Origin of the sequence: Deinococcus misasensis DSM 22328 (assembly GCF_000745915.1) — a bacterium.
In the GTDB taxonomy this organism is placed as follows: Bacteria; Deinococcota; Deinococci; order Deinococcales; family Deinococcaceae; genus Deinococcus_C; species Deinococcus_C misasensis.
Map to the genome: position 1 here is coordinate 1 of NZ_JQKG01000010.1, position 115343 is coordinate 115343.

87 protein-coding genes, 2 tRNA genes, 1 pseudogene and 1 riboswitch are annotated in these 115343 nt (G+C 55.9%); of the genes and pseudogenes, 67 read left to right on the forward strand and 23 right to left on the reverse strand.

Going from position 1 to position 115343, the window contains the following annotated elements; all coding sequences use genetic code 11:
* Nucleotides 1-200: pseudogene (locus Q371_RS27705) on the forward strand (IS110 family transposase); the annotation flags it as partial.
* A gap of 123 nt (nt 201-323) precedes the next feature.
* Here the strand turns inward: Q371_RS27705 and Q371_RS07920 are convergent.
* Nucleotides 324-1730: an aminotransferase-like domain-containing protein gene (locus tag Q371_RS07920; protein ID WP_034338647.1), complete on the reverse strand. Its 1407-nt coding sequence runs from the start codon at nt 1728-1730 to the stop codon at nt 324-326.
* 28 nt (nt 1731-1758) lie between these two features.
* Here Q371_RS07920 and Q371_RS07925 point away from each other — a divergent pair, with 28 nt between their 5' ends.
* Nucleotides 1759-2676: a DMT family transporter gene (locus tag Q371_RS07925; protein ID WP_084571318.1), complete on the forward strand. Its 918-nt coding sequence runs from the start codon at nt 1759-1761 to the stop codon at nt 2674-2676.
* Between the two features lie 97 nt (nt 2677-2773).
* On the opposite strand, the gene carB is transcribed toward Q371_RS07925, so the two are convergent.
* Nucleotides 2774-5842, reverse strand: coding sequence for a carbamoyl-phosphate synthase large subunit (gene carB / locus Q371_RS07930; protein ID WP_034338653.1), 3069 nt, complete (start codon nt 5840-5842; stop codon nt 2774-2776).
* Between the two features lie 725 nt (nt 5843-6567).
* On the opposite strand from carB, the gene Q371_RS07935 reads away from it, so the two are divergent.
* The 17 genes from Q371_RS07935 (at nt 6568) to Q371_RS08010 (ending at nt 40163) form a co-directional block, all read left to right on the forward strand.
* The gene (locus Q371_RS07935; RefSeq protein WP_034338655.1) at nt 6568-7767 is read left to right on the forward strand and encodes an argininosuccinate synthase; all 1200 of its coding nucleotides are present in this window, start codon (nt 6568-6570) and stop codon (nt 7765-7767) included.
* A 195-nt stretch (nt 7768-7962) separates the two neighbouring features.
* On the forward strand, nt 7963-8913 hold the full coding sequence (locus tag Q371_RS26900; protein ID WP_157442594.1) for a GNAT family N-acetyltransferase: 951 nt from the start codon (nt 7963-7965) through the stop codon (nt 8911-8913).
* Complete coding sequence (locus Q371_RS07945; RefSeq protein WP_034338657.1) at nt 8910-9377, forward strand: GNAT family N-acetyltransferase; 468 nt, start codon at nt 8910-8912, stop codon at nt 9375-9377. Before Q371_RS26900 ends, Q371_RS07945 begins: the two co-directional genes overlap by 4 nt.
* A complete protein-coding gene (gene argH, locus Q371_RS07950) occupies nt 9374-10765 on the forward strand; it encodes an argininosuccinate lyase (protein ID WP_034338660.1) in 1392 nt (463 codons plus the stop codon). The genes Q371_RS07945 and argH overlap by 4 nt, the downstream gene beginning before the upstream one ends.
* A 45-nt stretch (nt 10766-10810) precedes the next feature.
* On the forward strand, nt 10811-11323 hold the full coding sequence (locus Q371_RS07955; RefSeq protein WP_157442595.1) for a hypothetical protein: 513 nt from the start codon (nt 10811-10813) through the stop codon (nt 11321-11323).
* Nucleotides 11324-11378: 55 nt separating this feature from the next.
* Nucleotides 11379-11927, forward strand: a complete 549-nt coding sequence (locus Q371_RS07960; protein ID WP_034338667.1) for an N-acetyltransferase — start codon at nt 11379-11381, stop codon at nt 11925-11927.
* On the forward strand, nt 11924-12310 hold the full coding sequence (locus Q371_RS07965; RefSeq protein WP_051963682.1) for a four helix bundle protein: 387 nt from the start codon (nt 11924-11926) through the stop codon (nt 12308-12310). The genes Q371_RS07960 and Q371_RS07965 overlap by 4 nt, the downstream gene beginning before the upstream one ends.
* A gap of 60 nt (nt 12311-12370) precedes the next feature.
* A complete protein-coding gene (gene carA / locus Q371_RS07970) occupies nt 12371-13555 on the forward strand; it encodes a glutamine-hydrolyzing carbamoyl-phosphate synthase small subunit (protein ID WP_034338669.1) in 1185 nt (394 codons plus the stop codon).
* A 335-nt stretch (nt 13556-13890) separates the two neighbouring features.
* Nucleotides 13891-14391, forward strand: coding sequence for a hypothetical protein (locus Q371_RS07975; protein ID WP_051963685.1), 501 nt, complete (start codon nt 13891-13893; stop codon nt 14389-14391).
* A gap of 21 nt (nt 14392-14412) precedes the next feature.
* On the forward strand, nt 14413-17484 hold the full coding sequence (locus Q371_RS07980; protein ID WP_034338671.1) for a hypothetical protein: 3072 nt from the start codon (nt 14413-14415) through the stop codon (nt 17482-17484).
* 108 nt (nt 17485-17592) lie between these two features.
* Nucleotides 17593-20907, forward strand: coding sequence for an isopeptide-forming domain-containing fimbrial protein (locus Q371_RS07985; protein WP_034338673.1), 3315 nt, complete (start codon nt 17593-17595; stop codon nt 20905-20907).
* Complete coding sequence (locus Q371_RS07990; RefSeq protein ID WP_034338675.1) at nt 20904-26363, forward strand: DUF11 domain-containing protein; 5460 nt, start codon at nt 20904-20906, stop codon at nt 26361-26363. Before Q371_RS07985 ends, Q371_RS07990 begins: the two co-directional genes overlap by 4 nt.
* A gap of 1 nt (nt 26364) precedes the next feature.
* Nucleotides 26365-36606 carry a beta strand repeat-containing protein gene (locus Q371_RS07995; RefSeq protein ID WP_034338677.1) on the forward strand — a complete coding sequence of 3414 codons (10242 nt, stop codon included), beginning with the start codon at nt 26365-26367 and terminating at the stop codon, nt 36604-36606.
* 123 nt (nt 36607-36729) lie between these two features.
* A complete protein-coding gene (locus Q371_RS08000) occupies nt 36730-37506 on the forward strand; it encodes an FAD-binding domain-containing protein (protein ID WP_034338910.1) in 777 nt (258 codons plus the stop codon).
* Entirely contained in the window at nt 37503-37985 is a 483-nt protein-coding gene (locus Q371_RS08005; RefSeq protein ID WP_051963688.1) for a deoxyribodipyrimidine photo-lyase, read from the forward strand. Before Q371_RS08000 ends, Q371_RS08005 begins: the two co-directional genes overlap by 4 nt.
* Entirely contained in the window at nt 37963-38139 is a 177-nt protein-coding gene (locus Q371_RS26435) for a DUF2256 domain-containing protein (RefSeq protein WP_084571321.1), read from the forward strand. The genes Q371_RS08005 and Q371_RS26435 overlap by 23 nt, the downstream gene beginning before the upstream one ends.
* A 169-nt stretch (nt 38140-38308) precedes the next feature.
* A riboswitch (cyclic di-GMP riboswitch) is annotated at nt 38309-38394 on the forward strand.
* A gap of 377 nt (nt 38395-38771) precedes the next feature.
* Nucleotides 38772-40163 (forward strand): RCC1 domain-containing protein, encoded by a 1392-nt coding sequence (locus Q371_RS08010; RefSeq protein WP_051963691.1) that lies wholly within the window; start codon nt 38772-38774, stop codon nt 40161-40163.
* Nucleotides 40164-40245: 82 nt separating this feature from the next.
* On the opposite strand, the gene Q371_RS08015 is transcribed toward Q371_RS08010, so the two are convergent.
* Nucleotides 40246-40635 carry a DUF3197 domain-containing protein gene (locus Q371_RS08015; RefSeq protein ID WP_034338678.1) on the reverse strand — a complete coding sequence of 130 codons (390 nt, stop codon included), beginning with the start codon at nt 40633-40635 and terminating at the stop codon, nt 40246-40248.
* A 302-nt stretch (nt 40636-40937) separates the two neighbouring features.
* Here Q371_RS08015 and Q371_RS08020 point away from each other — a divergent pair, with 302 nt between their 5' ends.
* The 3 genes from Q371_RS08020 to Q371_RS08030 all read left to right on the forward strand — a co-directional run bounded on the left by Q371_RS08020 (nt 40938) and on the right by Q371_RS08030 (nt 43734).
* Nucleotides 40938-41630, forward strand: a complete 693-nt coding sequence (locus Q371_RS08020) for a S4 domain-containing protein (protein WP_034338680.1) — start codon at nt 40938-40940, stop codon at nt 41628-41630.
* A gap of 142 nt (nt 41631-41772) precedes the next feature.
* Nucleotides 41773-43443: a PhoX family protein gene (locus Q371_RS08025; RefSeq protein WP_051963694.1), complete on the forward strand. Its 1671-nt coding sequence runs from the start codon at nt 41773-41775 to the stop codon at nt 43441-43443.
* On the forward strand, nt 43444-43734 hold the full coding sequence (locus Q371_RS08030; protein ID WP_034338682.1) for a hypothetical protein: 291 nt from the start codon (nt 43444-43446) through the stop codon (nt 43732-43734).
* 187 nt (nt 43735-43921) lie between these two features.
* Here the strand turns inward: Q371_RS08030 and Q371_RS08035 are convergent, their stop codons facing one another.
* On the reverse strand, nt 43922-45064 hold the full coding sequence (locus Q371_RS08035; RefSeq protein ID WP_051963695.1) for a hypothetical protein: 1143 nt from the start codon (nt 45062-45064) through the stop codon (nt 43922-43924).
* A 154-nt stretch (nt 45065-45218) separates the two neighbouring features.
* On the opposite strand from Q371_RS08035, the gene Q371_RS08040 reads away from it, so the two are divergent.
* Entirely contained in the window at nt 45219-45722 is a 504-nt protein-coding gene (locus tag Q371_RS08040; protein ID WP_034338685.1) for a hypothetical protein, read from the forward strand.
* A gap of 50 nt (nt 45723-45772) precedes the next feature.
* Here the strand turns inward: Q371_RS08040 and rpmB are convergent, their stop codons facing one another.
* Complete coding sequence (gene rpmB / locus Q371_RS08045) at nt 45773-46006, reverse strand: 50S ribosomal protein L28 (protein WP_034338924.1); 234 nt, start codon at nt 46004-46006, stop codon at nt 45773-45775.
* 140 nt (nt 46007-46146) lie between these two features.
* Entirely contained in the window at nt 46147-47550 is a 1404-nt protein-coding gene (locus Q371_RS08050) for a xylulokinase (protein ID WP_034338687.1), read from the reverse strand.
* A gap of 385 nt (nt 47551-47935) precedes the next feature.
* Here Q371_RS08050 and zapE point away from each other — a divergent pair, with 385 nt between their 5' ends.
* The 3 genes from zapE (at nt 47936) to Q371_RS08065 (ending at nt 50672) form a co-directional block, all read left to right on the forward strand.
* A complete protein-coding gene (gene zapE, locus Q371_RS08055) occupies nt 47936-48958 on the forward strand; it encodes a cell division protein ZapE (protein WP_034338690.1) in 1023 nt (340 codons plus the stop codon).
* 57 nt (nt 48959-49015) lie between these two features.
* Nucleotides 49016-50185 carry a M20 family metallopeptidase gene (locus tag Q371_RS08060; protein WP_051963698.1) on the forward strand — a complete coding sequence of 390 codons (1170 nt, stop codon included), beginning with the start codon at nt 49016-49018 and terminating at the stop codon, nt 50183-50185.
* Between the two features lie 178 nt (nt 50186-50363).
* Nucleotides 50364-50672: a hypothetical protein gene (locus Q371_RS08065; protein ID WP_034338693.1), complete on the forward strand. Its 309-nt coding sequence runs from the start codon at nt 50364-50366 to the stop codon at nt 50670-50672.
* Between the two features lie 152 nt (nt 50673-50824).
* On the opposite strand, the gene Q371_RS08070 is transcribed toward Q371_RS08065, so the two are convergent.
* Complete coding sequence (locus Q371_RS08070; protein ID WP_051963701.1) at nt 50825-52216, reverse strand: phosphohexomutase domain-containing protein; 1392 nt, start codon at nt 52214-52216, stop codon at nt 50825-50827.
* 71 nt (nt 52217-52287) lie between these two features.
* On the opposite strand from Q371_RS08070, the gene Q371_RS08075 reads away from it, so the two are divergent.
* From Q371_RS08075 to Q371_RS08135, 13 genes are read left to right on the forward strand one after another with little or no spacing between them, the layout of a single operon-like run.
* Nucleotides 52288-54105: a hypothetical protein gene (locus Q371_RS08075; protein ID WP_157442597.1), complete on the forward strand. Its 1818-nt coding sequence runs from the start codon at nt 52288-52290 to the stop codon at nt 54103-54105.
* 17 nt (nt 54106-54122) lie between these two features.
* The gene (locus Q371_RS08080) at nt 54123-55205 is read left to right on the forward strand and encodes a mannose-1-phosphate guanylyltransferase (protein ID WP_034338697.1); all 1083 of its coding nucleotides are present in this window, start codon (nt 54123-54125) and stop codon (nt 55203-55205) included.
* A 30-nt stretch (nt 55206-55235) separates the two neighbouring features.
* The gene (gene wbaP / locus Q371_RS08085) at nt 55236-56642 is read left to right on the forward strand and encodes an undecaprenyl-phosphate galactose phosphotransferase WbaP (RefSeq protein WP_169743806.1); all 1407 of its coding nucleotides are present in this window, start codon (nt 55236-55238) and stop codon (nt 56640-56642) included.
* A 23-nt stretch (nt 56643-56665) separates the two neighbouring features.
* Nucleotides 56666-57439 (forward strand): glucose-1-phosphate cytidylyltransferase, encoded by a 774-nt coding sequence (rfbF, locus tag Q371_RS08090; protein WP_034338700.1) that lies wholly within the window; start codon nt 56666-56668, stop codon nt 57437-57439.
* Entirely contained in the window at nt 57436-58425 is a 990-nt protein-coding gene (locus tag Q371_RS08095) for a GDP-mannose 4,6-dehydratase (RefSeq protein WP_034338702.1), read from the forward strand. Before rfbF ends, Q371_RS08095 begins: the two co-directional genes overlap by 4 nt.
* A gap of 1 nt (nt 58426) precedes the next feature.
* Nucleotides 58427-59347: an NAD-dependent epimerase/dehydratase family protein gene (locus Q371_RS08100; protein WP_034338705.1), complete on the forward strand. Its 921-nt coding sequence runs from the start codon at nt 58427-58429 to the stop codon at nt 59345-59347.
* Nucleotides 59344-60162: a transketolase gene (locus tag Q371_RS08105; protein WP_034338707.1), complete on the forward strand. Its 819-nt coding sequence runs from the start codon at nt 59344-59346 to the stop codon at nt 60160-60162. The genes Q371_RS08100 and Q371_RS08105 overlap by 4 nt, the downstream gene beginning before the upstream one ends.
* 11 nt (nt 60163-60173) lie before the next feature.
* Nucleotides 60174-61076, forward strand: coding sequence for a transketolase family protein (locus Q371_RS08110; RefSeq protein WP_211253818.1), 903 nt, complete (start codon nt 60174-60176; stop codon nt 61074-61076).
* Entirely contained in the window at nt 61064-62389 is a 1326-nt protein-coding gene (locus Q371_RS08115; RefSeq protein WP_034338713.1) for a lipopolysaccharide biosynthesis protein, read from the forward strand. The genes Q371_RS08110 and Q371_RS08115 overlap by 13 nt, the downstream gene beginning before the upstream one ends.
* A complete protein-coding gene (locus Q371_RS08120) occupies nt 62389-63387 on the forward strand; it encodes a glycosyltransferase family 2 protein (protein WP_034338716.1) in 999 nt (332 codons plus the stop codon). Before Q371_RS08115 ends, Q371_RS08120 begins: the two co-directional genes overlap by 1 nt.
* Complete coding sequence (locus Q371_RS08125; protein ID WP_034338719.1) at nt 63384-64463, forward strand: glycosyltransferase family 4 protein; 1080 nt, start codon at nt 63384-63386, stop codon at nt 64461-64463. The genes Q371_RS08120 and Q371_RS08125 overlap by 4 nt, the downstream gene beginning before the upstream one ends.
* 8 nt (nt 64464-64471) lie before the next feature.
* On the forward strand, nt 64472-65509 hold the full coding sequence (locus Q371_RS08130; RefSeq protein ID WP_169743807.1) for a glycosyltransferase family 4 protein: 1038 nt from the start codon (nt 64472-64474) through the stop codon (nt 65507-65509).
* A complete protein-coding gene (locus Q371_RS08135; RefSeq protein ID WP_034338721.1) occupies nt 65506-66648 on the forward strand; it encodes a glycosyltransferase in 1143 nt (380 codons plus the stop codon). Before Q371_RS08130 ends, Q371_RS08135 begins: the two co-directional genes overlap by 4 nt.
* A 112-nt stretch (nt 66649-66760) precedes the next feature.
* Here Q371_RS08135 and Q371_RS08140 read toward each other — a convergent pair.
* The 4 genes from Q371_RS08140 to Q371_RS08155 all read right to left on the reverse strand — a co-directional run bounded on the left by Q371_RS08140 (nt 66761) and on the right by Q371_RS08155 (nt 70909).
* Nucleotides 66761-66835: transfer RNA gene (locus Q371_RS08140), tRNA-Glu, on the reverse strand.
* A 76-nt stretch (nt 66836-66911) separates the two neighbouring features.
* Nucleotides 66912-68237 carry a hemolysin family protein gene (locus Q371_RS08145; protein ID WP_051963707.1) on the reverse strand — a complete coding sequence of 442 codons (1326 nt, stop codon included), beginning with the start codon at nt 68235-68237 and terminating at the stop codon, nt 66912-66914.
* 301 nt (nt 68238-68538) lie between these two features.
* Complete coding sequence (locus tag Q371_RS08150) at nt 68539-70188, reverse strand: putative ABC transporter permease subunit (protein WP_051963711.1); 1650 nt, start codon at nt 70186-70188, stop codon at nt 68539-68541.
* A complete protein-coding gene (locus tag Q371_RS08155; RefSeq protein ID WP_034338724.1) occupies nt 70172-70909 on the reverse strand; it encodes an ABC transporter ATP-binding protein in 738 nt (245 codons plus the stop codon). The genes Q371_RS08150 and Q371_RS08155 overlap by 17 nt, the downstream gene beginning before the upstream one ends.
* A 326-nt stretch (nt 70910-71235) precedes the next feature.
* Here Q371_RS08155 and Q371_RS08160 point away from each other — a divergent pair, with 326 nt between their 5' ends.
* The 7 genes from Q371_RS08160 (at nt 71236) to Q371_RS08190 (ending at nt 77336) form a co-directional block, all read left to right on the forward strand.
* A complete protein-coding gene (locus Q371_RS08160) occupies nt 71236-73197 on the forward strand; it encodes an amylo-alpha-1,6-glucosidase (protein WP_034338727.1) in 1962 nt (653 codons plus the stop codon).
* A 222-nt stretch (nt 73198-73419) separates the two neighbouring features.
* Nucleotides 73420-73920, forward strand: coding sequence for a TlpA family protein disulfide reductase (locus tag Q371_RS08165; RefSeq protein ID WP_084571325.1), 501 nt, complete (start codon nt 73420-73422; stop codon nt 73918-73920).
* Nucleotides 73917-74462: a DUF402 domain-containing protein gene (locus Q371_RS08170; RefSeq protein WP_034338730.1), complete on the forward strand. Its 546-nt coding sequence runs from the start codon at nt 73917-73919 to the stop codon at nt 74460-74462. The genes Q371_RS08165 and Q371_RS08170 overlap by 4 nt, the downstream gene beginning before the upstream one ends.
* A 265-nt stretch (nt 74463-74727) precedes the next feature.
* Nucleotides 74728-75228, forward strand: coding sequence for a CarD family transcriptional regulator (locus tag Q371_RS08175; protein ID WP_084571326.1), 501 nt, complete (start codon nt 74728-74730; stop codon nt 75226-75228).
* Complete coding sequence (gene rsmA, locus Q371_RS08180) at nt 75229-76041, forward strand: 16S rRNA (adenine(1518)-N(6)/adenine(1519)-N(6))-dimethyltransferase RsmA (protein WP_034338733.1); 813 nt, start codon at nt 75229-75231, stop codon at nt 76039-76041.
* 50 nt (nt 76042-76091) lie between these two features.
* A complete protein-coding gene (locus tag Q371_RS08185) occupies nt 76092-77015 on the forward strand; it encodes a carbohydrate kinase family protein (RefSeq protein WP_034338736.1) in 924 nt (307 codons plus the stop codon).
* Between the two features lie 66 nt (nt 77016-77081).
* A complete protein-coding gene (locus Q371_RS08190; RefSeq protein WP_051963720.1) occupies nt 77082-77336 on the forward strand; it encodes a hypothetical protein in 255 nt (84 codons plus the stop codon).
* Between the two features lie 49 nt (nt 77337-77385).
* Here Q371_RS08190 and Q371_RS08195 read toward each other — a convergent pair whose 3' ends face one another.
* Together Q371_RS08195 and Q371_RS08200 are read right to left on the reverse strand one after the other, a co-directional pair.
* The gene (locus tag Q371_RS08195) at nt 77386-77874 is read right to left on the reverse strand and encodes a macro domain-containing protein (RefSeq protein ID WP_034338739.1); all 489 of its coding nucleotides are present in this window, start codon (nt 77872-77874) and stop codon (nt 77386-77388) included.
* Nucleotides 77871-78662, reverse strand: a complete 792-nt coding sequence (locus tag Q371_RS08200; RefSeq protein WP_034338952.1) for a GNAT family N-acetyltransferase — start codon at nt 78660-78662, stop codon at nt 77871-77873. Before Q371_RS08200 ends, Q371_RS08195 begins: the two co-directional genes overlap by 4 nt.
* Nucleotides 78663-78746: 84 nt before the next feature.
* On the opposite strand from Q371_RS08200, the gene Q371_RS08205 reads away from it, so the two are divergent.
* From Q371_RS08205 to Q371_RS08225, 5 genes are all read left to right on the forward strand, one after another.
* Nucleotides 78747-79478, forward strand: coding sequence for a DsbA family oxidoreductase (locus tag Q371_RS08205; protein ID WP_051963726.1), 732 nt, complete (start codon nt 78747-78749; stop codon nt 79476-79478).
* A 163-nt stretch (nt 79479-79641) separates the two neighbouring features.
* Nucleotides 79642-80661 carry a LacI family DNA-binding transcriptional regulator gene (locus Q371_RS08210; protein ID WP_169743808.1) on the forward strand — a complete coding sequence of 340 codons (1020 nt, stop codon included), beginning with the start codon at nt 79642-79644 and terminating at the stop codon, nt 80659-80661.
* A gap of 91 nt (nt 80662-80752) precedes the next feature.
* The gene (gene melA / locus Q371_RS08215) at nt 80753-82081 is read left to right on the forward strand and encodes an alpha-glucosidase/alpha-galactosidase (RefSeq protein ID WP_034338745.1); all 1329 of its coding nucleotides are present in this window, start codon (nt 80753-80755) and stop codon (nt 82079-82081) included.
* A 127-nt stretch (nt 82082-82208) separates the two neighbouring features.
* Nucleotides 82209-83093, forward strand: coding sequence for an SDR family oxidoreductase (locus tag Q371_RS08220; protein WP_034338748.1), 885 nt, complete (start codon nt 82209-82211; stop codon nt 83091-83093).
* A gap of 18 nt (nt 83094-83111) precedes the next feature.
* On the forward strand, nt 83112-83870 hold the full coding sequence (locus Q371_RS08225) for a DsbA family oxidoreductase (protein WP_051963729.1): 759 nt from the start codon (nt 83112-83114) through the stop codon (nt 83868-83870).
* A 130-nt stretch (nt 83871-84000) separates the two neighbouring features.
* Here Q371_RS08225 and proS read toward each other — a convergent pair whose 3' ends face one another.
* Complete coding sequence (gene proS, locus Q371_RS08230) at nt 84001-85470, reverse strand: proline--tRNA ligase (RefSeq protein ID WP_034338751.1); 1470 nt, start codon at nt 85468-85470, stop codon at nt 84001-84003.
* A 657-nt stretch (nt 85471-86127) separates the two neighbouring features.
* On the opposite strand from proS, the gene Q371_RS08235 reads away from it, so the two are divergent.
* From Q371_RS08235 to hisG, 5 genes are all read left to right on the forward strand, one after another.
* Nucleotides 86128-87930, forward strand: coding sequence for a proline--tRNA ligase (locus Q371_RS08235; protein WP_034338961.1), 1803 nt, complete (start codon nt 86128-86130; stop codon nt 87928-87930).
* A 312-nt stretch (nt 87931-88242) separates the two neighbouring features.
* Complete coding sequence (locus tag Q371_RS08240) at nt 88243-88425, forward strand: hypothetical protein (RefSeq protein ID WP_034338754.1); 183 nt, start codon at nt 88243-88245, stop codon at nt 88423-88425.
* Nucleotides 88426-88507: 82 nt separating this feature from the next.
* Complete coding sequence (locus tag Q371_RS08245; RefSeq protein ID WP_211253819.1) at nt 88508-89605, forward strand: ATP phosphoribosyltransferase regulatory subunit; 1098 nt, start codon at nt 88508-88510, stop codon at nt 89603-89605.
* Between the two features lie 84 nt (nt 89606-89689).
* Nucleotides 89690-90382 (forward strand): class I SAM-dependent methyltransferase, encoded by a 693-nt coding sequence (locus Q371_RS08250; RefSeq protein ID WP_034338757.1) that lies wholly within the window; start codon nt 89690-89692, stop codon nt 90380-90382.
* Entirely contained in the window at nt 90375-91007 is a 633-nt protein-coding gene (hisG, locus tag Q371_RS08255; protein WP_051963737.1) for an ATP phosphoribosyltransferase, read from the forward strand. Before Q371_RS08250 ends, hisG begins: the two co-directional genes overlap by 8 nt.
* A 139-nt stretch (nt 91008-91146) precedes the next feature.
* Here hisG and Q371_RS08260 read toward each other — a convergent pair whose 3' ends face one another.
* The 4 genes from Q371_RS08260 to Q371_RS08275 form a co-directional block, all read right to left on the reverse strand.
* Entirely contained in the window at nt 91147-91746 is a 600-nt protein-coding gene (locus Q371_RS08260) for a GNAT family N-acetyltransferase (protein WP_034338758.1), read from the reverse strand.
* Between the two features lie 47 nt (nt 91747-91793).
* Nucleotides 91794-92363, reverse strand: coding sequence for a GNAT family N-acetyltransferase (locus Q371_RS08265; protein ID WP_034338762.1), 570 nt, complete (start codon nt 92361-92363; stop codon nt 91794-91796).
* Nucleotides 92364-92560: 197 nt separating this feature from the next.
* A complete protein-coding gene (locus Q371_RS08270; protein WP_051963740.1) occupies nt 92561-93481 on the reverse strand; it encodes an SIS domain-containing protein in 921 nt (306 codons plus the stop codon).
* 365 nt (nt 93482-93846) lie between these two features.
* Nucleotides 93847-93923: transfer RNA gene (locus Q371_RS08275), tRNA-Arg, on the reverse strand.
* Nucleotides 93924-93965: 42 nt separating this feature from the next.
* Between Q371_RS08275 and Q371_RS08280 the strand changes: the two genes are divergently transcribed.
* Nucleotides 93966-95888: a peptidylprolyl isomerase gene (locus Q371_RS08280; RefSeq protein ID WP_051963743.1), complete on the forward strand. Its 1923-nt coding sequence runs from the start codon at nt 93966-93968 to the stop codon at nt 95886-95888.
* Between the two features lie 95 nt (nt 95889-95983).
* On the opposite strand, the gene rnr is transcribed toward Q371_RS08280, so the two are convergent.
* Nucleotides 95984-100747 (reverse strand): ribonuclease R, encoded by a 4764-nt coding sequence (rnr, locus tag Q371_RS25515; protein WP_051963750.1) that lies wholly within the window; start codon nt 100745-100747, stop codon nt 95984-95986.
* Nucleotides 100748-100891: 144 nt separating this feature from the next.
* Nucleotides 100892-101662: an exodeoxyribonuclease III gene (locus Q371_RS08290; protein WP_245618286.1), complete on the reverse strand. Its 771-nt coding sequence runs from the start codon at nt 101660-101662 to the stop codon at nt 100892-100894.
* A 63-nt stretch (nt 101663-101725) separates the two neighbouring features.
* Between Q371_RS08290 and Q371_RS08295 the strand changes: the two genes are divergently transcribed.
* From Q371_RS08295 to Q371_RS08305, 3 genes are all read left to right on the forward strand, one after another.
* A complete protein-coding gene (locus tag Q371_RS08295) occupies nt 101726-102037 on the forward strand; it encodes a hypothetical protein (RefSeq protein ID WP_034338980.1) in 312 nt (103 codons plus the stop codon).
* A 71-nt stretch (nt 102038-102108) separates the two neighbouring features.
* The gene (locus tag Q371_RS08300) at nt 102109-102318 is read left to right on the forward strand and encodes a hypothetical protein (protein WP_034338764.1); all 210 of its coding nucleotides are present in this window, start codon (nt 102109-102111) and stop codon (nt 102316-102318) included.
* Nucleotides 102319-102320: 2 nt separating this feature from the next.
* Nucleotides 102321-102878 (forward strand): non-canonical purine NTP pyrophosphatase, encoded by a 558-nt coding sequence (locus Q371_RS08305; protein WP_281174292.1) that lies wholly within the window; start codon nt 102321-102323, stop codon nt 102876-102878.
* A 110-nt stretch (nt 102879-102988) separates the two neighbouring features.
* On the opposite strand, the gene Q371_RS08310 is transcribed toward Q371_RS08305, so the two are convergent.
* Nucleotides 102989-104356 (reverse strand): FAD-dependent oxidoreductase, encoded by a 1368-nt coding sequence (locus Q371_RS08310; protein ID WP_034338770.1) that lies wholly within the window; start codon nt 104354-104356, stop codon nt 102989-102991.
* A 284-nt stretch (nt 104357-104640) separates the two neighbouring features.
* Between Q371_RS08310 and Q371_RS08315 the strand changes: the two genes are divergently transcribed.
* Nucleotides 104641-105810 (forward strand): hypothetical protein, encoded by a 1170-nt coding sequence (locus tag Q371_RS08315; protein ID WP_034338772.1) that lies wholly within the window; start codon nt 104641-104643, stop codon nt 105808-105810.
* A 202-nt stretch (nt 105811-106012) separates the two neighbouring features.
* A complete protein-coding gene (locus tag Q371_RS08320; protein ID WP_084571328.1) occupies nt 106013-107401 on the forward strand; it encodes an alpha/beta hydrolase in 1389 nt (462 codons plus the stop codon).
* Between the two features lie 87 nt (nt 107402-107488).
* Here Q371_RS08320 and Q371_RS08325 read toward each other — a convergent pair whose 3' ends face one another.
* Nucleotides 107489-109063 (reverse strand): solute symporter family protein, encoded by a 1575-nt coding sequence (locus Q371_RS08325; protein ID WP_034338775.1) that lies wholly within the window; start codon nt 109061-109063, stop codon nt 107489-107491.
* Complete coding sequence (locus tag Q371_RS08330) at nt 109060-109365, reverse strand: DUF485 domain-containing protein (protein ID WP_051963755.1); 306 nt, start codon at nt 109363-109365, stop codon at nt 109060-109062. The genes Q371_RS08325 and Q371_RS08330 overlap by 4 nt, the downstream gene beginning before the upstream one ends.
* Before the next feature lie 402 nt (nt 109366-109767).
* On the opposite strand from Q371_RS08330, the gene acs reads away from it, so the two are divergent.
* From acs to hisD, 5 genes are all read left to right on the forward strand, one after another.
* Nucleotides 109768-111708 (forward strand): acetate--CoA ligase, encoded by a 1941-nt coding sequence (gene acs / locus Q371_RS08335; RefSeq protein WP_034338777.1) that lies wholly within the window; start codon nt 109768-109770, stop codon nt 111706-111708.
* A gap of 60 nt (nt 111709-111768) precedes the next feature.
* Nucleotides 111769-112725 carry a nuclease-related domain-containing protein gene (locus Q371_RS08340; RefSeq protein ID WP_034338780.1) on the forward strand — a complete coding sequence of 319 codons (957 nt, stop codon included), beginning with the start codon at nt 111769-111771 and terminating at the stop codon, nt 112723-112725.
* A gap of 69 nt (nt 112726-112794) precedes the next feature.
* On the forward strand, nt 112795-113193 hold the full coding sequence (locus tag Q371_RS08345) for a nuclear transport factor 2 family protein (RefSeq protein ID WP_034338989.1): 399 nt from the start codon (nt 112795-112797) through the stop codon (nt 113191-113193).
* The gene (locus tag Q371_RS08350) at nt 113180-113986 is read left to right on the forward strand and encodes a DUF3108 domain-containing protein (protein WP_084571329.1); all 807 of its coding nucleotides are present in this window, start codon (nt 113180-113182) and stop codon (nt 113984-113986) included. Before Q371_RS08345 ends, Q371_RS08350 begins: the two co-directional genes overlap by 14 nt.
* Nucleotides 113983-115299: a histidinol dehydrogenase gene (gene hisD / locus Q371_RS08355; RefSeq protein ID WP_034338783.1), complete on the forward strand. Its 1317-nt coding sequence runs from the start codon at nt 113983-113985 to the stop codon at nt 115297-115299. The genes Q371_RS08350 and hisD overlap by 4 nt, the downstream gene beginning before the upstream one ends.
* Nucleotides 115300-115343 lie beyond the last annotated feature (44 nt).

Sequence of the window (115343 nt, forward strand, 5' to 3'; positions counted from 1 at the left end):
CGTTGAGGAAAGCGGCGTATCAGGCGGCTTTGGGGGCGATTCGTTCGAAGAGCCGTCTGGGGGAGTATTACCGTGGGTTGCGTTTGCGGGGAAAACCTGGGAAGGTGGCGTTGTGTGCGTTGGCGAGGAAGATCTTGCGGATCGCGTTTGCGGTGGTGAAACAGGGCAAGCCTTTTGATCCGGCTTACCCTGGCCCTTGACGTTTTGGGGAAAAGACAGTATCTCGGCTCTCGGCTCTCGGCTCTCGGCTCTCGGCTCTCGGCTCTCGGCTCTCGGCTTCAAGGCGACGCACGCGTAGCCCCTACAAGGCTCTCGGCAACCCCTCACCTCCGCAATGCCAACGGAGCCAACTCTTCCACCACTTCTCCCAGCCTGTGAATCCCGTCTTTAAGGGTCTGTGGGTCCACTGAGCCGAAACTCATGCGCACAAAGTCTCCCATGGGTTCGGACGGGAAATACACGTTTCCACACACCACAATCACCCCGTTGCGTTCTGCGGCGCGGGTGAATTCTTCGGCTTTGATGCCCTCGGGCAGACGCAGCCACATGTGTACCCCTCCTGTGGGGATGGTATAGGGCGTCAGGCCCGGGATGCTTTTCAGCTCCTGAATGGCAATGTTCCGGCGGTATTTGAGTTCCTGATGGAGTTTTCTCAGGTGCTTGGGCCATGCTGGGCTGGTGACCAGATGAAGGGCCGCCTCCTGGAGCAGTCTGCTGACAAAAAGACCATCCACCACACTCATGGAATTGACCCTTGCCCGAGCTGCACCTTTTGCAATGATGGCCCCCACACGCAAACTCGGGGCGATGCTTTTGGTCAGGGAGCGCAGGTAAACCACGTGGTTTTCGTTCTCGCTGATCAGGGGTGGGGGAGGGTTGCCTTCGAAGGTCAGGCCATTCAGGTAGTCGTCTTCCACAATGAAAGCCTGATGTTTTTCGGCAATTTCCAGCACCCGCTTGCGGCGGTAAGGACTCAGGGTGGCTCCACTCGGGTTGGAGTGGCGAGGCTGGGTGTAAAACACCTTCGCTCCGGTTTTCTGGAAAGCCGAATCCAGAAACTCCGGGATCACCCCCTGGGCATCGGTGGGCACTGGAACGGGATTCAGTTTGTTCGAGCGCATCACGGCCAGAGCCCCCAGATAGGTGGGGGATTCCACAAGCACACTCTGCTCGGGTTCGCACAGGGCACTGAAGATGGTGGAGAGGGCAGCCTGACCTCCAGAGACAATCTGCACATCTGCGGCACGCACGTATCCGCCTGCTTCGTGGGCAAACCATGCCCGCAGTTCTTCGAGGCCTTCGGTCGGTGCCCATCCCCACACCGAGGGTTTGCGCATCACGGCTTTCAGGCTGCTCTGTAACGCTTCTACTGCTTGAAGCTCTGAATCCAGATAACCGGATTGCAGGGGAATGCAACCGCTCGGCACGTTGGCCATGAATTCGCGCAAATTGTCGCCGGGATGGTAACGCGATCCCAGCGTGATTTCCTGCCATGCGGTGGGCTTGGTTTCACGCCTCGGGATGGGGTCTGCGACGTACGTTCCACTGCCAGTTTTGGTGATGATTTTGCCTTCCAGAGCCAGCGCTTTCAATGCTTTGTTGATGGTGATGGGACTGGCCTGAAACTGCTCCATCAGGTCGCGCACGGTGGGCAGTTTGTCGCCGGGTTGGCGGGTCTGGATGTCCTCTTTGAGTGCAGTCAGGATACGGTCTAGACTGGATTTTGACATGGCCTCCCCCTGATTGTTACTATAGAACATGAAAGACAGCGATAACAATACCCTGTATTTACAACCGAAGTCCACAGTGTTATCCACTGAAATGCAGGGCATCCTGCTGGCTTTTCTGGGCGTCTTGATATTTTCATGGACCCTTCCTGCCTCCAGACTTGCCGCTCCAGAGATGGGTGGTCTGGCCGTGGGTGTTTTTCGCAACCTGATTGGGGCTGCTGTCGCTGTTGCGGTTTTGCTCATCAACAAAGAAAAGTTTCCAGAAAGAAAACACTGGAAAAGCATTGCTCTGGCCACCATGGGCACGGTGGGTTTTGGCACCAGTGTGGCCATCGCCATGAAAGATGTGCCCTCGGCCCACGGTGCAGTGGTGATCGCTGTGATTCCCCTGACCACGGCACTTCTGGCCGTTTTGCGGGCCAAGGAACGTCCTCCACTGAATTTCTGGATTGGCATTGTGGTGGGCTGTGCCACTGTGGTCACTTTCCTGATCAGCCAGAACGGGGGCAGCCTGAAATTTCACCCTGCAGATTTGTGGCTGCTGGCTGCTCTGGTGTTCTCCGCTTTCACTTACGTGGAAGGGGCCAAGGTGACCCGCCACATGCCCGGCTGGAAAGCCGTTTCATGGATTCTGGTGTTCACGCTGCCCGTCATTGTGCCTGCCAGCATTTATTTGCTGGTTCAAAACCCCCACATCCTGAGCCTGACCCCCACCGCATGGGGCGGACTGCTTTATGTGTCCCTCTTCAGTGCATATCTGGGCTTCTTTCCTTGGTACCACAGCTTTACTCTGGTTGGCATTTCCAGAGCAGGGGTGATCCAGCTCTTGCAACCCCTGATGACTTTTGTGTGGGGTGCCCTGTTTCTCGGAGAACACCTGACCCCGGCCATTTTGATTGCTGGAGCGGTGGTGCTCGGGAGCACGGTGCTGTGCTGGAAGAAATAGTGCCAACAATACCTCAGAAAATTAAAAAACAAGAGGACGCAAATTTTTGCGTCCTCTTGTTTTCAGCTCTCGGCCCTCGGCTCTGGGCCCTCGGCCTTTAAGCCAGCCACTCCTGCAAGCTCTTGGCCGTTGGAGCCTCATCCTGCACAGCAGCCAGAGCTTTGGCGGTCCAGATGGCGGCCTCTTTGGTGGTCACGATGGGCACGCCACGCTCAAGGCAGGTGCGCAGGTACTGGCTGCCGGTGGTGTCGATGAGCAGTTTGGGCAGTTCGCCGCCGGGTTTGGTGCCCACAGCGTAACCGGCCTCTTGCAGCATCTTGCACACGTCATCGAGGCCCTGACCAATCACGGTCACGGTGCCACCTTTGGGCAGCATGCTCTTGACCCCGAGTTGGGCACGGTAGAAGGCTTTGAAGGGATCGGCGTCGATGCCCATGCTTTCTCCGGTGGATTTCATCTCTGGGCCCAGAATTGGAAGGACGTTTTTGAATTTCAGGAAGGGGAGGTGCACTTCCTTCACGCTGTACATTTTGGGCTGGGGGGTCTCAAGGAAATTCAGGTCCTCAAGGGTCTTGCCCACGCCAATCAGGGCAGCGTACTTCGCCAGAGGGTGACCGATGGCCTTGCTCACGAAGGGCACGGTGCGGGAAGCGCGGGGGTTGGCTTCCAGAATGTAGGCCACACCGTCTTTGATGGCGTACTGCACGTTCATCAGGCCCTTCACGCCCAGTTCCAGTGCAAGGCGTTCGGTGGTGGCTTTGACGGTTTGCAGCAGGTCTTCGGACAGGTGTACGGGGGGCAGGATGCAGGCAGAATCGCCCGAGTGAATCCCGGCAGCTTCGATGTGCTCCATCACTCCGGCCACCACTGCGCGTGTACCGTCAGAGAGGGTGTCCACATCGAGTTCCAGAGCCCCTTCAAGGAACTGGTCCAGCAGGATGGAGGGTTTGCCTTCCACTTCGGCGTACACCTCTTCCAGATAGGTTTTCAGTTCATCCATGCTGCGGACGGTGCGCATGGCGCGACCACCGAGCACGTAAGAAGGACGCACCATCAGGGGGAAGCCCAGTTTTTCGGCGTGCTGGTAGGCTTCTTCGGCGTCTTTGGCGACCAGGCCTTTGGGCTGGGGAATGCCCAGTTTTTCGCAGAGGTCGTTGAAGCTCTTGCGGTCTTCGGCCTGGTGGATGGTCTCTGGGCTGGTTCCGATGATGGGAGCACCTGCGGCAGCCAGTTTTCCAGCCAGTTTCAGGGGGGTCTGACCACCCAGTTGCACGATTACGCCCACGGGTTTTTCGTGGTCGATGATGTTCATGACGTCTTCGAAGGTCAGGGGCTCGAAGTACAGACGGTCTGCGGTGTCATAGTCCGTGGAGACGGTCTCGGGGTTGGAGTTGACCATGATGGTCTCGTATCCGGCTTCTTGCAAGGCCCACACGGCGTGCACGGTGGCGTAGTCAAATTCCACGCCCTGTCCGATGCGGTTGGGACCCGAGCCCAGAATCACGATTTTGGGTTTGTCGGTGGGGGTGACTTCGTCTTCCCACTCGTAGGTGCTGTAGTGGTAAGGGGTGAAAGCTTCGAACTCTGCACCGCAGGTGTCCACGGTTTTGTACACCGGGGTGGCCTTGGCTTTTTTGCGGAGGTCGCGCACTTCCAGTTCAGAGAGGCCCACGATTTCACCGATGCGGGCATCACTGAAGCCCAGACGCTTGATTTCGCGCCAGTATTCATACTTCCACTCTTTGATGTCCCCGAGGTCCAGAATTTCCTTCTCGGCGTCCAGAATTTCTTTGACCTGACACAGGAACCAGTGGTCAATGAAGGTGATCTGGTGCAACTCTTCAAGGCTGACCCCACGGCGAATCAGTTCCAGCAGGGCTCCGATGCGTCTGGGGTTGGGGTAGAGGAGGGCACGCAGGTCGGCTTCACTGCGTTCGGCAAAGTCGGCACGCAGGTCGCCTTCCAGAGAGCGGATGGCTTTCTGCAGGGACTCTTTGAAGGTGCGTCCAATCGCCATCACCTCGCCCACCGAGCGCATCTGGGTGCCCAGACCGTCCGGGGTTCCGGGGAATTTCTCGAAGGCGAATCTGGGGATCTTGGTCACCACGTAATCGATGGTGGGCTCGAAGGCAGCGGGGGTCACGCGGGTGATGTCGTTGGGCAGCTCATCGAGGTGGTATCCCACTGCAAGCAGCGCAGCAATTTTGGCGATGGGGAACCCGGTGGCTTTGGAGGCCAGCGCAGAGGAACGGCTCACGCGGGGGTTCATCTCGATGACGATCACCCGTCCGTTTTTGGGGTTCACGGCAAACTGGATGTTGCTTCCGCCGGTTTCCACGCCGATTTCACGGATGATGGCCAGAGACTGGTCGCGGAGCCTCTGGTACTCCACATCGGACAGGGTCTGGGCAGGGGCCACGGTGATGGAGTCTCCGGTGTGCACGCCCATGGGATCGAAGTTTTCGATGCTGGTGATGATCACCACGGTGTCGTTGGTGTCGCGCATCACTTCAAGCTCGTATTCCTTCCAGCCCAGAATGGACTCTTCAAGGAGCACACTGGTCACCGGAGAATCGCGCAGACCCTGCTCGGTGATTTGCAGGAATTCCTCGTAGGTGTGGGCAATCCCGCCCCCGGTTCCCCCGAGGGTGAAGCTGGGACGGATCACCACAGGGAGCCCGAGTTCTTTCTGGAACTCCTTGGCTTCCTCTAGAGTGTGGACCATCTTGCCTTTGGCGGTTTCCACACCAATTTTTTTCATGGCGGCCTGGAACAGCTCGCGGTCCTCGCCTTTTTTGATGGCCTCGGGACCTGCACCGATCAGCTTGACCCCGAATTCCTCAAGGGCACCGTCTTCGTGCAGTTCCATGGCAAGGTTGAGTGCGGTCTGGCCCCCGAGGGTGGGCAGGATGGCGTCTGGACGCTCCTTGGCAATCACGGCCTTCACGTAATCCTTGGTGAGGGGTTCGATGTAGGTGCGGTCTGCCAGCTCGGGGTCGGTCATGATGGTGGCCGGGTTGGAGTTGATCAGGATCACTTCATAACCGGCTTTTTTGAGGGCCTTGAGGGCCTGGGTGCCGGAATAATCAAACTCGGCAGCTTGCCCGATCTGAATGGGTCCACTGCCGAGAATCAGGATTTTCTTGAGGTCGGTCCGTGCAGGCATAACACTCCTTTAAAGAACGCTGCATCTCGCAGCAGGGAATCGGGTCAGTCGTCGGGGATGGTCGCGCAGGATTTGCAAAGTTGACCCCTCTGGGGCCTGCAAATCTTCCAATCGTAAAGGATAGCATGAGGATGCACCTTCTTTGCAACACATCTATGCAATGGGTTAATAAATTTATGCAGCTTTTGGAACGGTTCATGCACCGTGGTTTCTTCTGCACAGGGCACTTTGAGGTTTAATTTTTTATGGCGTGGTTATAAAAATGCCTGCGCCTCAGGCGGAAAGTTGTTGAATTTTGGTGTCTGTGGGGCAGAAAAGGGGCCATGCAGTATGCAGCAAGAAAATGCGTATTCGGTGAATATGCATGTGGCTTTGGGTCTTCTTTGGGGAGATGCTGGACCAGAGCAGAAGGTCAAAGGCAGAAGGCAGAAGGCCAGAAAAGCTTCAGCCAAAGCAGTATTTGCCTTCTGCCTTCTGCTTTCTGCCTTCTGCGATTTCACGCTGCCTGCTTTTCTGCTCTGCTTTCAAATGCTGAATAATCCATTGACACCCCCGCATAAAAATGTTAATGTCTGTATGAATATACGCCTCAGGCGTGTTCCCCCAACCATGACGAACAGACTGCCACGACGTTAAGACCACCCGACACACCCTGTATTTAAAGGTGTTATGGTCTAGGATGTCGGGGTTTTTTGTCGCCCCAAGCCTTCTGGAGGAGTTGCACCATGACCAAAGAAAAAATCGTACTGGCATACAGCGGAGGACTGGACACCTCCATCATTCTCAAATGGCTGCAAGTGGAGCGCAATTACGATGTGATCGCTTTCACCGCCGACCTCGGACAGGGAGATGAAGTCGAGCAGGCCCGAGTCAAGGCCCTCAACACCGGAGCCGTGAACGCCTACGCTCTGGACCTCAAAGAGGAATTCGTCAAAGACTTCGTGTTCCCCATGATGCGTTCCAGTGCCCTCTACGAAGGCTACTACCTGCTCGGGACCAGCATTGCCCGTCCCCTGATTGCCAAGTACATGGTCGAGATTGCCGAAAAAGAAGGTGCAGTGGCGGTTTCCCACGGTGCCACCGGAAAAGGCAACGATCAGGTGCGTTTCGAACTGACCGCTTTTGCCCTCAAGCCCGACATCAAAACTGTGGCTCCATGGCGCGAGTGGTCCTTCAAAGGCCGTGCAGACCTCGAGGCCTTCGCCCACGAGCACAACATTCCGGTGCCCACCACCAAAAAAGACCCTTGGAGCATGGATGCCAACATGCTGCACATCTCCTATGAGGGTGGCATCTTGGAAGACCCCTGGAACGAACCCCCAAGCCACATGTTCAAACTGACCGTCAACCCCGAGGAAGCCCCCGACACCCCCGAGTACGTGGAAATTGAATTCGTGGCGGGCGATCCTGTGGCCATCAACGGTGAAAAACTGTCTCCTGCACAACTGCTGGAAAAAGCCAACCAGATTGCAGGAGCACACGGTGTGGGCCGTGTGGATCTCGTGGAGAACCGCTTCGTGGGCATGAAGTCCCGTGGTGTCTACGAAACCCCCGGCGGAACCCTGCTGTACCATGCCCGCCGCGCCGTGGAATCTCTGGCTCTGGACCGCGAAGTGCTGCACCAGCGCGACCAGCTTGCCCCCAAATACGCCGAACTGATTTACAACGGCTTCTGGTTTGCTCCAGAGCGTGAAGCCCTGCAAGTCTACTTTGACCATGTGGCCCAGCGCGTGACCGGAACCGCACGCATCAAACTGTACAAGGGCAGTGCCACCGTGGCTGGCCGCAAGTCCCCCTACAGCCTTTATGACAAGGAACTGGTCACCTTCGAGGCCGACAGCGTGTACAACCAGGCCGACGCTGCTGCATTCATCAAACTGAATGCCCTGCGTTTGCGGGTGCTGAACCGGGTGAATGGGAAGTAACCCCCCTCGCTCGTTTCACTCGCTTTCCCCCCTCACGAGGGGGGAGTTTTTCCCCTCGTTTTGCGCTCGCTTTCCCCTTCAAGGGGGATCTTTTCCCTCACAGGTAAAATGGTGACATCAGCACCTGCGGTTTGAACCGACCACCGTTTTCAGGGCGAGCTTGGCCCAACCCACACGAGGGAAAGAGGACCGACCATGAAACTGTTACATCCTGCCAAACGTGAAGATGCAGCGCGCATCGTTTCTCTGGTGCACCGGGCGTGGAAAGACACCATCGACCCCAGATCCAGCGGTCACCGCATGACGGTTCCAGAAGTCGAAGAGATCTTTGACGACTCGGGCGGCGGATTTCTGGTCTCCAGAGACAACGAAGTGGTCGGTTGCGTGTGTTACCGTCCCAACGGCAAAACCCTTGAGCTGTCCAAACTGGCGGTTTTGCCAGAGGCACGCAAGCAGGGCTTTTCGATCATGCTGGTCCGGGCCGTAGAGGATTATGCCAACCAGCATGGTTTCAAGCGCATTTTGCTGGCGGTCAGTCAGTACAACCTCTCGGTGCTCCCCCTCTACGAAAAACTCGGGTACACCATTGCTCCCAACGAGGTCTACGAGCATTCCCATCCGGGCAGTCCCACGCCGGTGGTGATGGTTCGCAAACTGCAAACCCGACGGGATTACCGTTTGCGTCAGGCCACCCATGAAGACGCACCCACCATTGCCGCTCTGGTGCGTGCAGCATGGAAAGATTCCATCGATCCCCGTTCCAGTGGTCACCGGACCACTCCAGAGGCCGTCACCGAGCACCTCTCTCAGGGAGGCGGCTTTGTGATGGAGGAGCACTTCAATTATGGGGAAACCCGTCCGGTGGGTTGCGTGTGCTTTGTGCCGGATGGTGAAACGCTCGACCTCATGAAACTGGCGGTCCTGAATGACACCCGAGGATACGGTCTGGCCAAACGCCTCGTGCTCGCCGTGGAAGAACATGCCGTGCGTGAAGGTTACAAAAAAGTGCTGCTGGCCGTGAGCACCTACAACCTTGCGGTCATTCCGTTTTACGAGAAACTCGGGTACTGCATTGACGAGCAGGCGGTTTACCGCCATCCCAGTGCATCGGTGCCCGGTCCCAAAGTGATGGTGAAGACCCTGTGACCTACACCTTCCGACGGGCCACACCTTCAGACCTGCACACGCTGGCCGAGCACCGGTACCGGATGTTTGCAGACATGGGTTTGCCTGAGGCCCAGTTGGAAGACGTGCGTGAGGCTTTTCTCCCATGGGTGGAAAAGCAGATGCAGGCAGGCACCTACCTCACGTTTCTTGCCGAAAAAGACGGACAGGTGGTGGCAGGGGCAGCCCTGATGTGGATGGACTGGCCACCGGGACCCCTTGATGCCCGTCCGGGCAGGGGATACCTCCTCAACGTCTACACCCACCCCGAGCACCGCAAGCAGGGACTCGCACGCCTGCTGGTCGAACAAGCCATTCAGGAATGCCGGGAACGCAAAGTCAAAGTGCTGTCCTTGCATGCCAGTGAATTTGGCCGTCCCATCTACGAAAAGCTGGGTTTTCAAAGCACCAACGAAATGCGAATTCATTTAGGAGAACATTCATGACCAAAAAACTCTGGGGAGGACGTTTTCAGGAAGCCACCGACAAACTGGTGGAAACCTTCAACGCGTCTGTCACCTTTGACCAGAAACTCGCAGAGCAGGACATCCGGGGCAGCCTTGCCCACGTTGCCATGCTGGGCAAACAGGGCATCTTGCAACCAGAGGAGGTCCAGAAGATCACTGAAGGCCTTCAGAGCATCCTCGAAGACATCCGTGCCGGAAATTTTGAGTGGAGCGTGTCTCTGGAAGATGTGCACATGAACATCGAATCGAGGCTGCGTGAGCGCATCGGTCCGGTGGCTGGAAAGCTGCACACCGCCCGCTCCAGAAACGATCAGGTGGCCACAGATTTCCGCCTCTTCACCAAAGAGGCTGCCCTTGAACTTGCAGACCTGCTGCACGAATTCAGAAGTGTGCTGGTTCTGGAAGCCGAAAAACACCTGACCAGCGATCAGGGTGAGCCCATCATCATGCCCGGATACACCCACCTGCAGGTGGCCCAGCCGATCTTGCTTTCCCACTGGTTCCTGGCTTATGTGGAAATGCTGGAACGTGACGAATCCCGTTTCCGCGACGCTGCAAAGCGCATGGACGAAAGCCCTCTGGGTGCAGGTGCCCTCGCAGGCACCCCATGGCCCATTGACCGCTTCGCAACCGCGGAAGCCCTCGGGTTTGCCCGTCCCACCCGCAACAGTCTGGACAGTGTGGGCAGCCGGGATTTCGCGCTGGAATTCCTCGCGGCTTGCAGCATTGCCACCGCCCACCTGAGCAGGCTCTCTGAAGAACTGATCCTCTACAGCACCTTCGAGTTTGGTTTCCTGACCCTGCCAGACAGCCACACCACCGGCTCCAGCATCATGCCCCAGAAGAAAAACCCCGATGTCTCCGAACTTGCCCGAGGCAAAGCAGGCCGGGTTTTCGGAGACCTGATGGCCCTGCTGACCGTGGTCAAAGGCACCCCTCTGGCCTACAACAAGGACTTTCAGGAGGACAAAGAGCCGGTCTTTGATGCCTTCGAAACCCTCGCGATCATTTTGCAACTGCACATCGACATGATGCCCAAGGCAAAATGGCACGCCAAAGTCACCCGCCGTGCTGCAGAACGGGGTTACTCCACTGCAACCGACCTTGCAGATTACCTTGCCAGAAAGGGCGTACCCTTCAGGGAAGCCCACGAGGTGGTCGGGCAACTGGTGCACCTGTGCGTGGAGCAGGACAAGCAACTCTGGGACCTCACCGAAGCAGAGCTGCAAAACGCCCACGAACTGCTCACCTCTGACGTGGCCGAGCACCTGACCGTGCAGGCCAGTGCCAACTCCAGAGTCTCTTACGGAGGCACCGGACTCCAGCGCGTTACAGAAGCTGTTCAAGACGCCAAAGCCCGTTTGTAAGCCCTTTCATTCGCATTGCTCAAGAACCGTCAGGAGGTGCTTTCCTTGGAAATCCAGAAACAACTTGACCCCACCCTGGGTGCCCTGATGGCCGAAGTTCCCATGGGCGAAATTGTGTCTGAATGGGAAGGGTTTATCGACCTCGGGCTGTACGGGGAAGAGGTGCCCCTGACGGTGGTGGTCTCTGAAGAAGGCATCACCGACGGGCACCGCGACACCTTTGATGAACTCAGCAGCGATCCAGAAGGTTTTTTCAGGCTGGCCTACAGCGAGATTCAGTACGAGCTGCAAAACCACCCAGAGAAATACGGTCTGAATCCAGAAGCGGCCAGCATTGCTGTCACCCTGCTTGCTTCAGGGCAGGGGAGTGAAGTGCTGTTTGATCCCGTGGTGGTGCTCCATCCCGCTCTGGATGGTCAAAGTTGTTTTGGTCTGGGTTTCAAGGAGTCCCAGTTGGATGTGCAAGACGGGACTGGAGTGCTGTTTCTGGATGGACGTCCGGTGGCGGTCTTGAGCCTGTCCCAACTGCTGGATCTTCCAGAGGAAGTCTTGCCATGACCGGTCCATTGTTTTCCGATCTCTCGTTTCTGCCCAGTCGTTTTATGGAGGTCCCATGCTGACTCTGGAATCCATCGTCGTCCCTGACATTCACCCCAATGCCCCCCTGATGCTCAGAAAAGCCAGACTGACCGACATCGACGCCATCAGCGAACTGATCGGGTACTGGGCGGTGCGGGGCCTGATGCTGGTGCGCAGCAAGCAACTGCTCTCCGAAACCATACGTGATTTTTTTGTGCTGGAGGCTGAACCTCTGGAGGGAAAACCCGGAGGGATCGCCGGAGTGGTGGGTCTGCACATGCTGGCCATCGACCTTGCCGAGGTGCGTGGACTGGCGGTTCACCCCTCATTTCAGGGCAAAGGTCTGGGACGCTGGCTGGTTCTGGCCTGCGAACGGGAGGCCAGAGACCTCGGGCTTCCGGCTTTGTTTGCATGGACCTACCAGCAAAAATTCTTCGAGAACTGTGGGTTCACCCGCATCGACAAAACCAACCTGCACCCCAAAGTGTGGAGTGAATGCCAGCGTTGCCCTTTCTACGAGAACTGCAACGAAATCGCCATGCTCAAAGAGCTGTCAGCCGTCAGCGATCAGCCGTCAGCATGAGAAACTTTCGGGAATTGCTGGTCTGGCAGAAAGCCCATCAACTGGTGCTTGAGGTCTATCAGCTCACAAAGTCTTTTCCAGTGGAGGAGAGGTTTGGCATCACATCACAACTGAGAAGATCGGTGGTTTCCATTCCCACCAACATTGCTGAAGGTGCAGGGATGGGAACAGAACTGCAAATGGGCAGGTACTTGCAGATTGCTCTCGGATCAGCAAGTGAAACCGAATATTTGCTTTTGCGTTCTCAAGATCTGGGGTACTTGCCTAATCAAGAGGGTGTCACTCTGGTGGGTAAAGTACAGGAGATGAAGAGAATGCTCTCGGGATTTATCGTAAAGTTGAAAGGATGTGCCGACGCTGGCACGCTGACGGCTGATCGCTGATGGCTGACAGCTCTTTCTCATCCATGAAACCTTGCCTGTGAGCAAGGTATGGGAGGTAACATGATCCGTAAAGAACGTGCAATTCTGGCTCTGGAAGACGGTACCGTATACCGTGGGTACGCTTTCGGGCACCGTGGCGAAACCGTCGGTGAAGTGGTGTTCAACACCTCCATGACCGGATATCAGGAAATCATGACTGACCCTTCTTACAACGGTCAGATCGTCTGCATGACCTATCCCCACATCGGCAACTACGGTGTGGCGATTTATGACATGGAGTCCAACAAGCCCTATGTTCGGGGCTTCATCAGCCGCGAATTCAGCGAGTCCTACAGCAACCACCGCGCCCAGGAGTCTCTGGAGCGCTTCATGCAGGACCACGGCATCGTGTCCATCTCGGGCATTGACACCCGTGCTCTGGTGCGCCGCCTGCGCAGTGGCGGAGTGGTCAAGGGCGTGATTGCCCACCGCAGTTTCACCCACCCCACCGACCCTTACGGCGAGTTCACCCCCGAGGAAGAACACCTTCTGGTGCAACGTGCCCGCAACCACGAGGACATCGATGGCCGCGACATGACCCCCGAGGTCACCACCCCCTTGCCTTACGCTTATCCCACCCTGCAAGAGGGCAAGCGTGTGGTCCTGATGGATTTCGGCATCAAGCACTCCATCGTGAAAAACCTTGCCCGTGTGGGCATTGAGCCCATCGTGGTTCCTGCCACCACCACCCCCAGCCAGATCATGGCCCTGCAACCCCACGGTCTGTTCCTGTCCAACGGCCCCGGGGATCCTGCTGCGCCCACCTACGCCCATGAAACCGCCTGGAACCTGCTGGGCCTGCTTCCCACTTTCGGGATTTGCCTCGGGCACCAGATTCTGGGTCTTGCTGTGGGCGGCAAAACCTACAAGATGAAGTTCGGTCACCGTGGGGGCAACCAGCCGGTCAAGAACCTGCTGACCGGTGAAATTGAAATCACCTCCCAGAACCACGGTTATGCTGTGGACATTGACTCCATCCCCAATGGACAGTTCATTGCCACCCACATCAACCTGAACGACAACACCCTTGAAGGCATGGCCCACAGCCGTTACCCGGTGTTCAGTGTGCAGTACCACCCCGAGGCCTCCCCCGGCCCCCACGATTCCCACTACCTGTTTCAGCGTTTCATCGAAGAGATCAACGCCTTTGATGGTGCCACCGGTTCTCCGATTCAGAAAGCGCTGGCTGGAAAACTGGGAGTGTAAGCGTTTTTTTACAATTCAAAAAAGAGGCTTATCAGACAGGCCTCTTCTTTGTTGTTGAAATAACAGTTTTACCGTTTCGTTAAAAGGCTTTTACACTTTTAAAAACCTGCCATGCTACGCTGAGCAAGTCGTTTGACCCAGTGCCGTAAACGTTTTTGATCAGGACGCCACCTGTAAGAAAGCTGTGATCGCTCTGAGTTTAACCTGAGGACAAACTGAAACGTTGATCCACTTCGGAGTGATGCGGGCGCCTATTGCTGAAGTGGGGAGTTGGTGGCGCGACCGGCAGTCATTGAAATCCAATGGCTGCCTTTTTTTGTCTCTGGAGGTGAAGGTTGAAACACAGAAAGACACAACTGATCCTGCTCCTGATGGGAGGTCTGGTTTTTGCGCAACAAACCCAAGCGCCCAAACTTGACCTCAAAACGCAGATTCTGGCCGTGGTGAAAGTTCAAAAGGATGGCAAAACCCTCGAAGAATTGAAGCCCAGCAACGGTTTGCAAACCCCAGGGCAGGTGGGTGTGCTGAGGCTGACATTGAAAAACGTTTCCAAAGAAACCCTGACCAACATCCGCCCCAGACAGCCCCTCAATTCTGCCCAGGAGTATCTGGCAGGCACAGCAAGCAGCACCCACCCTGTAGAGTTCAGCTTTGATGGCGGACAGACCTTCGCCCCAGAGCCCCTGTTCAAAAACGTACAGGTGCAGGAAAACGGGAAAACCGTTGTCAAGAAAGTCCAAGTCAAACCCAGCGAATACACCGATGTGCGCTGGACCATCAAAGAGTTGAAGGCCGGCCAGAGCGAAGTTCTGGACCTCAAGTTCAAAGTCAGGTAGCACCCTCAGGAGGAGGATTTCATGAGCAAAAAGTTTCTCGCACTTTCACTCGCTCTGGCAGCAGCAGGTACGGCGATGGCCGCAGGTACCGAAGCCGGAACCAAGATTCGCAACCAGGCAATTGCCGACTTCACGGATTCCAATGGCACCCGCCAGACCACCAAGTCCAACGAAGTGTTCACTGTGGTTCAACCTGTTTACTTTTACAACATCACCCCAGATGAAGCCACCACAGGTCAAACCCCTGCACGCAGCACCGATGTGCCCAACACCGCTGCGCCCCGTTATTTCTCCTACTACGTCACCAACACAGGCAACGCAACCGACACCATCAACCTGTATCTGCAACAACTGAGCACTTCCACCATCACCGGAACTGCGACCGTTAAACTCTACATTGATTCCACCCCCAACGGTCAGGTGGACAGCGGTGAAATTGAAGTGCCCAAAGTGGGTGGCATCTACCAGATCAGTGTGGGTGCAGACCAGACCGTCAATCTGGTGGCAGAAATCCGTTTGCCTGTTCAGAGCACCCTCAGCCCTGTTCCTGTGGCCAACTTCAACCTGATGGGCGACAGTGTGAATTTGTCTGAACCATCCCCCGATCCAGACACAACTGTAGGGGTGTTCAACGACGAATCTGGAAATGAACAAAACACCGTGCAGGTGCGCGTCAGCAACGATGCTGCTTTCCAAGTCACCAAAGATTCCAACCTTGCTGACTATGTGGAGCGCAATGGTGAACTGAAATACACCATTCAAGGTTCCAACAACGGTGCAATTGCCGCTGAAGCTGTTGCAGTCAGTGTAGACGGCTCTACCCGCTACGGCATTCTGGTGGAAGATGTTCTGCCCAACGATGGGACCAACCAGCTGGCTTTCTTGACCTCTGCTCTGGGAACCAGTGCAGTGTCCAGCCCCAACAACTACGTTTACAGCGGTCGTGGTGTTGCTGTGCCCATTTACAGGGTTTCTGGAGCATGGACTGCCACTTTCAGCACTTCTGCAACTGCTGTTGCCCTGTTGATTCAGGCAGATGCTGCTGGCATTATCGATCCCAACGCTTTCTTCCAGCCCGGTGACCAGTTCACCATGGTGTTTACGGTCCGCGTGGACAACGATGCCAACTCGAGCAACACCCCCAGTGCCACCATTCTGTCGGTCAACAAACCGATCAACAACACTGCCAATGTCCAGTTCCAGAAGAACCCCGCAGACACCGGCACCACCACTCCATCCAACACCCGCACCAACCGCGTGGCTGCAGATTATGCAGTGGCAGTGGGTCAGGATGACGCAGCTTTGGGTGGCACCCAAGCCACAGACAACAGTGGCACGGAAGAAACCTACGCCACCACCTCTCCTGCGGCTTACCTGGGTCAACCCTACTCCTGGACGGTGTACCTGACCAACAACGGCAACACCGATGACAACATCCGCCTGACGGTTGACAGTGCTGATGACCTTCAGAACGTCACCCTGTCTTACACCAACGGCACTTCCATCACCGTGGGTGATCCCATTCTGGTTCCACAGGGCCAAACCATTGCTGTTCGCGTGACAGGAACCATTCCTCTGACCGCCACAGTGGGTTCTCCTGCGGGTGTGCGCCTGTTGGCCGATTCCGCCAACGTGGCCACCGCCATTGGTGGAGCAGACAAGAGCCTGACCACCGCTCTGGATGCTGCCGACTCCGTGATTCTGGCAAGCCCCAACATCTCCAACCCTTACAGCGTGGACGGTGCAGTGGATGATGCCGCCGCCAGCAAAACTGGCGATGGCGATACGGGCAACGACAACACAGATGTTGCCACCGCTCCTGCCACTTATGTCAATGTGAACCCCGGAACCAATGGCACTTACCCCATTGAAATCCGCAACACTGGCGTGGTGCCAGACAGCTACACCATTGACGTGCCTGTGGGTGCCACCGTGCACACCTTCACCGACACCAACGGAGACGGCAACTGGGATCCCGGCGAACCCATTGGATCTGCCATCACCACCACTCCCATTCTGGCTCCCGGTCAGGCTGTCAATCTGGTGGTTGTGTACCCCATTGCCAGCAGTCAAGCCCCCGGTCAGGTGGATGTGCCCGTCACCCTCACCAGCACCACCCGTCCCACCACCACCGACACCTTCACGGTCAGCTTCGTGGTGCAGGCCAACAACCAAGTGACCTTCACCCCTGACCGCACCGACACCGTGGTGCCCGGTGGTGTGGTGACCTACACCCACACCGTGGCCAACAACGGCAACACCCACGTCAGCTTTGACCTTGCCAATGTGCTGACCGGTACCCCCGGTGATGCCAACGACGGCACCAGCGACAAAGGCCTGATCTACACCTACACCCTCGACAACGGTGCCACCTACATCATCAATCCCGGTGCCATTTGCCTTGCTCCCGGCAGCAATGCAACCATCAAGGTTCGTGTGGAGGCCCCCTCCAGCATCGCCATCGGAACAGAAGACCCCGAGATCCTCTCTGGTGTGGCTTCCTTCTTCACTGATGCTGCCTGCTCTGTGCCTGCTGTGGGCTCTGCCAACCAGACCCTCAGCGTGACCGACACCACCACCGTGGTGGGCACCCTGATCAAGATTGACAAAAAAGTCAAAAACCTGGGCACCAACTTGACCAGTGCTGCGGATGATCGCGATGCCCTCTACAAAGAAGACAACATTGCCTACCCCGGCGATTACCTGGAGTACAAACTGGAAGCCTTCAACAACGGCAACCTGGACCTGTTCGCTCTGGTGGTTTCCGATAAACTGCCCACCAACACCGAGTTTGTGAACTTTGAAGTGGATGATGCTGCCCTGCCCGCTGGCACCAAGATCATGGTTTCTGCAAACTATGATCCCACCAACGTGGGAGCCTCCACCTGGGTGGACATCACCACTGTGGATACCGATGCCGATGGTGTGGTGACAGCCACCGAATGGAATGCTGCCTTCGCGGGTTTCACTTTCGACACCCTGTATGTGGGCTTCAGCACCGATGGTGACACCACCATGGATTTCGCAAACACCGATGACCGCATCCAACCTGCACAGGGCTCCACTGTCCTGTTCCGTGTGAAAGTCAAATAAGCCTCTCTGGGGGCACCAGATGGTGCCCCCTTTTTCCCCTTCTTTTTCTGCTCAACCATAAACCGAGAAATCCTTTTTCTGAATCCCACTGTTTTCTGAGGAGAATCCATGATGCCTGTGTCCCTGAAATCCCTGATCGCACTGCTGCTGGTTTTGCCAGCCTTCAGTCAGGTTCAGGCCCAGACATCTGCCGGAACAAGCATCGACAACCAACACCGCGCAGATTATGGAGACAGCCTCCAGAACAACCTGCGTGCACCTGCATTTTCCAACATGGTCAAAACACAGGTGCTCGGGGTGTGTGCCCCATTGGTGCTGCCTGATGGCACTGTGCTGGATCCCGGTCAGATCAATTCCAGCGTTGCTGGATCCCGGTCTGTGCTGGGCTACACGGTGGAAAACCGGGGCAATGGTGAATTCACCCTGCCCTTGAACGTGCTGCATCTGGACGGCTGGAACGCCCAGAGCATCAAGATTTTTGAAGACCTTGACAAGAACGGGGCAGTGGATGTTCTGGACCCCGAGATCACCGCTTTGACCCTCAAAGCCGGGCAGTCAGCCAGAGTGCTGGTGCAAATCCAGACCCCGTTCAATGGTCTGGGTGCAGCGCACTTTGATCTGGTCGCCAGTTGCACCGACACCCTGAGCACCAAAACCGATGCAGCCAACGTGGCCCGCGTGGTCCTGACGGCTGCATCTTCTGTCAAGCTGGACAAACAAATGGACCTGTCGCAAGTCAAAAAAGGCGATGAGGTCACCGTGACCCTGAAAGTCACCAACACCGGTCTGGACGACCTGCAAAACGTGCAGGTGCTGGATGCTCTGGACCAAACGGCCCTGCAGGGACTGGCTTATGTGCCGGGCACCCTGAAAGTGGTCAGCAATGTGCAACCTTTCCCCGGAGCGATCTTTTTTGAGTCCGGTGTGCAGGCCCTTTCGGTGATTTTTGACCGGATTCCCAGAGCCAGTTTCCGCACCGTGGAATTCAAACTCAAAGTGCTTTCCGATGCTGCTCTGGGAGACCGGGTCAATGTGGCCCGTGTGCAGGGTGCTTCTGCAACAGACGCCACTGTGCTGGTGTCTGCCGAAGCCAGTTACCCCTTTAAAGTCACCTACAGCCCGGAGATCTGGCTGGGTCCGTGGCAAAACCCTCAGGCCGCTGAAATGACTGCAGCCGATGCCCAGAGTGCCACCCTGAACAAGCAAAACACCGACCTGTGTCTGAAACACACTTTGCTGAATGCCGCTCCGGTGTCAGACACCCTGACGGTCAGCATGGAGACCATCAGCCCTGAGTTGTCTTTCCGGTTGCTCAACCTTCAGGGCAATCCTCTGCCCAGTCAGATCGATCTGAATGCGGGCCAGAGCATCGATTTTCAGGTGTGCTACAGCACCAGTGCCAACAAAGAAGGCAGTTTCACCGCCGTTCTGAAAGCCGAGTCCAAACTCGGGGCCACCCCCAACCGCACCGTGGACCAGATCACGGTCAGCTTGCCTCCAGAAATCTGGCTCGGACCACTCAACTTCCCCAGAGCCGCAGAGTTGACCGCCGAAGACACCGTGTCCGGTCAGATTGTGGCCCGCAATGTGCCCGAGTGCCTTGAACACACGGTTCTCAATGCTGCCGAACTGCCCGATGTGGTGACCCTCACCGTAGAAGACCTCACCGTTCCTGCGGTGCTGGGTGGCAACGATGTGCAGGTGCAGTTCTATCAGGGCACCACTTTGCTCAAGCAACCCATCAAATTCAGCTTGCCTGCCCGGGGCAGTGAGAACTTCCGCGTGTGCTACACCCGCATCTCTAACAAGCAAACCCCTTTCACCATCCGCCTGACCGCCACCTCGGACCGCGGACCTGTGAACCGCACTCTGGATGTGGTGACCCACCGTCCTTTGCAGCCTGAAGAACAACTGGTCTTACAGAAATCTCAATCGGTGGCTGAAGGCACCAAACTCTTGCACGGTGATGAGTACACCTACACCCTCAAACTCACCAACAACCTGCCTTTCGTGTTGAATCAACTTCAGGTGACTGACCTGCTGGACCCCAATCTGGATTTCCAGAGTGCAGAAGTGACGGTGGCTGGAGTGGCCCGTCCAGATGTGACCGCCACCGTGACCGAGGTCAAAGACAATGCTGGAAAACGCATTGCCACCCGTCTGGATTGGACGATTCCCGTCCTGAACCCCACTGAAGTGGCAGACATCCGCTTCAAAGTGATGGTTCGCAAAGACGCCAGAGATGGATACCTGATCGACAACTTCTTCACTGCAGATGCACAGGAGCTGTATGCCCCCGTGGAATCCAACCATGTGAAAGTGCTGATCTGGTCCACGGCTCTGGTGCTCAAGAAAGAAGCCGACAAAAAAGTCGTGGAGTACGGCGATGTGATCACCTGGACCCTGACCCTGACCAACCCGGCCAGCACCGTCACCGTGCAAGATGTGACCATCGAAGACAAATTGCCCCGAGGGCTGGTTTACATTGCAGGGTCCACCCGTTGGAAGCTGGAAAATGCTGGAACCGCCAACCAAGAACAAAAAACCGCTGGTGATCCTGTCCAGCAAGGCCAATTGCTGGTGTGGGGTGAGAGCGCCCAATCTCAACTGCCTGACCTGCCTGCCCAGTCCAGACTGGTTCTCACCTTCCAGACCCGGGTCACCCCGGAAGTGGAAGAGGAGATCATCAACACCGCCACTGCTCTGGGATGTGGTCTCAAAGATCCCAACCTGAACCAGTGCATTGTGACGGTGGCTTCCAACAGTGGAGGGGTTTCCACCGCAACCGTGAAAGTCCAGAGCACCCTGTTCAAAACCCCAGCCTTGTTGATGGGCCGCGTGTACATCGATCAGGACCAGAACCGCAAGTTTGACCCTGCCATCGACCGTCCTCTCAAAAATGCCCGTCTGGTGCTGTCCAGTGGCCGCTCGATCATGACCGATGCAGAAGGCCGCTACAGCGTTGATGGCATCCAGACCGGAGTCTGGGCCATCAGGCTTGATCCTTTCAGTGCCCCTTACACCCCACTGTCCATGCCAGAAGACCGGGGCAAATTGGGAAGCCGCAACATGATGGTGGCTGGACTGACCACAGTGGACTTCCCCTTGCTTGCTCCAGAGGCCAACTTGAACACTTTTCGCTCCACCCGCTTGCAATACGGTCCTTTGCTGGTTCAGAAAACTGTGCGCCCAATTGGGAATAATGAATACATCGTGACGGTGAAACTCACAGCGCAACAAGACCTGCCTGAATTCCAGTTGACCGATGTACTTCCAGAGGGAGCAAGCCTGATTGAAGGCGAGTTGAACCCCGCTCTGGACGTGCTCCAGAAAGGTGAACACCTGCTGGATTACCGCATCCGCTTCAACGGAACCTGGGCTGGCGCACTCACCGATCCCCAGGTGCGCTGGAGGTACCCATGAAACGCCTGCTCACCACGTTCCTGCTGCTGGGAACCCATGCAGCTCTGGCCCAGAACACCGCCACCACTTTGCCCATCACCAGTGTGGGGAGTGGCCTGAAATGGGATGCCAGAGAGGAACAGTTGATCATCCGGGTGCTGCAAAAGGGTCCGGTGAAAGTGCAGCTTTATGGGGCCAACTTCGATTCCGAAGACTACCGCAGCAAGCAGTACTACGGCGATGAACGCTACGACCTGAACCCGGTCACTTCTTTGTTCACACTGACCGACAGCACTGGCAAAGTGATCAAGCAGCAGGTGTTTGCGGCTGGAAAACAGGTCTGGACCCCGTTTTTCCAGCAGGACATGCAACCCGGTGACTACCTGTTGACCGTCACCACACAGGGCTTCGGCAAGAACACCTTTCAGGTGAAAACCGACAGTGCCAATGCACAGGTGATCGTCAAAGGGGCCAGTTTGAACGTGCGGGGTCAGGAATGGATTCCGGTCATGGCCCTTGAACTGCTGCCCCCTCTGCAAGACAACCTGAGCTTGAGAATGTACGACGGTGATGGCATCGAAGAGATGGACGCCCAGATCCTCACCCCTTCGGGTCGGGTGTTGCCCCTCAAGGTCTCGGGCAACCTCGTCTGGTCGGACACCCCTTTGCCCAGAGAAGCTGGAAAATACCAGATTTATGCCCGCCAGTCTCCCGGAGCGCAGCAGTTCTCCAACACCGTGCGTTTTGAACTGGTGCAAAAGAACAACCCTGTGCCTCCCAAAACCCCTGACGTGCCTGCAGGTCCAGCCCAACCCCAACCTGAACCCCAGCAACCTGCACCCGACAAAACAGGTCCAGTCAAACCCGAGCCCACTCCGCAGCAACCTCAACCCACCCCTGTGCCTGTGGTGATTCCTGCCCCACAGCCTTTTGTGATTGCCCGAACCGAACAGGATGTCAAACAGATGGGACGATTGCAAATCCAATCTGTGCTGGTGCTTCCCGATGAAACCCTGCCTCTGGAGACACAGGTGCAGGTGGGAAGCAGCACCGTGCAGGTGGACCGGGGCATCTTTGATCAGGAGTTCCCCGCCCAGACCTACAGCATTCAACCGGTCAGAATTGCAGGAACCACTTTTACGTCTCCACAATCTGTCACGGTTCCCACACAGGGACTGGGCAAGGTTCGCATCGAGTACCGCCCCGAGGCCAGTTTGCGTCTGGTGGCAGACCGCGAAGTGGTCACCGAAGGGGAGACCGTCGAATTCACCGTGACCGGCAGCACCCAGTACGCCAGTTACATTCCTGCCGATCTGGATTTGCTGCTCCCCGAGGGCTTCGAAGCTCTGGATCCTCTGGAATTCACCTCACCCATCAAAGCAGGAGAGCCAGCCACTCTGGTGGTGCGTGCCCGTGCGCTGAAAATGGGCGTTTATGCTGTTCCCGCCACCTTGGAGCCTTGGAAAAAGAAAGCCTCTGTGAATGTGACGGTCATCCGTCCCGCGCAGCTTTCCCTCAGCAAGAGTGCCAGCGTCAAAGAAGCTGCTCCCGGTTCCACCGTGACCTACACTGTCACGGTGAAAAACTCGGGCGATGCTGCAGCCAAAAACATCTTCCTGAAAGACGTGCTGCCCACCGGACTCAAAGGGCAGGGCTTGGAACAGCGCTTCGATCTGGCTGGAGGCCAGAGCAAAACCTTCAGCTATGAAGCACAGGTCAATGTGGGTGCCCCCGAATGGATCACCAACACCGCAGAACTCAGCGGAGGTCCACTGGAACAGGCCTTGGTCTCCAAAACCGATGTGCGGGTGGCCCGCCTGATCCTGCAACGCGAAGCCCTGATGACCCCCAGCATTCCCGGAGAAGAGCAGGAAGTGGTGCTGAAAATCACCAACCCTTCTTCTCTGGTGTTGCCTTTCGTGCTCACCGATGACAGCACCAGCATGCTGCAACCCGAGAACAGCAACCGCTTCAGTGGTTTCATGCAGCCCGGCGAAACCCGCACCTTCAAATACAACGCCACCACCACCTTCGGCATCCAGCAGCAGGACAAACTGAAAGCCACACTGGAAAGCAACGGCGAAAAACAGGTTGCACAGACCCCTTTCGAGCGGGTCTTGTTCACCCTGAAGAAAACCGTGTCCCCCGAGCGCACGGTGGTGGGCCGCAAAGTCAATTACACCATCCAGATCAAAAACCCGCTTTCCCGTGAAGTGGATGTCAAACTGTCCGGCAAAACCGATCCGGGCATTTCTCTGGGCAGTGCAGAAAACGCCCTCTTGAACTTCCAGCCTCTGGAAGAGAAAGCGCTGGAGATCCCTGCCGACACACGCATTGCTGGCACCTTCGAGAATGTGGTGCAGCTCAGCAAAAACGGGGTGGCCATTTCCAACCCATCCGTGGCCAGAGTGGAAGTTCTGCCCGAGTTGCTGCCTTTGCGCGAATCCATCGTGACTGTGCCTTTCCAGCAAAACAGCCAGGCAAAAACACTGGTTTTTGGTCAGCAATCTCTGGAAGGGGCCACCTACGTCACAGGCAGCAGCACCCTGAACGGTGAACCCATTGCAGACCCTGTGGTCAGTGAAAAAGGCATCATGTACTGGACGGTTCCTGCTTCGGTTTCAGGCAGCATCACCTACCGTCTGGAACACACCGGAAGCCTGGGCGAAGTGCCTGCTCCGGGCCTGCTGGTGGTCTATCCCAATGGCCGTCAGGAAGTGCTCTCTGGACAACTGGACCTCAAAGACTACCAGAGTGCAGAAAAAGTCAAAGGGACCGAAGTCAACGCTGGAGCCATCAAATTGCCCCTGAACGGCACCGTGGTTCGCCAGAGGGACCGCATCAGCATCGTGGTGGAAGGCACCACCGAAGAAGAACTGGTCCTGACCGTGAACGGTGAACCCGTGCCCGGAGAACTGCTCGGGAAACGGGTGCTGGACAAAGGCAACAACATCCAGCGTCTGGAGTACTTCGCGGTGCCCCTGAAGGTTGGCGTCAACGTTTTGCAGGTGGGGAAAGAAACCATTCAGGTGATCCGCCCCGGCATTGCCCGCAACCTGCGGGTCACCCCCCTGCAAATTTATGCCGATGGCACCAACCCCATCCGCTTCAAAGTCGAGGTCATTGACGAAGCAGGCATCCCAACGGGTGAAGGCAACGTCACACTGGACGCCACTGCCAGTGAAGTGATCGGCAAAGACAGCGACCCTTACACCCCCGGTTTCCAGATGTACCTGCAAGATGGGGCAACCACCTTGGAATTCCGCCCCCAGAGCACCCCACAGGACATTGACCTGAAACTCAGTTACGGCAGCATCCGTTACACCGGAGGTTTCAGACCCCAGTTCACCCAGCGCAAACTGGCCATCGGACAGGCCAGTGTCGGCTTGGCATTCTCCACAGGCACCCTGCAACTGCTGGGCCGTGCATACTATGAAGGTCCCCTCTGGGACGGCAAGCTTTTCATTGCTGCTTCCAGCGATGGCATCGCCACCAACCCGGACACCGCACAGAATCAAGCCTTCCCAAGCAGGGGAGACACCAGCACCACCGAACAACAACTGTTCGGCATGGACCCTGTGGCCTTCGTGTACGACCATCCCGACTTTGAGTTGGCTTACCGTCAGGGCAAACCCCCGGTGGATTTTGTGGCTGTGCCAGCCAACAACACCAACCTGACCTTCAGCACCAAAGGAGAGAGCAAATTCTCGGCGTATGCCAGTCTGGTGCCTGTGGCCCAGTTCACCACCGAAACCTACCCTCTGGAGGACCGGGGTTCCCGTTTCTTCCGCTTTGCCCAGACCGATCTGGTTCCCGAGAGCGAACAGGTGGTGCTCATCCGCACCGACCTGGGCACCGGACAGCAAGAACGCAAACTGCTCTCCAAAGCCAGCTACCTCATCGAGTACAACTACGGGTACCTGATCCTCTCTGACACGGTTCTGCCCACCGACCTCACCGACCTGAACACCACTTACACTCTGGAAGTGCGTTACCGTGTGGCTTCCGCTGCCACCGAACGTCAATTCCAATGGGGGGCCCAGTACAGCCTGACCACCTCTGACCTGAAACTCAGCACAGGCGTGGTAAACATGGGTGACCTGTACACCCTTGGTGGCAATGCCCAGTACACCACAGACAACCTGAATGCAAACGGTGGCGTGTACACCGACCTTCAGGGCTACAAGTGGGAAGCCAGCATTGCTTTCAAGAACACCAACTTCACAGCTGCTGCAAAAGCTGGCTACCAGAGCGAAACCTACAAAGGGGTCAATGCCGGACAGAACGGCCTGTACGCACAGGTGACCGCCAACCAGCAGATCACAGAGAACCTGTCCGTCAATGCTGGTGCAGATTACACCCGCAAAGATGACAAAGAAACCCTGACCTTGCAAGCTGCAGGTACCTACAAAGCAGATGCATTCAGTGCCAGTGCTGGGGTGCGCCAGATTCTGGGCAGCCAGACCAGCACCTTCCTCGAAGCAGGGGTGGGCTACGATGCCAAACCCCTCAGTGTGAACCTGAGGCATGCCCAGAACGTGCAAAATGCTGAGCAGTCTGTCACCAGCTTGAAAGCCCGTTATCAGGTGCTGCCAGATGTGGCCTTTGTGTTCACCGACGATTACACCTGGAACGGCAGCAACAAAGCCGCTCTGGGCCTTGAGACCCGCATCCAGAGCACCAACCTGAGCGTGTTCTATGATTTGCCCACGGCTTCAGGTGATGGTAACCGGGCCAGAATTTCCGCAGACACCAAACTGCCCCTGTCTGCCCAGTGGTCTGTGGACCTCAAGGGTGGCATGGACCGCAACTTCAACACCGCAGCCAACAACTACGCTTTTGGCGTGAACTTCAGGTACCAGAACGAGGGCCTGACCGGCACCATCGGTACGGACTTGGGCATCAACAACAAAGGGGAACTCTCCACCACCTTCAAGACTGGTCTGACCGCCAGTGTCAGCCAGAGCCTCACCCTCAGTGCAGATTACCAGCAGAAATTTGGGGTCAATGCAGGCAAACAAGGCGCATTGGGCTTCGCTGCCCGATTGAACGACTTCAACGCCCTCGGGTTTGTGAAGTACGCCGATGGCTCCATGGGAGGCAACACCCCTGCACTGTCTGCCCGGTTTGCCACCAGTTACTTCCTGCCTTACTGGCAACTCAAAGCAGGCATTGACCTGCGTTACCCCCTGCTGGATCCTGCAGGCTTCACCTATCAGGTGTATGGCGGAGCCATGTACTACGTGACCAATGAATTCGGAATTGGAGGCACCGCACGGATGCTGTCCACCCCAGCCACTGGTATCTACACTCTGGGTTACGGCCTTGAAGCCTCCTTGCGCTTGCTGGAAGGGCTCTGGCTCACCGGAGGATACAACTTCGCTGGTTTCACCGGATCCGAATACATCGAAGCCCGACCTGGTTTTTACGTCAGACTGGACTTCCTGCTGGACGAATTGACCTTTGGAGGAGAGTGACATGTCATCCACCCGTGGATTGCAATGGAGGACCCTGCTTGTGCCCCGAGCAGTTTATCGATTGTGCGTGCTTTTGCTGAGTCTGCTGTTTTCTCTGGCCCATGCCCAGAGCGCGAACCTTTTCATGAGTGTCAAACGCACCACTGGAACAGATGTCTCCGCTGTGGCCTCTGGAACTTCTGTGACCTACAACCTGTGGGTGCAAAACACCTCTGGCAGCAACATGACATCTGCCTACCTTCGCATCAACATTCCTGAAGGGGCACAATACAACTCAGGTTCTTACTCTTCTGCCGTGGTGACCAATCCCGGTTCTCAAACGGCTCCCGCTGGTGATGGATCATTTACAGGAAAGGGAAACACTCCATTTTTGACGGGGCTTTTCAACTTGCGCAATGGTGCCCTGCTTCGATTTTCTTTTTCAGTGACCCTGACCGATGCAAGCTTGCGTGGTGATTACGCATTGCAAGCCATTGTTGTGAACAACGACAATGGCAATGCCTTTTATTCAGACAACATTGACAGCAGTCCCAGCACGACCATTCCTGCTGCAATCACCAGCAGTGGTCTTTTGACTGGCAGCTTCACACAAGATGAGGTTGCTGCAACCCGAGATCCCACCACCTTTCCCCTTTCGCAGACCATGCCCTTGGCATGCACCAACATTTATGGCAGTGTTTTTCCATTGCCCACGACTTCCACCTTCAGTGATTACTACCGGATCAGGACTTTCAATCCTCTGGCGTCTCCGATCACTTCAGGTTGGGGTTCCAATTACTTTAATGCAGCCATGCCCACTGCTGCTGTTGCGATCAACCCCACATCCACTCGCATTTACTATGTGCCCAATGTTGGCAGTCAGACCAGTGGGAACTCAGCTTTGTACTACTTTGATGGCAGCAAAAATGTGAGTACAGGCAAAACAGTACCTGTGGTCAACCGGATGGGAGCAGCTCCAAACGGAAGAATTTACATGATGTCTCTGACCAGCCTGTATGTTTATGATCCTGCAACAGATGCATTGACTGGTCCCTTCACTGTTCAGGATCAACTGGGAAACAGCGTTTTGTTTTCTGCGCAAGTGGGTGGAGACCTTGCATTTGACCAGAGCGGTCGCATGTATGTGTTGGCCTACGATGGGACAACCCCCACCAATTACGCCATGTATCTGGTTTCCAATCCAGATTCAACCAGCCCATCCGCCATTTTTTTGGGAAATGCTCCTGCTGGTGGGATCCAGATTGCCTCTCTGGCGTTTTACACAGACAACAAAATGTATTTGCAGGGATCATCCAGCACAGGCCCAACCGTTGAATACGATGTGGCGACCAACCTGAAAACAGACAAAGGAAATGCTGGGATCACTGCCAACTCAGGTGCAGCAGATTTTGCGTCTTGTGTTTATCCTGCGCTCAATCCAGTGTTTACGGCCACCAAAACGGTCACCAACACCACCCGTGTTTCGGGCATTCCGCAAGCAGGGGATGTGCTGGAATACACCGTCACGGTGACCAACGGCGGAAATGTGGCAGCAGGAAATGTCACCATGTCGGATTTGCTCCCTGCCAACGTGACTTATGTTACCAACAGCACCACCATGAATGGAACCGCCTATGGCATTCCAAGCACCTCGGGTGGAAATCCCTTCAACCAGACGGATGGTGGTACATTTCCGTTTGCCCCCTCTCAACCTCAGGTTGATCGACGCCTCAGTTCTGCCACTGAGCAACTGGGTGTTTTGATCACCGATACCCCACTGATCACAGGTTCTGAAAGTGCTGTGGTGAAGTTTCGGGTCACTGTCAATTCCAACACCACTGGAGACATCTGCAATCAGGCTTCAGTGACCTACAACGACACATCCATCCTGACCATGAACCAGTTTGGATCCACTGCGCCAACATGCACAGGTTTTACGGATCAAGGGGATGCTCCGGCATCTTATGGCATGGCGCAACATACTGTTCCAAACACTGTCAACTTGCGTTTGGGCACTGTCAATCCAGATGTGGATTTCAACTCACTGGCATCCACGGGTACCCTTGACGACACCACAGGCACCGATGATGAAGATGCTTTCACTGGAACGGTGCCTCTGGTTTTGGCCAGCACAACCGCCACCCTCAGCAACATTCCGGTGTCCAACACCACTGGAAGTGCAGCCTCGCTGTCTGCATGGGTGGACTTTGATCGAAATGGTACTTTTGACACCGATGAACATGCAACGGTGTCTGTACCCAACAATGCAACCAGTGTCAACTTGACTTGGAACAGCTTGCCAGCAGACTTCAGTCAGGGTGCCAGCTACATCCGTTTGCGTCTTTCCAGCACAGCGTTGACTTCGGGGCAGCCATCCACTGCAGTCAGCAATGGTGAAGCAGAAGATTACGCCATCACCCTGGCTTTGAACAGCATCACAGGAACGGTCTTGGAAGATGTGAACTTTGGTGGAACCGCCAGAAACTACAGCACTGCCAACACCAGTGCAGTGAACTCGGGGTGGACCACCGGTCAAATTCGCCGTCCCAATGCCAGAGTGGAACTGTACAGCAGCACAGGGGCTTATCAGGCTTTCACCACCACCGATGCCACAGGCCAGTACACATTCAATGTGTCTGCAGGTTCTTATCAGGTGCGTGTGGTGAACAGCAGTGTCAGCAGTGTGCGTGCAGGTTATGTGAACACCCTGATTCCCGTGCAAACCTTCCGCACCAATGCCAGCACAGGAACAGCGGTGGCTGTCACCAACGAAATTGGGGGCCGCAACCCTGCGGAAGTGGATGCAGGCAACAATGCTGGCGGCCAGAGCATTGCCACCTTGGATGCCTTGAGCGGGCAGCACGTTCAATCGTTGGCTCCTGTCACGGTGAGCAGCAGCAATGTGACAGGTGTGGATTTTGGTTTCAACTTCGACACCATCGTCAACACCAACAACACAGGACAAGGCTCAGTGCGGCAATTTGTGCTCAATGCCAATGCGCTCGGTGAAGAAAGCAAACTGGCCCAGAGTGGCAACCGCAAGGACATCAGCAACACCAACCAGAGTTTGCCCTCTGGCAAAGAAACCAGCATTTTTGTGATTCCCAGTGGTCAACTGACTGCGGGTACAGGTTCTCTTGCCAGCAACCGGACCGCTGTGGTCAACGCCGCCAGTTTGATTCAATTCACAGGAAGCAATGCCCAGAACACCATTCTGGATGGCAGCACCCAGACGGTCAACGTTGCAGACAGCAATCCTGGTGTATTGGGTGCAGGGGGCACTGTGGGAACGGGTGCAGATGCGATTGCTGGCAATGCAGATGACACTGTTTTGAATCAAATTCAACGTCCAGAAGTGGAAATTCGTGCATTGGTGGGTTCGGTGCCTGCCATGGGGCTTCAGGTTTCGGTGGGCAACATCACCATCCGGGGCATTTCCATTTTTGGCTTTGGTGGAGCTGCCAACTCAGACAACAATGCCAACATTCATTTTGATGGCACAGGCAACAATGCTTTGATTGAACAGAACTTCATCGGCATTTCCAGCCTCAGAACAGCTTTTGATTGCTCGGCTGCGGTTGCCACTGCCGCGTCCACAAGCACAGGAGACAACTTGCGCAGCGTGGGAATGGATGATGGAGTGGTGCAATTCAACTTGATTGGTTGCAGTGCAGGTAAAGGTTTTGGGGTGGAATCGGGTTCGGAACGCTGGCAGATCATTGGCAATGAGATCCGTGGCAATGCCATTCTGAATTCCAACCTTGACGGGATTGACATTGAAAACGGCACCAGTGGTCAGGCCGTGGTGCGTGGCAACTTGATCACTGCCAACTGGGGTGTGGGGGTAGACGCTTATTCTGGTGCAGGAAGCAACACCATCGAATACAACACCATCTCTGGGAACGGAATCGGCAACCAGAGCAACATTGAAGATCCGGGCGTCAGGATTTATGGTACGGGCAGCACCGTTCGATTCAACCGCATTCAGAGCAACGTGGGCTCTGGTGTGATGGTGCAAGCAAGCAGCAGTGGGAATGTCATCAGCCAGAACGCCATCTCAGACAACGGCAAGATTGGGATTGATCTGTTGAATTCCACAGACGATGTCACCCGAGGCACTGCTCCCTTTGTGACGGTCAATGACAGTGGTGATGGGGATACAGGTGCAAACGGATTGCTCAACTTCCCTGTGTTTGGTACAGCAGTTCTGACAGGAAGCACCTTGGAAATCAGTGGTTTTGCCCGTCCCAATTCATTGATTGAGCTTTTCATCTCGGACAATGATGCCAGTGGGTTTGGTGAAGGCCAGATCTATCTGGGTTCGGTCACTGAAGGGTGCTCGACAGTCAATGTCACCACATGCTTGGCTGCCGATACAGATGCCAGCACCGGAAGCTATGCCCCCAATGTGAACGGCTTGAATCAAGGCAGCGACAACACCAACCGATTCTTGTTCTCCATTCCACTTGCCAGCCTCAAAGCCACAGTGGTGATGGGCAGCAAGCTGACCGCAACGGCCACCCTCAGCAACAACACTTCAGAGTTCAGTGGTCAGGTGACCGTGGTGGGGAGGGTTTCAGGAACGGTCTTCGAAGATGTGAACTTTGGTGGAACCGCCAGAAACTACAGCACTGCCAACACCAGTGCAGTGAACTCGGGGTGGACCACCGGTCAAATTCGCCGTCCCAATGCCAGAGTGGAACTGTACAGCAGCACAGGGGCTTATCAGGCTTTCACCACCACCGATGCCAGCGGAGGATACTTCTTTGATGTGTCTCCTGGCACCTATCAAGTGCGTGTGGTGAACAGCAGTGTCAGCAGTGTGCGTGCAGGTCATGTGAACACCCTGATTCCCGTGCAAACCTTCCGCACCAATGCCAGCACAGGAACAGCGGTGGCCGTCACCAATGAAATCGGGGGCCGCAACCCTGCGGAAGTGGATTCAGGCAACAATGCTGGCAGCCAGAGCATTGCCACCTTGGATGCCTTGAGCGGGCAGCACGTTCAGTCGCTGGCTTCAGTCACCCTGAGCACGGCTTCGATCACCGGTGTGGATTTCGGTTTCAACTTTGACACCATCGTGAACACCAATGACAACGGACAGGGTTCGGTGGCCCAGTTCATCACCAATGCCAATGCGCTGGGAGATGAAAGCAAACTGACCCAGAGTGGCAACCGCAAAGACCTCAGCAACACCAACCAGAGTTTGCCCTCTGGCAAAGAAACCAGCATTTTTGTGATTCCAGACGCCCAATTGACGGGTGCTGTGAACAGCAGGGTTGCAGTCATCAACCTCTCTGGGGCCAGCGATCCGGCTTTGCCTGCATTCAACGGCACCAACGCCCAGCACACCATTCTGGATGGCAGCACCCAGACGGTGAATGTTGCCAACAGCAATCAAGGGGTTCTGGGTGCAGGTGGCACTGTGGGTACAGGTCTGGATGGAGTGCAAGGCACAGCAGACGATCCTGCCCTCAGCCAGATCCAGCGTCCAGAGGTGCAAATCATTGGCCGATTTGGCATCAATGGCCTGAGTGTCACGGTCAACAACATCACCATTCGTGGCATTGCCATCCGTGGCTTTGGTCAAAACAGCATTGGCAGCGACCATGGGGACATTTACGTGGCCGGGGCTTCCAATTTGACCATCGAACAGAACGTCATTGGCAGCAACCCTACTGCGTTCAGCGATCCGGGCAGCGGAAACCGCAGCAGCAACGGGATTGTGTTCTGGAGTGGCACCATCAACACGGTGGTCATTCAGAACAACCTGATTGGGTTCACCACCAACAGGGGCATTGCTGCGACAGGTGCAGTGGTGACTCTGGATGGTCTGACCGTTCAACAAAACGAAATCCGTTCCACCAACCAGAGCGGAAGCTTCCAAGGGGGCGGTTTGGAACTGAACCCCAGTTACAGCCCTGCCGGAACCATCCAGCGCAACATCACCATCCAGCAGAACCTGATCACAGGGGTGGGCACTGGAGACTCGGCCATCGAGATTGGGTATGCCCCTTCTGACACCAACAAAGTGATTCAGGACAACACCCTCAGCGGCAACGCATTTGCAGGTGTGGCGATGTCTCTGGATCCCCAGTCCGGGACAGCCACCCACAACACCAACACAGGCCGCGATTACATCCGCAGAAACGTGATCACTGGAAACGGTGTGGGCATTCAGATCTATGCCAACGGCACCATCACCGCCCTTGAGAACAAAACCATCAGCCAGAACGCCATTTACGACAACACAGGTCTGGGCATCAACTTGGGGGTTGATGCTGTCACCGGAAACAACGGCCAAAAAACCGCAGCACAGCCCAACCAGATGATCGATTACCCGATCATCACCTCCAGCACCCTGACCTCAAACAGCCTGCAAATCCGGGGTGTGGTGGGTTCCAACCTGCCCAGCAATGCCGTCCCGAGCCCCAACAACTCCACTTTTGCAGGTGCAATCGTAGAGTTCTTCATTGCAGACAACAGTCCGGCCAACCAGGACGGCGAAGTGTTGTTGGGCGATGGACGCACAAAACCCCACGGTGAAGGATCCATCTACATCGGGCAGGGAACCGCAGATGCCAACGGCAACTTCAATGTCACTCTGACCCTCACCCCTGCACAGGTAACGGCTCTGGGAACGGCCACCAACGTGACCGCCACCGCCACCGATGCCTCTGGGAACACTTCAGAGTTTGGTGCTGTGTTGCTGGTGAACACGGTCTCTGGCCGCATCTTTGACGATGTGAACTACGGTGGAGGGGCTGGACGGAATTACACCACCGCCAACACCAGTGCACAAAACGGCGGAACGGGATTTGCCAACAATGCCATTGGACGCAGCGGAGCCACCATCGAGGTGTATGACGCCACGGTTGCTGGCAACCCTGTGGACCTTGATCCCGTCACGGCTGGGGTGCAAAACAGCATCACCTCTGGTACCGATGGGGTGTATTCCATCCAACTCGTGGAAGGCAACTACCAGATCCGTGTGGTGAACAGCACGGTTTCCAGCGTCAGGACCGCCACAGGAGGGACACCTCTGGCCGTGCAAACGTTCCGCACCAATGCCAGCACGGGAACGGCAGTTGCCGTGACCAGTGAAGTGGGAGGTCGCAATCTGGCAGAAGTGGATGCAGGCACAAACGCCACCAGCACCCTCGCCACCCTGAATGGTGTTGCCGGGCAGGAGGTTCAATCCTTCAGCAGCGTCAACCTGACGGCAGGGAATGTCACAGGTGTGGACTTCGGTTTCAACTTTGACACCATCGTGAACACCAACAATGCCGGACAGGGCTCTCTCAGGCAGTTTGTGCTCAACAGCAACATCCTGAACAACACCAACCTGAATCAGGTCGGGCAGGTTTCAGGAAAAGAAGCCTCCATCTTCATGATTCCTGAAACGGCCCTCACAAACGATGTGGCCGTCATCAATCTGACCAGCAGCGTGACCGTCACCGACAGCAACACCACCCTCACCGGCCTGACCCAGACCACCAACATTGCAGACAAGAACACAGGGGCCCTCGGAACAGGTGACAACGTGGGTGTGGATGGACTTGCCCTCAGCAAAGTCAATGCCCCAGAGGTGGAAATCATCCTGGCCAGTGGCACCACCCTGCAAGTCAACGGAACCCAGTTCACCCTGCAAGGTGTGGCATTGCGAGGGGGCAACCAGTTGATTCTGGGCACCTCCACCTTGCCTGCCACGGGTTTCTTGATTGACCAGAGCATCTTTGGCACCACTGCAAAAGCTTTTGTGGTTCCCACATCCGGGTCCCTGTCCCAGCAGTTCGGGATGCAGATTTTCAACGGCTCTGGCATGGTACAGAACAACCTGATCGGCTTCTCTGCCACCTCCGGGATCGACTACATTGGTGGCCCTGCTGGGGTGACCATCCAGAACAACGAGTTCCAGCAAAACGGCAGAACCATCTCGGGTGGAGATGCCATCACCCTGTCGGGCAGTCTGAATGCCAAAGCGGTCACCATCACCGGCAACCTGATCGCCAACTCCAACTCCAGTGGGATCCAGTTTGAAATTGGCAGCGTGGCCAACAATGTGGTCACCAACAACTCCATCACCCGCAACGGTTATGGCGGAGCGGCCAGCCGACTGGAAGGTGCTGGAATCCATTACCTCGCCAGAACCAACGCAGTCAACAGCACCAACACCGACCTGATCTCCAAAAACCTGATTTTTGACAACCAGAAATCTGGCATTGTCATCAACTATGGCCAGAGGAATGTCAGGATTTCCCAGAACAGCTTTTACGCCAACGGCCTGACCTCCATTGACTTCACCACTTCCGATGGACATGTGGGTGGAAACGGAAACTATGGTCAAGGCGATGGGGTGACGCCCAACGATGGCATCACCATCGCCCGTCAGGGAAACACAGGCATTGATTATCCGGTGTTCAACGTGGCCACGCTGACAGGCAACACCGTCAACTTCTCGGGTTTTGTTGGAAACGGGGTCTCCACCACCTTTGATGGTCAGACAGCCATTCTGGAGTTTTACAAAGCCGATGATGACGGCAACCAGAACGGTCCTGTCATTGTTGGAGACGGCAAGAATGTGCCTCACGGCGAAGGCCGAACCTACCTCGGGTCTGTCACAGTGACTTTGGGCACCAACGGGGCTTTCAGTGGCAGCCTGACTGTGCCTGCAGGCACCCTGACCTCCAGTGATTTTCTGGTGGCCACCACCACCATTGGCAACAACACTTCCGAGTTCAGCCCACTGGTGGCCCTCTCAGGCTTCAGCATCTCGGGTTCGGTCTATGCGGACCTGCAACCCAACAGCGTCAAAGATGGAACAGAAGACTGGACCTCTGGAACCACCGTGTACGTCCACCTGATCCAGAGCGGCAATGTGGTGGCCACCACCCCGGTTGCGGCGGGCACAGGGGCGTTCTCCTTCAGCAGTGTCACCAATGGAACCTACACTCTGGCGGTCAGTCGCAATGCAGGAACGGTGGGCAGCCCTGCCCCTGTGATTGCTGCACCTCTGGAATGGCTGTACATCACCCCGCAGAACGGCACTTTGCAGGTGGATGTGCTCAACAGCAATGTCTCTGGACAGAACTTCGGTCTGTTCCGTGGCTCGCTGGTGCGTGGTCGGGTCTTCTACGACGATGCTTTTGGGGCCAGCAGTACTGCTGACGAAACCAGAGCCAACAATGCCCTGCAAGACCTCTCTGAACAGGGCGCATTTGGGGTCACGGTCACAGCTGCAGCAGGATCCAACACGGTGACAGCCGTGACGGACGCCTCTGGAGACTTCAGGATGTACCTGCCGCATGCCCAGTTCGGAGGTCAGAGTGTGGTGCTCAGCCATCAGGTGCAGCCGGCCACAGGCACCAACCTCAACAACACCTCCAGCATCCAGTTGGCCACCACCCTGAACGACGGTCTGGCTGCCAGCCGCACTTTCACCAGCACCAGCGGTCAAATCCTCGGGACCTATCATTTTGGGATTTTGCGTCCTGCAGTATGGCGTCCTGACCAGAGCGGTACCACCAGCAGCCCCGGCATCATTGAATACCTGCACAGCTACCAGCCCCAGACGCTGGGTGAGGTGGCGTTCAGCACCAACGGCAACCTGTACTACGGGGTTTATGGTGACCTGAATTGCGATGGGATCATCAGCGCGTCTGAAAGAAACATCAACTTGCTTGCCACCCCCATGCAGGTCGGTTACGACTGGCCTCGACTGACCGATGGCAGCTTCAAACCCTGTGAAGTGGTGGTGCAGGTTAATGTGCCTTCCAATGTGGCCCCCAACTCGGTGGACCGGGTGCGCGTCAAAGCAGAATTGAGCTGGGAAAACAACACCAGCGTCAAAAACCCCCTGTTCCTGATTGACACCACCACCACCCGCAGTCTGGCCAGTGGAGGCAAATTGAGCCTGACCAAGGGCCTGCGCAACGTGACCCAGGGTGAAACCAACTTCACCACCAACAACGGTGGCAAAGTGAACGAGGTCATCGAGTACAAAATCACCTTCATCAACTCTGGAAACACCGTCATCACCGATGTGGTGCTCGGAGACAACGTGCCTTTCTTCACCGATGTGGTTCAGAATGCCTACGGCACAGGAGAATTGCAGCTCTACTGCCCCAATGGTTCGGTGGTCAACGTGGAACTGGGGAACATCTCAGTGATTGACCTGCCCCTCAACCTGCCCACCACCTGCAACATCAGTCAGATGGCTCCGGGTGAACAGGGATACTTCCTGTACCGGGTACGGATCCGCTGACCTGCTGACTTTCCATCCCCTTCCAGATCTGGAAGGGGATTTTTTGTACACCTGAACACACTCTTTTGACCAATGGCCTCAGGGGCTACAGAGCCAGAGTTCCCCTTTGGATACCCTCTTTTCATGCCCAGATTGGATCCTCTGGTTCCCGATGCAGAACTTGTTGTTTATCTCCGTGAAGCCCTTGCTGGCCTTTATTCTGGCGAAGTGCACCTTCCAGAGCCCTCTGGAGGCCGGGAAGAAGGCCTCAAGCGCCTGAGGGCCTACTCTGGCAAGGATTACGCTGCCCGCAATGAGCTTGCAGGCAATGTCTCCAGGCTTTCCCCTTACCTGAGGCACGGCATGCTCGGTCTGAAGGAAACCGCAGAACATGCCAGACGCACCCTCAAAGGCAAAGACCGTTCTGAATTCCTCAGGCAACTGGCATGGAAGGAGTTTTTCTCTCTGGTGTTCTGGCAGCAGGGAGACCGCATTTTGGAGAACATGGAGCCTCCCAAATACAGTGCCCACTGGACACCAGATTTGCCCGAGGACCTGCGTGAAGGCCAGACCGGGCTTCCCTGTGTGGACGCGTGGGTGAAACGTTTAAAAGACACAGGGTATTTGCACAACCACGAAAGGCTCTGGTTTGCAGCCTACACAGTGCATTTTCGCAAAGTGCACTGGAAGGCCGGATATGCCTTTTTCAGAGGGCACCTCTTGGATGGAGATGTGGCCAGCAATGCCCTGTCGTGGCAGTGGGTGGCCAGCACGTTTTCCAGCAAACCTTACATCATGAACAAGGACAACATTTACAGGTATTCGGCTGCGAAATGGTGCTCGGGATGCACCGCAGATTGCCCTTTCCATGCCAGTTATGAAGCTTTGCAGGACAGGCTTTTCGGCCAGAGGTTTTCATGACCTCCCCGAACCCCTCAAAGGCCATGGTGTGGATCCATGGGGATTCCCTGAGCATCACCGATCCAGCTTTGCAGGCATGCCCTGAGGCCCCAGCCGTTTTTGTGTTTGACGAGGTGTTTCTGTCCAGCCATGCCATTGCTTTCCACCGTCTGGCCTTCATGTATCAGGGGGTCCGGGACATTGCCAGAGCCAGACAAGCAGAGGTGGCCCTGTGCAGGGGCAGCATGGTGCAGGAAATTCTGCAGTTTGCCCAGGAAAAGGGAGCAGACATGGTGCATGTGACCCGTGCACCCACGGCTGAATTTCGCAGGACGTTGGAGGGTCTGAAGTCTGCCCATCTGGATGTGGTGGTGCATGAGCCAGAACGCTTGACGGTTTACTCCAGACCTGTCAGGCGGTTTTTCCCTTTCTGGAAGGAGGTGCAGGCGCAGGTGTATCAAGATGCGCCGTTGTGGGATGAAACACAAGCCCCCTTCTGAACGCGATTCAAAAACCTGTCCGGTGTGTGGCCGTCCATTCCTCTGGCGCAAAAAATGGGAGAAAGTCTGGCCTGAAGTGGTGTACTGCTCAGACCGTTGCCGCAATGCCCGACGAACCAGAAGCGAGGCTGAAGAAAACCTGAAGACAAACTGAAGAACTCTGGCTGCTCTGGCTTTTTTTTGAAGTGCTGGCTGCGCTCTGGCACAGTTTTGAAGCCCATTTTGTACACAAGATGTCACGTAAACATGAAAGAAAAAGTCCTCTCAGAGGACAAAAATCCCCTTCTAAAAAGGCATTTACAATGCCATAATGTACACCAGAGATAGGCTCATGAGGCGATGAAGCGTTTTCCCGTATTCGGGCACCTAGGGAAACGCCGAGCCAGTGGTGCGACCGGCATGAAGCAATTGGTCCTTTGTTCTTCTGTGATCCCCCATGGGGCTTGCAGCTGAACGCACAACCCATTGCATTTCGTTGTCGGTCACTCTTCCAACCCCGGAAGGAGTGACTTTCAGCATGTTACACATCCCAGAAACCCCCAGGAACCGCGGACCCAACCCCACAGAATCGGCCAGAACACCAGGCTGATTGTGAGCACCTGACCCGTATTTTCAGCACCCCAACTTCACCGGCAGAGGAGACCTCCTCTGAAGGACAGGAAGCCTGTGCCTGAAAAACCCGACAGGAGCCAGATGTGGGACAGGAAGGCAGTGCCATCGCACTGGTGAGGACCTCCCACCAACAGTCCACCCCAAGGATTGTTCTGATTTTCCTCACACCGCACCATGAAAAACATCCTGACACTGACAGGCCTGACCTTCCTGATGGTCGCCTGCGGATCTCAAACTGTACCCTCACAACCCCAGACCGCTCCTCTGGCCGCCCCAGAGCAACTGGTGCTCAGCACCCTCACCGGACAACCCACCCTGCTCTGGAAGGACCGCATCACGGATGAAACCTCTTTCGAAGTGCTTTACAGCAAAGATGGCGTGAACTTCCAGCAAGAACAACTGCTTCCTGCCAACACCACCTCTTATGTGCCCAGTGAAGAAGGTTTTTACGCTGTGCGCAGCCGCCGCAACACTGAAATTTCAGAACGCACCAACAGTGTGAAGTACCAACAGGCCCATGAACAGGTCCATCCCACGCCCACGGTGACCGCCCAGAGCAAAGCCCATGTGCTTTCCAGTGGCAATCAGCACAACCTGTTCGTGCAGAACGGAAAAATGAATGCTTTTGGTTGGAACGGTTACGGCCAAACCGCCAAACTCAACCTCAACACGGTCACCGAAGTGGCAGCAGGCTGGAACAGTTCTTTTGCCGTCACCGCCAATGGCACCGTGTGGGCCTGGGGACGCAATGAATTCGGACAACTGGGCAACGGCAACACCACCGACCAGAGCACCCCTGTGCAGGCCTCCATCGACCACGTGAAAAGCATCAGCGCAGGTGTGGAACACACCCTTGCCCTCAAAACAGACGGCACCGTGTGGGCCTGGGGCCACAACAATGTGGGCCAACTGGGCAACGGCAACACCACCGACCGGAGTGCCCCTGTGCAGGTCACAGGACTGAGCAACATCGTGCAAATCGGTGCAGGACTCGGGCACAATCTGGCCCTCAAAGCAGACGGCACCGTGTGGGTCTGGGGCTGGAACAACAACGGACAACTCGGGCTGGGCACCACCCAGAGCCAGAGCACCCCTGTGCAACTCACCGGACTGAGCAACATCGTGCAGATTGCAGCAGGCCATTACCACAGCTTGATCCTCACCAGCACTGGAACGGTGTACAGTTTCGGGGACAACCACAATGGACGTCTGGGCAACGGCAGCACCCTCAGCAGCTTCAAACCCGTTCAAGTGCAAGGTCTGACCGATGTGCAAAGCATCGTGGCTGGTGCAGGACACAACCTCGCCATCACAGGCACGGGCAACGTGTACAGCTGGGGCAAAAACGACAACGGACAGCTTGGGCTGGGCAACACCACCGACCAGAACACCCCAGTTCAGATTCAGGGCATCCAGAGTGCCACGGCCATCTCTGCCGGACGCGCCCACAGCGTGATCCTGACTGCGGGTGGACAACTCTGGAGCATGGGCAGCAACTTTGGTGGACAACTCGGTGATGGCACCACCGAAGACCACCTCAGCCCGGTGCAGGTCACAACCTTGTAATTCGACACAGGACCATCTCTGCAAAACAACCCCGCATGTGCGGGGTTGTTTTGCTGTGTGCGAATCTTTATGGGAATGGATTTCAGATGTAAATGTTGTGATCGGTGGGATTGGCTTTGGACAGCAGCACCTTCAAATCTTCTTCGTCAGGATCGCTGGTCATGCGCTGAAAATCGTAAGGGTTGACCACGGTTTCCTTGAAATTGGTGACCCCAGAGGCAATCGCACTCTGGACCACATCGCGCAAAGCCTCGATTCCGGCCTCGCCATAGTGGGGACCAAAAGCAGGAACACTGAGCACGCTGGCTTCTTTGTTGTGCACCAGCACGCTGTAACGGGCAATGTTGCGGTGCCCCTGAAAATCGGTGAGAACCACAAACATGGTCTCGGGGCCGAGGGTGCTTTTCTCCAGCAGCAGGGCCAGGGTCTCTTTGGGAGCGCCGATTGTGCCTGTGATTTCGGGTGTATGCATGGAATCACCTTAACACCTGTGGTGGGGAAAAGGGAGGAACAAAACACCCGATTTTAAGTCGAGAGCCAAGGGCCGAGGGCTCAAAAAGGCTTTGGCAACAGCTTTCAGGAAAACAAATCCCCTTGACCCTTGCGAATACGCGCTGCATCATGCTCTCGGCTCTCGGCTCTCGGCTCTCGGCTCTCGGCCTCTGGACGAAGCACGTCAGGCCTTTTGAGCCCTCAAAACGCCCTCCTCCCACACCCCCAGTAAGCACAAAACACGATGTCCTGAAGCGGTCTTTTGTGCTACCCTGACTGCATATGAACCTGTCCAAATTGATTGCTCAGGCTGCCGGAGGACGGGTGATCCGCACCGGATTCATCCCCCAGGACAGCGTGAGCCGACGTGAACTCAACAGCCCGGAGGTGAAACATCACATTTCGGGTGGTTTTCTGAATGCAGAACGCATTGTTCTGACCCTTTACCCCGAGCACATCCCCAGCGTCAGCGACCCCGTGGACATCTGGGAGGTCTCTGGCGAGTTTTCTCCCCACATGGACGCCGTGCAACTCAAGCACCGATTGCTGGACCTCGTTCCCGAGGAGCAACTCGGGGACATCCGCGAACATCAGGGTGCTTACTGGGTGGCCGCCACAGGCAAAGCCTCTGCGGTGCTGGAGGGCCTGACCACTCTGGGAGGCACCGAAATCACCGTTGAAAAAGTGGACCTCTCGGAGCACCAGCGTCCCAGCAAAACCCGTGAAGTGGTGGTGCCCAGCATGCGTGTGGATGTGGTGGGGGCCAAAGGCTTCGGGGTGTCCAGAGCGTACTTTCAGGTCGGTCTGGAGAACAAGAAGGTGCGCCTGAACGGTCAGATTGCCAAATCCAGCAGCGAGATCCGCGAGGGAGACATGCTTTCTGCGGAAGGCATCGGCAAGATCGAGTTCAAACGCATCATCAACGAAACCCGTCGGGGCAATTTCAAAGTGGAACTCCTGATCCACCGGGAATAGTTGCCCAAGTTCCTGACATTCCTGTGAACCACTGTTGATACAGTGGTTCTTTCTTTGCTTCGTGTGGGAAAATGCTGTTCCAGAGCTGAAATTCTGCTGACACCTTCCTGTAAAACTTGAGCAAGTTTTTTGGGGAGGATTCATGAACGAGCACAAAAGCATCTGGCAACAACTTCTGGAGAAAAAAGTGTCCCGCCGCTCTGCCATTCAGGGGGCTGTGGCCACCGGGATTGCAGCGACCCTGCCGGTTCAGGTGGCAAAAGCTGCCGCCAACAACGGTGCCCCTGCTGAGAAAGTCACCGCAAAGCCTGCACAACGTGCCCCTTTCGTGAGCAGCAAAGTGACCACGGCAGACACCATCACCTTGCCCAGAGGGTACAGTTACCAGATTCTCGCCCCATGGGGAGAGGACCTCGGGAATGGTCTGACGGTGGGTTTCAACCACGATTACGTGGGTTATTTTCCCATCGACATGCTTGAGGGAGGAAAGAGCAGTGAGGACGCCCTGCTGACCATCAACCATGAATATGTGAACCCGTTGTTTCTGGGCACCACCGAGCGCACTGCTGCCAACATGGAAAAAGAAAAGCGTTCCATGGGCGTTTCTGTCGTGCGCGTGAAACTGCAAAACGGCAAGTGGGAAGTGGTCAAAAACGATCCCCACAACCGCCGCATTGATGGTCTGACCGACATCGAATTGACCGGACCTGCTGCTGGAAGTGCTGCTGTCAAAGGGGCCACCAGAGTCAAGGGCACCATCGGCAACTGCTCGGGTGGACAGACCCCCTGGGGCACCCTCCTGACCTGCGAAGAAAACGTGGATGGTTACACCAAACAGTGGGAGGGCACCGGTTACGAGGCTTCCCATCAGGGTTGGATCACCGAAATTGATCCTTTTGATCCCCAGAGCACCCCCAGAAAGCACACTGCGATGGGCCGTTTCCGCCACGAAAATGCTGCGGTGACGGTCGCCAGAGATGGTCGTGTGGTGGTCTACATGGGCGATGACATGCGCGATGCCTGCGTTTACAAATACGTCTCCAAAGGCAAATACAACCCGCAAGACCGCAAAGCCAACCTGAACCTGCTGTCTGAAGGGGACCTGTACGTGGCAGATTTCTCTGCAGGCAAGTGGCTGCTGCTGGATTACGACCGCAACAAGGGCCTCAAAGACGCCAAAAAAGCCGATGGCAAGCCGATGTTCACCAGTCAGGCCGACATTCTGGTGGATGCCCGTGCTGCTGCTCTGGCCATCAAAGCCACCCCCACCGACCGTCCCGAGGACATCGAAATCCATCCCCTCACAGGTGAGGTGTACATTGCCCTGACCAACAACAGCGTGCACGGCAATTACTTCGGCCAGATCGTGAAGCTCTCCGAGCAAAACGACGACTGGACCTCCGAGAAATTCAAGTGGGAAGTCTTCGCAGTGGGAGGACCCCAGAGCGGTTTCTCCAGCCCAGACAATCTGGTTTTCGATCCCTACGGCAACCTGTGGATGGTCACCGACTCGGGCACCGGCGAAGACACCATTTACGACTTTCTGGGCAACAACTCCATGTTCTTTTTCCCCACCGAAGGCCCCAACAAAGGGAAGGCTTACCGTTTCTGCACCGGTCCTGTAGAGGCCGAAATGACCGGTCCTGTCTGGAGCCCCGATGGCAAAACCCTGTTTGTGTCCATCCAGCACCCCGGTGAAGACACCCAGAGCCTGGACAAGCCCACCAGCACCTTTGCTGCACTGCCCGGAAGCAACATTCCCCGTCCCACTCTGGTCGCCATCCGTGGCTTCCCCGGTTGGAAAGAGGCGTAAATGCTGAACAGTTCCATTGCGCCATGGGTGGTGGGCCGCGAAGCCCTCTTGGAATACGCCATTGACGATTACCTGCGTGAACTGGGCCGGGCCAGACCCTGGCTGGGCAAAACACACGAGGAAGTCCTGACCCGTTTGAATGCCCATTTTGATGCCAAGCATGGCCTCACCCCTCTGCGGGTTTTGCACTCAGAAGAGGTGAACCTCTGGGTGAAAGCTCAGGAGCCCGAGGCCCAGCAGGTGCTGCAAGACTTTCAAGATTACGTGACCGAGTGGAATTGGCTGTCCTGAACAGTCATGCACCAGAAAAGGGCGCACGAAGCGCCCTTTTTCAGTTCATTCTTTTCCATTTCATTGATGTGTGTTTACAGCGTTTATCAGTGAAACAGAAGGATTCATTTGAATCCTTCTGTTTCAAAAAACCCTTTCCAGAAAGACAACCTTTTGTTCTTCTGTCAAATGCTCTAAAGTGCATGGGTCAGTGTTCGGTGCCCTCGGCGGACAGCGCCACAATTCCGGTGGGTGTGCCACCCACTTTGAAGCGCTCTGTCACCTGCCCGGTTTGCACATCAAACTGCACAATTTCGCCCACAGAGGGATCGGTGATGAAGGCCCAGTGGCCATGCACTGCAAAAGAAGGTCGGGGTGCTCCAGCAACCGTGAGGTCCACAGGGGTGACCACACGGGTTTGGCGTTGAACCGTGCCCTCTGGAAGGATTTCATGCAGGACGCCATCTGCGGTGAGGACCAGCACAAGGTTCCCATCGGCTGAGAAGTTGCCTTTGATGTAATTGCTGCCCAGAGCAATGGGTTTCAAACCGTTGACCGGATCAATGCGCACCACCCCTTTGCCCCAGTTGCCAAAGAAAGTGCTGGCTTTGGGATGGGAGAGCACCGTCCCAACCCTTGTGCCTTCCGGGGTGCCTGCTGGATTGCTGATTTTCTGGCTGGACAGTTGACCTTTGCTTTCAGAGATGAGCAGTACCCCATCAGAGCAACCAAAAGCCACGGTGTTGTTCAGGCGGGTTTCGCCGTGCAGGGCTGGGCAGTTGGGGAACTGTTGGACCACCTTCTGGCTTTCCAAGTCAAAAGCATCCACCCGGTTGAGTTTCAGGTACCCGATCAGCAGGTGTTTGCCCAGCAGGGCAGGTGCACCGTGGTCTGGAATTTCGGCAGGTACGGTCTGGTAATCCAGAGAAAGCCCGAGCTGGCTTTCATTGAGCAGCACATTGGTTCCATCCTGATCGTTGAAAATCACCATCTGGTCTTCATGGCTGAAAAAGTGGGTCGGTTGGCGTCCCACATTCAGGGTTTGCAGCACATGGGGAAGGGTTTTGATCAGGTCCTGATGGTTGCCGTGGTCCAGCAAGCGCAAACCGCTGTGGATGAAGGTCACCCGGTTCTCATTGCGGTGGATCAAAACGGCATGGTGCTTTCCAGAGGTGGTATAAATGCCTGCGGCTGGACCGGGCACCGTGAAGCTGGCAATGGTTTTTTTCTCTTGCACTTCCAGCACCTGTGCAGAGGGGGTTTTGGCGTCCACAAAGACCAGTCGAATTGCACTCTGGGCAAAAGTGGTGGACATCAGGGCAGCAGTCAGCAGGGGAATCCATCGTTTCATGGCTACACCCTAATCTATTGATATTAACTTATCAATATCAATAATAGAACTTTTGAGGTGACAGGCAAGAATTGCATCATTGATATTGATATCGTATTATCAAAAACATGCGTTTGAGTTTGTCTTTTTCCCAGCCACACATGTGGAGCCTGCCATGCCCCTGAGACCCGGAAGAAACCCTCTGGTGGTGCAATTCTGGCTGTGGGGTCTGGATGCGGCCTCTGGTGACCTTCGCAACTTTGCACAGGCCAAACATCCATGCCAGAGGGGTTCCAGCATTTACCAGATGGGGGCGTGGTCTGTGCATTCCATGGGACTGGCTCTGGAAAAAAAACCTCAACTTTACTATGACCGTCCAGCAGGATTGTTTTACCGCTGCGACCAGATGCCTGCTTTTGATGGTCAGGTCTCCGGTCAGCCCATTCACCGCACAGAAGGCTTGCTGGCCGTGCACGGCATCATTCTGGAATATGAAAACTGGATTTCCAGCATCCACGGACCGTTTTACCGTGAAAAACTGCTTGCTGGAAAACTGCCTGCCAAAGTGCGCCGTGAAGTGCAAGCATGGAAGCACTGGATGAAAAACGACTTGCTGGATGCCACTCCTTCTGCGTTGCGCATGGAGCTTTCCGGAGCGGTTCTGCGGGTGCACCATTGACCCATTGAAAAAGGACATCCTTTTGGGATGTCCTTTTTCTTGCCCAAGGTTCAGATCAACTGGATGTGCTCGGGCAGTTTCCTGAGGGCCTGTGCAGAAAGCCAGACGTGCTTTCTCTCGCCGTTGACCAGCACCCAGCGTTTGTGTAGGTTGGCATGTTGCCGTCTTTTGCTGATGCCAGTGGTTTTGCGGCCCACCCCACCATCTTTTTTGGCTTTGCCCCTGCGGGTCACTGAATTCACCACGCAACTGGACTTGCCGGTCACAAAGCATTGTTTTGCCACGGTCCACCTCCAAAAAAAGACCCCCACCCAAGGGAGAGCGTGGGGGTACATTCACGGAAAAATCTGCTTCTGCGAAAGCATTGATGATATTAATAACTTATTATCAATAATATGTCAAGGTGGATGTCCAGCGTGCCCGTTCAAACGTGCCAGCCTTTGAGCCTCTGGTAAGCATCTTTAAAGCGCAAAAACTTTTCCTGTGTGACATCCCCTGAAGCAGGGAAAACCAGAGCTTCCTGTTCATCACCCTGTAAAAAGTCCTCAAAAGCATGTCCAACACATGCAGCCCCAAGCATGGCTGCCCCTTTTCCACTGCTGTGCAAAGCAGTGACAGGTTTCAGGGGGACCCTGAGCACATCGGCAAGCAATTGCTGCCATCTGGGATCTGCGCTGCCTCCCCCTGCCAGACGCAATTCATGCAAAGGGTACCGTGTCTGAAGGACCTCCAGACCTTCCCGAATGCTGAAAGCCACCCCCTCCAGAGCTGCCCTCATCAGTTCCCCTCGGGTGGTGGAAGGATCGAGATTGAGCCATGCTCCTCGGGTTTTGGGGTCCATCAGGGGGGTGCGTTCACCACTCAGGTGGGGCAAGAAAATGACTTCCGTTTCCTTCTCGAAGGCCAGATCGTACACCTCCTGCCAGCTCAGGTTCAGGCTTTTGCGTGCCCACTCCAGAGCCACGCCCGCATTCTGCATGGCTGCCATCACATACCAGTGATCGGTGACGGCGCGGTAAGCATTCAGGGCCGGATGGTGCTCTGGCCTTTCACGGGTCAGGGTGATCAGTTGTGCGCCTGTTCCCGTGGTGAGCTGGGTTTGACCTGCCTGCAGAAGGCCACTTCCCAGAGCCGCACAGGGGGTGTCTCCGCCACCCACAGCCATGGGGATTCCTGCTGGAAGGCCCAACTCTCCTGCCGCTTTTTCGCTGAGGTGCCCGCCCAGAGCCTGCGAAGCACGCACCTCAGGAAACAGGTGCAAAGGCAAGTCCAGAGTTTCAATGATTTCCCGGTTCCAAGACCCATCCGGATTGGCCAGCAAAGTCCCGGTGCTGTCTGAAGGATCGGTGCATGCATCACCACCCATCCTGAACCTGAGGAAATCCTTGGGCAAGAAAACATGGCCTGCTTCAAGGGCCTCTGGACGGTGCTTGAGCAGCCAGCGCAAACCCGGACCCATCATGCCCACCGACAGGGGGTTCAGCAAGGTTTTTTCTGCACCTTCAGGGTAATCCCGCAATTCAGCACTGCTTCTGCGGTCCAACCAGAGGAGGGCTGGATGCGTAGGGGTGCCATCTTGCCGTGTCAGGACCACCCCATGCATCTGTCCACTGAAACCGATGGCCTGAATTTGCCCTTTCAGACCCTCTGGAATTTTGCCCAGAGCGGTTTTCAGGGCCTGCCACCAGATCTCGGGGTCCATCTCTGCATGATCTTTCTGAGGGGTGGAGATGCTGTAAGTCTCGCTCTGGACGGCTTCAATGCTTCCGTAAGCATTCATGACCAGAACTTTGATGCTGCCAGTGCCAAGATCGATGCCTAAAAACATGGGAACTCCTGTGAAGCCTCTGGGATTGCGACCATTCTAAAGGGGGAGGCTGTCTCGTTTCTTTCAAGGGCTTGATTGGACAGAGCTGAAGGGTAGGGCCGAGAGCCGAGGGCAAGAAGAGGCTTTGGCTAGAGCGTTCAGGGCTTTGGCGATGGCAACGCAGGGCGAGGCACGCCTCGCCCCTATACAAATTCCCTTGACGATTCTTGGACGCACAGCACGATGCTCTCGGCCCTCGGCCCTTGGCTTTCGGCATCTGGGCGACGCATGCGTAGTCCCTACAAGGTCTTCTGCCTTCTGCCCCTGATACACACACAGTACCCACTGTTTTCCTCTGGTTAAGGATTACACTGGAACCAGAGGGGCACAGCCTCCACAAGGACTTATGCGCATAGACCTGTTATCCCGAAATCCTCAAGTGACCCCAGAGCAGATGCTGGAGGGTTTTCAGCCCACCGCCCGCTTTGGAAAGGTCAGCTTCGAGAATTACCTTCCCAATGCTGATTTTCCATCGCAGGCTCTGGCCCGTGACACCCTGAGGGAATTCACCCAGAACCCACCTCAGCCTGTGAAACGCCTGTTTCGCAAGCCCAGGCCCGTTGAAGGGGTGGGGTACTATCTGGACGGAGGCTTCGGGGTAGGGAAGACCCACCTCCTGGCTGCGGCATGGCACGCGTTTCAGGGCAAGAAGGTGTTCTTGAGTTATCAGGAATTGCTGTACACCATTGGGATGCTCGGGATGCACAAGGCCATTGCTGCTTTTCACGGCTACGAACTTCTGTGCATCGATGAATTTGAACTGGATGACCCCGGCAACACCCACATGACCTCCACTTTTCTGGGCCAACTGATGCCGATGGGGACGCACGTCATCACCACCAGCAACACCCAACCCGAGCACCTCGGGCAGGGCCGCTTCAACGCAGAAGACTTCAAACGCCAGATTCAGGCCATCGCTGAAAGGTTCACGGTGCTGTCCATCGATGGGCCGGATTACCGTCAGCGTGGCGCAGGGCTCGGGAAGCCCTTCAAAAAATCCGAACTGGCTTTGCTGGAAAAACAAGCTGGAAGCTTTGTGCGGGTCACGGCCAGCGAACTGAATTTGCACCTGACCAGGGTCCACCCGGCCCGGTTTTCCAGAATGCTGGATGGCATTGATGCCGTGATTCTGGACGATCTGGTGTGCATGACCGACCAGAACATTGCCCTGAGGTTTGTGCACTTCATCGACAAGGTGTACGACCTGAACCTGAAATTTGCAGCCTCTGGAGAGGCTCTGGACCAGCTTTTTCCTTCCACTTACCGGTATGGAGCGTATGCCAAAAAGTACAGCCGTTGCCTCAGTCGCCTGACCGAGATGCTTGCCTTGAGTGCCAGAAGGCTGGAGCAGCCAGAGACTGTACGCTGAGCACAGCGTATTTTTGTCCCCAATTTGAAGATGTTGGACAGGCTTATACTTGTGGACATGCAAGATGTTCTCCAGCTTTTACAGGCCCAGCAAGACAGCATGGTGCAGGACCTGCGCACCCTTGTGGAAATCGAATCTCCCAGCCGCAACGCCGAGCAGATCCGCAAGGTGGGCGATGTGGTGGAAGGCTGGTTGAACCTGCTTGGTGCCCGCAGTGAGCGCATCGCGTCCAGCAATGGAGACCATCGCCTGTTTCGCCTGCCGTCTCCCAACCCCCAGAGAATCCTGATCCTCTCCCATGCCGACACCGTGTGGGAGATGGGCACCCTCAGCCGCTTGTCGTTTCGCATTGACGGAGACCGGGCGTATGGCCCCGGCAGCTATGACATGAAGGGGGGCATCGTGCAGGCGGTCTGGGCCTTAAAAGCCCTGCAAACCCGGGGCATGTTTCCCTGCCAGATTGATTTCCTGCTCACCAGCGATGAGGAGATCGGCTCCAGAACCTCTTCCGGCCTGATCGAAGAACTGGCGCAAGGGGCTCAAGCTGTGCTGGTCATTGAACCCTCCAACCCCGGCACCTACACCCTGAAAACCAGCCGCAAGGGGGTGGGGGATTTTTACGTGACCGTGCAAGGCAAGGCCGCCCACGCCGGAGGGCAACCCGAGAAAGGGGTCAATGCCATTCTGGAATTGTCCCGTCAGGTGCTGCATGTGACCGCTCTGGGCACGCCATCCAAAGGGACCACCATCAATGTGGGGGTCATCCATGGCGGAACCGCGAGCAACGTGGTCCCTGCCGAGGCGTGGATGCACGTTGATCTGCGGGTCACCACCCTGTCGGAAGCCCAGAGGGTCGAGGAGGCCATGAAATCCCTGCATGCCTTCGATGAGCGTGCCCGGGTGACCGTGACTGGTGGGCTGAACCGCCCTCCGTTTGAACGCACCGAAGGGACCGCCCACCTGTACGAACTGGCCCGTGAGGTGGCCAACAGCCTCGGGTTTGTGCTGGGAGAAGATGCCAGTGGCGGAGGCAGTGACGGGAATTTCACGGCCAGCATTGCGCCCACTCTGGATGGGCTCGGGGCTTGTGGGGATGGTGCCCACGCAGAGCACGAACATGTGATCGTGTCCGAGATGCCCAGACGTGCCGCTTTGCTGGCAGGCCTGATCCTTGCACTCAATCCAGCCCCCGAGGAAACGGCAGATCCTGCTGCAAGCCCAGAATGAATCGGTAGAATAAAGCAGATGACTGTGCAGTGACTTTCGCAAGGGTGTTTTGCTGCGTGAATTCAGTGAAACAGGAGGATTCAAACACACCCTCCTGTTTCAAAAAACCCTCACCAGAGCGACAGCTTCTTGTTCTTCTGTCAAATGCTTTAAAGTGTGGTGACCCTGGAGGTTTTGAATGTTCTCGTTGTTTCGCAAGTCTGCCCCCACCCCCAAAGATCCTTACGTCAAGCAGATGGACCAGAACGCGTTTAAAATCCGTGTGCGCACCAACCGGCACAAGGAGGTTGTGGAATTGCGGTTCACCCGCAGCGCCGACATCGGCCGCAACGACGATGGAGATGGTTTCATTTACCGCAAGATGGTGGTGGGCCCCAACCATTTTGACCGGGGCGAAGTGACCATCATCTTTGACAACCGTTACAACGTCAAAGACGTGCAAACCGAAGGTTGCACGCCCATTGAAGTCAAAGACTGGGAAGATTGAGGTTTTTAAAAGCCATCAGCGCTCAGCCATCAGAGCAAAGGCCGAAGAGTGGGTTTGCGAGGAATGATGGGAATCCACGATCAGAAGATCAACTTCTGTTGAATGCTCTTTCCCGAGGTCTTCCAGAAAAAAGACTCTGGACTGATCCTGTTTCACACCCCAAGATGATTCAATCCTGCTTGCAGCAGGGTTTGGACCTCTTCAGGACTGGCGGCCTCTGCATAAACCCTGAGGACGGGTTCGGTGCCTGAGGCCCGGAACATGATCCACGTTCCATCCGACAAGAACCATTTGATGCCATCACGCAAGTCGATGTTGTGCACCTCACGTCCGGCAATGGGTTGTGGGGTGTTGAGTTTTTGCATCAACTGGTCCTTGACCTGCAAGCTGGGCAACTTCAAGTCAATGCGGTCATAAGCGTGCCGCACCCCTGTGAAGGCTTCCAGATCAGCAAACAGTTCAGACAGGCTCTTGCCCGAGTGGGCCACCGCTTCCAGCATCAAGAGGGCGTTCAGAATGCCGTCCCGCTCGGGAAGGTGCCCTTTGATGCCGATGCCGCCAGATTCCTCGCCACCGATCAGGACATCTCCCTGAAGCATTTCTTCGGTGATGTACTTGAAGCCAATCGGGGTGGTGGTGACCTCCAGACCCAGTTTTTCGGCAAGCACAGCAATCAAACGGGACACCGAAACGGTTTGCACCACTTTGCCTCGCAGTCCACGGTCATAAAGGTGCTTGAGCAGCACCGCAAAAATCTGGTGGGAATTGAAAAAATCCCCTCCTGCGGTCACTGCGCCAATGCGGTCTGCATCGCCATCCGTCACGGCTGCAAAAGCGAGGCCGGTTTGCCCTTTCAGGATGCCCATGGTGTGGGCCAGATTTTGAGGCAAGGGCTCTGGATTGACCCCATAAAACATCGGATCGGGTGCAGCGTGGATTTCTTGTAAAGCGATGTGTTCCAGCCCTGCAAATTTCAGGAATCCAGAGACCCAACCTCCTCCAGATCCACCCATGCTGTCGTGGTAAAAGGTGCCAGCAAAACCCCGCAGGATGTCCAGATCCAGCAGTGTGCTCAGGTGTTTGTAATAAGCTTCCTGCACATCAAAAGTCTGGATGGGGTGCAGGTTGGAATCAAAGGCAGGGGGAAGATCGCCCAGATGGCTTTCCACGTTCTGGACCATCTCTGGAGTGGCACTGCCTCCATAAAAGCCTTTCAGTTTGAAGCCACAGTACTCTGGAGGGTTGTGGGAAGCACTGATCATCACCCCACCCTGAGCGTGCAGGTGTTTCACAGCAAAAGACAGGACCGGGGTGGGCAGGTGGGTGCCAGAGAGGTGCACCTCCAGACCACTGGCCGACAGGGTTTCTGCTGCGACCCTTGCAAAGCGGTCTGCCATGAAACGGGTGTCGTGGCCCACCACCACCCGTTTTCCCCCGGCTTGCAGGATGTGCAGGGCGTAGGCTCTGGCGGCTTTGCGTACATTTTCAAAAGTGAACTGGTCTGCGATGAGGTCGCGCCAGCCATCGGTACCGAACTTGATCATCTGTCCCAGTATATGTTGAGGGCTGGCTTTTCCCACAGACCGCGCTCACCCACAGGGGCTATACTGTGCCCGTGATTGTGCCGAAAGAACTTTCCCTGAAAAAACCCGTGCAGGTCGGTCTGACTTTGTTCACCTGCCTTTTGATTTCAGGGACCGCCCTGGCCTGCCCCGAGAAAGACCTTTCCTTGGAAGACGAAAGCCTCGGGGTGATTTACGCCGACGATCTGGATGCCGGAGAAGATCAGACCGTGTTCTCTGGTGCCTGCTTCACTCTGGGAGGACTGGACCTCTCTGCGCCCACCATCACGGTGCGGGGGCAGGAATTTGAATCCGGGATCCTGACGGTCTCTGGAGATGGAATTTCGGGAACCGTGCAGCAACTCTCGGGAAACGCTGAGCAGCGCACCCTGACCGGAGTCCGGCTCACACTGGTTTTGCCCAGCCAGACCCTCTCTGACCTTCCTTTGCCAGAGGGCACCTACCTCTTGGAAGGGGAGGCCACCCAGCAGGACAACCGCTGGACTTTTGCGCGTGCCATCCTCACCCGTCAGGGAGGGCTCCCAGAGCGCTACGAACTTCAGGGGGCTGTGCTGGCAAACGGCAAACTGACTGCCCGTTCAGCCCGTCTGATGCAGGACCTGAACCAACTTCAGGCCGAGGGGGTCTCGGGAACCCCAGAGCAGGTGCAGGCCGAAACGGTGGAATTCTGTGTGTGCCGGGACTTGGATGCCAGAGAACTGCTGGTCCGTGCAGAGGATCTGGACCTCCAGAAGAATGTTTTTTCTGTTCAGAATGTGCAGTTTTACGCATACGGACTGCTGACCCCCAGCCTCGGAAGTCTGGTTTTGCCTCTGGACCCGGATCAGCCTTTGCTGGTCGGGGTGCAAAATGCATTCACCGAATACCGTGCCCGTCTGGACAGCAAACCCATCATGGTGGCCTCGGATGAAAGCGGGGTGGCCTTGCGCAACGTGCCCATCAGCCTTGATCTGTACACCCGTTTGAACCTCGGGGTGCATGCCCTCCAGCAAACCGCTTATGAATTCTGGTTGGACCATGAAACCCCAGAGTTGCGGGTGCAGGCAGGGCTGCCGGCCCCTCAAGGTCAGCAACCGGCTTTTCCAGCAGTGCTGCTGGATGTGGCCCCCACAGCAGGTCTGGCCTTCAGAACCCATTTCCGCACTGGAGCACAGGAAACCCGTGAATTCGGGGTGGGGTACAGCTTCAAGACCCCGGACCTGTCTTTGCTGGCGCTGGTTTCGGTGGCCCATGAAAACAACCAGAGTGCTCCGGTTTACGCTCTGGAGGGCCATCATCAGAAGACCTTGCAGCAAAAGGGTTTTACGGCGCAGACCGACACCACCCTGAGGCTTCAACACACCCTTGGAGATGTGGCCTTTGTGCACGATGGTTTTTACAGGCTGGCTTACCAGCAAGGGCCTCTGGAGCTCTCGGTCAAGCACACGCTGGCAGGGGTGCTGGGACAGGCCCATTTCAGTGCCTTTGCCCCTGAGCAGCGCAACCAAACCGAAATCCAGGCCGTTTACCGTCCAGAGCAGTGGTCCCTGTCCTATGGCCTGACCCAGAACTGGCTGAAGTCCCAGACCCGCCAGCAGTTGACCCTCGGGACCACCTTCATGGAACTTGAAGGCCGAACCCGTTATGATGCATTGGCTGAAGACTGGCTGAACCTCAGCCTGAGCACCACCCTGTTTGTGCCAGTCACCGAAGGCTTCAGGGCAGAGCCCATGCTGGGTTACGATTTTGTCCAGCAGAAGGTGCTGTACGGTTTTGGTGGCACTTTTTACACCCCCAATTATGCCTACACCCTCGGGGCATACCAGCAGGCAGAGGGATGGGGCATCAAAGCCCGCATCGGCCTGCGTTGACAGAGGGCAGGAACCCCATGACAGAAACCCCCACATTCATTCCGGTGATTCTGGCCGGAGGCAGCGGAGAACGCTTCTGGCCCCTTTCCAGAAAAGCCAAACCCAAACAGTTTTTGACCCTCGACGGTGGCGAACACAGTTTGCTGCAAGCCACCATGAAACGCCTTGAAGGGCTCACCACCGACCCGGATTCCATTTTCGTGGTGACCAGCAACGACTACCGCTCTCTGGTGCTGGACCAGCTTCCAGAGCTTCCGGTGGAAAACCTGCTGGTGGAACCTCTGGCCAGAGACACCGCACCTGCCATTTTGTATGCAGCGCTGACCATTGCCCAGCATTATCCCGATGCCGTGATGGGCATCTTCACTTCAGACCACCGCATCGGCAATGAAGATGCCTTTCAAAAGGTGATCCGTGATGCTGCGAAACTGGCTTTTGAAACCCGTTCCATCGTGACCCTTGGGATCACGCCCACCTACCCATCCACAGGTTACGGTTACATCGAACGGGCCGAACCCACCATGACCTTTGCAGAGAACATGGGATACCGGGTGGCCCGTTTCACCGAGAAACCCGATGCCACCACCGCAGAACGGTTCTTGAGCACCGGAAAATTCTCGTGGAACAGCGGCATTTTTGTCTGCACCGTACAGACTTTGCTGGAAGAGTACCAGGCCCATCAACCCGAGCTTTACGCCACCCTGAAGCAGGCTGTGCAAACCCGGGGCAAAATCCGCGAAGTGTTTCCCACCCTGACCAAAATCAGCATCGATTACGCGATTCTGGAAAAATCCAGTCGGGTGATGGTGATCCCCGCAGAATTCGACTGGGACGATCTGGGAGATTGGAATGCTCTGGAGCGTTTGTTACGTTCTGAGTCACAGAACGTGTCTGTGGGACGGCACGTGGGTCTGGACACCGAAGGTGCTATCCTGTATACGACAGGTGGCGACGACCTGATTGTCACAATAGGACTGGAAGACGTGGTGGTGGTCCGCACCAGTGAAGTCACACTGGTGGTCAAAAAAGACCGGACCCAGGACATCAAAAAAGTGGTGCAGCAGATCAAAGCCCACCCCGAGCTCCAGCGGTTTGCGTGAATGGCTCAACAGACTTATGCAGGGAACAATGTGAAACCATGGGTGCGCAAGCTTTACAAAATTGAAGCTTTGCCTCAGGCTTTGCTCCTGATGGGAGCAGATGCTCTGGCAGCTTTGCTCTCGCTGCTGCTGGCTTACTTTGTGCTTTCAGAGAGACAATTTGCTTCTCTGGACGCCAACTTCATGGTCACGTGGGGCCTGGTCTGGCTTTTTGTGCGTGCATTGCAAGGCTACTATCCTGCATATGGACGCTCACCCCAGAGCGAAATTCAACTGCATGTCACCAGCACCACCCAGGTTCTGTTGATTCAGTTGGCTGCCATGTTTGCTGTGCAAAACCTTGTTCCAACCCGTCTGGGTTTGATTGTGCTGTGGTTGGGGCTTTTCGTGTTCGCCTTGCCCATGAGGTACCTGGTTCGACATCTGCTCATCAAAGCAGGTTATTTTGGACGTCCCGTTGCCATCATGGGGGGAGGCAACACCGGTCGTGCAGCCATCAAACAACTTTTGCATTTTCCTGCTTATGGCCTGAAGCCCGTGGCCATATACGATGACAATCCAGACTTGATGGGACAGAGCATTGAAGGTGTTCCGGTGCTGGGAACCCTGCAGGATGCTGCCCGGAACCCCCTCACCAACCATGCCTTGATCAGCATTCCCGGTGCCCGAGCACAGCGTTTGCACCAGATCATCAACAACATCCATCAGGCTTATCCCATGACCTGGGTGATTCCTGATTTTTTTGGGGTGCCCAACCAGTCTTTGCGTCCGCACAGCCTGGGCACTTTTGCAGCCCTTGAGGTGCGCAACAACCTGCGCAGCACCCGTTCCAGAGCCGTGAAGCGTTCACTGGACATCATGCTCGTGACGATGGGCGGATTGCTGGCCCTTCCCGTCATGCTCCTGATTGCCCTCTTGATCCGTGTGGACAGCCCCGGTCCCATCGTCTACCGGGCAAGGCGCATCGGTGCAGATGGCAAGATGTTCAACTGCCTGAAATTCCGCAGCATGTACCTCGATGCAGACGAGCGCCTCAAACACATTCTGGCGGACCATGCCGACCTGCGGGCAGAATTTGAAGCCACCCACAAACTCAAAGATGACCCCAGGGTGACCCGCATGGGTGCGTTGCTCCGCAAAACCAGTCTGGACGAATTGCCTCAACTCTGGAATGTGCTGATGGGTGAAATGTCTCTGGTGGGTCCACGTCCCATTGTGACAGCTGAAATCGAAAAATATGGAGAGGTCTTTGAGGTGTACAAACAGGTTCGCCCAGGGGTCACAGGCTACTGGCAAGTGCATGGCAGAAGTGACACCTCTTACGATGAACGGGTCAACATGGACCTGTTCTATGTGTCAAACTGGTCACCATGGCTTGATCTGGTGATCCTGATCAAGACGGTGGGTGTGGTTTTGAGAGGCAAAGGGGCATACTGAGCCCACTTTAAAAAGGAGCAAGCGTGAAAGCAGTCATTCTTGCAGGTGGGTTGGGAACCCGTCTGGCAGAAGAAACAAGTGTTCGGCCCAAACCCATGGTCGAAATTGGCGGGAAACCCATGCTGTGGCACATCATGAACATTTACGCCACCCATGGCATCAAAGAATTCATCATCGCTCTGGGCTACAAAGGTGAATTCATCAAGGAATATTTCCTGAACTTCTACGCCATCAACAACGACATCTCCATTGATTTGCAGACAGGCACCACCACGGTGCATGCCGGCAAACAACCCGATTGGAAAGTGCACTTGGTGGACACCGGTTTGCACACCATGACCGGAGGGAGATTGCAGCGTTTAAAAGAATGGATTGGCCAGGACGAAACCTTCCTGATGACCTATGGCGATGGGGTGGGTGACATTGATGTGACGGCTCTGGTGAATTTTCATCACCAACACGGCAGATTGGCCACCCTCACTGCAGTGATGCCTCCTTCCCGCTTCGGGGGATTGATCCTTCAAGGGGACCAGGTGGACCAGTTCACAGAAAAGCCGGTGACCGGTGAAGGGTACATCAATGGTGGTTTTTTTGTCCTGAACCGCCAGGTTCTGGATCTGCTGGACGGAGACCAGACCATCTGGGAACGTGAACCTCTGGAACGCCTGGCTGCACAACAGCAGTTGATGGCTTTCAGGCACAACGGGTTCTGGCATCCCATGGATTCTCTCCGCGACAAGCAAATTCTCAATCAAATGTGGGAGGCAGACAAAGCCCCCTGGAAGGTGTGGTCATGACGGCGTATTGGAAGGACAAGAGGGTGTTGGTGACAGGGGCCACCGGATTGGTGGGTTCCTGGTTGACCCACACACTGGTGGATGCGGGCAGCCATGTGGTGGTTTTGATCCGTGATGCAGATCCCCAGAGTGAACTTTTGCGCAGTGGCACCCTCAAGCGGGTGTCGGTGGTGAATGGTCAACTGGAGGAATTTCGGGATGTGGAACGGGCCATCAACGAGCACGAAATCGACACCGTGTTCCATCTGGGTGCACAAACCATCGTGGGAACCGCTTACCGCAATCCCCTTCCCACGTTTGAAGCCAACATTCGAGGCACCTACAACCTGCTGGAGGCTTGCCGGATTCATCCCAACCTGGTGAAACGCGTGCTGGTCGCCTCAAGCGACAAGGCTTACGGTGACAGTGCTGTGCTGCCTTACACCGAGGACATGCCTGCAAACGGCAAGCATCCTTATGATGTGTCCAAGTCCTGCACCGATCTGCTGGCCCAGACCTACTTCCACAGCTATGGCTTGCCTGTGGTGACGGCCCGGTGTGGCAACATTTATGGTGGGGGAGACCTCAACTGGAGCCGCATCATCCCCGGCACCATTCGCAGCTTCCTGCAAGAGCAGGCCCCGGTGGTGCGCAGCGATGGCACCCTCACCAGAGATTATGTGTACGTGATGGATGCTGTGGATGCCTATTTGAAAATGGCACAAGAGTCCCACCGACCCGAGGTGCAAGGACAGGTGTTCAACTTTGGTCCTGACCAACCCCGCAATGTGTTGCAGGTGATCGATGCCCTTGCGCAAGTGATGGGCAAAACCCACCTGAAACCCGTGATTCTCAATCAAGCAAAAGCCGAAATTCAGGACCAGTATCTGGATTCCAGCAAGGCCAAAAAGGTGCTGGGCTGGGAGCCCACCTGCAGCTTCGAAGATGGTTTGAAGGAAACGGTGGCGTGGTACACCCGTTTCTTCGGTGTGGATTCAGGGGTCTGAGATGAAACGCTGTTTTGTGACCGGAGCCACCGGACACCTGGGCATCCACCTGGTGAAGGCCCTGCTTGCAGAGGGACATCAGGTGGCGATCTTGAAACGCCCAGAGTCCAGTTTCAAAGGACTGGAACCTGTTCAGGCTCAGCTTCGGGTGATCTCTGGGGACCTTCGTGATGTGCAGGCCTTTGCTGGAGAACTTGAAGCTTTCCAGCCTGAAGTGATTTTTCATCTGGCGTGGTTCGGGGTGGGAAATGCCTTCAGGAACGATGTGAGGCAGATCCATGACAACCTGCAGGGCAGCCTGCAACTTGTGGATGTGGGTGCCAGTGCCGGATGCAAGGTCTGGATTGGCCTCGGATCACAGGCCGAGTATGGCCGGGTGAACCAGAAACTCACCGAGGGCCTCCCTGCTCTGCCTGAAACCACTTATGGCCGAGTCAAACATGCGGTGGGCAACCTCACCGAACGACTGTGTGAAGCTTACGGGATGCGCTTTGTGTGGATCCGTTTGGTGGCCACCTTTGGTCCCTACGATGACCCCATGCACCTGCTGCCTTTCGTGATGGAACAGTACCTGAAAGGGGAGGTTCCCTCCCTGACCCCGGGTGAGCAGGTCTGGGATTACCTCTATGTGGACGATGCCGCCCAGGCCCTGATCCGCCTGATGGAATCTGACGCAACCGGGATCTTCAATCTCGCTTCTGGAGAAGGACGCACGGTCAGAGAGATGGTGGAAACCATTCACCAGAAAGTCGCCCCCCATCTGGAAAGTGGTCTCGGACGCAAACCTTATGCTCCGGACCAGTTGATGTACCTGCAGGGCGACATCCAGAAGCTCACTGCAGCCACCGGATGGATCCCCACCACCCCCTTCGAGGAAGGCATTGAGCGTACTTTGCAATGGTACGCTGGGCAGCGACCATGATTTCCACAGAGACCCTGAAAGCCCGTGCCTTGCAGATCCGCAAACTGTCCGTCCAGATGGTTTCCCGGGTGAATGCGTCCCACATCGGGAGCAGCTTCAGCATGGTGGAATTGTTGACCGTGCTGTACAGCCATTTTTTGAAAATCGATCCTGCCCGTCCTCAGGACCCTGCCAGAGACCGCTTCATCCTCAGCAAGGGGCACGCTGCCGCTTCCCTGTATGCGACTTTGGCTGTGCACGGTTTCATTGATGGGTCAGAACTCGAAGAATACAACCTGCCTGGAAGCCGGTTGCTCGGGCATGCCAGTCACAAGGTTCCTGGGGTGGAGCTTTCCACAGGCTCTCTCGGGCACGGTCTGCCTGTGGGGTGTGGTCTGGCCCTGGCTGCAAAACGTCTGGGTCGGCGTCACCGCACAGTGGTTCTGGTCAGCGACGGGGAACTGGATGAAGGTTCCAACTGGGAAGCCATCCTGTTTGCTCCCCACCACAAACTCGACAACCTGCTGCTGGTGGTGGATTACAACAAGATCCAGAGCCTTGGCAACGTCAAGGACGTGCTGGATCTGCATCCTCTGGCAGAAAAGTTTGAGACCTTCGGCTGGCATGTCAAAGAAATCGATGGCCACGATGTGGAGCAGATCAGAAGTGCCCTGGACAATTTTGCAGAGGTGCAGGGAAGACCCATGGTGATCCTCGCCCACACTGTGAAAGGCAAAGGGGTCAGTTACATGGAAAACCTGCTGGCCTGGCATTACAAATCTCCAAATCAGGAACAACTTGCTCAGGCCTTGCAGGAACTGGAGGAACAGCAATGAGGACAGCCTTCATGGACACCCTCACCCGACTTGCTGCCGAAGACGAACGCATCTTCTTGGTCACTGCAGACTTAGGGTACTCCGTGGTGGAGCGCTTTGCAGATGCCTTCCCCGACCGCTTCCTGAACAACGGGGTGGCCGAGCAGAACATGACGGGCATCGCTGCTGGCCTCGCCATGAGCGGGTACACCGTGTTCACCTATTCCATTGCCAACTTTCCGGTGATGCGCTGTCTGGAGCAGATCCGCAATGACGTGTGCTACCACAACCTGAATGTCAAAGTGGTTGCTGTGGGCGGAGGGTTCTCTTACGGCAGTCTGGGTTACAGCCACCACGGCATGGAAGATCTGGCGGTCACCCGGGTGCTCCCCAACATGACCGTCGCTGCCCCTGCAGATCCTTTTGAAACCGAGGCCATTGTGAACACCATGGTCAAGACACCTGGCCCGGGGTACCTGCGTCTGGGCAAGGCTGGAGAGCCCAGATTGCATGAGGGCCCGGTCGAGCTTCCCTGTGGAGGCTTCCTGAAGGTGAGATCCGGGCAAGGTGTGACGATCCTGAGCACCGGAGGCATGCTGGATTCTGCCCTCAAAGTCTCACAGGAGCTTTCCCGTCAGGGGGTCGAAGCCACCCTGATCAGCGTGCCTTACCTGACCCCACTGGATCAGCAGGGTCTTCTGCAGGTCCTCTCTGGCAGTGAACTGCTGGTCACCTTGGAGGAACATGGCGCAGGGGGCCTCAGCAGTGTGATTGCAGAACTCCTGATGGAAACCGGGACCTTCATTCCCTTCCTGCCCCTGTACGCTCGTGGAGAGATTGTCAGTGTGGCAGGTTCCCAGGAGCAGTTGCGGGAACAGGTGGGGCTGGGTGTGCATCAGGTGACGGCCCGCATCCTGGAGAAATGGAAAAAATGACCTCGGTCAACCGCACCCGGCAGGTGCTGTGGGGCTCCCTGGCCATGCTGGCGGCCCGGGTGTTTGGCATGCTGGGTGGGTTTCTGGTCATTGGCATCCTCACCCGGCAGCTTTCATCTGAAGGTTTTGCCCTCTGGTCCGTGCTGGGTTCACTGGCCTTCTTTGCCAGTGCATTCGATGTCGGGCTGGGACAGGGCCTGCGCAACCGTCTGGCGAGCCTCAGTGCAGAACAGGGTGAGGATTCGGAACAGGAACAGAAAAAGCAGTTCTTCTCGACATTCTGGTTCCTGAGTGGAATTTCTGCCGTTTTGCTGGTGATTTTCCTGGTTGTGGGCTCGGTGCTGCCCTGGACCTCCCTGTTGAACACCGGAAATCACTTCTCTGAAACAGCGGTCCGGGATTCGGTCTTTGTGATTGCCGTCCTGTCTCTGGCGAACATAGTTTTCTCCATTGCGAGCAACGCCCTGTTCGCTTACCAGCAGGCGCAGCTCAAGGCTGTGATGGACGCTGTGCAGGTGGTTTTCAACATCGTGCTGGTGTATCTTGCGACCCGCACCGGCAATGTCTTCACCGTGATCCATGTTTACTACCTGGTGCCTGCACTGCTGGCCGCCCTGACCTTTGTGGTCTTTCTGGTCTGGAAGAAGTGGTCCATGCAGTACATCGGCCTGAAAACCGCTGTGCAGAACATCCGGGGCATTCTGGGCAGCAGCCTGCAATTCTGGCTGATGAGCCTTTTTGCCATCGTGCTGTTCAACATGGACCCGGCCCTGCTCAGTGCTGCCGGAGCTTTCGATCAGGTGGATGAATTCAGCATTGTGCAGAAGGTCTTTCTGCTCCTGATCGGTGTTCACTTTGCCGTGATGACCCCCATGTGGTCTGCATACACCCAGGCCCAGGCCCAGAAAGACTGGACCTGGATCCGTTCATCCCTCAAGAAATCCTTGGTGATCACCGGAGGTCTGTATGTGGTTGGGGGAACCTTCTTCATGCTGATTTACCGCTGGTTGATCCACTGGTGGACGGGCATGTCCATCACCGATTCGGTGTTTGTGCTTCTGATGCTGTTGTGGTCCGCTGTATACGCCTTCATCAACTGCTTCTCTGTGCTCCTGAACGGTCTGGGCATCGTGCGGGTGCAGGTGATCATGATGACCATCAGTGTGGGACTTCACCTGCTGCTGTGCACCTACGGCACCTGGCTCTGGGGCATGCGGGGATTCATGGTCGGGGCCATTGTGTCGATCCTGCCCATGCTGGTTTCCAACTTCATTCAGGTCACCATGCTTCTCAGGAACAGGAGGTTTCCCTGATGCTTTTTTCCATTTGCATCCCCACTTACAACCGAAGCGTCATGCTGCAGGAATGCCTGGACTCCGTGCTGAAAGCCATCGAGACCAGTGGATTGCACCATGAGGTGGAAATCCTGATTTCCGACAACTGCAGCCCGGACCGAACCCCTGAAGTGGTGGGGCATTTCTTGCAGCAGCACGGAAGTCATCTGAACATACAGTCTTTCCGTCACCCGGAGAACCTGGGGGCAGAGATGAATTTCTGGTCTCTGATTTCCCGAGCAAAAGGGGATTTCATCTGGATGATTGGCGATGATGACCGGGTGTACCCGCAGTCCCTGCAACGGGTCCATCAAGAGATTCAGCAACAACACCCCCAGGTGGTGGCCTTCAATTACGATGTCTGGAGCAAAGACTTTTCAGAGGTCAAAAAAGCCAGAGGCTTGAAGATCCGTGACCACCTGTTTCAGGACCGGGATCAGGCGCTCAGTGAAATTGGACTGAACATGGGTTACATCACGGCAGTGGTGTTCCGCCGGGACCTGCTGAAAAACCTCAGCCTGGAAGACTACCAGATCTATGCCCCTTACGGATTTGCTTTTGCCTATGCCATCTTTGCAGGTCTGCCTGCCGTGCCGAAAGTGGTCTTCCGGGATGAACTGCTGGTGATGAACCGTGCTGAAAACTCGGGTGGCTACAACTGGTACAAGTACTTTGTGCAGGGCAGTTGCAAGGTGTTTGAGGGGCTTCGAGGGTATGGCTACGGACATGCGGCCATTGAACAGGCCAAACGCAAGGTCATCCGTCAATACGTGATCCATGACCTGTTGATTCGCCGCCGGGATGGGGTTTCCATTGCCGGGCTCTATGAAACCATGCTGCCACTGTACCGGAATTACCCCGAATTCTGGCTGGTGGTGGTGCCACTTCTGAAGCTTCCCCGAGGGGTTTTCACCTCGGGATGGACGCTTTTTCGAAACTTGCGGGGTTGGATCAAGCAAAAGCGGAGACCAGCATGAGGGTTGGCATCGATGGACGTGCGTTGCAAGGAAAACTGACCGGGGTCGGGCAATATGCCAAGAACCTGCTGGTTCGGCTCCCTGCACATTTGCCAGATGCGGAGTTCTTCATTTACACCAGCAGGACACTGGAGCATTTTCAGGAAGAAGGCTTTCAGATCCGTGAGGAACCTCAGGCTTTGCTGCGCAAGCTCCCGGCGGTGGGCTGGCTGAAGACCGCTGCGGCTGCACAGGTGAAACGGGACCGGCTGGATGTGTTCTGGGGACCGGTCAGTTTCCTGCCGGCCTTGACGGTTCCCTCTCTGGTCACCGTGCACGATTTGAATTACCGGCTGGTGCCCGAGACCATGACCCGAACCCATCAACTGGCCCATGACCTGTGGTTTGTCAAGGATGTACAAAGGGCCACAAGGGTGGTCACCAACTCGCAAGGCACCCTCAACCGTTTGCAGCAGGTGACAGGACGTGTGGCAGATGGGGTGATTCAACCGTCCGCCAGTCAACTTCAGGTGCATGCTGGAGACCTTCAAAGGGTGCGTGAAAAACACGGGTTGCAAACCCCTTACTTGCTGGCAGTTGCCACTTGGGAGCCCCGCAAGAACCTTGAACTGCTGATCCAGACCTTTTTGCACATGAAAGATCAGGGATTGCTGCCTGAACACCAACTGGTCCTGGTGGGTGGACGGGGTTGGAAGGACGAACGCCTTGCCCAACGGGTGGAGCAAGGACGCCAGCACCTCCGTCCTCTGGGTTATGTGCCGGACGAAGACTTGCCAGCCCTGTACGCCCTGTCAGACGTGTTTGTGTTTCCTTCCCGATACGAAGGTTTCGGCATGCCTGTTCTGGAAGCCCGCCATTGTGGCACGCGGGTGGTCACCACCGACATTCCAGAGTTGCGGGAAGCTGGAGGCGAACATGCGGTGTACATTGAACCGACTGTGCTGGGTTTGCAAAATGGGATTCTTCAGGCCCTTCAGATGCCCCGTCCTGCACCTGTTTCCCAGGTGGTCAGGTGGGAAACAGGTGCACAGCAATTGGCCATGCTCTTGACGCAATGTGCCGGGCAGAAGGGTTGAACCGCAGCATGTCAGCATCCAACGAAATGGTGGTCAATGCCCGCACTTTGTTGCAGCCCCTGACCGGGGTACAGCGGTACACCCAGGAAATTCTGAACCGCCACCCCGATTTGCCGCGGGTGGCCCCTGCTGTAAACCCAGAGGGGTTGAAAGGCCACCTGTGGGAGCAATTGCAACTGCCCGGTCTGGTGGGCAAGAAATTGCTCTGGAGTCCCGGCAACACCGGTCCCCTTGGGGTGCCCCATCAGGTTCTGACCCTGCATGATCTGGCCACCCTGGACCATCCCGAGTGGTTCGACAAAAAGTTTGCTCTGTGGTATGGTTTTCTGCTTCCCAGATTGGTGCGCCGGGTGAGGCATGTTCTGACCGTTTCGCAACACTCCAGACAACAGATCCTCAGGCGATTCGGATTGCCAGAGGACCGTGTGACCGCGATTCCACTGGCAGCAGACCCACGGTTCAGGCCCCACAGTGCTGCTCAAACAGAAGCGTACCGACGCAAGCAGCAACTGGAACGTTATGTGCTGGCGGTGGGTTCGCTGGAGCCCCGCAAAAACATGCGTTTGCTGTTTGAGGCATGGACGGCATGGAAAGACCGTCCCGAGGATCTGGTGCTGGCGGTGGCTGGAGGTGCAGGGAAAGTCTTCAGCAGCATTGGATTTGCAGAAGTCCCTGCGGGTGTTCGTTTGCTGGGCCGCGTTCCTGATGAAGAATTGCCTTTGCTGTATGCTGGAGCCGAAGTGTTTGTTTTTCCATCGCTGTATGAGGGATTTGGCTTGCCTCCTCTGGAAGCCATGGCTTGTGGAACCCCGGTGGTCACCACCCGATGCACCTCATTGCCAGAGGTGGTGGGAGATGCAGGTGTCCTGTGTGAAGCAGACGATCCCAACAGCTTGATTCAGGCTTTGAGGGCGTTGACCAGCGATGCAGACCATCGAAACCACAAAATCCAGCAAGGGTTGCAACAGGCCCAGCGCTTCTCATGGGAGCATACGGCACAGGCCACCTGGCAGGTGCTCCTCGAACAAAGCAGGAGGACAATTTGAAACTGGCCCTTGTTCATGAATGGCTGGTGACCCACGCCGGATCAGAAAAAGTGGTGGAAGCCATTCTCGAAAAGCATCCCACAGCACCGATTTATACTGCGGTGCATGATCCATCCAAATTCAAAGGCACCCTCTTTGAAGGGGCAACCGTGCATCCTTCTTTTGTGCAAAGGTTGCCCAGAGGGGTGGAGAAATACCAGAGGTACCTGCCCCTTCTGCCTCTGGCCGTCGAGCAACATGACCTTTCAGATGCAGAGGTCATTGTGTCCAGCCACCATGCTGTGGCCAAAGGGGCACGCACCCGCGCAGACCAGTTGCACCTGTCTTACGTGCACACCCCCATGAGGTATGCATGGGATTTGCAGGAGCAGTACCTGAAAGAAAGCGGTCTGGACCGTGGATTCAAAGGCAATCTGGCCAGAGCCATCCTGCATTACCTGCGCATCTGGGACACCACTGCTGCCAACCGGGTGGATGTGTTCATGGCCAACTCCCAATATGTGGCCCGCCGCATCTGGCGCACCTACCGCAGGCCTGCCAAAGTCATTTACCCTCCGGTGGATGTGGACCGCTTTGAAGCCAGAGCGCAGCGGGATGATTTCTTTCTGGCGATGTCCCGACTGGTGCCTTACAAAAAGCTGGACCTGATTGCCCGGACCTTCACTGAACTGGGGCTGCCTCTGGTGATCATTGGAGATGGACCGGACTTTGAGAAAATCAAAGCCGTTTCAGGCAGCAATGTGACGTTGCTGGGAAGGCAACCTGATTCGGTGGTGCAGGACCACATGGCACGCTGCAGGGCATTCATCTTTGCCGCAGATGAGGATTTTGGCATCACCACCGTGGAAGCGCAGGCCGCAGGTGCTCCGGTGCTCGCTTACGGAAAAGGAGGCTCTCTGGAAATCGTGCAGGATGGCAAAACAGGTTTTTTCTTTCCCGAGCAGACCACCCAGAGCCTCAAAGCAGCAGTGCAGGAGTTCATGGATGGCCCCAAACTGGATTCTCTGTACATTCAGGCACAGGCACAGCGGTTCTCCAAAGCCCGTTTTCAGCAAGAGTTTGAAGACCTCTTGGAGCAAAGCTGGACCCTGTTTCAGCAGCATCAAGATCCAGAGCAGTTGCTGCTGAAACGGCCATGAACTGAAGAGCAGAGCAAAAGGGCGCATCCCGGAACAGATGCGCCCTTTTGTTTTGGCCTTGACCTGTTGCCCTGACCAAATGGAGAACGCCCGCCATTGCTGGCGGGCTGTCTGGTGACCCCAACGGGATTCGAACCCGTATCGCTACCTTGAAAGGGTAGTGTCCTAACCGTTAGACGATGGGGCCAGAGGTTTTCTGGCCTCAGAGGTTACTGGGAACCTCGCGGACACGCACGAAATAGTATACCAAGGCAGCGGCAATGTCAAGCGTCTTCTTCGGGGGTCTCCTGGTGGGGGTAAATGCTCACCTGTTTGATGGCCCGTTCATTGGCATCCATCACCTCAAAAATCCAGTTGTTGGCCCGCACGGTTTCTCCGGGTTTGGGGATGTGCCCGAGTCGGGAGAACAGAAATCCAGCCACCGTTTCGTACTCAGATTCGTCTGAATTGTCGATTTCTTCTTCCAAAAGGCTTTCGATTTCACTCATGTGCACGTCACCATCCACCAGATAGGTGTTGTTGTCGAGCACCTGAATGTTGTCTTCCTCTTCGTCGGTTTCGTCGTAGATGTCTCCCACCAGCTCTTCAATGGCATCTTCAAGGGTCACCAGACCGGCGGTGCCTCCGAACTCATCTACCACGATGGCCATGTGGGTCTTCTGGGTTTTCAGGCTGTTGAACAGGTCCCGCACCTTCATGCTCTCTGGAACAAAGTACACAGGACGCATCAGGTCCGAGAGGGTCATGGTGTCCAGAGCATCCAGATGCAGCAGGGTGTCTGCGGTGTGCACAATTCCAATGATGTTGTCGAGGGTGCCACTGTACACCGGAACCCTTGAATATCCATGTTCGCGGCGGTACTCGATCAGGTCACGCAGAGGAGCGTCCTCGGGCATGGCGATGATTTCGGTGCGGTGGGTCATGATGGTCTTGACGGTGATCGCATCAAACTCAAAAACATTCTCCAGAAACTCACGTTCCTGCTCTTCAAACATCCCGGCTTCGCTGGAAGAGTCCAGAATCATGCGGATTTCCTCTTCCGAGTAAATGCTGTGGTGCCCTCCTGCAGGTTTCAGGCCCAGCAGTTTGACCACGCCGTTCCCGAGCACGTTCATGCCATAAATGATGGGTTTGAAGACCATCGTGAAAATCAGCAAAGGTCTGGCAATGGTCAGGGCGGTTTGCTCAGAAAGCTGCAAGGCAATGGTTTTGGGGGCCAACTCGCCGAACACAATGTGCAGGGTGGTGGACACCGCAAAAGCCACCCCAAAAGAAATGGCAGTGGTGGTTGCCTCGCTGATGTTGAGTTGCTTCAACCAGGGGTGCAGCAGGTGCTCAATGGCAGGTTCGGCCACAAAACCAATTGCCAGAGAAGCCATGGTGATGCCCAATTGGGTGGCGGCAATGTAAAGGTCGAGTTGCTGCAGGGCCTTTTTGACATCCTTGGCAGCCCGTACCCCCTCATCCACCAGTTGTTCGATGCGGGTCCGACGCACACTGACCAGCGCGAATTCGGACGCCACAAAGTACCCGTTGAGGATCACCAGCACGAAGAGAGACAAAAGGCCCAAAAGATCAGATGTGTTCACACAAGCTCCTGTGGTGGAATACAGCGTTAAAGCGTCCCTGCCCTTCTGGGACAGGAACGCCGAATAAGCGTCAGAGGTTTGAAATGTTCTTTGTGAGAACTGGGAGGTTCCTCCACCATTGACAGGCATTTTAGCAAAAAAGTTTCAAAAAGGTAGTCGGTTTTGTTGCTGTACCTCACAGGCATGAGAACCAGCACTGCAAAGCTGGACCGGAGAACAGCAGTTTAAAGATGGAAAGCAACAACACCCTGTGTGTGGAAAACAGAAAAAGACACCGTTGCAAAAGGCCCACTTGGGTGTTTCAATCGTGCAAACGGTTGAGTGCCCGGATGCCCCATGCCAGAGCGCCCACCGTCAAAACCACCGTCACCACACCCATTCCAATCAACAGCAGCATCCCTTCACCAGAAGACCAGTACTGTTGCTGGTTCTGCAACAGGAGCATCGAAGCAGGACGGGCCATCACCACGGCCACCAGAGCCACATAAATCAGGCTGAGCACCATGTACAGGATGCCACCCGGAGACATGGGGATTTCGCTTGGGTTGTCGGCTTTGAACCTCGGGAAACCGGCACCCAGACCCACACCCAGAGCGGTGATCACCAGTGTGCTGGACACCGCCACCACCCACAAGGCCACCGACATCACCGGACCCAGTTTCAGGATCAGGTTGGTTTGCCATGCCAGCACCAGAGACACCGCCATCATGGGCACCAGGGCCCCGATGAATTTGCCCACCACCATGCGGGTGTAGGTGATGGGGTTGGTTTGAAGCAACCAGAAGCCGTAACCTTCCATGGAAATCACTGGAAAGGCCATGCGAATGCCAATGCCAGCCACCAGAAACCCCTGAAAGACCAGTTGCAGAAACCCGATCACATTCCGAAAACGGTCTGATCCCAGAGCACCATCCAGCGGAAAGGAGCTCAGGGAAAACAGGTACACCCCCACCAGAGCCACCAGCACCAGCAACTGGCTCCACTGGGTGGCATCCCGCATCAGGAGGCGCAAATCTTTGTACAGGATGTGCCCAATCGAGCCAAAAGCACCATAGAGTTTTTCTCCCCAACTGGCCCCAAGGACTTTGGGATTGAGGTTGCGGGTGGTGCCTTCCAGTCCCCGGATCCACCCTTCGCGGTAAGCCACCACTGCCATGAATCCAGCAAGCCAAAGGGCAACCACACTCAGGATGCTGACCCCCAGAGCAGCCGTGTTGAAGTCCCCCTGAGAAGCGTCCCAGATGGCTCTGGCTGCCAGAGCAGGGGGCAGCAAGGTGTCTTCATTGCCCACATACTGGGCCAGCAAACGGTCAAACTGGGCCGGATCGGTGACGTTGAGCAGGGCCTCGGGTTTCAGGGCACGCACCATGTAAATCAGGCCCGCAGACAGCAAAACCCCAAAACCAGTGGCCACTTCTTTGACCCGCCCAGCAGGGGCCAGACGCATCAGGACCACTGCAATCAGGCAGCCAAGCGCCACAGGAAGCATGTACACGATCAGGATCAACCACGTGGACAGCAGGTAATACCAGAGTGGAGCCTGAAAATAAGCCCCAATGCTCAGGATGGCAGGCAGGGTCAGCAAAGCGGGAACCCCTGCTGCACTCAGGAACGTTTCCAGCAATTTCAGGCCAAAGACCCTCAGGGTGGAAATCGGCTGGGTCAGCAGAAAATTCAAATCGTCCGACAGATACACTGTGCTGATGGCCGTGGTGATGCTGGTGAAAGTCACACCTGCAGCAAGCACCACCACTCCGGCCTCCAGAAAGCGTTTGGCAATCGAGAAACCGATCCCCTCTCCATACTTGTCCAGAAAGTCCAGAGCCCTGTGTACCCCGATCCACTCTCCATAAACCAGAAGGACACAGATCAAGACCACCACCCCATAACCGAAGCGGTTTCCTGTCCGAATGGCGTTCCAGAGCCCCTGCAGTTTAAGTTGCAGCAGCATGCCCGGCCTCTTCCTCTTCCAGCAGTTTGAAGAAGACATCCTCCAGATCTCCACCATGCGTGCGTTCTTTCAGTTGTTCAATGTTGCCCAGAGCCCGCAATTGTCCTTTGTGCAACACCGCAATTTTTTCACTGATGGTTTCGGCCAGAGGCATGCTGTGGGTGGTCAGCAACACCGTGTGGCCTTTCTGTGCATGTCCCTGCATCAGTTCACGCACCTGCTTGGCAGCTTTGGGGTCCAGACCCACCATCGGTTCATCCACCACCAGCACAGGAGGTTCTGGCAACATGGCAGCAATCACGGTCAGTTTCTGCTTCATGCCGTGCGAGAAAGTCTCGATCAGGGCATTCCCGAAATCTTCCAGCCCAAAGAACTGCAACCACTCCTCGATGCGTGGCTCTGCATTCTTGAGGTTGTGCACCCCTGCAATGAAGCGCAACAGCTCTCTGGCAGAGAGTTTTCCGTACAGGTAAGGACGGTCTGGGATGTACCCGATCAGCTTCTTGGCTTTCAGGGGTTCCTTCCACACATCAATGCCCTGCACTTTGACCTGCCCGGCACTCGGGCGGGTGAGGCCCACAATGGCCCGAATGGTGGTGGTTTTTCCGGCTCCGTTGGGCCCGAGCAAAGCAGTCACCACGCCGGGTTCCATGGTGAGGGAGAGGGGCTTTACAGCTTGATACGCACCGTAGCTTTTGGAGTACTGTATCAACTCAATCATTGGCTCTCAGTGTATCGGTTTGGGGATGTCATAAATATTGCCTGGGTTGCCGAGGGCCAAGGGCCGAGGGCAAAAAAAGCTTTGGCTGAAGCTGTGAAGGGCGTAGCACGCTTCTTGTGCAGAACAGTTCACCACATGTTGGTGAACTTGCCCGCTACGCCCCTACAGATTCCCTTGACCATTTCTGCCACGCATAGCACGATGCTCTCGGCTCTCGGCTCTCGGCTCTCGGCTCTCGGCTCTCGGCTCTCGGCTCTCGGCTCTCGGCTCTCGGCATCTGAGCAGCTTGAGCCCCCACCAAAAGACTCTCGGCGTATACTCTCCCTATGCCTTCAAGCATCCAAATCACCCACGAAGCGGCCCGCAGCCTGACGCAGGAATACCTGCTCACCGATGGTCTGGGCGGATTTCACATGATGACCCCGGCTCTGGTGCCCACCCGCAAATACCATGGTCTGGCCCACAGCCATAATCCTCCTGTCGAAAGGGATTTGCCTTGGATCATGCCTCTGGAAACCCTGAGGGTGGCAGATCAAGAGGCGTCTTTGTACACCTTCGAGATGACCCCCGGTTATTTTGTGGGTAGAGGATGGGATTTCCTGATCGATTGCCAGATGGAAGCGCTTCAACCTGTGCACACTTTTCAGGTGTTTGGTGTCACCGTCCAGCGAACCACCGTGATGCCCCAGAGCACCGGAACCCTCTGCTACCTCTATGAAATCATCACCCCCCACGACGCAGAGATGACCTTTGAGGGCCTGTTTTCAGATCGGGACATGCACGGCACCCGCTCCAAACTGCCTGAGTTGCAATTTGAAGCCTCAGAAGGCACCCTCCAGACCCGTTATGGCAGTGGGCGTGGCGTTCGGGTGCAGTTTCACGCCGATGCATTTGAAACTTTGCCTCTGGCGGTGTCTCCCCAGCAGCTTTTTTACCGCATTGAACAGGAAAGGGGAGAGCCCTGTGAGGATGTCGTGGCCCGCACCCCCATGTACCGCCTTGCTTTGCCCGCTGGGAAACATCGGTTTGCTCTGGTGGTCTCTGCTTCCAACTGGAATGGAAACCCATGGGAGGCTGCCCAGCAAGAAACTGAACGCAGGCAGGGTCTTGTGCAACAAGCCTTTGAAGCCAGTGGCGTGCAAGATGACATTGTGGCCACTTTGGCCCTTGCTGCCGATGCTTTTCTGGTTCACCGCCAGACCGTGGATTCCATGAGTGTCATTGCCGGTTACCCATGGTTTGCAGACTGGGGGCGCGATTCCATGATTGCCCTCTCTGGCCTGACCTTTCCCACCGGGCGTTATGAAGACGCCAGAGGCATCCTGACCACCTTCCTGAAATACCAGAGGAGGGGTCTGGTGCCCAACAATTTCTGGGACGATGGCAAGGGAGCAGGGTACAACACCGTGGATGGAGCGCTCTGGTTGTTTGTGGCTCTGGAACGATACCTTGAAGCCACCAGGGATCTGGACTTTGCCAAAGCCCATTTTGGGACCCTGAGGGAGATGGTGCAGCACCACATTCAGGGCACCGATTTCAGCATCCAGCTTGACCCTGAAGATGGCCTTCTGAACGCTGGCGAAAAAGGGGTGCAACTCAGTTGGATGGACGTGAAAATCCGCGACTGGGTGGTGACCCCCAGACACGGCAAGGCCATCGAGATTTGCGCCCTGTGGCTCAATGCCCTGACCATCTTCCTGCGCCTGAGCGAACAACTTGGGCAGCAAGACGATTTCACAGAGCAGTGTCAGGGCTTGCTGGAAAAAGGACGGACTTCTTTCGCCCAGTTCTGGAACCCTGAGAAAAACTACTTCTTCGATTACATCACCCGTGAAGGTCAGAAAGACGATGCCATCCGGCCCAACGCCCTGATCGCTCTGGCCCTACCGCACACCCCCTCCACCCCTGAACAGCGCAAAGCTGCCTTGAAAACCGCTGCGGCCCTGCTGGTGACCCCTGTGGGAACGTATTCTCTGGCCCCCACCGAGCAGGAATTCAAGCCAAACTTCACAGGTGCCCAGATGGTCCGCGATGCGGCCTACCATCAGGGCACAGTCTGGGCTTGGCCTCTGGGCAGCTATCTGGAACTGCTCTGGAAGGAAACCGGAGATCGTGACCTGCTCAATGCCTCCATGCGTGGCCTGAAAAACCACCTCTTGGAAGGCGGTCTGGGCTCCGTGGCCGAGGTTCTGGAGGCCAAGAGCCTGACCACCAAAGGCTGCCCCTTTCAGGCATGGAGCGTCAGTGAATTCCTGAGGATCTACACGCTGGTGAACAGGCAAAACTGAGTTTGGTTTTTGTGAGGAAGGGTCAGCGGTGCTGGCCCTTTCCGCTTTGAACTGTCTGCTTTGAACGTTCTCAGAGGTTTTTCCTTTCCCTCCACCTGCCCCACGTTCTACTGCGTTGATCAGTGAAACAAAAGGATTCTTTTAAATCCTTCTGTTTCAAACAACACGGCCTCAAGCATGAACCTCTTATTTCTGTTTCAAATGCTCTAAAATGTCCCAGAGATGAAAAAGTATTTTCCTATGATGTGGGTTTTGTTGGTGCTGGGTTTGCTGGGGTATGGTCTGTTCAGTCCAGATTCGGAAGGGTCTTATGCTTCTCTGGGCAAACCGGCCAGGGCTTTTGAACTGAAAGACACGCACAACCAGAAATTTGTTTTTGATGGAACCCCCGAGCGCCTGACGGTGGTGAATTTCTGGGCGGCGTGGTGTGGTCCTTGCCATCAGGAGGCCCCGGACCTCAAAAAAGTCTCGGACCAGTATCAGGGACGGGTGGATTTTGTGGGTGTGGGCCTCGATGATCCAGAGCCCGTTCAGGAATTCGTGGCCGATTATGGCCTCAAATATCCGAACCTGCCGGATGTCCACTCCAAAGTGGGGATTGACTATGGCATTGGCTCGATTCCGGTCACCCTGATCATTCGTCCGGATGGGAAGGTGTCTTACCACAAGCTGGGTGCCGTGACTGCAGCAGAGCTTTCCAGAGCCCTTGATGGAATGCTGTGAAACACAAGCGGTTTGACCACAAGAACTGGCCCAGAGCCCTTTCTGATCAGCAGACGGTGCATGTTCTGCCAGAAGGCATTCTGGTGGACTACCTTGCCCATGAAGTGGTGCGGCCTCTGGTGGTTCTGTCGTGTGGTCGGCAGGTGACGGTTCTGGCTTCCCATTACCGCTGGGTGCATTTTGCGCCATTCAAAGCCCACCATGCCCTGACCGTGCAACTGGATGCACAGGACCGTCCAGTGCAGTATTACATCGACATCAACCTGTCCAATGAAATTGCAGAAGATGGCATCCCTGTTGGTCTGGACCTTTACCTCGATGTGGTGGCTCTGGTGGAAGATGGGAAGGTCGTTCAAGCAGAGGTCATCGATCAGGAAGAACTTGAAGAGGCAGTCCATTTAGGCAAAGTGACCCCAGAGCAAGCTTGGTTTGCTCAGCAAGAGGCCCTGAAGATGCTGGATACCGTCCAGAGAGAAGATTTTGCTTCTTTGGTGGTGATCAGGCGTCACCTGATCACCAGCTTGACCAGAGGTTCAACTTAACATCTCTGTTGGGACAGGGGTTTTGCCTGCAATTGTTGTCACCAGAGCATGCACGCTTGCCAAAAAGAGTCAAGGGTGTTGTCTGGATTTCTGCCGTTCTGAAAGGCAAAAACCTTCATTGTCCCCGGTGTAATTTTCAGGTGTTTCTCAGCATGGAGACTGGATCTATGGTACAATCGGTATTTGTGCTATCTGCTGATTTTGGCAGGAATCGACACGCGATTTCTGGTGAAATCCATGGCACAGGTAAAGGAGTCTTTTCAACATGCCTATCAGCTTAAATGTCGGTGATAACGTGGTTTATCCCAGCCATGGTGCGGGAACCATCATGGGGCTCAACGAAATCGAAGTCATGGGTCGAACCCAGAATTACTTTGAAATTGAACTCCTCAAAACTGGCATGCAAGTTCGTGTTCCTGTCGACCATGCAGAACGCCTCGGACTCAGGCGCATCACCCCTGTCGACGAGATTCCGGGACTGCTCGGGCAACTGGTTTTGCCAGACATGGATTTGCCTGCAGCGTGGACGCCCCGTCACCGCCGCGAACAGACCATCATGCAAGAAGGAAACATCTACACCATCGCCCATCTGGTGGGAACCCTGCACCGCCGCGCCCAGCTGCGCAGCCTTGCAGTCACCGAACGTGCGATTTACGAAGAAGCCAAACACATTCTGGTCACAGAAGTGATGGTGGCCCTGCAAATGACTTTCGAAGAGGCCAAGGCCAAACTCGAACAGACTCTGGACAACACGGTGATGGCCTAAGTGGACGCACCCCTGTACTCCCCCAAAGTCGTGCACGATCTGCTGGAACGCCACGGAATGCGTCCGACCAAAGCTTTTGGTCAGAACTTCCTGATCGATGGGAACATCCTGCGCATGATTGTGCAGTCCGGTGAACCCGCAGGCACCGTGTACGAAGTGGGACCGGGTCTGGGGGTGCTGACCCGGGAGCTTGCTGCAAGTGGGCTTCCGGTGGTCACCCTTGAAAAAGACGAGCGCTTGAAGCCCGTCCTTGAAGAAACCCTTGCGGATCTGGAAAACGTGCAGATCGTGTGGGGAGACGCTCTGGAATTCCCCTGGAACGATGTTCCAGAGGGCAGTGTCCTGATTGCCAACCTCCCTTACTACATTTCCACGGCCATCCTGACCCGCATTTTTGAGAGCGGTCGCTTCAAAAGGGCGACTTTTTTGGTGCAAAAAGAAGTGGCGCAGCGCCTGATTGCCCCTCCTGCTTCGGACCAGTACGGCTTTCTCAGTGCCCTGACTGCCCTGCACGGCAAGGCCCGCATCGTGCGGGATGTGCCCAAAGGGGCGTTCTATCCGGCCCCCGAGGTCACCAGCAGCGTGGTCCGTGTGGACCTGACGGGACAAAAGCCCCAGAAAAGCCTGTTACGTTTACTGGAAGCCGGGCTGGCACATCGCAGGAAGACCCTCAGAAACAACCTTCAGGCCGCAGGATACCCTGTAGGGAAGATTGATGAGGTGCTCGCAAACCTTGGGGTCAGTCCCACCATCCGTGCAGAAGCCCTGACCTATGCACAATGGCAGGGTTTGCATGACGGTCTTTCAGCCTGACCCATGCTAAAATTTCCCTGATAAACAAGACACACTTTTTGGAGGAAGCTGTGAAGTTCTACGTCATTGGTGATGTTACGGTGGACCACCTGTACCACCTGAACCACATCCCCGCACCGGGCGAGGAAGTGTCCCCGATCCGCTCCACCATGCAACCCGGTGGTGCAGGCGGCACCATGAGCGTCACCCTGGCGCGACTCGGGCATGAAGTCACACTGGCCGCTTCTGTGGGCGCAGATCCCTTTGCAGAAGTGGCTTTGAAATACGTGCGGGAAAGCGGTGTCAACACCACCGCCATTCAGGTCGTTGAAGACCTCATCACCAGCACCATCACGGTGATGCAAACCCCCGACGGCAAACGGGCCATGATTTCCTCTGGTGATGCCAACCGCCAGCTGGACGCGGCCAAACTGAAAAAGAAAGACATCGAAACCTCAAACGGACTGATCATCAGTGCATACAGCCTGATTGGTGGTCCCCAGAGGGAATACGCCATCAAAGCCATCAGTTACGCCAAAAAAGCCGGTGTTCCTGTCCTGATTGACCTCGGGACTGGAGCGGTCAATGCGGCTGGGGTCAAACTGCTGGACACAGTGCTCAATGCAGATTACCTGCTCCTCAACCGCCACGAACTGCAAACCATCACCGAAACGGACAACATCAGCGATGCCCTCTTGGGCCTCAAAGACCGGGGGGCAGGTTGCGTGATCGTCAAGGTGGGAGCACACGGCTCGATCATCTGGACCCCTCAAGAAACCGATCTGGTGGAATCTGTCCCCCTCGGAGACGAAGTGGTGGACTCCACAGGTGCAGGCGACACCTTCAGCGCGGTGTTTGCCCATGCCATTCTCTCTGGACAGCCCCTAAAACAGGCCGCCAGAATGGCCAACATTGCAGGCGCTCTGGCAGCAACGGCAGTGGGAGCCCAGAGAAAAGCCATCACGGTCAAAGACCTTGAGAGTGTTCTGGCGTAATTTGCAAAAACTTGGTACAATCATTTTTCGTGTGCAAGTGTAACACTTGCAGTTCAGGAGGACAGCATGGAACTCAAAGCCGTGAAACGTGAAGGCAAGGCTGGCGAAGGTCTGATCGCCGCCGTCGCCTACAACAAAGAGAGCAACGTCAAAGTGGCCGTGGACGCCAAAGCCTTCGACCGCCTTTTCCGTCAGGTCAGCACCAAAGAAGCCATCCAACTCGATGTTGATGGCACCGTGTTGAATGTCAAGGTGCAGGAAGTGCAGATCGACAAGCGTCGTCGCAACCCCATCCACGTTGATTTTTACATCGTCGGCTGATTTCAGCAGACTTGAAAAGAACCCGGATGTCCGGGTTCTTTTTTGTGGTTCACGTTGATGCATCCAGAGCATAAACTGTCACATGCAGTCCCATGCTCAACAAAGACCTCTGGATGATGGTTTCGATGTGTGTCCAATCTCCACCTGCCAGTCCTGCTCCGATTCTGGGCATGTGAATGCTGGCCTGATGTTCCTGAGCAAACAACGCAACTTTTTGAAGCCCCTGCTTGATGGCATCATATCGAACTGGAGGGGGCGAATTTCGGTTGGCATGGGTTTTGATCCCATGCTGCCCAATCAGGTTGGCCACCCAGAGGCTTTCTTCCACCTGCACGAAAAGCACTTCGCCCAGTTGAAAAGGGAGGGACAGTTTTCCTGCAGCCCACAGTTTGAATTGTTGTTCAGGGGCTTTCCAGCGTCTGGAAACCGCAAGCACAAATCCTTTGCCCCACTTTCCGGCATCGTTGCAGACATGCACCAGTATTTTGTTGCCATTGCCCTGAGGTTGCGTGGCATCTCCCTGCACATGAAGGATCATTTTTCAGGCATCCTGAGCAGGGCATACTGCTTTTCTACAGGCTCAAAACCCATGCTTTTGTAGATGTCCTTGGCAAAATAATGCTCGTCTGCCACGATCACCAGCGTTCGAGGTCCAAACGTCTGAAAGGTGTGGTCTGAGGCGTATTTCAGCAGTGCGCGGGTCAGGCCAAGGTTGCGGTGCTGCGGGTGGGTCCCAACCTGCTGGTAACGGGCCAGAGCATCATCCACGAACAGGCCCAAGTTGCACACCATCTGACCGTCCAGAAACGCCCCATACCAGTGCCCGAGGTTCTGGCGTTGCATCTCGCGGTACATTTTCAGGTGTGCCCGTTTGAATTGTGCGTAAGCGCCTTCCTCGTGTTCCTCTGGCCTGAGGGTCATTTGCAGTTTGAACAGTTGTTCCCAGTCTTCATCGGTGTCTTGCAAAGGGCGCAATTCCACAGGCACTTTTGAGGTGGCCGTTTTGAGGTGGTCGGCTTTCATCACGATGGAGTCTTCCAGAATGAAGCCTGCGTCCAGAAACTCCTGCACATCGCCCTGAGAAACAGGATCATCCCAGCAGAACAACTGGTGCTTGACCACCTCTTTGCTGCCCACCAGAGCTTCAAAATCTCTGTCCCAAACGGAAAAATCTCCTTTTTGGGGTGCGGAGGGGTAAATCAGGTAATTGCCGAAGTAATGGGTGCGGTTGCTGGGGCTCTGGATGCTGATGCACCCCTGATGTTCCCCGATCACCCCAAAAAACCGGGCAAAAATCAGGTCAGTCTGGTGTCCAAGCGATTTCATGTTTTCACAGTAGGGGAGATGCCAGAGGGAAGCATCCGCTAAATCCATTAGGTGCCTCTGGCCTGAAAACCTTATTGTGAGAGCATGAAAGACTTTCAGACGCTGGTTTGCACAGAGGATGCCTGCGAAATCCAGACGGTGGATCTGGCAACCCCTGTTTTGCCACAGGCCCGGGTTTTGCACATTGAAATGGTTTCAGACTGGGTTTGCCCCTATTGCCCGATTGGAGAGGCCCACCTGCAGCAGGCCCTGCAGGCTTTTCCAGAGCTGGAGGTGACTCTGGAGTACAGCCCCTACATGCTGAACCCGGATTTCCCTGCAGAAGGACACGACCGGGAAGCGTATTTGCTGCAGAAGTACGGAGACCTGACCCCTGTGCGGGAAAGCGAAGAGAAGCTGACCCACATGGCGGCTCAGGCTGGATGGACGTACCGCTATGACCGGATGGACCGCTCACCGAACACTTTAAATGCCCACCGTCTGGCCCTTCATGCCCTCAGGGCAGGCAAACAACCCGAGATTGCGGAATTGCTGTTCAAAGCCCATTTCAAGGAAGGGAAAGACCTGTCTGACCTGCAGGTTCTGCTGGACCTTGCCGAACAGGTGGGTCTGGACCGTTCTGAGGTGGAGGTTTATCTGGACTCCGATCAGGACCGTTCAGAGGTGCGCGAAAAGGCCCTCTCCCAGAAGCCAGTGCGTGGCATCAAAGGTGCCCCGAGTTTCTTTTTTGGTGGGGTCTTGACGGTCACAGGTGCAGCTTCTCCTGAGGTTTTTGAACAGGCCATCCGGCAATGGCAGGAGAGCAGCACCCTTTAAACCCTTTGAACCCGGGTTCAACAAAGCTGTCAAATGTGTGTGCAGAAAAAGGTCCAGGCCAGAGGAGATGTTGTTTTGTGCTCAGGGCAGGTTGACTCCTCTGGCCCATTTTGTTTCAATGGATTTGAACGATCAAATCCAGCAGTGCAGCAGGGAGGTGAACATGTCCAGGGTGACCCTGAGGGCAGTGGCCAAAAAAGCGGGGGTGTCTTACCAGACGGTGTCCAATGTGATCAACAACATGGACATTGTGCGGCCAGAGACCCGTGAGAAAGTGCAGGCGGTCATCCAGCAGATGGGATACGTGCCCAACTACGCCGCCAAAGCGTTGCGTCAGGCAAGGGCCATGACGGTGGCCTGCGTGTTTTATCGGGTGTATGAAGCGCAGGTGCAAGACCCTTACCGCACACTGGTGCAAGCGGCTCTGGCCCACTCGGCCAGAAACCTGAATTGCAGCCTTTTGACCTACCACCTCACCGATGATCCCGAGAGCTGCAAGGACATCGTGCAGCATTTTGCGCAGGGCAGGTTGGATGGGGCCGTGCTGGTGGGTCCGGGCATGCCTGCTGGGGCTTTGAAGCAACTCAAAGGCACCGGACAACCTCTGGTGGTGTTTGATCACGTTCATGCGGTTCCCCACTGGCAGTCCATCACGGCGGCCTACCGTGAAGGGATCCTCGGGGTGCTCCGGCATCTGGCCGAACGGGGCAAAAAACGCATTGCTTTCTTGAGTGGCGTGCAGTCCGAGCAGGGCCTCAACACCACTGGAGAGGAGCGCCTGCAAGGTTATCTGGAAGGGATGCGGCAACTCGGGTTTCCGATCTTGCCGGGCCATCTGGTGCAGGGGAACTGGACGTTTGAGGGGGGCAAAAATGCCTTTCATTACTTCTGGTCCCTTCCAAGCCGTCCAGAGGCCATTGTGGCCGCCAATGACCGCATGGCAGCGGGGGTCCTCAATGCTGCTTTGCATGCAGGGGTGAAGGTCCCTGAAGACCTTTGCATCACTGGTGTGGATGATTTTGAATTTGCCCAGTATCTGGTGCCCGCGTTGACCACCGTGCGGATTCCTTATCAGGAGATGGCAGATCTGGCCATGGATTTGCTGTTGCAACAAAAGGCAGGGCAAGTTGCCTCTGGGGTGGTGCGTTTGCCGGTCACCCTGCAAATCCGCGAATCGTCCTGAGCTTTTTTTCTGCCCTTGATGCTGTGCTGGCTTTCAAGGTTGATCGATCAACTTCTCAAGTTTCGGCTTGAATCCCTCAAAGGAGACCCAGATGACCCACAAACCTGTGATCACATTCATTGGCGCTGGCAGCACGGTGTTTGCCAAAAACCTGCTGACCGACATCCTCAGTTTTCCAGAGCTGGCCCACTCGGAAATCCGCCTGTACGACATCAACGAGGAGCGCCTGAAAACCAGCGATGGGGTGGCCCATCGCCTGGCCCAGACCCTTGGCATCCAACCCCGCATTGTGGCGACACTGGACCGCGATCAGGCTCTGGACGGTGCAGATTACGCCATCAACATGATTCAGGTCGGAGGGTACCAGCCTGCCACCGTCACGGATTTTGAAGTGCCCAAAAAATACGGCCTCAGGCAGACCATCGCAGACACCCTCGGGATTGGGGGCATCATGCGTGCCTTGCGCACCATTCCGGTGTTTCTGGAGATGGCGAGGGACATGGAGCGCCTGTGTCCAGACGTCACCCACCTGAATTACGTCAATCCCATGGTGATGAACTGCTGGGCCCTCAACAAGGCCACCCGCATCAAAACCATCGGACTGTGTCACAGCGTGCAGCACACCGCGCAGGAACTGGCGAGCGACCTAGGGATTCCGGTCGAGGAGATCAATTATGTGGCGGCGGGCATCAACCACATGGCCTTCTACCTGAAGTTTGAACGGAATGGGGAAGACCTGTACCCCAGACTTCAAGAGATTGCCCGGACCGGAAAAATGCCCGAGTGGAACCGGGTGCGCTACGAGATGCTGACCCGCCTCGGGTACTTTGTCACCGAATCAAGCGAGCACTTCTCCGAGTACGTGCCTTATTTCATCAAGAGCAGAAATCCCGAGCTGATCGAACGTTTCAACATCCCTCTGGACGAGTATCCCCGTCGGTGCATCAACCAGATTGCCGGGTGGGAAGACCTCAGGCAACAACTCGAAGATCCCCACCGTCCTCTGGAGGTGCAGCGCAGTGTGGAGTACGGTTCCCTGATCATCCACAGTCTGGAAACCGGAATTCCTAGGGTGGTGTACGGCAATGTGCAAAATGACCACCTGATTGACAACCTGCCTCTGGATTGTTGTGTGGAAGTTCCCGTGCTGGTGGACAGGAATGGCCTGCAACCCACCCGGATTGGCAAGATTCCGCCACAACTTGCCGCCCTGATGCAAACCAACATCAATGTGCAGTCCCTGACGGTGGAAGCGGCCCTGACCGGCAACAGGGAGCACATTTATCACGCGGCCATGCTGGACCCCCACACCAGCACCGAACTCACCCTTGATGAGATCTGGGCTCTGGTGGATGATTTGCTGGAAGCCCACCGGGGCTGGGTGCCCGAGGGCTTTCTGAAATCTCCCGTGCTTGGTTGAGGCCAAACGGGACAAACCGGGAATTGGAGCAAAGGAAATCCTTCACAACCGGGACAAAAGTGCCTCTGCGCAGGAGTAGGCTGACATCAAGTCAGCCTATTTCCTGATCACGCGAAGGAGTTGCCCCATGAAACAGATTCTGGTCACCGGAGCCACTGGCAACGTCGGTGAATACGTCACCCGTCATTTGAAAGCCCGCAGTTACCCCTTTAAAGCTGCGGTCACCGATGTGGATCGGGCCATTGCGAAAATGGGCCCCACATATCCTTTTGTGGCTTTTGATTTTGAGAACCCGGCCACCTACGCAGAAGCTTTGCGCGATGTGGACCGCCTGTTTCTGGTGCGCCCACCCCACCTCGGGAACCCCAAAAAGGAGATGTTCCCATTTCTGGAGGCAGCGTTCGAAGCCGGAGTCAAGCATGTGGTGTTCCTGTCCTTGATTGGAGCCCAGAGCAACAACCTCTCTCCGCACCGCAAAATTGAGAAGTTTTTGGAAAAGAAAGGGGTGCCTTACACCTTCCTGCGGGCTTCGTTCTTCATGCAGAACCTCACCACCACCCACAAGAGCGAAATTGAAGAGGGAGAACTGTTCATTCCAGCAGGAAACGGTTTGACCAGTTTCATTGATGCCAGAGACATCGCAGAGGTGGCCACGGTCACCCTGATCAACCCCGGTCATGAATTCAAAGCCTACGACCTGACCGGTCCAGAGGCGCTTGCTTACCAGCAGGTGGCCGATGTGCTCACCCGCACCCTCGGGCGCAAAATCCAGCACATCGATCCCAGCATTCCCGAGTGGATCAAACACTGGCGTGCCAGAGGGGCCTCATGGGATTACATCATGGTCCTGACCGCGATTTACACCACCGCCAGACTCGGGTTTGCTGGAAGGGTCAGCGAAGACCTCCAGAAGGTGCTGGGCCGTCCAGCAGTGCCATTTGAGCGCTTTGCTGCCGAGCACCGCAACGTGTGGGCCATCAAGCAACCTGCATCACCATCTGCGGCCCTTTGATGCTATAAAATTTATAGCATGAGTGAACAGGAAACCCTGATCTGCGAAGGCGATGTCTGCGAAGTGCGTCCCGCAGAGCCCCAGAAACTGCAACCCATCAACGTCAAGCCCAGTCCGGCCCTGAACATCCAGATTGTCTCAGACTGGGTTTGCCCCTTTTGCCCCATCGGAGAGGCCAACCTGCAAAAAGGTCTGGACCTGCTGCGTGAAAACGGGCTCTGGAACGGTGAAGCCCACATCGAAATGCTTCCTTTCCAGCTGAACCCCGAAGTGCCCATGGAAGGTGTGGACCACATCGAGCACCTCACCAAAAAGTTCGGTTCGAAAGAACGCCTCCAGCAAATGCAGGACATGATCACCGAGAAAGCCAGAGCCGTGGGCTGGGAATACCGCTTTGACCGGGTCACGGTGGCCCCCAACACCATCCACGCCCACAGGCTCTCGGGATTTGCCCAGCAAAAAGGCAAACAGCAAGAAATCACCGAAGGTCTGTTCAAAGCCTACTTCACGGAAGGCAAAAACCTTTCCGACCTGAGTGTGCTCACGGAGATTGCCACACAGGCTGGACTCGACCCAGAGGAAACCTCTGCCTACCTCCACAGCAATCAGGACGTGCAGGAAGTGCGTGCTTTTGACCAGCACATCAAACGTCAGGGGGTTCAAGGCGTCCCTTTCTTCATTGTGAATGGTTACGCAGTGGCCTCTGGTGCGATGCCTCCAGAGCACTTTCAGAACGCGATTCAGGAAGTGCTGAAGCTTCAGGAGCAGGCCCAGTAAAGCAATGCCTGATCAGAAAGACCCCGCATGGATCTGCGGGGTCTTCTTTCTGTTGCAGTGTTGTACAAGCGGTTTTCAGGCCTGAGAGAACATCAAAATCCCGCTGTGAACTGTCTGCTGTGAACTGACCTCAGTACTGACGGCCAAACAAAATGCGCTTGCTGTACCCAGAAGGCTTGCCGCACTTCACGCAGGCTCCGGTGCTCTCCTGCTGGAAGTACTCACCGTCTGAGAGGGGCTCGTTGCGGGTGGTGGCTTTGGTTTCTTCCTTGATGCTGGCTTCGCAGGCTGCGTCTCCGCAGTGGTGGGCCAGCACCCACTTGTTGTTGTCGATCTGGGTTTTGAACTCCTCGAAGGAATCCACAGGCACGGTGTTTTCCAGCAAGAAGGCTTCTGCACGCTGGAACAGGAAATTCTGGATGTCCTGCAAACGGGAAGGCATGCCCGAGATCACCTCTTCACGGGACAGGATTTCCTTGTCGCCGTGGGTGCGGTTCTTGACCACCAGCACACCCTGTTCGAGATCTCTGGGACCGACTTCCAGACGCACTGGCACCCCTTTGAGTTCCCAGTCGTTGTACTTGAAGCCGTTGGAGAGGCCCTCGCGTTTGTCCACTTTCACGCGGACCCCCAGAGCCTTCAGTTCGCTGGCGATCTGGTCGGCAGCCTCAAACATCTGCTCGGTGTTGTCTTTGCGGGTGACGGGCACAATCACCACCTGAATGGGGGCAATGTTGGGGGGCAGTTGCAGGCCCTTGTCATCGCCGTGGGTCATGATCAGTGCGCCAATGATGCGGCTGGAAATGGCCCACGAGGTGGTGTGCACGTAATGCTCTTTCTGGTCGCGGCCCTGAAACTTCACTTCAAAGGCTTTGGCGAAATTCTGCCCGAGGTAGTGGGAAGTTCCGCTTTGCAGGGCTTTGCCGTCGCGCATCATGCCTTCGATGGAGAAGGTGTCTACGGCACCTGCAAAACGCTCAGATGCGGTTTTCTTGCCCCTCACCACCGGAAGGGCCAGAATGTCACGACAGAAGACATGGTAGATGTTCAGCATCTGCTGCACTTCGTTGCGGGCTTCCTGCTCGGTTTCGTGGGCGGTGTGGCCCTCGTGCCAGAAGAACTCAGCGGTGCGCAGGAAAGGCTTGGTGCGCAGCTCTGCACGGAACACGCTGCCCCACTGGTAATGCAGGTAGGGGAGGTCCCGGTAAGAATTCAGCCACTGGGACCACATGTGCCCGATGATGGTCTCACTGGTGGGACGCATCACGTAAGGCTCTTCAAGCACCTCGGTGCCAATTTTGGTCACGGTGAACAGCTCTGGAGCGAAGCCTTCCACGTGATCTGCCTCTTTGGTGATGAATCCCATGGGGATCAGGGTGGGGAAGAGGAGGCTCTCGTGTCCGGTCTCCTTGAATTTGTCATCCAGCCAGCGCACAATGCGCTCCCAGAGGGCATGTCCGTAAGGCTTGACCACCATGCTGCCACGCACAGGGCTGTAATCTGCAAGGTCTGCTTTGGTGATGACTTCGTTGTACCACTCGTTGAAATCCACGCTTTGTGGGGTCACACCAAACTGTTGGGCTTTCTTGTCCTGACTCATCCTGAGTAGTTTAACAAATTGGCTTTGTGGGGTTGCGACTGTGCTAGAAGGGGAGGGCTTCGCCCTGCCGAGCGACCCAGCGCGAAACGGGCCGCCCCGTGAGCGCGTAGTCAGGGTCAAGAGAGGGCCGAGAGCCAAGGGCCGAGGGCTGGAAAACGCAGAAGGCAGAAGGCTATAAGCCAAGGGCCGAGAGTCGAGGGCTAAAAAAGCTTTGGCCATAGCGTTCAGGGCGAGGCACGCCGTCTTGTGCAAAACGAGGGACCGCAATTTGGTCCCTCTGCACGCCTCGCCCCTACAGATCCCCTTGACGATTTTCGCCTTGTAACACACCATGCTCTCGGCTCTCGGCTCTCGGCTCTCGGCTCTCGGCATCCCAAGCCCAAAACCCCGATCTATCACATCTGTGGCAGCATTTGTTGCATCTTGCCTTGACTCACCTCAGGAACTCCTGAATAATGAAGCCATGAAACGGGAAAACTGTATACAATCTGCGCGGTTTTCTCTGGTGCACTTCCCGCCACCCCGTGAGGGGTCCATTTGCATGCCTTTTTGATTCGTTTTTTGTCTGAAAACCCCACAATCCCATGCCCAACCAGAGAACCCCATCAGGGTGCTCCTGACCTTTGGTTTTCTCTGCTTCAGAGAGGTTTTAAATCCATGAAACTCAGCCAATCCTTTTTTTACACCCTCCGTGAAATGCCCAGCGACGCCGAAATCAAAAGCCACCAGCTTTTGCTGAGGGCAGGCTTCATCCGCAAACTGGCCGCCGGACACTACAGTTACCTTCCCCTCATGCACAGGGTGATCCGCAAAATCGAAACCATCGTGCGTGAAGAAATGGACCGCATTCAGGCCCAGGAATGCCTGTTGCCCCAGATGCACCCCGAGGACCTCTGGCAGGCGTCTGGCCGTCTGGAAGCCTACAAAGCCGATGGCATCCTGTTTCATTTGAAAGACCGTCAGGACAGAGGACAGGTCCTTGCTCCCACCCACGAAGAAGCCGTGACCGCAGCCGTCAAAGACGTGCTGAAAAGCCACCGCCAGTATCCGGTGCACCTCTACCAGATCCAGACCAAGTTCCGCGATGAGATCCGCCCCCGTTTTGGCCTGCTTCGCTCCAGAGAGTTCATCATGAAAGACAGCTATTCCTTCCACACCTCTGCCCATTCTCTGAAGGAGACTTACCAGCAGGTGGGGCAAGCCTATGAACGCATCTTCCAGAGGCTGGGCCTACAGGTGGTGGGCGTGGAAGCCGACTCTGGGGCCATGGGCGGCAAGAAAAGCAAAGAGTTCATGGTCCTGACTCAGGCAGGTGAAGACGAGGTCCTGTACACCTCCGACGGCCAGTACGCCGCCAATGTGGAAAAGGCCGATTCCCTGTTCAGTCCGCCTGTCAAAAGCCGCTTCACGGAATTTCAAAAGCTGCCCACCCCGAACACCCCCACCATTGCCAGCCTGTGCGCATTCATGGACTGTGACCCGACACAGGTCGTGAAAAACGTGCTGTATCAGGCGGTGTTTGCCAGTGGCGTGCTGGTCCCTGTGCTGGTCAGCATCCGTGGAGATCAGGAGGTGAACCCCACCAAGCTGTCCAATGTGCTTTCCGAAATGTTCAGCGGTCTGGGTGCCCTCAAAAGCCTTGAAGTGCCCTCTGCGGAACAGCTTCAGGAATGGACCACTGGAGAACTGCCCCTCGGGTACATCGCACCGGACCTGCCAGACAGTCTGATTGCCTTCAAAGAGGGGGTGCATGGACAGTTCGCCAGAGTCACCGACTTCACGGTGTCTGAACTGGAAAACTTCGTGACCGGAGCCAACGAACCGGGCCATCACGTTTACGGGGCCAACTGGGGAGGAAATTTTCAACTCGGGTATCTGGCCGATGTGCGCATGGCAAAAGCAGGGGACTGTTCCAAACACGACCCCGAGCAAATCCTGCACAGCGCCAGAGGGGTGGAAGTCGGACACATCTTCCAGCTTGGTGACCGTTATGCAGACCGATTGGGTTTGCGGTATCTGGACCAGCAGGGCAAGGAACAAACACCTTTGATGGGCTGTTACGGCATGGGCATCACCCGACTGGCACAGGCGATTGTGGAACAGTCCCACGATGGGCACGGCATCGTCTGGACGTTTGCGTCTGCCCCTTATCAGGTGATCATCACCATTGCCAACACCGGAGATGCAGCTCAATCTGAAGCAGGCTTGCAACTCTACCATGACCTGACCCGAGCTGGCTTGGAAGTCCTGCTGGATGACCGGGATGAACGTGCTGGAGTGAAATTCAAAGACGCAGACCTGATCGGCATTCCTTACCGTCTGGTGGTGGGAAAAGGCCTTCAGGAAGGTCAGGTGGAACTGGTGACCCGAAAGGGCTTGGTCAAAGAAGTGCTGGCGTTGTCGGATGTGGTGGGCGTTTTACAAAGCCGAGGGCTGAGCGCCGAGAGCCGAGCGACCTAGCGCGAAACGGGCCGTCCCGTGAGCGCGCAGTAGGGTCAAGAGAGGGCAGGTGTAATTGTAGGGGCAAGGCGTGCCTCGCCTGTTGCAGAAGGCAGAAGGCAGAAGGCAGAAGGCAGAAGGGTTTGCGAGTTGCCTAAAACTGAGAACAAAGATTGCACCACAGATGCTGCTGTATCGGCTCAAAACTGCTGTCGAAGAAGGCTTTTCCTGTGAACTGTCTGCTGTAAACTGTGAACTTGCACCAACTTGCTCCATTGACATCAAGGGGTCCAGAGGGTTTGATGGAAGAAACCAACCCCTCTGGAGACCCTTATGCCCGTCAACAACAGCATGTTCAACATCATCCTCGTCGCACTGGCCGTTTTCGGCATTTACTCCGGATACAAAGACGAAGGGTGGTCGGGTGCTCTGGCGGCTCTGGTGCGTTTTGGCATTCCGGTGTTGCTCTTTCTGGTGGTCATGGAAGTGGCCAACCGCAGAAGGAAGCGGAAGTAGATCCTCCTGCCCCTTGTTGCCCTCTAGAAATATCTCCCATCCCTGACCCCGAGCAGGTATCATGTGCTCTTGGAGGTTGACCTTGCCGATCATTCCTGACGGAACGCGTTTTGTGCTCCCCCCCGAGTGGGAGTGGCGTGAGTCTTTGAAACACAACATCCAATCGGTGTTCTCGCAGTGGGGGTATCAGGCTGTGCAGACCCCGGCTCTGGAAATTGACGATGCCAGCCATCCGCTGTCCAACCGGGCGTTCAAACTGGTGGACCGCGATGGCACCGTGCTGGCCCTGCGCAGCGAATACACCACTGCGGTGGGCAAACTGATCCGCACCGACCTGTCGGATCAGCCTTTCCCGATCCGTTTGCAATATGCCGGTTCTTTGTGGCTGCGCTCCATGAGCAGCGAACTGGGCCGCATGCGTGAATTCACCCAGGTGGGCGTCGAACTGGTGGGCGCTTCCTCACCCAGAGCGGACGCAGAGCTGATCATGATGGCTCTGGATGCTTTAGACACCCTTGGCGTGCGTTACGAGCTGGAACTTGGAAACCCCGGTTTCGTGCACAGCGTGCTGGAAGAAACCGGCTTGCCCGAGGAAAAACTGAACGTGCTGCACAACATCATCGACCGCAAAGCCACCCCGGAGTTGCGGGCAGAGTTGGAAAAACAGGGGATCTCGGGTGACCTTGAAGCCCGGATTCTGCGCCTTCCTGATCTTTACGGCGGCATCGAGATTCTGGATGAAGCCATGCAGATTGCAGGCAACGACACCGCCAGAGCAGCCCTGAACCACCTCCGCGAAGTCATCGAGCTGACTGGACGCAAAGACCACCTGCTGGACCTCGGAATGTCGAGGCGTTACAGCTATTACACCGGGGTCACTTTCCGCGCCTACACCCCGGATTTTGGTTTGCCTTTGTTGGGCGGAGGCCGTTACGACTCCGGCATCCCCGGTGCAGGTTTCGCCATTGGTCTGGAACGGGTGATGGCTGCTCTGGGCAATCCCCCCGGACGCACCGAACCTCAGGCCATCGCGGTCACCTTTGAAGGGGCACGTCAGGCCAGATTGGACGGTTACCGCACCGAGTTTTCCCATCTGGACTCTCTGGAAGCCACAGTGCAGTACGCCAGAGAGCGAGGCATTGCTCTGGTGTATGGACCAGATGGTGTGATTGAAGTTTAAATCTTCTCTGCTGGCAGAAGGTTTGGGTGATGGCTTTAAAGAAGCCTTGGCTTTCTGCCTTCTGCCTTCAGCTAAACTTGACCCATGACCCGAGCCCTCCGCGCTTACAACGACCCTGAGCGGGCCAGACGGTACCACACCGCTCAGGCTTTTGATCCACCCCGCAAAGCCCGCATGTTTGAGGTGATGCTGGACCTCCTGCAAGGTTTGCTTCCTGCAGGAGGAAAGGCGCTGGAACTCGGGGCTGGGAGTGGGGATTTCACAAAAGTGCTGCTGGATTCCGGGCATTTCTCAAAGATCATCCTGACCGATGGGGCAGAGGAGATGCTGGCTCTGGCCCAAACTGAAATTCAAAATGAACGGGTTTCCTTTCAGCAGTTGGATTTCACGCAGCGCTGGAGCCCCCCAGAGCTTCTGGATGCTGTGGTCAGCAGCATGGCTTTGCACCATGCCCCGGACAAGTTGTTCAGCTTTCAGCAGGCATTTGAGGCCCTCAAGCCAGGGGGTGTGCTGGTGATCGGAGACCACATTGCAGGGGTGTCTGAGGTCACGCACCGATTGATTGCTCTGGAACGGGCAAGGGTCAAACAGGTGCCTGAAGAACACCTGCAAGAATGGTTGCAGCAGGATGCAAACCTTCAGGCAGCACAGGGCAACATCTGCGAACCCCTAGACGTTTACCTGACCTCCCTGCGACAGGCAGGCTTTTTGCACGTAGACTGTTTGTGGCGAGACCACTGGATGGCTGTCCTTCTGGCCGTGAAACCTTATGACTGAACTTCTGCACATCCCCGATGGAATGACCCTCACCCTTGCCCTTCCCAAAGGGCGCGTGATGGAAACTGGAATTGAACTCCTGCAAAAAGCAGGACTTCCCCTCTCGGTCCCCGAGAAAAGCCGCCTTTTAAGGCACCATTTTGGCCCCATCACCCTGCTGGAACTGCGCAACAGCGATGTCCCTTCTTACGTGGATCTGGGCGTTGCAGATGCTGGCATCGTCGGAAAAGACGTGCTTCTGGAAGCAGGCCGCGACATTTTTGAACCTCTGGACCTCAAGTATGGCCGTTGCCGTCTGGCCCTGATCCGTGAAAAAGGAGCGGGTGGTCCCATCAACCGGGTGGCCAGCAAGTACCCCAGAGTCGCCAGGCAGTACCTCCGCGACAAGGGCTCCACCGCAGAGGTGATCAAGCTCAGCGGAAACATCGAACTGGCCTGCCTGACTGGGCTTGCCGATGCAGTCGTGGACATTGTGGAAACCGGCAGCACACTGAAAGCCAACAACCTCGAAGAAGTCGAGACCATCGCTGAATCGAGTGCCCGTTTCGTGGTGGCCCGAAGCAGCCTGAAACTCAAGCGGGCCATTTTGCGTCCCCTGATTCACAGGCTGTCTGAACTGGTTTAAAGCTGTTCCTGAAACGGTCCCCAGAGTTTTGGGGACCGATTTTCATGGATTTGATTCCGTTTTACAAATCATGTTGGTCGAACAGAGATGTCCAGCACGAAGGTTTTTTGCTGTGAACTGTTCACTGTCAACTGTGAACTTACATCAGATGCATGCCCATGGTGAAGGCATATTCGTTTTCCCTGAAAGTCTGAAACCCGAGTTTCTGGTAAAAACCCACGGCTCTGGGATTGGCTCTGGACACCCCCAGATGGACCCCTTTCACACCTTGGTTTCGCAGAAGGTCCAGAAAGGCCAGCATCAGGGCTTTGCCGTTTCCGCCTCCCTGTGCTCTGGGCAAAAGGTCAATGTGCAGGTGGGCTGGGAATGTTTCGGCCTCGTCTTTGACTTGGTATCCCTGATGGATCAGGCGGATGATGCCTGCATCCGGGCTCTGGTCAGAGGGTTCGGGCAGGGGGTATTGTTCACGCAGTCTGGGCCACCATTCGGCCTCAGTGCGGGCTTGAAACGCCACGGAATCCGGGACACCCACGATGTACCCGCAAACCCCTGCTGCGTCTTCAAGCACCAGACAAGTCTCTGGATGAAAAATCCCATATGGGGCAGCATAAAAATGCCCAATGAGCAAGGGGTCACGGTAATGGGGTGTGGCATCTTCGCCATTGTGCCCGGTTTTCAGGCAGATGTCGTACAGGGCGTCAAGATCTCTGGGTTGGTACAGGCGAATCTGAAAAGGCATGATACCACCATAATACCAATTGTATTGAGCTGGACCGAAACCTGTGCTCAAAGGTCGGTTCGGTGGGCTTCAAACCATTCTCGGGCCAGCAAGCCATATCTGCATTCATCCAGCCAGTGGGTGCCATCAAAATAAGCTTCAATCAGGTGGCCTTCTTTGCGAAAACCCAACCGCTCCAGAACCTTCTGGGAGGCCAGATTGCGTGGATCGGTGGCTGCCACCAGACGGTGCATCTGAAGGGTTTTGAAGGCATAATTGATCACCGCCTCCAGAGCTTCCGTTGCGTATCCTTTGCCCCACCACTGTGAACTGAGGGTGAATCCCAACTCGGCCTGACGCTCCTCAAAGGTGTGAACACCAATGTCTCCAATCAAAGTACCCTCTGAACCCAGAGCCACAGCAAATTGAAACCATCCAGACTGTCCGGGTTCCCGGTTTTGCATCTGGTCAATCAGGTCCATGGCTTTTGGCTCTGGGTAAGGGCTGTTCCAGCCCTGAAAACGAGCGACCTCTGGCAAAGAGCGGTATTGGGCCAGTGCAGGGGCATCTTCAGGGTGCAAACGGCGCAAGCGGAGACGAGGGGTTTCGAGGCATTCAAAGGGTGGAACCTCAAGCATGAACACTCCTTGGCTGAAATGCGAGGTGAATTCAACAACTGCACCAGAAAATGGTGCAGTCAGCATACAGCTTGAGTGTCCCAAATCGAAAGGAGGGAACCGTAGCAGGGTCCCCTCCTGAACATGCCAGAGGTCTTTTGGCTGTGTTGATCCATGAAAAGAGAGCCTGTTGTCCCTCTGTTGCATGCTTCAAAAGTTCAGTTTAAACTGTCGTCCTCATCGGCTTTGAGCTTGAAGGGTTCATTCAGCAGGTCGGCCACTTTGGTGTCTTTGGGGTCCTGATCGTAAGCCAGAGCAAGGTAATACCCCACCCACGCCCCGAGGTACCACAGGTACATGTTCTGGGCGTACTCGGAAAGGTGCTCTGGGGCCAGCACCGGAATGACCTCATCGATGCGGGTGTCCAGAATTTCCTGAGCGAGCTTCATTTCCTCGTCCAGACTCCCCAGAATCAGGGCCACACGTCCATCTCCGGTCTCGTGGCGGGCTTCAAAGCCACCAGAGAGGGTGATCAGGGGCTCATGCTCCAGAGGCACGCTCATGGTCTTGCCGATGCGACCCAGCAGGTGCTGCCACGCCCCGATCAATGCAGCATTGCTTCGAGAAGCCAGCAGCAAGGGGGTGCGGGTCCACAGGGACCATGCCAGTTGTTTGGCCGGGTTTTGTTCGGTGGGAATCTGGAAGGTGCAGCGTGCAGCAAGCTGTTGCAAGGCAGCATCGGCTTGTTGTGCAGCTTCACTGTTGCCTGTGGCATGGGCCAGGTACTGGGTGTAGGTGTACAGGCTCAGAGGGTGGGTGGGCACAAGATAATCCAAGTTCTTCAGGCTCTGGCTGACCCCCACACGCTGGATGTGGGCTCCACTGGCCTCTGCAATGTTGATCAGGTCATCCCCTTCAGGATCATTGATGTTGCCCAGCAAGAACTGGGTGCCCTGACCGACCACGCTTTTTTCGATGAAGTCGGTGAGGCGCAAGGGAAGCGCACCTTCTTCATACCCCACTGCGCCGTAAGGTTCGGAGAGGACTCGGGTGGGGCCTGCATAACTGCCGGGCAGGCTTTCCAGAACGTCATGCAAGTTGCTGGTGTCTTTTTCTTTGCGGCTGTAGTCGTCCAACATATATGCTCACTTTACAGGGGTTTCATGAAGGCCAAGGGTCGAGGGTCCAGAGACGAAGCCTAAAAAGGTTGTGCAGAGCCTTGTTTTTCAGGAAGTCAGCCTGCTGAGCAGGTTCTGGACCTTGATCACCTCAGAAAGGTCATTTCCACAGCATAAAACCCACCATGCAAAAGAATGCAGTGGAATAACCTTTTGCCTGCTGATCTCGGGTCTCAGCCTGTCCAAGACACGCATCCGAACATTTCCTTAAAGCTTTTCATCTAAAGGTGCTAGAATCTTCTGCGTGTGTGCAAACTGCCTGATTCCGTCAACACCACAAGGTGGGGGTCAACCAACAAAAATCACCACGCAAAGCGTGGTGATGGTGGCGCACCCGACAGGATTCGAACCTGTGACCTTTGGCTCCGGAGGCCAACGCTCTATCCGGCTGAGCTACGGGTGCAGGGCAGAAGGTAAAGTAGCACGATAACCAGGAGGAAGTCAAGTGAATTCGGAACCAACCTCAACCAAAAGCCTGGGTTTGCGTTTAACCCTCGGCGCTGTCGCAGTCCTCTTGCTGGGCGGCATGACCGCTGCCTTCATCCCCTTGCTGCGAAATGGCGGCCTCAACCAGCAGAGTGGAACCCCTGCCTTCAAAGTCAACGATGTGACCGTCACCGAAGAAGACATCGCAGACTTTCAGAAGAACAACCAGATCTTTTCCACCACCGAAGGCATGATTGGCGACGACCTCAAACGGGTGATGATCAGCTACCTGATTCAGGAAAATGTCCTCAAGGACGATGCCTCCAAGATCAAAATCTCGGGCAAAGAAGTGGAAGACCAGATTGATTCCATCCGCAAATCCAACGGTCTGGAAGACAGCCAGAAGTGGAAAGATGCCCTTGCCAACGCAGGCCTCACCGAAACCCTCTTGAAGCAACGCATCCGCGACAGCCTGAGAATCCAGAAACGCGGTGAGGAAGTCAGGGCCAGTGCTGCTGCCGTCACCGATGCCGAAGCCAAGCTGTTCTACGAAGCCTTCAAAGACCAGTTCAAATCCGAGCCCAGGGTGGTGGCCCGCCAGATTGTGGTCACCGACGCTGCCAAAGCTGCCGACCTGTTGAAAAAAGCCAAAGCTGGAGAAGACTTTGCTGCTCTGGCCCGTGAAAACAGCACCGAACTCGCCAAAAACGATGGTGCAGTGGGAGCCACTGGCACCGAAACCACACCCAAAGAATCGGCCAAGCTGGCTTTCCCTGAATCTGTGGCCAATGTGGTCTTCGGTCTGACCAAACCCGGCCTGACCGACGTGATCAAAGACGGCAGCAAGTTCTACATCGTGAAGGTCGAGAAAGTGCTCCCTGCTGCGGCCAAAACCTTCGATGAAGCCAAAAACGACATCATGGAAAAAGCCAAGGTGTTCAAAGAAGGTCAGGTGGTGGAAGCCTGGCAGGAAAATGCTGTCAAGAACGCCAAAGTGGAGTACATCAACACCAAGTGGAAGATCGAAGATCCCATTGTGGCTGTCGTGGATGGCAACAACATCAAATACTCCCAGATCCTGACCACCCTGTACACCAACCAGCAGATTTCCCAGTTCATCCAACCGGGCAACGCGCAGGCTGAAGGGTTCATCAACCAGTTCTTCAAACCCCAGGCTGTGGAAAGCCTGATCAACCAGTACGCTGCCGTGGAAGTGGCCAAGAAACTGAACCAACCCTTCATTGGCAACCGCGCTCAGGTGGAAGGTGCTCTGGTGGCCTACCAGGGTCGCAACGAGACCGTCACTGAAGCTGACATCGCTGCCTTCTACAAACAGAATGCTGCTCAGTTTGCTGTGTCAGGCAGTGCCAGCCTGAAAGAAGCCACCTTCAAAGACAAGAACAAAGCCCTGGCTTTCCGGGACAGCTTCCTCAAAGGAGGCAAGGACTTCACCAAAGATGCAGGCAAAGCGGGTGCCACCGTCAACGAGACCGGCACCATCACCGAGTCCAGCAGCGAAGTCAACCCTGTGATCATCCAGAGTGTCTTCAAGTCGGGTCGTCTGACCAGTGCTGGCGAAGGCAGCCTGACCGACGTGCTCGAAGTGGACAAAAAGTTTGTGGTTGGTTACGTGTCTGATCTGGTGAAACCCACCACCCGCAGCCTTGACGAAGTGCGTGAACAAATCCGCACCCAGTTGCAGCAACAGAAAGTCACCCAGAAGGGTCAGGCTTTCCTGGCGGCAGAACGCAAAAAGCTGAAAGTGGAAAACAAACTGGAAACCGTGCTCAAAGAGCAACAAACCCAGGTGGATGCTGCCAACCCCAAACAGCTTGAAGATGCCAACAAAGATGCTGGCGAAAATGCTGCCGGAGAAAATGCTGGTGCTGGAGAGACCGGCTCTGGTTCGAGCAACACCGAGAAGAAAGACGGCGCACAGTAAATTCAACAGGCTCTGGTTGTGCCTTTCAACCCATCTTCATCAAAGAACCCCGCGCATGCGCGGGGTTTCTTTTTGGTGTTGCTGTTTTGGATGGTTTATTCTTCTGAGCCAGAGCCTTCGGTGTTCTTGCCGTTGGTTCTGGGTTTGCGGCGGCGACGACGCTGGGCATCGTTTTTGGCCGCTTGCTGGGGTTCAGGCTTGCTTTGCTCTGCGGGTGCAGGCTGGCTCTGGGCCTGTTGGGGCTTCTGAGGGGCCTGCATGGGACGCTGAGGACGGGGTTTTTGCATGGGAATGGGAGACTCCGTGCGCTGTTGACCCCGATTGTCGCGGTTTTGCTGGTTTCGGCCACGGTTGTTGTTGCCCCGGTTCTGCTGACCGTTGCCACCGTCGCGGTTTTGCTGGCTCTGGCCTTGCGCAGCCTGAGGGTTGCGGTCACGGTCATTGCGCTCGTTGCGTTCATTGTTGCGCTGACCGTTGCCACCATCGCGGTTTTGCTGGCCTTGCTGGGGTTTCTGGCCCCCATTTTGCTGACCCTGAGGAGCACGGCCACCATTGCGGTTTTGCTGGCCTTGCTGGGGGTTGTTGCGTCCCTGAGGAGGACGGTTGTTGCCTCCTCCACGGAAGTCCCTTCTGGGTTGCTGGGGCTCGTCCTCACGCAGGTTTTCCACGGTCCAGTCACCAAAGTACAGTTTCTGGACGGTGACATTCACCGGACGGGAATACTCGTTCTTGGAGCGCTCCAGGGTCACCACCCGACGCTTGCGGCCACCCTGACCCGGATTGTGGGACTGGGAAGCAGGTTTGGGGGCGTTGGTGCGGGTGTTGGTCTGCATTTCGCCCCTCTTGCGGGCGCGGGGTTTCTGATCCATGTCGTTCTCCCAGAGGATGAAGTCGATTTGTCGGGCGGCCAGGTTCACGTTGGCGATCTGCACTTGCCGTTTGTCGCCCAGTTGGAAGCTCTGGCCATTGTTCTTGCCCTTCAGGGACATGGTGTCCTCGAAGAAGATGTAGTAGTCCGGCAGGGTCGAGATGTGCACCAGACCTTCGATGCCGTTCTGGATGGACACAAAGAACCCGAAGCTGGTCACGCTGCTGATGGTGCCGTCGAAGACCTCGCCCAGTTGACCTTCGGCCCACAGGCACTGGTAGTACTTGGTGAGTTCGCGTTCGGCATCGCTGGCGGCACGTTCACGTTCGCTGGTGTGGTCTCCCATGCCAGTGAGTTTGTCGTGGATGCGCTCTTTCTCGGGGCCAGAGAGTTCCTGTTGCAGGTGCTTTCTGAGCATGCGGTGCACCAGCAAATCCGGATAACGGCGGATCGGACTGGTGAAGTGCAGGTACTCGGAGAAGGCCAGACCAAAGTGCCCGAGGTTGTGCTGGGCGTATTTGGCCTGCTTGAGGGACCTCAGGAGCAGGTGGTTGACCACCGTTTCTTTGGGGGTTCCCCGTACCTGTTTGAGGAGTGCCTGATAGTTCTGAGGGGTGGGTTTTTCATCGGCCTGCAAGCCCATTTTGGTGAGCATGTGGCGAAGTTCGGTCCAGCGGTCATCGCTGGGGTCTTCGTGGACGCGGTAGAGCGCGGGGATGTTCTGCTCGATCATGTACTGCGCCACCACTTTGTTGGCGAGCAGCATCAGGTCCTCGATCATGCCACGGGCGGTTTCTTCGCGGATGGGGATCAGTTCCAGACGGCCTTCTTTGTCCACCTCGACCTTGACTTCGCTCAGTTTGAAGTCCAGAGAACCATCCCGCAAGCGACGCTGGCGCATCTTGTGGGTGATTTTGAGCAGCAGGTGCATGTCGCCTTCCAGATGGCGGGCATGGTCAGGCAGAGAGGCGGTCCCTTCGCTGTAAGCTTGCACCTCGTCGTAAGTGAGGCGGGCTTTGGAGTGGATCACGCTGGGGGTGATGCTGTACGCCACAATGTCCATGTCCGGACCCATTTCCACCAGAGCACTCAGGGTCAGGCGGTCCTTGTCGGGCACCAGAGAGCACACCCCGTTGGAGAGCTTCTCTGGCAGCATGGGGAGCACCCTGCCGGGCAGGTACACGCTGGTGGCCCTCTGGTAGGCCTCTTTGTCCAGTGCGCTGCCTTCGGTGACGTAGTAAGACACGTCAGCGATGTGGATGCCCAGCTGGAAGTTGCCGTTCTCCAGACGCTCAATGTGGATGGCATCGTCGAAGTCTTTGGCATCGCGCCCGTCTACGGTGAAGATGTTCTTGTCACGCAGGTCCAGACGGCCTTCCAGCATCTTTTTGGTGATGCGCGTGGAGATCTTCTCGGACTCTTTCTCCACTTCGATGGGAAATTCGTCACGGAGGTCGTACTGGGCAATCACGGCACGGGTTTCGGTTTCCGGGGTGATTTCGGTGCCCAGCACTTCTTTGACCCGGGCGTAAGGCTCGCGGGTGTTCTCGGGCCAGTGCAATTCTGCGACCAGACGGGAACCAAAAGGCACATTTTCCAGACCTTCTGAGAGCAGGGGGATGCTCTTGGCCAGACGGGTGTCATCGGGAATCAGAACCTGATTGCCTTTGCGCTCATCGAGGGTGCCGATCAGTTGGGTGTTGCCGCGCTCCACGATGCGAACCACCACACCGCGTGGGGAGTTTTCGTTTTTGCGTTTCTCCTCGGCTTTGATCTGGACGGTGTCGCCGGTCCATGCCCCCAGAGTGGCATCGGCAGGAATGAAGTAATCTTCCTTGCCGTTCTCGGGGATCACAAAACCAAACCCAGAGCTGGAAGACTGGAAGCGGCCTTTCACCAGATTGGTGTCCTCTGGGTAGGCATACACCCGGCGACGGATGCGGACCAGTTTCTCCTCTTCGGTGAGTTCTTCCAGCAGGCTTTCCATGTTGCGGCGGTTGCCCAGCACATTTTTGACCACCCTCGGGAGGGCACGTTCAAGGTCACGCACATGGAAGGTGCGGCGTTTTTGCTTCATGAACTCCAGCAAGACCACTTTGGGATCCTGATTGGCAGCGTCCTGAGACTCAGGGACAGTTTCTGCTTTCTCTGGGGTCTTGGGTCCTTTGCCTCTGGGTGCTTTTGGGGCAGTCTGAGCTTGAGGTTTGTTCGCCGCTTTTGCTCCAGAGCCGGGTTCATGCTTGCGGTTCAGGTAAGCGTATTGGGGCAGGTCAGGAGAAGAAGGAGTGCTCGGGATGGAAGGCTTGCTGGGATCGCTGACTGTGTGGGCATCCTGCTGGGCGACCACGGGCTCTGGGGCATCCTGAACCTGTTCCTCTGCTGCAACAGGCTGGTCTTCCTGCACGGTTTCTGCAGGTGCAGCTTTTTTGCCTCTGCCTTTTCTGGCAGGTTTGGCAGGAGCCACGACAGAAGGTGTTTCTTCCGGACTGGCTTCAGTTGCAGAGGTTTCAGTTTGCACCTCAGCGTTCACCACAGGCTCTGGAGTGACCTCTTGAACCTGTTCGGGCTCTGGCGCAGGGACCGTCTTTTTGCGGCGGTTGTTGCCCTTCTTGGGCGCAAGGGCTGTGGGTTGCTCGGGTTCTGCGGCAACTGTGTTTTCAGGCGCAGCAGTCACCTCAGGGGTGGTTTCTGCTTGAACTTCTGCCACAGGTGCTGCTTCTACCACTTCGGGCGCAGGTTCTGCTTTGGCGGTCTTCTTGCCTTTTCTGGCAGGTTTTGCAGGGGTTTCCAGAGGGGCCACATCAGCAACCACTTCCGCGATCACGGTTTCTGTGCTCTGAACCTCTGTGCTCTGAACTTCTGGGCTTTGCAACAGAGGCCCTGCCACTACAGGTTCTGTTGCCAAGACAGGGGTTTCAGAGGCTGGAGCCACTTCGCTGGATGGCGTTGCAGCTTTTTTCCCTCTGCCTTTTTTTGCAGGTTTGCTGTCTGCAGCCACAGTTTCGGTGAGGGTTTCCAGAGCCACTTCAGGAAGCTGCACCACCGGAAGCTCTGGTTGAACTTCAGGCGCGGTTTCTTGTGGGGCAGGGGTTTCTTCAGGTGCATCCGTGGTGACAGTGGCCGTTTTGCGCCCTTTTCTGGCTTTGGTGGGTTTGGGTTCAACAGAAAGTGCTGGGGTGGCTTCTGCTGCTTCAGGGACCACCAGAGCAGGCAAATCTGCGACCACTTCTGGAAGGGTGGCAGGAACCTCAGGGGTGAGGTCAGATGCGCTGCGCTTTTTGCTTTTTGAGGCAGGTTTTGCAGATTCAGCCTCTGGCTGCGGTGCTGCCTTTTTCTTGCCTTTTTGGGCAGGTTTTGCAGGTGCAGGGTCCTCAGAGACCTCTGAGGGCAAAGTCACCTGAGGCAGGTCCGTGTCAATGGCACGGGCATCAAAATCTGCCGCAGTGATGCCAGAGTCGGTGACCGAACGGGTCAGGCGTTCCAGATCCATGTCTTCAGGAACCCGGAATTCCTCGATGGGATTGGGTTCAGAAGGGGTTTCAGGTTCGGCTGTTTTTTTCTTGCGAGGGGCTGCCTTTTTGCTGGCAGGCTGAGCGGTGACCTGTTCTCCAGAAGCGGCAGGGGTTTCGTTCACCTCGGGGGTTGCAGGGGTTGCAGGGGCTTCCACCTGAGGGGCTTGCTTTTTGCTCTGGCGTTTGCTGGGTTTCACAAGGGCAGTTTCTGCGATTTCTGCAGTCGCTGGAGGTGAAATCTCTTGCAATTCTGGAGCAGGTGAAGTTTCAGAAGCCTTCATTGTTTCAGTGGAAGTTTCTGATGCCTGTGTGGTTTTGCTGGGTTTTCTGGTGGTTTTTGCAGCTCCAGAGCTGGATTTCTTGTTCACGGTTTTTTGGGTGTTGGCAGAGGTTTCTTTCTCTGCAGGGGTGTTGTTCGGTTCTGACACAATGGGTTCAGGTGTGCTGGGGGTGCCAGCACTGTTTTTGCGTTTAGGCATACTCGGGCCTCAAGACGTGAGAGTCGTACAAATTGTGGTCCTTAACTTTCGCCTGCACGATGTGCACTGGCACAGCGAAATCCTAGATTTCTGGTGCGGTTGTCAAACCACGCGAAAACGCGTCTTGTGCCCAGTATACCATCTTTACGTCAAGGGAAATTGGTACTTCACACTGAAGGCCGCATGGTCACTCAGGCGGTTTTCGCGGTCTGTGTGATGGAAAAAGGCCTTTTCGGCCAGATTGGGGGTGCAGAACTGGTAGTCCAGACGCCATCCCACATCGTTGGCATAGGCATTTCCCCGGTTGCTCCACCAGGTGTATTCCGCTGTTTCCCCCAGACGTTTGCGGTGGATGTCGATCAGCCCCAGATCCAGATACTGGCTGAGCCAGAGGCGTTCCTCGGGCAGGAAGCCACTGTTTTTCTGGTTGGAACGCCAGTTTTTCAAATCAACCGCTTGGTGTGCGATGTTGAAATCACCAGCAACAATCAGTTCTTTGCCGTCCAGATTTGCAATCAGATCCCGGGTGAACTGGTGAAAGGCATCCAGAAACTGGTACTTGAAAGCTTGCCTTGTGTCTCCACTGCTTCCTGAAGGCACATACACACTGACCACTTTGAGGGTCTCGAACTCCACAGTCAGCACCCGACCCTCAAAATCAAAATCGGGTTTTTCCATCCCACACGTGATGGCCAGAGGAGGGGTTCTGGACGCAATCGCGACGCCACTGTATCCGGGCCGTTCTGCACAATGCCAGAACGTCTGGTATCCCAGGTCACCAAAGAACTCTGGATGAGGGAAAGCCCTGACCTCCTGCATCAGGAGTAGATCGGGTTCATTTTTGCTGATCCATCCGCTCAAGTCCTTCTGGATCGCACTTCTCAGGCCGTTGAGGTTGAAAGTGGTCACATGCACGGTATCAATGTACCAAGTTGGAAGCGCTTCTTTTTTAGTAGAATGTGTGGCAAGGAGGCTGTTATGGCGGTGATTCTTTTCTTTGATGCTGAAGGACAAACTTTTACCTGGGATGAACATGAAGACAACAGCAAGCGCGTGACCCGCAAAATCCGCGACTGGGCTGAGCGCAACGGCTTTGACCGCATTGCCTTCTGGCGCGATAAAAAAGAGCCACACAAGCTCTTTGTGGAGATGGGCGGAACCAAACTCAGTTACTGGGTTCCCGAGCACATCTTCATGAACGGCGACGACACCAGCGTTGAAGAACAACTGGACTACGCACGCGGTGCACAACGCCGTTCTGTGGCAGGTTACAACAAGTTCGACAGCTGAAAAAGCTGCAAGGTTCAAAAGGTTAGACCAGACCTCCAGAGTCACAAGCTCTGGGGGTTTATGCTTTTGGCATGTACCAGACTTACACCGGCACCCTTGAAGCCATCGAAGTGCAAGCCATCCACGGCCTGAATTTTTACACCCTCACCCTGAAAAGCGCAGATGGAGTGCGCCGCATTCGTGTGCAGGACACCTTCATTCCCAAAACCCTCAAGGTGGGAGATGCCATCGAAATGGATGTGCTGCTGGGCAATGTCACCGAAATTCGGGTGATCGCCTGATCCTGTACCTCACCACCAATCCCGGCAAAGTCCGTGAGGCCCGAGAAATCCTGATCGAACAGCACGGACTTGAGTTTCACATTCAGGCCCCGCCTTTTGAGCTGCCAGAGGTTCAAGCAGACACCTGCAGCAAAGTGGCCGCTTTCAAAGCGCAATTCGCTGCAGATCGGCTTGGAAAACCTGTGCTGGTTTCGGACTCGGGGCTGTATGTCGAATGCCTTGGTGGTCTTCCCGGACCTTACAACGCCCAGTTCGAGCAGCAGCTGGGCACCCAGAAGTTTCTGGAACTCCTTCAACACCAGAGCAACCGGAAAGCCCATCTGGAGCACTGCTTCGCTTATTGCACCCCTGACGGAGAACCCGTAGTGTTCTCTGGAGGAAGCTCCGGAACCCTTGCTCTGGAAGCCAGAGGGACTCTGGGCAGGTGGCACGAAAAATTCTACATCCCTGAAGGAGAAACCCTCACTTTGAGTGAGCTGCGTGCTCTGGACCCCGAGCGTGAAAAACCCCACTGGGGAAGGGCCATGCATGACTTTGCGGCGTGGCTGAGATCCCCCTGATTCTCGCAGGCTTGAAGCGGTGTGTCCTCAGCAAAAGCAAAACGTCCCCCTGAGATCAGGGGGACCGCCAGAGCGTCAGCGATGGCAGGGGGGGCAGGAGGTGCAGGGATTTACCCTTTCACGGGCTCCAGAGCGCTGAGCATGTCCTGCACGGTGGCAAACTTCACGCGGGGACGGCCCAGGGCTTTGCCTTTTTCGGTTTCGTGCTGGTCCAGTTTGAGCCAGTCCTGGAAGGTCACCACGCGGGCACCCTTGGCGGCGAGCAGTTGATCCACGGCCTCGGGGGTGGCGTTGCTGTCTGCCACTCTGGGGAGGTTTGCAGCATCTTCAATGAACAGGTTGACGGATTCCACGGCGCAGGCTTTGTTGGTGCCGACCACGCCAGAGGGACCACGCTTGATCCATCCTGCGGTGTATTCGCCGGGGATCACGCCGCTTTCGTTTTTGACGCGGCCACCTTCGTTGGGGATCACGCCTTTGCGGGCATCGAAGGCCACGCCGGGCAGGGCCACGCCTTTGTAACCCACGCTGCGCAGGACCATGCCCACGTTGAGGGTTTCAAATTCGCCGGTTCCCACTGCAGCAATCCAGCCGTCTTGCTCCACGAGTTTGTTTTTCTCGATTTTCAGGCCTTCCACACGGTCGGTGCCAATGACTTCGATGGGGGAGACCAGAAAGCGCAGGTGCACACGGCGGGGTTTGCCTTCCAGAGGCTTCTTGCTGAATTCTTGCAGCACTTCGACGTTCTTGGCGGTGCCGGGCACTTCCATTTCCTTGGCGGAAAGTTCGTCCACTTCCACTTCTTTGGGGTCCACAACCACATCGGCGTTCAGCAGTTCACCGAATTCGCGGAGTTCTTTGGTGGTGAACTTGGCCTGTGCAGCACCACGGCGACCCAGCACGTAAATGTCTTTCACTTTGGACTGCTTGAGTTGCTCGATGGCATGGTCTGCAGTGTCGGTGAGGGCCAGTTCTTCTGCGGTCTTGGCCAGAATGCGGCTCACGTCCACGGCCACGTTGCCCACGCCGACCACAGCCACGCCTTCCACATCCAGAGGCATCACGCGGTCTGCGTAATCGGGGTGTCCGTTGTACCAGGCGACGAATTCGGTGGCGCTCATGCTGCCTTTCAGGTTCTCGCCGGGAATGCCCAGAGAACGGTCAGAGGAAGCACCCACGGTGTAGAACACAGCGTCGTAGTGGGCTTTGAGGTCGTCATAGGTGATGTCGGTGCCGAAGTTGACGTTGCCCAGAAAGCGCACTTTGGGGTTGGCTGCGATTTTCTGGAACACGGCAGTGACGGCTTTGATTTTCTGGTGGTCGGGAGCCACGCCGTAACGCACCAGTCCGTAAGGGGTGGGCAGACGGTCGATCAGGTCCACGGTGACTTCGAATTGGGTTTGTTTCAGCAGGGCTTCGGTGGCGTAGAAGCCAGAGGGGCCTGCACCGATGATGGCAACGCGAAGAGGTCTGGTCATAATGTACTCCTTACACTAAGTTCTGTCTTAAGTTTACAGAATCAGTCAAGATTGATCGTGCATCTTGACTACACAGAAGAGGATACAGGGGAACTCTGGAGGTGACAGGGGATATGCCGAGGGCCGAGAGAACAGGGCCGAGGGCTAAAAAAGCAGAAGGCAGAAAAGTGTTGTTCCTAATGTAGGGGTGAGGCGTGCCTCGCCCTGTATTGCTTTAGCCTTTCTTTTGCTCTGTGCCCTCGGCTGCCTCAAGTTAAAATCACATCTACAAGGAGGCCCCACCCATGTCCACCTTTTCCAGAGTCCTTTTTCTGCCTGTTTTCCTGATTTCCAGTGCTTTTGCCAGTTCATTTCCTTCCCTCAACATGAAGCCGCAGAACGATGCCATCCAGTTGGATTTGATGGTGGCCCAAGACGGTCAGCCCTGGGTGGCCTGGATCGAACACAACAAAGCCACGGGCATCGATGACCTGTGGGTGAAGCGGTTTGACGGTCAAGGGTGGGTGCAGGTGGGGGAGCGCATCAACACCGAACCTCAAAAATCCGCCCAGACCCCCATGCTGCGCAGTGGACCCTCTGGAGACATCTGGATTGGCTGGACCGAACAGCGTGGAGATGGTGACATCTTCGAGGTGAAACACTGGAATGGCACGGTGTGGGAATACAACCTCGACCAGAGGCAGGGCATTGACCTGACCAACGCTGCCCGGTCCCGTTCTCTGGCGGTGGAACCCGACGGAAGCCCGACCATCACCTGGAGCGAGATCATCAAAACCGGCATCAAACTGGAAGTCAAACACTGGAACGGTGACCTCTGGGAAATCACCGATTCGCTGGGTCTGTCTCCTCGAAAAATGGCGTCTGAATCGACCCTGCTCATTTCTCCCAACGGAAAACGGACGGTGGTCTGGACCGAAGGCAATGGGGCAGTCAGCAACCTGTGGGTGAAAGTCAAACAGCCAGAGGGGCAAAGCTGGCAGATTCTGGGAAATGTTCCCCTCAACATCCGGCAAAACGTGTACATCACCCCGCCCAGCATGGCTCTGGATGGGTCTGGGCGTCCGGTGGTTGCTTGGCCAGAGGAGGTCCAAGACGGCCTTCCCAACATTTTTGTGAAGCGCTGGGATGGGCAGAAGTGGCTGGCTCTGGGAGGATCTTTGAATGTGGATCCTGCCAGGTGGGCCCAGAAACCTGCGGTGACCGTGGACCAGAGGGGCCGCATCTGGGTGTCATGGGCCGAAGAAGGGGAAAAGCAGCGAACCCTGCACCTCAAAGTCTGGGATGGGAAAAAATGGAGGACTCTGGACCAGAGGTTGGGCCTGAACCGTCAACACGATGCCCACAGCCCTGTTTTGAAAACAGCACCTGATGGAAAAGTGTATCTGGCATGGATTGAAGGCCCTGAAAGCCAGCATCAGGTGCATGTGCAGGATTTGCCGACGGTGGGATTGTGAGGTTCCCGCTCTGGAAAGAAGGGTTGTGTGCATGTGGTTTGAGGCGTCCGAACACAGGGCCCTTGACCCTCACATGGTGTCAAAGTTTAAAGTGAAACCACAAAAACATTGAAACCTGCAAACATGCAAGTGAAGGGTGCTTCAATGCCAAAACAGCCGTGCCCTCTGGAACTGGTGTTTGGAGGTTTGAAGAGGGGTTTTCATGATGTATTGGCAACCTGACCCAAAAGTTTCCATTTTGGCCACACAAGAACCTTTTTCTGCTGAAGAGGTGCAAACCCGTTTGATTCACCATCAGGGGTTTGTGTCCAATGTGCTGGGTCACGGCAGGGACGTGTGGGTTTACCTTCCGCGCAGTTATGCAGCAAGCCAGCAGCGTTATCCAGTGCTGTACATGCAAGACGGTCAACATGCTTTTTTTGCAGATGAATACGGAGAATCCTGGGATGCCCACCTGATGGCCGATCTGTTGTCCGGGCGGGGTTGGATGAGGGAAATCATCATTGTGGCCATTGGGGTGGACCGGGACCAGAGGTTGCAGGAATATTTCATGCCACATCCCAACATCGAAGGCGTGTTTGGGGCAGGGGCCATCGGGCACCTTTATGAAACTTTTCTGGTGCATGAGCTGAAACCCTTCATTGACCGGACTTACCGCACCCTGCCTGATGCACGAAACACGGCGTTGCTCGGGGCTTCTGCTGGAGGGGTGTGCTGTTACAATCTGGCGTTTCGCAGACCCGAGGTGTTTGGAAACGCTGCGGTGATGTCCCCTTGCTTTGTGCGCGTGTGTACAGAGACTTTGCAGGAAATCCCTTTGCAAGACATTCTGCCGTACAAAGTGCCCATCCGACTGTATCTGGATGTGGGTGCAGCCGAAGGTTTGCTGATTTACCCCGAGCATGTGCGCGAAGTGGCCCTGACCGCCCTGAAAGCGGGATTTGTGCAGGGAGAAGACCTCTGGTATTACGAGGATCCCAGAGGAGGCCATTTTCAACAGCACTGGGCTGCCCGGTTGCACAATGCTTTGTTGTTCTTTTTTGGGCAGAAGGGCACGTTCAAGGGGGCGATGCTGTTTGGTCCTGCGCAGATCAGACAAGGCCAGACGGTCCACCTCAATGCGGTGGTCTACGATGACCGGAAGTGTGCTTACACCGATCTGAACGGCAGGTTTTCTGCTTCACGAACCGTGCAGGTGTTTCCAGATGGTCGGGTTCAGGCTGTGCAGGAGGGCATAGGATACGTTTCTTACCAGCAGGAAGAACATTACGAACTCATCCACAAAGTTCGTGTGTTGTCGGATCTGCCAGAGGCTGTACCTGTGCATTTTGATGTGCAGGTGCCTGAAAAGCAGTGCCCCAGAGACCAGATCTGGGCCGGGGTTCCTTTGCCTCACCTGAACGACAACCGGTTTGGAGGAACGGTCATGTTGCCCCTCCACCGTCAGTTTTCTTTCAGGATTGCTGCGGGATGGACCATCAAAGAGGTGGCTCTGGAAGGCCGTCCTTTGCCGGTTCGCCAGTTTCAGGTGCGTGAAGGCTTGAAATTGCAGTATCAGGTGCTGGGATGGTCCGGCCATGCAGGGGTCTGACCTCTGGATGTGAAATCAAAACCAGAGAGGAATCCCCTCTCTGGTTGGCTTTGGATTGGATCTTTGGATTGTCGTTGGGGCGTTGCTTTACTCTGCCCCCACGCCGGTGTAGGCCCGGAAGGTCATTTCATCGAAGCGCTCCTCGTCTTCTTTGCGTCTGCGCCCCAGAGCGGTTCCCACAGCAGCCAGAATGAACCCCGCAGGAATGGACACGATGCCGGGGTTTTCCAGAGGGAAGATCGCATTGGCCTGAATCAGGTGGCGGCCTTTGGTGACGGTGGGTGCATCGATTTTCATGATGTTGGGGCTTCCCAGAATCAGGATCAGGGTGGTCAGGGTACCGCCGACAATTCCCCAGATGGCTCCGTTGGCGTTGAACCTTTTCCAGAACAGAGCGTAGATGATCACAGGCAGGTTGGCGCTTGCCGCCAGAGCAAAGGCCAGAGCCACCAGAAAGGCCACATTCTGGTCTTTGGCCAGCAGCCCCAGAACGATGGCGAAGATGCCAATGGACACGGTGGCAAGCTGGGCCACACGCACCTGTTCGGATTCGGTGGCTTTGCCTTTGCGCATCACGCTGTTGTAGATGTCGTGGGCCACTGCGGTGCTGGCCGTGATGGTCAGACCTGCGACCACGGCCAGAATGGTGGCAAACGCGGCTGCACTGACAAAGGCCAGGAAGGCTTCGCCGCCAAAGGTTCCGGCCCCTCCGCCAAGAAACTGGGCCAGCAGGGGAGCGGCCATGTTGCCGGCTTTGTTGGCGGCTTCAATGGCTTCTTTGCCCAGCAGCACGCTGGCCCCGTTGCCCATCATCATGGTCAGGATGTAGAAGACCCCGATCAGGACCATCGCCCAGATGATGCTCATGCGGGCATCTCTGGCGGTGGGAACGGTGTAAAAACGCACCAGAATGTGGGGGAGTCCAGCGGTGCCCAGCACCAGAGCCAGCCCCAGTGAAATCAGGTCAATGGGATTCTTGTATTTCAGCCCCGCATTCAGGAACTCTGCCCCGTTTTTGGCTTCTGCTGCCCCGAGCAGGTCTGAGAGGTTGAACCCGAATTTCATGGCCACCAGAAAGGCAATGATGGCAGAGGCGATCATGAGCAGCACGGCTTTGACGATCTGCACCCAGGTGGTGGCAATCATGCCTCCGAACACCACGTACACGATCATCATGGTGCCCACCAGAGGAATGGCCACCTCGGGTTTGATGGTGCCCCCTGACAGCAAACTGATCAGAGAACCTGCCCCCACCACCTGCGCGATCATGTAAAAAATCGAGATGGTGAAGGTGGAGATGGCGGCTGCGGTGCGGACCCTTGAATCCCCGAGGCGGTAAGCCAGCACATCGGCGATGGTGTACTTGCCGACGTTTCGCAGGGGTTCAGCCACCACGTAAAGCACGGTCAGGTAGGCGACAAAAAAGCCCACCGAGTAAAGGAAACCGTCAAAGCCGTTTAAGGCAATCAGTCCAGCGATGCCCAGAAAAGAGGCTGCGGACAGGTAATCCCCTGCAATGGCCACCCCGTTCTGGCCTGCGGTGATTGAGCGTCCTCCCACATAAAAATCAGAGGCGGTTTTGGTTTTGCGTGACGCCCAGTAGGTGATGCCAAGGGTCAGCAACACAAAAAGCAGAAACAGGGTGACGGTGACCGGGCTCATTTGCCCAGCTCCTTGCGGATTTCGGCAATTTCCTGATCAAAGCGGGCGGCCCGTTTGACATAAATCCCGGCCACCACCCAGCCCATCACAAACTGCACGAAAGCAAACAGGTAAGCCACATTCAGGTTTCCCAGCACTTTGGTGGCCATCAGGGGCTTTGCATATCCCCCGAGGATCGGGAGCAGCAGATAGAAGGCCAGAAAAAACACCGTCATGCGGATCATGAAAGCGTTCTTTTCTTTCACGAGGCGCTGAAATCTGGGCATCTCAGTGGTCTGGGCTTTCAGGGGAATTTGTGTCATGGGTGCTCCCTCCTCTGGCAGAGCTTTCTTCTGTCAGGGAAAACAAATTTTTGGACCTTGGCTTAGGTTCAGGGTAGGACTTGTGTCCGGGCACACAAAGTGGTTTACCAGCAAAGAAAGGTAAACCGTTTTGTAAGCGTTTGCAGAATTCTGCGGTGTGATCGATATATTAGATCTGAAAGAGGGTTTGGTTACTTGCGGCGTAACAGCATCTCTGAACTCGGTATAAGAATTAATGCGAGTATATCGGAAAAATCCGAGTGTTCAGATCAAGTAAGGGTGTCACTGTTACTGAGCCAGTTGTAGCAAAAAGTTGGCGATTTGGCGCAAAACGAAAGCTTTACAAAACCCAAAACACGGCTAAGATAAGGCAACGCACAACCAGCAAGCCAGGAGGAGCACATGAGCGACAAGGCTATTGAAAACGTCCTGCATGAAAACCGCACTTTCGAGCCGCAAGCGGCTTACCAGCAGTACACCAACACCTCTCTGGAGGAGTACCAGCAGAAGTACCGCCAGAGCATCGAAGATCCAGAAGCTTTCTGGAACGAAGTGGCTCAGAACCTGCACTGGTTTGACCCCTACCAGCAGGTGCTGAACTGGCAAGAACCTTTTGCAGAGTGGTTTGTTGGAGGCACCACCAACCTGGCTTACAACGCTCTGGAGCGCAACCTTTCTGACAAAGCGGACAAAAAAGCCATCATCTGGGAAGGTGAAGACGGCGAAGTTCGCACCTACACCTACGCAGACCTCACCCGTGAAGTCAAACGCTTCGCCAATGTGCTGCTGGACCTCGGGGTGCAAACCGGAGACCGGGTCACCCTCTACCTCCCCATGATCCCAGAGGCCGCTTTTGCCATGCTGGCCTGTGCCCGCATCGGTGCAGTGCACAGTGTGGTGTTCGGAGGTTTCTCCAGTGGAGCACTCGCAGACCGCATCAACGATGCCGGATCCAAAGTGTTGATCACCGCAGACGGTGGATACCGCCGTGGAAGTGCCGTTCCCCTCAAGCGCAATGCCGACGATGCCGTCCAGAACACCCCCTCACTGGAAAAAGTGCTGGTGGTCAAGCGCACCGGTCAGGACGTGCAGATGCAAGAAGGCCGCGATGTGTGGCTCCATGATGCCCTGCAAAACGTTTCTGATGAAAACGAAGCGGTGGCTCTGGATGCCCAGCATCCCCACTTCATCCTGTACACCTCTGGCTCCACCGGAAAGCCCAAAGGGGTGCTGCACGCTCTGGGCGGATACATGGTCAACACCTACCTGACCACCAAAACCGTCTTTGACCTGCATGAAGACGACATCTACTGGTGCACCGCCGATGTGGGCTGGATCACCGGGCACTCTTACATCGTGTATGGACCTTTGCTGGCCGGAGCCACTGTCCTGATGTACGAAGGGGCACCCAACCAGCCTGACTGGGGCCGCTTCTGGAAGATCATTCAGGACCACAAAGTCACCATCCTGTACACTGCCCCCACCGCCATTCGCAGCTTCATGCGTGCAGGCAGCGAATTCCCCAACAGTTACGACCTCTCCAGCCTGCGTTTGCTCGGGTCGGTGGGCGAACCCATCAACCCCGAGGCGTGGATCTGGTACTACACCGTGATTGGCAAAGAAAAGTGCCCGGTGATTGACACCTGGTGGCAAACCGAAACCGGATCCATCATGATCACCACCCTGCCCGGAGCCCACACCATGAAACCCGGCAGTGCTGGAGTGCCCATGTACGGGGTGGATGTGGCCATCGTGGACGCAGACGGTCAGGAACTCGGGGCAGACGAGGGGGGCTTTCTGGTCATCCGCAAGCCGTGGCCCAGCATGCTGCGCACCGTCTATGGAGACGACAACCGCTACAAAACCCAGTACTGGGGTGAAATTCCCCACGTCTACTTTGCCGGAGACGGTGCCCGTCGGGACAAAGACGGCTACTTCACCATCGTGGGCCGCATTGACGATGTGCTGAACGTGTCTGGACACCGCCTCGGCACCATGGAAGTGGAATCCGCTCTGGTGTCTCACCCTGCTGTTGCAGAAGCTGCTGTGGTGGGCCGTCCGGACCCCATCAAAGGGGAAGGCATTGTGGCTTTCGTGACCCTGCAAACCGGAGCAGAAGCAACGGAGCAGGAACTCAAAGCCCACGTGGCCAAAGAAATCGGGGCCATTGCCCGTCCAGACATGATCCGCTTTGCCGAAGCCCTGCCCAAAACCCGCTCAGGCAAAATCATGCGCCGTTTGTTGCGCCAGATCGCCTCGGGTCAGGAAATCAAGGGGGACACCAGCACGCTGGAAGATGTCTCGGTGATCGAGAAGCTCCAGCAATCGGTTCAGCAGTCTTAAGATCAGGGAAATCCCTTATCCCCAGAGCCGTTTTGGCTCTGGGGTTTTACCATTGATGCCATGATCCTCAAAGACGCCGCTTCTTTTTCTCCAAGGGACAAATTTGAAATGGCAGGACAAAAGGCAGAATCCCAGATGGCCTTTTACCTGCGAAGGGCTTTTGCAGAAGATCCACAGGTCCATGTCATCAACAGCTTGCGTCTGGAACATAAAGGTGAAGTGGTACAGATGGACCATCTGGTGATGCATCCTTGGGGTTGGATTTTGATCGAATCCAAGAGTGTCACCACCGAAGTGGACATCAACGAACACGGTGAATGGTCCCGCAAATGGAATGGACACTGGCAGGGGATGCCCTCGCCCACCCGACAGGTCCAGAGGCAGCTGGAGCTGTTCAATGCCCTGATGGACACGGTGATCCCTCAGGTGCTGGTGCGCCGTTTTGCGGTTTTTGGAGACTTCAAATCCAGAGAATTCCAGCAGCACACCTTTGTGGCCATCAGCGATCATGGCCGGATCACAGGCAGCCTGCGTGAACAGGGTGTTTTGAAAGCCGATCAGGTGGTGGATGCTGTGCGTGAAGCCATCAAACAGGCCCGCAAAGCGTCCAGAGCCCTGCTGTCTCTCCGCACCTACGTTGAATTCCCAACAGATCGTCTGAAAGATTTGGCAGAGCACTTGATTGGTTTGCACCAACCCCTGCGGTCTGCTGATCCTGTCAAACTTGTGGCCCCAAAAGCCCCTGAAAAACCTCCAAAAGGCTTGGAGGTTCCAGTTGTTCCAGAAGTGCAATTCAAACGGTACTGTCGCCACTGTCAGGGAAAGCATCTGGAAATGCTCTGGGGAAAATACGGTTATTACTTTCGCTGTCTGGACTGTCAGCAAAACACCGCCATTGGGGTGCTGTTCCCAGAATTCAAAGAAGGGTACAGGGTTCGAAAGCAGGGCAAGAACTTTTTTCTGGAGCATGAAGGCAAAAACACCAGTGAGCTTTTGCATGTGAATCCAGAAACTTGATCCCTATTTGCTGCTGCCAGAGTCACGTGCCCCAAGTTTCTGCATCCTCCAATGTGGTACAACCTTTTCATGCAGGACGTACTCGCCTTCCTGAGAACCCATCTTGAGAGCATCTACAGCAAAGATTGGGCCACCTACCAGTCCACCACCAGTCCAGAGCTCACCCTGTACGAGCATTTTGTGACCCCTCACCGTCAGGAGGGGCTGGACTTTCACAAATTCATGATCGAAAACAGTTGGGCCACGCAGGGGGCCAAAAGCCACATCAGCATCCTTGAGCCGAAAGTGCAACTTCTGGCTGAGGGGCAGGTGGCTGTGTGCAGTTACACCTTGATGATCTCGGTGGTGAAAGGAGATGTTATACACCATCGCAGCATCAATGAGAGCCGGGTGTTAGAACTGAAAGAGGGGAAATGGTGGGTGGTGCACGTCCACAAGAGCCCGGCTGGAGGGCATGATGCAGGCTGAAGAATTGCAATACCAGCTCCTGGTGGGCAACAAGTCCATCGGAGAGCAGCGTTTGAAAATTGAGGCGGAACGCAATTACTGGATCATCAAGGCCCAGACGTCCTACTCGCACCACATGCTGGGCAGTGGCCGCCGTGAACAGGTGAGCCGCGTCCGGCCCAAAAGCCGCACCAGTGCCTACTATTTCGAGGGTTCTGACTCGGGTGGGCGCAGGGGCAGCACCTTTGAGACCATTTTTGACCGCAAAACCGGACTGGTGACGGTCCGGCAGGGCAAAGATGAAGCCTCCATCCCCATGACGCAGGACTATCAGGACCCCCTCAGCCTGATCCAGATGCTGCGCGAACTCCCCGACGATGTGCAGGCCATCACCGTGCCGATGGTGGGGGCCAGTGTGCACATCCAGAGGCTTCCCGACCAGCAGATCACCACGCCCGAGGGAGAGAAGATGACTCGGGTGTACTACCTGCGTCCCGGTCTCAGCAAGGTGTACATCGAGATGGAGGCCCCTTACCGGCCCCTCAAAATGACCCAGCCCATCGATGGTGGAAGCATGGACATGGTGCTGGTGCGTTCCCCTGAGCGCCGCCGTCCAGAGCGCAATGAGCGTCAGAACCAACCCCAGAGGGAGCGGGACACCTCCAGAGAACGCGAGCCCAGAGAGGCCCGTGAAGGTCAACAAGGTCAGCGGGAAGCGTCCAGAGAGGTGCGGGACACCCGAAACCCGCGCAGTGAACTGGTGATTTCCAAGTCGCAGAACAACATGCGCAAACCCAGGAGCAGACGGAAATGAAGATTCTCACCTACCAGCAGGCAAAAACCGCACTGAAACGCAATTTTGGCGAAGAGAGCATCCCCGAGGCCATGCTTGAGCGCATCGAGAAGACCTTTGGTGAGAAACTCACCCCTGAGCAGGTCGTGGACCGCATCTTGCAGGATGTCAAAGCCCGTGGCGATGAAGCCCTCAAAGAATGGACCCGCAAACTGGACCGGGTGCATGTGGAGCACCTGCTGGTGTCTGAACAGGAACTGCAGGAGGCCACCATTGAGCCTGCCCTGCACGAAGCCCTTCTGCACAGCATCGAACGGGTGAAGGCTTTCCACCAGAACCAGCCCACCAGTGGCTGGATCAACCACACCGAACAGGGTGCCCTCGGGCAGATGGTGCGTCCCCTGTCCAAGGTGGGCGTATATGTTCCCGGTGGCAGCGCACCCCTGATCAGCACCCTGATCATGACCGCTGTGATCGCCAAAGTGGCCGGGGTTCCCGAGATCATGGTGGTGACCCCCCCGGACAAGTTTGGCAAGGTGAACCCGGCCATTCTGGTGGCTGCCCGTGAAATCGGGGTCAGCAAAGTCTTCAAGGTGGGTGGGGCTCAGGCGATTGGGGCTCTGGCTTACGGCACCGATACCATCCCTCAGGTGGACAAAATTGCCGGGCCGGGCAACACATTTGTGGTGCTGGCCAAACGCAAGGTTTTCGGTCAGGTCGGCATCGAGTCTTTGCCCGGTCCCACCGAAACACTGGTCATTGCAGATGAATCCGCCAATGCCCGCTTTGTGGTGGCAGACCTGCTGGCACAGGCCGAGCACATTGGCGCAGAACCCGTGCTGGTGACCCCCAGTGAAAAGCTGCTTTACGCTGTGCAAGAGATCATCGAAGAACAGATTGCCGCTTTGCCTGAACCCAACCAGAGCTGGGCCAGAGAGAGCGTCAAAGAGCGCATGAAAATCGTCATCGTGGAAGACCTTGCCCAGGCCTTCGAACTGAACAACATTTATGCTCCAGAGCACCTGTGCTTGCTCATTGAGAACCCCTGGGACCACCTTGGTTTGATCGAATCTGCAGGTGGGGTCTTTGTTGGAGAGGACAGCATGGAAGCTCTAGGCGATTACATTGCGGGTCCCAGTCACGTGATGCCCACGGGAGGCACAGCCCGTTTTTCCAGCCCTCTGAATGTGCGTGATTTTCAGAAGATCATCAGTGTGGTGGGCGTGAACCGCAAAACCTTGCAGACCACAGGTCCCCATGCCGCTTTGATTGCCCGTGCAGAAGGGCTGGAAGCCCACGCCAGAGCCATTGAAGTGCGCTTGCAAGAAGAATAAAGGCACAGACTGCACAGGGGCCTCAACCTGCGGGTTGAGGCTTC

Bases quoted from the DNA above. Each gene is read 5' to 3' on its own strand.
- Q371_RS07920 (WP_034338647.1), bottom strand. From the start codon at position 1,730: ATGTCAAAATCCAGTCTAGACCGTATCCTGACTGCACTCAAAGAGGAC.
- Q371_RS07925 (WP_084571318.1), top strand. From the start codon at position 1,759: ATGAAAGACAGCGATAACAATACCCTGTATTTACAACCGAAGTCCACA.
- carB (WP_034338653.1), bottom strand. From the start codon at position 5,842: ATGCCTGCACGGACCGACCTCAAGAAAATCCTGATTCTCGGCAGTGGA.
- Q371_RS07935 (WP_034338655.1), top strand. From the start codon at position 6,568: ATGACCAAAGAAAAAATCGTACTGGCATACAGCGGAGGACTGGACACC.
- Q371_RS26900 (WP_157442594.1), top strand. From the start codon at position 7,963: ATGAAACTGTTACATCCTGCCAAACGTGAAGATGCAGCGCGCATCGTT.
- argH (WP_034338660.1), top strand. From the start codon at position 9,374: ATGACCAAAAAACTCTGGGGAGGACGTTTTCAGGAAGCCACCGACAAA.
- Q371_RS07960 (WP_034338667.1), top strand. From the start codon at position 11,379: ATGCTGACTCTGGAATCCATCGTCGTCCCTGACATTCACCCCAATGCC.
- Q371_RS07965 (WP_051963682.1), top strand. From the start codon at position 11,924: ATGAGAAACTTTCGGGAATTGCTGGTCTGGCAGAAAGCCCATCAACTG.
- carA (WP_034338669.1), top strand. From the start codon at position 12,371: ATGATCCGTAAAGAACGTGCAATTCTGGCTCTGGAAGACGGTACCGTA.
- Q371_RS07980 (WP_034338671.1), top strand. From the start codon at position 14,413: ATGAGCAAAAAGTTTCTCGCACTTTCACTCGCTCTGGCAGCAGCAGGT.
- Q371_RS07985 (WP_034338673.1), top strand. From the start codon at position 17,593: ATGATGCCTGTGTCCCTGAAATCCCTGATCGCACTGCTGCTGGTTTTG.
- Q371_RS07990 (WP_034338675.1), top strand. From the start codon at position 20,904: ATGAAACGCCTGCTCACCACGTTCCTGCTGCTGGGAACCCATGCAGCT.
- Q371_RS07995 (WP_034338677.1), top strand. From the start codon at position 26,365: ATGTCATCCACCCGTGGATTGCAATGGAGGACCCTGCTTGTGCCCCGA.
- Q371_RS08000 (WP_034338910.1), top strand. From the start codon at position 36,730: ATGCCCAGATTGGATCCTCTGGTTCCCGATGCAGAACTTGTTGTTTAT.
- Q371_RS08005 (WP_051963688.1), top strand. From the start codon at position 37,503: ATGACCTCCCCGAACCCCTCAAAGGCCATGGTGTGGATCCATGGGGAT.
- Q371_RS26435 (WP_084571321.1), top strand. From the start codon at position 37,963: ATGAAACACAAGCCCCCTTCTGAACGCGATTCAAAAACCTGTCCGGTG.
- Q371_RS08010 (WP_051963691.1), top strand. From the start codon at position 38,772: ATGAAAAACATCCTGACACTGACAGGCCTGACCTTCCTGATGGTCGCC.
- Q371_RS08015 (WP_034338678.1), bottom strand. From the start codon at position 40,635: ATGCATACACCCGAAATCACAGGCACAATCGGCGCTCCCAAAGAGACC.
- Q371_RS08020 (WP_034338680.1), top strand. From the start codon at position 40,938: ATGAACCTGTCCAAATTGATTGCTCAGGCTGCCGGAGGACGGGTGATC.
- Q371_RS08025 (WP_051963694.1), top strand. From the start codon at position 41,773: ATGAACGAGCACAAAAGCATCTGGCAACAACTTCTGGAGAAAAAAGTG.
- Q371_RS08030 (WP_034338682.1), top strand. From the start codon at position 43,444: ATGCTGAACAGTTCCATTGCGCCATGGGTGGTGGGCCGCGAAGCCCTC.
- Q371_RS08035 (WP_051963695.1), bottom strand. From the start codon at position 45,064: ATGAAACGATGGATTCCCCTGCTGACTGCTGCCCTGATGTCCACCACT.
- Q371_RS08040 (WP_034338685.1), top strand. From the start codon at position 45,219: ATGCCCCTGAGACCCGGAAGAAACCCTCTGGTGGTGCAATTCTGGCTG.
- Q371_RS08050 (WP_034338687.1), bottom strand. From the start codon at position 47,550: ATGTTTTTAGGCATCGATCTTGGCACTGGCAGCATCAAAGTTCTGGTC.
- zapE (WP_034338690.1), top strand. From the start codon at position 47,936: ATGCGCATAGACCTGTTATCCCGAAATCCTCAAGTGACCCCAGAGCAG.
- Q371_RS08060 (WP_051963698.1), top strand. From the start codon at position 49,016: ATGCAAGATGTTCTCCAGCTTTTACAGGCCCAGCAAGACAGCATGGTG.
- Q371_RS08065 (WP_034338693.1), top strand. From the start codon at position 50,364: ATGTTCTCGTTGTTTCGCAAGTCTGCCCCCACCCCCAAAGATCCTTAC.
- Q371_RS08070 (WP_051963701.1), bottom strand. From the start codon at position 52,216: ATGATCAAGTTCGGTACCGATGGCTGGCGCGACCTCATCGCAGACCAG.
- Q371_RS08080 (WP_034338697.1), top strand. From the start codon at position 54,123: ATGACAGAAACCCCCACATTCATTCCGGTGATTCTGGCCGGAGGCAGC.
- Q371_RS08095 (WP_034338702.1), top strand. From the start codon at position 57,436: ATGACGGCGTATTGGAAGGACAAGAGGGTGTTGGTGACAGGGGCCACC.
- Q371_RS08100 (WP_034338705.1), top strand. From the start codon at position 58,427: ATGAAACGCTGTTTTGTGACCGGAGCCACCGGACACCTGGGCATCCAC.
- Q371_RS08105 (WP_034338707.1), top strand. From the start codon at position 59,344: ATGATTTCCACAGAGACCCTGAAAGCCCGTGCCTTGCAGATCCGCAAA.
- Q371_RS08110 (WP_211253818.1), top strand. From the start codon at position 60,174: ATGGACACCCTCACCCGACTTGCTGCCGAAGACGAACGCATCTTCTTG.
- Q371_RS08115 (WP_034338713.1), top strand. From the start codon at position 61,064: ATGGAAAAAATGACCTCGGTCAACCGCACCCGGCAGGTGCTGTGGGGC.
- Q371_RS08120 (WP_034338716.1), top strand. From the start codon at position 62,389: ATGCTTTTTTCCATTTGCATCCCCACTTACAACCGAAGCGTCATGCTG.
- Q371_RS08125 (WP_034338719.1), top strand. From the start codon at position 63,384: ATGAGGGTTGGCATCGATGGACGTGCGTTGCAAGGAAAACTGACCGGG.
- Q371_RS08130 (WP_169743807.1), top strand. From the start codon at position 64,472: ATGTCAGCATCCAACGAAATGGTGGTCAATGCCCGCACTTTGTTGCAG.
- Q371_RS08150 (WP_051963711.1), bottom strand. From the start codon at position 70,188: ATGCTGCTGCAACTTAAACTGCAGGGGCTCTGGAACGCCATTCGGACA.
- Q371_RS08155 (WP_034338724.1), bottom strand. From the start codon at position 70,909: ATGATTGAGTTGATACAGTACTCCAAAAGCTACGGTGCGTATCAAGCT.
- Q371_RS08160 (WP_034338727.1), top strand. From the start codon at position 71,236: ATGCCTTCAAGCATCCAAATCACCCACGAAGCGGCCCGCAGCCTGACG.
- Q371_RS08165 (WP_084571325.1), top strand. From the start codon at position 73,420: ATGAAAAAGTATTTTCCTATGATGTGGGTTTTGTTGGTGCTGGGTTTG.
- Q371_RS08175 (WP_084571326.1), top strand. From the start codon at position 74,728: ATGCCTATCAGCTTAAATGTCGGTGATAACGTGGTTTATCCCAGCCAT.
- Q371_RS08190 (WP_051963720.1), top strand. From the start codon at position 77,082: ATGGAACTCAAAGCCGTGAAACGTGAAGGCAAGGCTGGCGAAGGTCTG.
- Q371_RS08195 (WP_034338739.1), bottom strand. From the start codon at position 77,874: ATGATCCTTCATGTGCAGGGAGATGCCACGCAACCTCAGGGCAATGGC.
- Q371_RS08200 (WP_034338952.1), bottom strand. From the start codon at position 78,662: ATGAAATCGCTTGGACACCAGACTGACCTGATTTTTGCCCGGTTTTTT.
- Q371_RS08205 (WP_051963726.1), top strand. From the start codon at position 78,747: ATGAAAGACTTTCAGACGCTGGTTTGCACAGAGGATGCCTGCGAAATC.
- Q371_RS08210 (WP_169743808.1), top strand. From the start codon at position 79,642: ATGTCCAGGGTGACCCTGAGGGCAGTGGCCAAAAAAGCGGGGGTGTCT.
- melA (WP_034338745.1), top strand. From the start codon at position 80,753: ATGACCCACAAACCTGTGATCACATTCATTGGCGCTGGCAGCACGGTG.
- Q371_RS08220 (WP_034338748.1), top strand. From the start codon at position 82,209: ATGAAACAGATTCTGGTCACCGGAGCCACTGGCAACGTCGGTGAATAC.
- Q371_RS08225 (WP_051963729.1), top strand. From the start codon at position 83,112: ATGAGTGAACAGGAAACCCTGATCTGCGAAGGCGATGTCTGCGAAGTG.
- proS (WP_034338751.1), bottom strand. From the start codon at position 85,470: ATGAGTCAGGACAAGAAAGCCCAACAGTTTGGTGTGACCCCACAAAGC.
- Q371_RS08235 (WP_034338961.1), top strand. From the start codon at position 86,128: ATGAAACTCAGCCAATCCTTTTTTTACACCCTCCGTGAAATGCCCAGC.
- Q371_RS08240 (WP_034338754.1), top strand. From the start codon at position 88,243: ATGCCCGTCAACAACAGCATGTTCAACATCATCCTCGTCGCACTGGCC.
- Q371_RS08250 (WP_034338757.1), top strand. From the start codon at position 89,690: ATGACCCGAGCCCTCCGCGCTTACAACGACCCTGAGCGGGCCAGACGG.
- hisG (WP_051963737.1), top strand. From the start codon at position 90,375: ATGACTGAACTTCTGCACATCCCCGATGGAATGACCCTCACCCTTGCC.
- Q371_RS08260 (WP_034338758.1), bottom strand. From the start codon at position 91,746: ATGCCTTTTCAGATTCGCCTGTACCAACCCAGAGATCTTGACGCCCTG.
- Q371_RS08265 (WP_034338762.1), bottom strand. From the start codon at position 92,363: ATGCTTGAGGTTCCACCCTTTGAATGCCTCGAAACCCCTCGTCTCCGC.
- Q371_RS08270 (WP_051963740.1), bottom strand. From the start codon at position 93,481: ATGTTGGACGACTACAGCCGCAAAGAAAAAGACACCAGCAACTTGCAT.
- rnr (WP_051963750.1), bottom strand. From the start codon at position 100,747: ATGCCTAAACGCAAAAACAGTGCTGGCACCCCCAGCACACCTGAACCC.
- Q371_RS08295 (WP_034338980.1), top strand. From the start codon at position 101,726: ATGGCGGTGATTCTTTTCTTTGATGCTGAAGGACAAACTTTTACCTGG.
- Q371_RS08300 (WP_034338764.1), top strand. From the start codon at position 102,109: ATGTACCAGACTTACACCGGCACCCTTGAAGCCATCGAAGTGCAAGCC.
- Q371_RS08310 (WP_034338770.1), bottom strand. From the start codon at position 104,356: ATGACCAGACCTCTTCGCGTTGCCATCATCGGTGCAGGCCCCTCTGGC.
- Q371_RS08315 (WP_034338772.1), top strand. From the start codon at position 104,641: ATGTCCACCTTTTCCAGAGTCCTTTTTCTGCCTGTTTTCCTGATTTCC.
- Q371_RS08320 (WP_084571328.1), top strand. From the start codon at position 106,013: ATGATGTATTGGCAACCTGACCCAAAAGTTTCCATTTTGGCCACACAA.
- Q371_RS08325 (WP_034338775.1), bottom strand. From the start codon at position 109,063: ATGAGCCCGGTCACCGTCACCCTGTTTCTGCTTTTTGTGTTGCTGACC.
- Q371_RS08330 (WP_051963755.1), bottom strand. From the start codon at position 109,365: ATGACACAAATTCCCCTGAAAGCCCAGACCACTGAGATGCCCAGATTT.
- acs (WP_034338777.1), top strand. From the start codon at position 109,768: ATGAGCGACAAGGCTATTGAAAACGTCCTGCATGAAAACCGCACTTTC.
- Q371_RS08340 (WP_034338780.1), top strand. From the start codon at position 111,769: ATGATCCTCAAAGACGCCGCTTCTTTTTCTCCAAGGGACAAATTTGAA.
- Q371_RS08345 (WP_034338989.1), top strand. From the start codon at position 112,795: ATGCAGGACGTACTCGCCTTCCTGAGAACCCATCTTGAGAGCATCTAC.
- Q371_RS08350 (WP_084571329.1), top strand. From the start codon at position 113,180: ATGATGCAGGCTGAAGAATTGCAATACCAGCTCCTGGTGGGCAACAAG.
- hisD (WP_034338783.1), top strand. From the start codon at position 113,983: ATGAAGATTCTCACCTACCAGCAGGCAAAAACCGCACTGAAACGCAAT.